This window comes from Rhodoferax sp. GW821-FHT02C08, from assembly GCF_059421805.1.
Window position 1 is genome coordinate 1 of the sequence record NZ_JBWKVR010000010.1, and the last position, 113,883, is coordinate 113,883.

101 protein-coding genes (1 of these 101 only partly in view) are annotated in these 113,883 nt (G+C 62.1%); 44 read left to right on the forward strand and 57 right to left on the reverse strand.

Translation table 11 applies throughout. The annotated features are described in order from the left end of the window. Positions 1 to 205 precede the first annotated feature (205 nt). Positions 206 to 3,154: a bifunctional diguanylate cyclase/phosphodiesterase gene (locus AC07VY_RS13735; RefSeq protein WP_495119487.1), complete on the forward strand. Its 2,949-nt coding sequence runs from the start codon at positions 206 to 208 to the stop codon at positions 3,152 to 3,154. Between the two features lie 41 nt (positions 3,155 to 3,195). On the opposite strand, the gene AC07VY_RS13740 is transcribed toward AC07VY_RS13735, so the two are convergent. Both AC07VY_RS13740 and ettA read right to left on the reverse strand, forming a co-directional pair. Then, on the reverse strand, positions 3,196 to 5,343 hold the full coding sequence (locus tag AC07VY_RS13740; RefSeq protein WP_495098194.1) for a DUF1631 family protein: 2,148 nt from the start codon (positions 5,341 to 5,343) through the stop codon (positions 3,196 to 3,198). A 33-nt stretch (positions 5,344 to 5,376) separates the two neighbouring features. Continuing rightward, positions 5,377 to 7,038 (reverse strand): energy-dependent translational throttle protein EttA, encoded by a 1,662-nt coding sequence (ettA, locus tag AC07VY_RS13745; RefSeq protein ID WP_495074283.1) that lies wholly within the window; start codon positions 7,036 to 7,038, stop codon positions 5,377 to 5,379. Between the two features lie 247 nt (positions 7,039 to 7,285). On the opposite strand from ettA, the gene AC07VY_RS13750 reads away from it, so the two are divergent. The 3 genes from AC07VY_RS13750 (at position 7,286) to AC07VY_RS13760 (ending at position 10,723) form a co-directional block, all read left to right on the forward strand. Next, positions 7,286 to 9,067, forward strand: a complete 1,782-nt coding sequence (locus AC07VY_RS13750) for a DEAD/DEAH box helicase (RefSeq protein ID WP_495074284.1) — start codon at positions 7,286 to 7,288, stop codon at positions 9,065 to 9,067. Between the two features lie 271 nt (positions 9,068 to 9,338). Continuing rightward, positions 9,339 to 9,746 (forward strand): lactoylglutathione lyase, encoded by a 408-nt coding sequence (gene gloA, locus AC07VY_RS13755; protein WP_495074285.1) that lies wholly within the window; start codon positions 9,339 to 9,341, stop codon positions 9,744 to 9,746. An 89-nt stretch (positions 9,747 to 9,835) separates the two neighbouring features. Then, positions 9,836 to 10,723: a caspase family protein gene (locus tag AC07VY_RS13760; RefSeq protein WP_495098193.1), complete on the forward strand. Its 888-nt coding sequence runs from the start codon at positions 9,836 to 9,838 to the stop codon at positions 10,721 to 10,723. A gap of 39 nt (positions 10,724 to 10,762) precedes the next feature. On the opposite strand, the gene eda is transcribed toward AC07VY_RS13760, so the two are convergent. The 3 genes from eda to AC07VY_RS13775 form a co-directional block, all read right to left on the reverse strand. Further along, positions 10,763 to 11,425 carry a bifunctional 4-hydroxy-2-oxoglutarate aldolase/2-dehydro-3-deoxy-phosphogluconate aldolase gene (eda, locus tag AC07VY_RS13765; protein WP_495074287.1) on the reverse strand — a complete coding sequence of 221 codons (663 nt, stop codon included), beginning with the start codon at positions 11,423 to 11,425 and terminating at the stop codon, positions 10,763 to 10,765. Then, positions 11,416 to 13,233: a phosphogluconate dehydratase gene (gene edd, locus AC07VY_RS13770; protein ID WP_495098192.1), complete on the reverse strand. Its 1,818-nt coding sequence runs from the start codon at positions 13,231 to 13,233 to the stop codon at positions 11,416 to 11,418. The genes eda and edd overlap by 10 nt, the downstream gene beginning before the upstream one ends. A gap of 125 nt (positions 13,234 to 13,358) precedes the next feature. Beyond that, entirely contained in the window at positions 13,359 to 15,263 is a 1,905-nt protein-coding gene (locus tag AC07VY_RS13775; RefSeq protein ID WP_495098191.1) for a sigma-54-dependent Fis family transcriptional regulator, read from the reverse strand. 289 nt (positions 15,264 to 15,552) lie between these two features. On the opposite strand from AC07VY_RS13775, the gene exaC reads away from it, so the two are divergent. The 5 genes from exaC to AC07VY_RS13800 all read left to right on the forward strand — a co-directional run bounded on the left by exaC (position 15,553) and on the right by AC07VY_RS13800 (position 20,253). After that, positions 15,553 to 17,073: an acetaldehyde dehydrogenase ExaC gene (gene exaC / locus AC07VY_RS13780; protein ID WP_495098190.1), complete on the forward strand. Its 1,521-nt coding sequence runs from the start codon at positions 15,553 to 15,555 to the stop codon at positions 17,071 to 17,073. A gap of 106 nt (positions 17,074 to 17,179) precedes the next feature. After that, positions 17,180 to 17,830, forward strand: coding sequence for a pyridoxamine 5'-phosphate oxidase (gene pdxH / locus AC07VY_RS13785; RefSeq protein ID WP_495098189.1), 651 nt, complete (start codon positions 17,180 to 17,182; stop codon positions 17,828 to 17,830). A 20-nt stretch (positions 17,831 to 17,850) separates the two neighbouring features. Continuing rightward, the gene (gene aat / locus AC07VY_RS13790; RefSeq protein WP_495098188.1) at positions 17,851 to 18,624 is read left to right on the forward strand and encodes a leucyl/phenylalanyl-tRNA--protein transferase; all 774 of its coding nucleotides are present in this window, start codon (positions 17,851 to 17,853) and stop codon (positions 18,622 to 18,624) included. Then, positions 18,621 to 19,361, forward strand: a complete 741-nt coding sequence (locus AC07VY_RS13795) for an arginyltransferase (RefSeq protein WP_495098187.1) — start codon at positions 18,621 to 18,623, stop codon at positions 19,359 to 19,361. Before aat ends, AC07VY_RS13795 begins: the two co-directional genes overlap by 4 nt. 103 nt (positions 19,362 to 19,464) lie before the next feature. Further along, the gene (locus AC07VY_RS13800) at positions 19,465 to 20,253 is read left to right on the forward strand and encodes an IclR family transcriptional regulator (RefSeq protein ID WP_495098186.1); all 789 of its coding nucleotides are present in this window, start codon (positions 19,465 to 19,467) and stop codon (positions 20,251 to 20,253) included. A 32-nt stretch (positions 20,254 to 20,285) separates the two neighbouring features. Here the strand turns inward: AC07VY_RS13800 and AC07VY_RS13805 are convergent, their stop codons facing one another. After that, complete coding sequence (locus tag AC07VY_RS13805; protein ID WP_495098185.1) at positions 20,286 to 21,341, reverse strand: serine hydrolase; 1,056 nt, start codon at positions 21,339 to 21,341, stop codon at positions 20,286 to 20,288. A gap of 295 nt (positions 21,342 to 21,636) precedes the next feature. On the opposite strand from AC07VY_RS13805, the gene AC07VY_RS13810 reads away from it, so the two are divergent. Next, entirely contained in the window at positions 21,637 to 22,329 is a 693-nt protein-coding gene (locus tag AC07VY_RS13810; RefSeq protein WP_495098184.1) for a nucleotide-binding protein, read from the forward strand. Positions 22,330 to 22,410: 81 nt separating this feature from the next. On the opposite strand, the gene clpA is transcribed toward AC07VY_RS13810, so the two are convergent. From clpA to AC07VY_RS13845, 7 genes are all read right to left on the reverse strand, one after another. After that, positions 22,411 to 24,750, reverse strand: coding sequence for an ATP-dependent Clp protease ATP-binding subunit ClpA (clpA, locus tag AC07VY_RS13815; protein WP_495074297.1), 2,340 nt, complete (start codon positions 24,748 to 24,750; stop codon positions 22,411 to 22,413). A gap of 83 nt (positions 24,751 to 24,833) precedes the next feature. After that, entirely contained in the window at positions 24,834 to 25,193 is a 360-nt protein-coding gene (clpS, locus tag AC07VY_RS13820) for an ATP-dependent Clp protease adapter ClpS (RefSeq protein ID WP_495074298.1), read from the reverse strand. A 54-nt stretch (positions 25,194 to 25,247) separates the two neighbouring features. Continuing rightward, positions 25,248 to 25,754: a DUF3299 domain-containing protein gene (locus tag AC07VY_RS13825; protein WP_495074299.1), complete on the reverse strand. Its 507-nt coding sequence runs from the start codon at positions 25,752 to 25,754 to the stop codon at positions 25,248 to 25,250. A 35-nt stretch (positions 25,755 to 25,789) separates the two neighbouring features. Further along, positions 25,790 to 26,029: a hypothetical protein gene (locus AC07VY_RS13830; protein ID WP_495074300.1), complete on the reverse strand. Its 240-nt coding sequence runs from the start codon at positions 26,027 to 26,029 to the stop codon at positions 25,790 to 25,792. A gap of 22 nt (positions 26,030 to 26,051) precedes the next feature. Further along, the gene (locus AC07VY_RS13835) at positions 26,052 to 27,254 is read right to left on the reverse strand and encodes an FtsX-like permease family protein (protein WP_495098183.1); all 1,203 of its coding nucleotides are present in this window, start codon (positions 27,252 to 27,254) and stop codon (positions 26,052 to 26,054) included. After that, positions 27,251 to 27,931 carry an ATP-binding cassette domain-containing protein gene (locus AC07VY_RS13840; RefSeq protein WP_495098203.1) on the reverse strand — a complete coding sequence of 227 codons (681 nt, stop codon included), beginning with the start codon at positions 27,929 to 27,931 and terminating at the stop codon, positions 27,251 to 27,253. The genes AC07VY_RS13835 and AC07VY_RS13840 overlap by 4 nt, the downstream gene beginning before the upstream one ends. Further along, positions 27,928 to 28,434, reverse strand: coding sequence for a Fur family transcriptional regulator (locus tag AC07VY_RS13845; protein ID WP_495098182.1), 507 nt, complete (start codon positions 28,432 to 28,434; stop codon positions 27,928 to 27,930). Before AC07VY_RS13845 ends, AC07VY_RS13840 begins: the two co-directional genes overlap by 4 nt. A 126-nt stretch (positions 28,435 to 28,560) precedes the next feature. On the opposite strand from AC07VY_RS13845, the gene AC07VY_RS13850 reads away from it, so the two are divergent. The 6 genes from AC07VY_RS13850 to AC07VY_RS13875 all read left to right on the forward strand — a co-directional run bounded on the left by AC07VY_RS13850 (position 28,561) and on the right by AC07VY_RS13875 (position 34,063). Continuing rightward, complete coding sequence (locus AC07VY_RS13850) at positions 28,561 to 28,704, forward strand: hypothetical protein (protein WP_495074303.1); 144 nt, start codon at positions 28,561 to 28,563, stop codon at positions 28,702 to 28,704. Further along, complete coding sequence (locus AC07VY_RS13855) at positions 28,698 to 29,486, forward strand: metal ABC transporter ATP-binding protein (RefSeq protein ID WP_495098181.1); 789 nt, start codon at positions 28,698 to 28,700, stop codon at positions 29,484 to 29,486. Before AC07VY_RS13850 ends, AC07VY_RS13855 begins: the two co-directional genes overlap by 7 nt. Beyond that, the gene (locus AC07VY_RS13860; protein WP_495098180.1) at positions 29,486 to 30,376 is read left to right on the forward strand and encodes a metal ABC transporter permease; all 891 of its coding nucleotides are present in this window, start codon (positions 29,486 to 29,488) and stop codon (positions 30,374 to 30,376) included. The genes AC07VY_RS13855 and AC07VY_RS13860 overlap by 1 nt, the downstream gene beginning before the upstream one ends. A gap of 30 nt (positions 30,377 to 30,406) precedes the next feature. Further along, on the forward strand, positions 30,407 to 31,306 hold the full coding sequence (locus AC07VY_RS13865) for a metal ABC transporter substrate-binding protein (protein WP_495074306.1): 900 nt from the start codon (positions 30,407 to 30,409) through the stop codon (positions 31,304 to 31,306). A 117-nt stretch (positions 31,307 to 31,423) separates the two neighbouring features. Next, entirely contained in the window at positions 31,424 to 33,565 is a 2,142-nt protein-coding gene (locus AC07VY_RS13870) for a TonB-dependent receptor plug domain-containing protein (RefSeq protein ID WP_495098179.1), read from the forward strand. After that, entirely contained in the window at positions 33,566 to 34,063 is a 498-nt protein-coding gene (locus tag AC07VY_RS13875; protein WP_495098178.1) for a TlpA family protein disulfide reductase, read from the forward strand. A gap of 54 nt (positions 34,064 to 34,117) precedes the next feature. On the opposite strand, the gene AC07VY_RS13880 is transcribed toward AC07VY_RS13875, so the two are convergent. The 4 genes from AC07VY_RS13880 to AC07VY_RS13895 form a co-directional block, all read right to left on the reverse strand. Next, positions 34,118 to 35,248 carry a serine hydrolase domain-containing protein gene (locus AC07VY_RS13880; RefSeq protein WP_495098177.1) on the reverse strand — a complete coding sequence of 377 codons (1,131 nt, stop codon included), beginning with the start codon at positions 35,246 to 35,248 and terminating at the stop codon, positions 34,118 to 34,120. Between the two features lie 29 nt (positions 35,249 to 35,277). Continuing rightward, entirely contained in the window at positions 35,278 to 35,883 is a 606-nt protein-coding gene (locus AC07VY_RS13885; RefSeq protein ID WP_495098176.1) for a DUF938 domain-containing protein, read from the reverse strand. A 9-nt stretch (positions 35,884 to 35,892) separates the two neighbouring features. Further along, positions 35,893 to 36,195, reverse strand: coding sequence for a DUF2007 domain-containing protein (locus AC07VY_RS13890; protein ID WP_495074311.1), 303 nt, complete (start codon positions 36,193 to 36,195; stop codon positions 35,893 to 35,895). A 122-nt stretch (positions 36,196 to 36,317) separates the two neighbouring features. Continuing rightward, positions 36,318 to 37,961 carry a 3-(methylthio)propionyl-CoA ligase gene (locus AC07VY_RS13895; protein ID WP_495098175.1) on the reverse strand — a complete coding sequence of 548 codons (1,644 nt, stop codon included), beginning with the start codon at positions 37,959 to 37,961 and terminating at the stop codon, positions 36,318 to 36,320. A 276-nt stretch (positions 37,962 to 38,237) separates the two neighbouring features. Between AC07VY_RS13895 and msrB the strand changes: the two genes are divergently transcribed. The 4 genes from msrB to AC07VY_RS13915 all read left to right on the forward strand — a co-directional run bounded on the left by msrB (position 38,238) and on the right by AC07VY_RS13915 (position 40,372). Beyond that, the gene (gene msrB / locus AC07VY_RS13900; protein ID WP_495074313.1) at positions 38,238 to 38,648 is read left to right on the forward strand and encodes a peptide-methionine (R)-S-oxide reductase MsrB; all 411 of its coding nucleotides are present in this window, start codon (positions 38,238 to 38,240) and stop codon (positions 38,646 to 38,648) included. Positions 38,649 to 38,691: 43 nt separating this feature from the next. Further along, positions 38,692 to 39,255, forward strand: a complete 564-nt coding sequence (locus AC07VY_RS13905; protein ID WP_495074314.1) for a septation protein A — start codon at positions 38,692 to 38,694, stop codon at positions 39,253 to 39,255. Beyond that, positions 39,252 to 39,512, forward strand: coding sequence for a BolA family protein (locus tag AC07VY_RS13910; RefSeq protein WP_495074315.1), 261 nt, complete (start codon positions 39,252 to 39,254; stop codon positions 39,510 to 39,512). The genes AC07VY_RS13905 and AC07VY_RS13910 overlap by 4 nt, the downstream gene beginning before the upstream one ends. 74 nt (positions 39,513 to 39,586) lie before the next feature. Then, positions 39,587 to 40,372 (forward strand): peptidylprolyl isomerase, encoded by a 786-nt coding sequence (locus AC07VY_RS13915; protein ID WP_495074316.1) that lies wholly within the window; start codon positions 39,587 to 39,589, stop codon positions 40,370 to 40,372. Between the two features lie 199 nt (positions 40,373 to 40,571). Here the strand turns inward: AC07VY_RS13915 and AC07VY_RS13920 are convergent, their stop codons facing one another. The 5 genes from AC07VY_RS13920 to AC07VY_RS13940 form a co-directional block, all read right to left on the reverse strand. Beyond that, on the reverse strand, positions 40,572 to 41,294 hold the full coding sequence (locus AC07VY_RS13920) for an acetyltransferase domain-containing protein (protein ID WP_495098174.1): 723 nt from the start codon (positions 41,292 to 41,294) through the stop codon (positions 40,572 to 40,574). A gap of 10 nt (positions 41,295 to 41,304) precedes the next feature. After that, entirely contained in the window at positions 41,305 to 42,843 is a 1,539-nt protein-coding gene (locus AC07VY_RS13925) for a 2-isopropylmalate synthase (RefSeq protein WP_495074318.1), read from the reverse strand. Between the two features lie 25 nt (positions 42,844 to 42,868). Further along, positions 42,869 to 44,488, reverse strand: a complete 1,620-nt coding sequence (locus tag AC07VY_RS13930; RefSeq protein WP_495098173.1) for a 2-isopropylmalate synthase — start codon at positions 44,486 to 44,488, stop codon at positions 42,869 to 42,871. 171 nt (positions 44,489 to 44,659) lie between these two features. Then, complete coding sequence (pssA, locus tag AC07VY_RS13935) at positions 44,660 to 45,475, reverse strand: CDP-diacylglycerol--serine O-phosphatidyltransferase (protein WP_495074320.1); 816 nt, start codon at positions 45,473 to 45,475, stop codon at positions 44,660 to 44,662. Between the two features lie 132 nt (positions 45,476 to 45,607). Then, the gene (locus tag AC07VY_RS13940; RefSeq protein WP_495098172.1) at positions 45,608 to 45,991 is read right to left on the reverse strand and encodes a cupin domain-containing protein; all 384 of its coding nucleotides are present in this window, start codon (positions 45,989 to 45,991) and stop codon (positions 45,608 to 45,610) included. Between the two features lie 103 nt (positions 45,992 to 46,094). Between AC07VY_RS13940 and dapC the strand changes: the two genes are divergently transcribed. The 5 genes from dapC to prmB are packed head-to-tail and all read left to right on the forward strand — an operon-like array spanning position 46,095 to position 51,406. After that, complete coding sequence (gene dapC / locus AC07VY_RS13945; protein WP_495098171.1) at positions 46,095 to 47,309, forward strand: succinyldiaminopimelate transaminase; 1,215 nt, start codon at positions 46,095 to 46,097, stop codon at positions 47,307 to 47,309. Between the two features lie 13 nt (positions 47,310 to 47,322). Then, positions 47,323 to 48,147: a 2,3,4,5-tetrahydropyridine-2,6-dicarboxylate N-succinyltransferase gene (gene dapD / locus AC07VY_RS13950; RefSeq protein ID WP_495098170.1), complete on the forward strand. Its 825-nt coding sequence runs from the start codon at positions 47,323 to 47,325 to the stop codon at positions 48,145 to 48,147. A gap of 54 nt (positions 48,148 to 48,201) precedes the next feature. Further along, positions 48,202 to 49,350 carry a PilT/PilU family type 4a pilus ATPase gene (locus AC07VY_RS13955; protein WP_495074323.1) on the forward strand — a complete coding sequence of 383 codons (1,149 nt, stop codon included), beginning with the start codon at positions 48,202 to 48,204 and terminating at the stop codon, positions 49,348 to 49,350. Continuing rightward, positions 49,350 to 50,543, forward strand: a complete 1,194-nt coding sequence (dapE, locus tag AC07VY_RS13960) for a succinyl-diaminopimelate desuccinylase (protein ID WP_495098169.1) — start codon at positions 49,350 to 49,352, stop codon at positions 50,541 to 50,543. Before AC07VY_RS13955 ends, dapE begins: the two co-directional genes overlap by 1 nt. Continuing rightward, positions 50,540 to 51,406, forward strand: a complete 867-nt coding sequence (gene prmB / locus AC07VY_RS13965; RefSeq protein ID WP_495098168.1) for a 50S ribosomal protein L3 N(5)-glutamine methyltransferase — start codon at positions 50,540 to 50,542, stop codon at positions 51,404 to 51,406. The genes dapE and prmB overlap by 4 nt, the downstream gene beginning before the upstream one ends. A gap of 7 nt (positions 51,407 to 51,413) precedes the next feature. Here prmB and gnd read toward each other — a convergent pair whose 3' ends face one another. Next, positions 51,414 to 52,838, reverse strand: a complete 1,425-nt coding sequence (gene gnd / locus AC07VY_RS13970) for a decarboxylating NADP(+)-dependent phosphogluconate dehydrogenase (RefSeq protein ID WP_495098167.1) — start codon at positions 52,836 to 52,838, stop codon at positions 51,414 to 51,416. Positions 52,839 to 53,157: 319 nt separating this feature from the next. Between gnd and AC07VY_RS13975 the strand changes: the two genes are divergently transcribed. Both AC07VY_RS13975 and AC07VY_RS13980 read left to right on the forward strand, forming a co-directional pair. Beyond that, entirely contained in the window at positions 53,158 to 55,089 is a 1,932-nt protein-coding gene (locus tag AC07VY_RS13975) for an ABC-F family ATP-binding cassette domain-containing protein (protein ID WP_495098166.1), read from the forward strand. 33 nt (positions 55,090 to 55,122) lie between these two features. Beyond that, the gene (locus AC07VY_RS13980) at positions 55,123 to 55,755 is read left to right on the forward strand and encodes a LysE family translocator (protein ID WP_495098165.1); all 633 of its coding nucleotides are present in this window, start codon (positions 55,123 to 55,125) and stop codon (positions 55,753 to 55,755) included. A gap of 61 nt (positions 55,756 to 55,816) precedes the next feature. On the opposite strand, the gene AC07VY_RS13985 is transcribed toward AC07VY_RS13980, so the two are convergent. The 6 genes from AC07VY_RS13985 to AC07VY_RS14010 form a co-directional block, all read right to left on the reverse strand. Beyond that, positions 55,817 to 56,869, reverse strand: a complete 1,053-nt coding sequence (locus AC07VY_RS13985) for a S1C family serine protease (RefSeq protein WP_495098164.1) — start codon at positions 56,867 to 56,869, stop codon at positions 55,817 to 55,819. 101 nt (positions 56,870 to 56,970) lie between these two features. Then, positions 56,971 to 58,233: a hypothetical protein gene (locus tag AC07VY_RS13990; RefSeq protein WP_495098163.1), complete on the reverse strand. Its 1,263-nt coding sequence runs from the start codon at positions 58,231 to 58,233 to the stop codon at positions 56,971 to 56,973. A gap of 12 nt (positions 58,234 to 58,245) precedes the next feature. Continuing rightward, a complete protein-coding gene (locus AC07VY_RS13995; protein ID WP_495098162.1) occupies positions 58,246 to 59,799 on the reverse strand; it encodes an MBOAT family O-acyltransferase in 1,554 nt (517 codons plus the stop codon). Positions 59,800 to 59,918: 119 nt separating this feature from the next. Next, positions 59,919 to 60,791, reverse strand: a complete 873-nt coding sequence (locus tag AC07VY_RS14000; protein WP_495098161.1) for a methylglyoxal synthase — start codon at positions 60,789 to 60,791, stop codon at positions 59,919 to 59,921. Between the two features lie 27 nt (positions 60,792 to 60,818). Continuing rightward, complete coding sequence (gene dinG, locus AC07VY_RS14005; RefSeq protein WP_495098160.1) at positions 60,819 to 62,999, reverse strand: ATP-dependent DNA helicase DinG; 2,181 nt, start codon at positions 62,997 to 62,999, stop codon at positions 60,819 to 60,821. Positions 63,000 to 63,133: 134 nt separating this feature from the next. Next, positions 63,134 to 64,528, reverse strand: a complete 1,395-nt coding sequence (locus AC07VY_RS14010) for an 8-oxoguanine deaminase (protein ID WP_495098159.1) — start codon at positions 64,526 to 64,528, stop codon at positions 63,134 to 63,136. Positions 64,529 to 64,888: 360 nt separating this feature from the next. Here AC07VY_RS14010 and AC07VY_RS14015 point away from each other — a divergent pair, with 360 nt between their 5' ends. Continuing rightward, the gene (locus AC07VY_RS14015) at positions 64,889 to 66,358 is read left to right on the forward strand and encodes a hypothetical protein (protein ID WP_495074335.1); all 1,470 of its coding nucleotides are present in this window, start codon (positions 64,889 to 64,891) and stop codon (positions 66,356 to 66,358) included. A 74-nt stretch (positions 66,359 to 66,432) separates the two neighbouring features. Here AC07VY_RS14015 and AC07VY_RS14020 read toward each other — a convergent pair whose 3' ends face one another. Next, a complete protein-coding gene (locus AC07VY_RS14020; protein WP_495111312.1) occupies positions 66,433 to 68,691 on the reverse strand; it encodes a putative bifunctional diguanylate cyclase/phosphodiesterase in 2,259 nt (752 codons plus the stop codon). A gap of 281 nt (positions 68,692 to 68,972) precedes the next feature. Here AC07VY_RS14020 and AC07VY_RS14025 point away from each other — a divergent pair, with 281 nt between their 5' ends. The 5 genes from AC07VY_RS14025 (at position 68,973) to AC07VY_RS14045 (ending at position 73,752) form a co-directional block, all read left to right on the forward strand. Then, positions 68,973 to 71,045: a PAS domain-containing hybrid sensor histidine kinase/response regulator gene (locus tag AC07VY_RS14025; RefSeq protein WP_495098157.1), complete on the forward strand. Its 2,073-nt coding sequence runs from the start codon at positions 68,973 to 68,975 to the stop codon at positions 71,043 to 71,045. Then, a complete protein-coding gene (locus tag AC07VY_RS14030; RefSeq protein WP_495098156.1) occupies positions 71,042 to 71,305 on the forward strand; it encodes a VF530 family protein in 264 nt (87 codons plus the stop codon). Before AC07VY_RS14025 ends, AC07VY_RS14030 begins: the two co-directional genes overlap by 4 nt. Then, a complete protein-coding gene (locus tag AC07VY_RS14035) occupies positions 71,292 to 71,954 on the forward strand; it encodes an RluA family pseudouridine synthase (protein WP_495074339.1) in 663 nt (220 codons plus the stop codon). The genes AC07VY_RS14030 and AC07VY_RS14035 overlap by 14 nt, the downstream gene beginning before the upstream one ends. Before the next feature lie 257 nt (positions 71,955 to 72,211). After that, positions 72,212 to 72,925, forward strand: coding sequence for a YebC/PmpR family DNA-binding transcriptional regulator (locus AC07VY_RS14040; protein ID WP_495074340.1), 714 nt, complete (start codon positions 72,212 to 72,214; stop codon positions 72,923 to 72,925). 74 nt (positions 72,926 to 72,999) lie between these two features. After that, on the forward strand, positions 73,000 to 73,752 hold the full coding sequence (locus AC07VY_RS14045) for an SDR family NAD(P)-dependent oxidoreductase (RefSeq protein WP_495074341.1): 753 nt from the start codon (positions 73,000 to 73,002) through the stop codon (positions 73,750 to 73,752). Between the two features lie 36 nt (positions 73,753 to 73,788). Here AC07VY_RS14045 and AC07VY_RS14050 read toward each other — a convergent pair whose 3' ends face one another. Next, positions 73,789 to 74,271 (reverse strand): Lrp/AsnC family transcriptional regulator, encoded by a 483-nt coding sequence (locus AC07VY_RS14050; protein WP_495074712.1) that lies wholly within the window; start codon positions 74,269 to 74,271, stop codon positions 73,789 to 73,791. Positions 74,272 to 74,460: 189 nt separating this feature from the next. Here AC07VY_RS14050 and AC07VY_RS14055 point away from each other — a divergent pair, with 189 nt between their 5' ends. Further along, entirely contained in the window at positions 74,461 to 75,501 is a 1,041-nt protein-coding gene (locus AC07VY_RS14055) for a zinc-dependent alcohol dehydrogenase family protein (protein ID WP_495074342.1), read from the forward strand. 80 nt (positions 75,502 to 75,581) lie between these two features. On the opposite strand, the gene ppk2 is transcribed toward AC07VY_RS14055, so the two are convergent. Beyond that, positions 75,582 to 76,511: a polyphosphate kinase 2 gene (gene ppk2 / locus AC07VY_RS14060; RefSeq protein ID WP_495074343.1), complete on the reverse strand. Its 930-nt coding sequence runs from the start codon at positions 76,509 to 76,511 to the stop codon at positions 75,582 to 75,584. Between the two features lie 128 nt (positions 76,512 to 76,639). On the opposite strand from ppk2, the gene bktB reads away from it, so the two are divergent. Further along, on the forward strand, positions 76,640 to 77,824 hold the full coding sequence (gene bktB / locus AC07VY_RS14065) for a beta-ketothiolase BktB (protein ID WP_495098155.1): 1,185 nt from the start codon (positions 76,640 to 76,642) through the stop codon (positions 77,822 to 77,824). Between the two features lie 34 nt (positions 77,825 to 77,858). Here bktB and AC07VY_RS14070 read toward each other — a convergent pair whose 3' ends face one another. The 5 genes from AC07VY_RS14070 to AC07VY_RS14090 all read right to left on the reverse strand — a co-directional run bounded on the left by AC07VY_RS14070 (position 77,859) and on the right by AC07VY_RS14090 (position 83,065). Further along, on the reverse strand, positions 77,859 to 80,747 hold the full coding sequence (locus tag AC07VY_RS14070) for a sensor domain-containing protein (RefSeq protein ID WP_495098154.1): 2,889 nt from the start codon (positions 80,745 to 80,747) through the stop codon (positions 77,859 to 77,861). A gap of 326 nt (positions 80,748 to 81,073) precedes the next feature. Then, positions 81,074 to 81,616, reverse strand: coding sequence for a hypothetical protein (locus AC07VY_RS14075; protein WP_495098153.1), 543 nt, complete (start codon positions 81,614 to 81,616; stop codon positions 81,074 to 81,076). A gap of 126 nt (positions 81,617 to 81,742) precedes the next feature. After that, positions 81,743 to 81,982, reverse strand: coding sequence for an HP1242/YdcH family protein (locus AC07VY_RS14080; protein WP_495074347.1), 240 nt, complete (start codon positions 81,980 to 81,982; stop codon positions 81,743 to 81,745). A gap of 49 nt (positions 81,983 to 82,031) precedes the next feature. Beyond that, complete coding sequence (locus AC07VY_RS14085) at positions 82,032 to 82,787, reverse strand: 2OG-Fe dioxygenase family protein (RefSeq protein ID WP_495098152.1); 756 nt, start codon at positions 82,785 to 82,787, stop codon at positions 82,032 to 82,034. Continuing rightward, positions 82,784 to 83,065, reverse strand: a complete 282-nt coding sequence (locus tag AC07VY_RS14090; RefSeq protein ID WP_490592915.1) for a DUF427 domain-containing protein — start codon at positions 83,063 to 83,065, stop codon at positions 82,784 to 82,786. Before AC07VY_RS14090 ends, AC07VY_RS14085 begins: the two co-directional genes overlap by 4 nt. A 236-nt stretch (positions 83,066 to 83,301) precedes the next feature. Between AC07VY_RS14090 and AC07VY_RS14095 the strand changes: the two genes are divergently transcribed. Next, entirely contained in the window at positions 83,302 to 85,965 is a 2,664-nt protein-coding gene (locus tag AC07VY_RS14095; RefSeq protein WP_495098151.1) for a bifunctional acetate--CoA ligase family protein/GNAT family N-acetyltransferase, read from the forward strand. 4 nt (positions 85,966 to 85,969) lie between these two features. Here AC07VY_RS14095 and AC07VY_RS14100 read toward each other — a convergent pair whose 3' ends face one another. Both AC07VY_RS14100 and dctA read right to left on the reverse strand, forming a co-directional pair. Then, the gene (locus tag AC07VY_RS14100) at positions 85,970 to 87,010 is read right to left on the reverse strand and encodes a porin (RefSeq protein WP_495098150.1); all 1,041 of its coding nucleotides are present in this window, start codon (positions 87,008 to 87,010) and stop codon (positions 85,970 to 85,972) included. 65 nt (positions 87,011 to 87,075) lie between these two features. After that, on the reverse strand, positions 87,076 to 88,371 hold the full coding sequence (gene dctA, locus AC07VY_RS14105) for a C4-dicarboxylate transporter DctA (RefSeq protein ID WP_495098149.1): 1,296 nt from the start codon (positions 88,369 to 88,371) through the stop codon (positions 87,076 to 87,078). A 209-nt stretch (positions 88,372 to 88,580) separates the two neighbouring features. On the opposite strand from dctA, the gene AC07VY_RS14110 reads away from it, so the two are divergent. Further along, positions 88,581 to 89,465: a LysR family transcriptional regulator gene (locus AC07VY_RS14110; protein WP_495074352.1), complete on the forward strand. Its 885-nt coding sequence runs from the start codon at positions 88,581 to 88,583 to the stop codon at positions 89,463 to 89,465. Between the two features lie 59 nt (positions 89,466 to 89,524). On the opposite strand, the gene AC07VY_RS14115 is transcribed toward AC07VY_RS14110, so the two are convergent. The 6 genes from AC07VY_RS14115 to AC07VY_RS14140 form a co-directional block, all read right to left on the reverse strand. After that, entirely contained in the window at positions 89,525 to 90,643 is a 1,119-nt protein-coding gene (locus AC07VY_RS14115; RefSeq protein ID WP_495098148.1) for a 3'-5' exonuclease, read from the reverse strand. Positions 90,644 to 90,714: 71 nt separating this feature from the next. Beyond that, entirely contained in the window at positions 90,715 to 91,374 is a 660-nt protein-coding gene (locus AC07VY_RS14120) for a methyl-accepting chemotaxis protein (protein ID WP_495098147.1), read from the reverse strand. A 79-nt stretch (positions 91,375 to 91,453) separates the two neighbouring features. Beyond that, the gene (locus tag AC07VY_RS14125) at positions 91,454 to 92,440 is read right to left on the reverse strand and encodes an aldo/keto reductase (protein ID WP_495098146.1); all 987 of its coding nucleotides are present in this window, start codon (positions 92,438 to 92,440) and stop codon (positions 91,454 to 91,456) included. A gap of 85 nt (positions 92,441 to 92,525) precedes the next feature. Then, positions 92,526 to 95,621, reverse strand: coding sequence for an efflux RND transporter permease subunit (locus AC07VY_RS14130; RefSeq protein WP_495074356.1), 3,096 nt, complete (start codon positions 95,619 to 95,621; stop codon positions 92,526 to 92,528). After that, a complete protein-coding gene (locus AC07VY_RS14135) occupies positions 95,618 to 96,865 on the reverse strand; it encodes an efflux RND transporter periplasmic adaptor subunit (RefSeq protein ID WP_495098145.1) in 1,248 nt (415 codons plus the stop codon). The genes AC07VY_RS14130 and AC07VY_RS14135 overlap by 4 nt, the downstream gene beginning before the upstream one ends. After that, positions 96,862 to 97,317 carry a MarR family winged helix-turn-helix transcriptional regulator gene (locus AC07VY_RS14140; protein ID WP_495119488.1) on the reverse strand — a complete coding sequence of 152 codons (456 nt, stop codon included), beginning with the start codon at positions 97,315 to 97,317 and terminating at the stop codon, positions 96,862 to 96,864. The genes AC07VY_RS14135 and AC07VY_RS14140 overlap by 4 nt, the downstream gene beginning before the upstream one ends. Before the next feature lie 165 nt (positions 97,318 to 97,482). On the opposite strand from AC07VY_RS14140, the gene AC07VY_RS14145 reads away from it, so the two are divergent. After that, a complete protein-coding gene (locus tag AC07VY_RS14145; protein WP_495074359.1) occupies positions 97,483 to 98,151 on the forward strand; it encodes a glutathione S-transferase in 669 nt (222 codons plus the stop codon). Positions 98,152 to 98,225: 74 nt separating this feature from the next. Here AC07VY_RS14145 and AC07VY_RS14150 read toward each other — a convergent pair whose 3' ends face one another. The 7 genes from AC07VY_RS14150 to AC07VY_RS14180 all read right to left on the reverse strand — a co-directional run bounded on the left by AC07VY_RS14150 (position 98,226) and on the right by AC07VY_RS14180 (position 103,916). Continuing rightward, positions 98,226 to 99,188, reverse strand: coding sequence for a Gfo/Idh/MocA family oxidoreductase (locus AC07VY_RS14150; protein ID WP_495074360.1), 963 nt, complete (start codon positions 99,186 to 99,188; stop codon positions 98,226 to 98,228). Next, positions 99,189 to 100,055: a class III extradiol dioxygenase subunit beta gene (locus AC07VY_RS14155; protein ID WP_495098143.1), complete on the reverse strand. Its 867-nt coding sequence runs from the start codon at positions 100,053 to 100,055 to the stop codon at positions 99,189 to 99,191. Between the two features lies 1 nt (position 100,056). Then, a complete protein-coding gene (gene ligA, locus AC07VY_RS14160; RefSeq protein WP_495098142.1) occupies positions 100,057 to 100,500 on the reverse strand; it encodes a protocatechuate 4,5-dioxygenase subunit alpha in 444 nt (147 codons plus the stop codon). Positions 100,501 to 100,502: 2 nt separating this feature from the next. Next, positions 100,503 to 101,408: an amidohydrolase family protein gene (locus AC07VY_RS14165; protein ID WP_495098141.1), complete on the reverse strand. Its 906-nt coding sequence runs from the start codon at positions 101,406 to 101,408 to the stop codon at positions 100,503 to 100,505. 81 nt (positions 101,409 to 101,489) lie between these two features. After that, on the reverse strand, positions 101,490 to 102,173 hold the full coding sequence (ligK, locus tag AC07VY_RS14170; protein WP_495074713.1) for a 4-carboxy-4-hydroxy-2-oxoadipate aldolase/oxaloacetate decarboxylase: 684 nt from the start codon (positions 102,171 to 102,173) through the stop codon (positions 101,490 to 101,492). Positions 102,174 to 102,191: 18 nt separating this feature from the next. Next, entirely contained in the window at positions 102,192 to 103,220 is a 1,029-nt protein-coding gene (locus AC07VY_RS14175) for an amidohydrolase family protein (RefSeq protein ID WP_495098140.1), read from the reverse strand. Between the two features lie 36 nt (positions 103,221 to 103,256). Continuing rightward, complete coding sequence (locus tag AC07VY_RS14180; RefSeq protein ID WP_495098202.1) at positions 103,257 to 103,916, reverse strand: substrate-binding domain-containing protein; 660 nt, start codon at positions 103,914 to 103,916, stop codon at positions 103,257 to 103,259. Between the two features lie 178 nt (positions 103,917 to 104,094). Here AC07VY_RS14180 and AC07VY_RS14185 point away from each other — a divergent pair, with 178 nt between their 5' ends. The 6 genes from AC07VY_RS14185 to AC07VY_RS14210 all read left to right on the forward strand — a co-directional run bounded on the left by AC07VY_RS14185 (position 104,095) and on the right by AC07VY_RS14210 (position 109,670). Further along, positions 104,095 to 105,006 (forward strand): LysR substrate-binding domain-containing protein, encoded by a 912-nt coding sequence (locus AC07VY_RS14185; protein WP_495098139.1) that lies wholly within the window; start codon positions 104,095 to 104,097, stop codon positions 105,004 to 105,006. Between the two features lie 110 nt (positions 105,007 to 105,116). Continuing rightward, positions 105,117 to 105,941: a basic amino acid ABC transporter substrate-binding protein gene (locus tag AC07VY_RS14190; protein WP_495074365.1), complete on the forward strand. Its 825-nt coding sequence runs from the start codon at positions 105,117 to 105,119 to the stop codon at positions 105,939 to 105,941. Between the two features lie 28 nt (positions 105,942 to 105,969). Beyond that, positions 105,970 to 106,722: an amino acid ABC transporter permease gene (locus AC07VY_RS14195; RefSeq protein ID WP_495074366.1), complete on the forward strand. Its 753-nt coding sequence runs from the start codon at positions 105,970 to 105,972 to the stop codon at positions 106,720 to 106,722. 16 nt (positions 106,723 to 106,738) lie between these two features. Then, positions 106,739 to 107,698 (forward strand): homocysteine S-methyltransferase, encoded by a 960-nt coding sequence (gene mmuM / locus AC07VY_RS14200; protein WP_495098138.1) that lies wholly within the window; start codon positions 106,739 to 106,741, stop codon positions 107,696 to 107,698. Beyond that, positions 107,695 to 108,480 (forward strand): hypothetical protein, encoded by a 786-nt coding sequence (locus AC07VY_RS14205; RefSeq protein ID WP_495098137.1) that lies wholly within the window; start codon positions 107,695 to 107,697, stop codon positions 108,478 to 108,480. The genes mmuM and AC07VY_RS14205 overlap by 4 nt, the downstream gene beginning before the upstream one ends. An 83-nt stretch (positions 108,481 to 108,563) precedes the next feature. Continuing rightward, on the forward strand, positions 108,564 to 109,670 hold the full coding sequence (locus tag AC07VY_RS14210; RefSeq protein ID WP_495098136.1) for a DUF3616 domain-containing protein: 1,107 nt from the start codon (positions 108,564 to 108,566) through the stop codon (positions 109,668 to 109,670). A 7-nt stretch (positions 109,671 to 109,677) separates the two neighbouring features. On the opposite strand, the gene AC07VY_RS14215 is transcribed toward AC07VY_RS14210, so the two are convergent. The 5 genes from AC07VY_RS14215 to nikC form a co-directional block, all read right to left on the reverse strand. After that, positions 109,678 to 110,523, reverse strand: coding sequence for an amidohydrolase family protein (locus tag AC07VY_RS14215; RefSeq protein WP_495098135.1), 846 nt, complete (start codon positions 110,521 to 110,523; stop codon positions 109,678 to 109,680). A gap of 276 nt (positions 110,524 to 110,799) precedes the next feature. After that, entirely contained in the window at positions 110,800 to 111,765 is a 966-nt protein-coding gene (locus AC07VY_RS14220; protein ID WP_495098134.1) for a dipeptidase, read from the reverse strand. Next, a complete protein-coding gene (locus AC07VY_RS14225) occupies positions 111,762 to 112,529 on the reverse strand; it encodes an ABC transporter ATP-binding protein (protein ID WP_495098133.1) in 768 nt (255 codons plus the stop codon). The genes AC07VY_RS14220 and AC07VY_RS14225 overlap by 4 nt, the downstream gene beginning before the upstream one ends. Continuing rightward, complete coding sequence (locus AC07VY_RS14230) at positions 112,526 to 113,365, reverse strand: ABC transporter ATP-binding protein (protein ID WP_495098132.1); 840 nt, start codon at positions 113,363 to 113,365, stop codon at positions 112,526 to 112,528. Before AC07VY_RS14230 ends, AC07VY_RS14225 begins: the two co-directional genes overlap by 4 nt. Continuing rightward, positions 113,362 to 113,883, reverse strand: the 3' portion of a protein-coding gene (gene nikC, locus AC07VY_RS14235; RefSeq protein WP_495074374.1) for a nickel transporter permease. 393 nt of this gene lie beyond the right edge of the window; only the last 522 of its 915 coding nucleotides appear in the window; its start codon lies off the right edge, out of view; its stop codon occupies positions 113,362 to 113,364. Before nikC ends, AC07VY_RS14230 begins: the two co-directional genes overlap by 4 nt.

Here is a 113,883-nt window from a genome sequence, read left to right on the forward strand (position 1 = left end):
ACTGAACGCCCAAGTGGCCGAAATCGGACCCTGGTAGATGCATGGGCCTATTTTGAAGAGGCTTGTTCAGCGTTGCCTTAGAGTACCTGCTCGTCCCTGCAACAGCACTTAGCCAGGCGATATAGTCGGCGCTGCCAGACTCCTATTCACAAGAATTAGAACTATAACTACGCCTTGCGTCATGAAGATTACGTACCCCACACGCTTGCTGCGCACCATACCTATCAGGTTGCTCGGCTTTGCGGTGTTTATGCTGACCGCCGTCGCGGCGGCTCTGCTGATATGGAACTTGGAGCAACGCCGCATTCAAAGCCAGCGCACCCATGTGGACAGTGTTGTAGCGGACCGAACCCATGCAATCCAGGCGACCATAGAACGGGCTTTGTCCAGTGCTTATGCCTTGTCTGCCATGGTGCACCAGGCCGGAGGGGAATTCTCGAACTTTGAGGGTGTGGCTGGCGAAATGCTGCACCTTTACCCCGGTGTCACCATGTTCAGCCTGTCACCCGGAGGCGTTGTCAGCCGCGTGGTGCCTCTGGCAGGAAACGAGGCGGTAATGGGGTTCAATCAACTTGAAGATCCCCTACAAGGCAAGGAAGCAGCGCGTGCGATTGCAGCTCGCGAATTGACATTGGCCGGCCCGCTTAATTTGGTGCAAGGTGGCTTGGGGCTTGTGGGTCGACTACCGGTGTATTTGCCGGCTCCTACGCTAACGACTCCACACAAAGACCATTTTTGGGGATTTATCTCTGTCGTAATTCGTGTCCCCGAAGCCCTGGACAGCAGCGGCATTGCCCAATTGCAGGAGCAAGGTATTGCGTATGAGTTGTGGCGCACCCATCCAGATACCCATCAAAAACAAAGTATCACGGCCGCGGGTAACCAGTTCTTGCATGATCCGGTGGACCGCAACATCCTAGTGCCCAATGGACGGTGGGTACTCAGTGCCACACCAATCAACGGCTGGGGTGATAGTGGGGCTTTGGCGTTTGAAATTGCACTAGGTTTGTTGTTCAGCACCACGCTGGCCTGGGGAGCTCAACTAATGCTTCAACTCAAACGCCAAGAACAAAACTTGGAAGCCCAGGTCGTTGCCCGCACCCAAGAAATTTCAGCTACGCAAACCAAATTGGAAGCGACGCTGGACGCCATTCCCGATCTATTGTTTGAATTAGGCCCAGACGGCACCGTACACGATTGCCGCCTGCCCCGCTCTTTATTGCCCGATATTCCTCTGGAGCAATTTTTAGGTAAAAACGTGATGCAAGCCTTACCTGTCGATGCTGGCAAGGTCATTGCAGCGGGACTGGAAGAAGCCCGGCTATACGGAAACTCGGAAGGCGGCCAGTTCGAGCTCCAGTTGATGCACAACGTTTTGTGGTTTGAAGTTTCGGTTGCACGCAAAGACGTTACCGGCAATGCCGAGCCCCGATTCATTGTCTTGGCTCGCAATATCACGCTACGCATGCAAGCCGAGCTGGATTTGCGTATTGCGGCAACGGCCTTCAACGCCCAGGATGGTATGGCGATTACGGATGCACAGCGCCAGATATTGCGTTGCAACCCTGCATTCACCCAAATTACTGGCTATACCGAGCAAGAGGCTGTAGGTAAAAGCCTGCACATTCTCAATTCAGGCCGACACGACAGGGCCTTTTACCAAAACATGTGGGATACGGTGGAAGCCACCGGAAACTGGCGTGGTGACGTGTGGAACAAACGCAAAAATGGCGATGTTTACCCAGACTCACGGACAGTGACCGCCGTGTACGGCAAAAACGGCAAGATTACCCATTTCGTCAACACCTTCAACGACATTACGCAGCGCAAAGCGGCCGAAGAAGAGATCAACAAGCTGGCCTTCTATGATCCCCTCACCCACCTGCCGAATCGGCGCCTATTGTTGGACAGGTTGCGCCAGGCAATGGGCTTGGGTGTTCGCAATGGCAGATGCGGCGCGCTGCAAGTAATTGACCTGGACAACTTCAAAACCCTCAACGACACATTGGGGCACGATGTGGGCGACCAGCTATTGCAGCAGGTCGCCACCCGATTGACCGAATGCGTGCGCGAAATCGATACGGTTGCACGCCTGGGCGGTGATGAGTTCGTGGTACTACTGACCCAGCTCAGCAGCTACAACGCCGAAGCGGCAGCGCACGCCGAAGCCGTAGGTGAAAAAATTCTGCAATCCATCAGCCAACCCTACCAGCTGGGGTCGCACGAACATCAGATTTTTGCCAGTATGGGTGTGACACTGTACTTTGGCCACCAGGACAGCACGGACGAGCTTCTCAAGCAAGCTGATTTGGCCATGTACCAGGCCAAATCAGCAGGACGCAACACACTCCGTTTTTACGATCCACAAATGCAGGCTGTCGTAAATGCCCGTGTGAGGCTGGAGGCCGACATACGCCGAGGTTTGGCACAGCAACAGTTTGTACTGCATTACCAGGCACAGGTAGATGGGCAAGGGCACGTTGTAGGCGCAGAAGCTTTGTTACGCTGGCCTCACCCGCAAAAAGGCAATATATCCCCGGCTGAATTCATTCCCTTGGTCGAAGATTCCGGACTGATATTACCCCTTGGCCATTGGGTTTTACATACCGCATGTATGCAGCTGCAACGCTGGAGCCAAAACCCACGTACTCAAGCGCTCAGCCTGGCTGTCAACGTTAGCGCTCGGCAGTTTCGGCAAGCCGATTTTGTGGAGTCCGTTCTGCACATATTGCAGACCACCGGTGCGCCAGCTCACATGTTGAAACTAGAGCTGACCGAAAGCCTGTTGGTGGATAACGTAGAAGAAACCACTGACAAAATGCACGCGCTTAAAGTCCATGGCGTGGGGTTTTCGCTGGATGACTTCGGCACCGGCTATTCATCACTGACCTATTTGAAGCGCCTGCCGCTGGACCAGTTGAAAATTGACCAGTCGTTTGTGCAAGACCTGTTGACCAACCCCAAAGACGCCGCCATTGCCCGCACCGTCATTACACTGGGCCATAGTTTGGGTTTGAGTGTGATCGCGGAGGGCGTGGAAACCCGGGAGCAGCAACACTTTCTAGAAGCCGAGTGCTGTGATGCCTACCAGGGCTACTTGTTTGGTCGTCCCGTCTCTATTGCAGATTTTGAAGCCAGCCTAACGGCTTTTTGAAGCCAGCCTAACGGCGGCTTGATAGTCTACGGTTCGGGCTTTCAAATCAAAATATTGTCAATACTGTTGCGCATCGCTAGCTGAACAATGGCATCCATCGCTTCATCAACGACCATCTGCGCCTTCACCACACGCATGCTTCCGTCGTGCATGCGTTTGTCATAGTTGCGCTTGCTCATGGATAGGCAATGGCCCTGGGCATCTGTGAAAAGGAACATGGTTCCATGGGGCGTGGCCCAAGTCAGCTGTGTTCGAATCCACGCGCCCTGCGCCAGTACTTCGACCCAATCACCAATCGCCATGGCCAGAGCTTGCGCAGGTGTCTGAACACTTTCTGTTTCTGTGTTTTCCGGCTGAATCTCCGCCGTCGTAGGCACGGTTGGCAGATCATCCATGAAGCCTGTCGCAACAACCTCAGCGGGAGCGATCCAGGCTGGCGGGGGCGACGGCTCCGCAGAGGTAACTGTCTGCACAGCTTGCGACTTGGTTGGCGGTTTAAAAGCTTGCTGGTGCAGCGCAAACAAGGCATCAAAGAACGCCTCCGTTTGGGCCGATGGATACTGGATCAGTGCCAGACCGTCCCGTAAATTTCGCAACAGCTTAGGTAGCAAACGGGTCAGCTTGCCGATATTCTTGCGCGTCAGGTCAGGCTGTGCACTCCACACTAATGTTTCTATCGACGCATTGACCATGCCAGGATCGCCGGCCCCGCTTCTATCGTGTAGCTGGACATGCGCAGCAACCTGGGCCCATGGACCGCACAGGAAGTCCACCAACACCTTGGGGGCGTTTCGAAGCAAGGGGTTTTGCTCCATGTCTTTTGCCAGCTTCTCGGCCAACAAGTTGCGCTGCTCTGCCTGCTGCAAAGCTTCCATTGCCTCCTGACGCTGGCTGGCCTCCATTGCATTGGCCGGCATCCGAGCCTGGGCCAGCTCTGTTACTGCCTGGTCAAACGGCGCTGCATCCTGCGCGATTTGGACATTTCCGGAGAGCAGAGGCGCTACAGAGGTTTGCAAAGCCTTCCAGAAACTGGGATAGCCCGCAGATTGGATGCTGGGATAGGCCTGGCTTAAACGGGTGATCTCCTCCAGAAGAACCCTGGCCGGGTGCTGCTTGTCATTCAGAAACCGCGGGTCCACCAAAGCCAGCCGCAGTAGCGAAGGTTCCATGCTGCGTATGAGTTGCTGCACGGGTGCCAGCAATCGCGGGTCACCAGCTACGTTGTCGATCAGCAGCCGTACTACTTCCTGGCCAATTTCCGCACCTGGATGTGGGTGTTGTTCGCTGTAGAGTGGTATGCCCCCGCTGGCCGCAAGTGGGTGTGTACTGTCGAAAAACTCCGCCGAATGATCTGGAGTCAGCTGCAATGGGACTGATGCGCCCTGCTCTTCTTCAAAGTCTCCCACCAAGAGCTGATTCAGCTTGTCCAGCGTCAAAACCAGCTGCTTTTGACTGGTTTTCCCCTCGGAATGTTGCCGTCGCGTAGCTGCGCCCCCAAGATGCCCCACTTCCCGATCTTCGTGGGTTGCACGTGCGCTTGTTGCGGTACGTGCAATTGCAAACCCAACAGACCTCACACCTAGTTCTCGCAAGCGCTTCGTTAATGCCACGTACAGCCGAGCCAGTTCTTGGCCCAGCACCTTGCTGAAATGTTCTATCCAATCCAGCTGAACTGCATAAGGCACACCGCAATCCAACATGACAGTTTGTACGGCGCGCACGAATACTTCGGGGCGGAACGGATTGCGTTCTGGGCGCACAGACAATAAGCCTAAAGACGCACACACATACGTATTGAGCTCAACCAAAGACGCATCCACTGCCAACAGAATGGTTTGCTGGATCCGGGCCAACGCAATCCCCTCTTGGACCTGATCCTGTTCCATCAATTCCAACTGGTCGAAACGGATTTTCTGCGGCGGTGCAGCCGCTTTTACGGTGCGACTTGGTTCTACGAGCGTATTTAAAAGTACCGAGGGAAAGCGCTCAATCAGCGTTTCGGCATGCTGGCGCAGCAAGTCTAGTGCAGCATCCACTTGCTCACGCCCTCGCGAACGATGCAGTTGCTGCCGCTCCAGATCTGCCTGGAGCAGACCCAGTAGCCTGGCCAGAATGGGCTTTCCGCTACTTGCCGCCAACGCCAGCGCGTCGCGGTAGGGCTCGGAGTACACCGGCGTGTCTATGGACACGGAAGGCCCATCCTGTGTCATGCTGGGCAGACCTTACTTCAGTGCCTTGTAACGCATACGCTTGGGCTTGGCACCCTCCTCGCCCAGGCGCTTCTTCTTGTCGGCTTCGTACTCTTGGTAGTTGCCGTCGAAGAAGGTCCACTGGCTGTCGCCTTCGGCGGCCAGGATGTGGGTGGCAATACGGTCCAGAAACCAGCGGTCATGGGAGATGACCAGCATGGTGCCGGCGAATTCCAACAGTGCATCTTCCAGCGCGCGCAAGGTTTCCACGTCCAAGTCGTTCGACGGTTCATCCAGCATCAGCACGTTGCCACCGGCAATCAGGGTCTTGGCCAGGTGCAAACGACCACGCTCACCACCGGACAACATACCGACCTTCTTCTGCTGGTCTGCACCGTTAAAGTTGAAGCGGCCGCAGTAGGCGCGGCTGGCCATCTGGAACTTGCCTACGTTCAGGATGTCGAGTCCGCCGGACACGTCTTCCCAGACGGTTTTTTCGTTCGACAAATCATCACGATGCTGGTCGACGAAAGCCATCTTCACGGTGGAGCCGATCACCACTTCACCCGAATCCGGCTTCTCCTTGCCCGCGATCAGTTTGAACAGCGTCGACTTGCCGGCACCGTTGGGACCGATGATGCCGACGATGGCGCCCGCAGGGATGTTGAAGCTCAGGTTGTCGATAAGCACGCGGTCGCCAAAGGACTTGGTGACGTTCTTGAACTCGATCACCTGGCTACCCAGGCGGTCAGCCACGGGGATGAAGATTTCGTTGGTTTCGTTGCGCTTTTGGTATTCGAAGTCGCTCAGTTCTTCGAAGCGGGCCAGGCGGGCCTTGCTCTTGGCTTGGCGGGCTTTGGGGTTCTGGCGCGACCACTCCAATTCCTTCTTCAAGGCTTTGGCGCGGGCTTCTTCGCCCTTCTGTTCGGCTTCCAGGCGTGCGCCCTTCTGCGTCAGCCAGTCGGAGTAATTGCCCTTGTAGGGAATGCCGGAGCCACGGTCCAGTTCCAGAATCCATTCGGCGGCGTTGTCCAGGAAGTAGCGGTCATGGGTAATGGCCACCACGGTGCCGGAATAGCGCTGCAGGAACTGCTCCAGCCAATCCACCGATTCGGCATCCAAGTGATTGGTCGGCTCGTCGAGCAGCAGCATGTCGGGCTTGCTCAGCAAGAGTCGGCACAGCGCTACGCGGCGCTTTTCACCACCGGACAGCACGCCGATATTGGCGTCCCAGGGTGGCAGGCGCAGTGCGTCGGCGGCGATTTCCAGTTGGTGTTCGGAGTCGGTGCCGGCGGTGGCGATGATGGCCTCCAGCTCGGCCTGTTCGGCGGCCAGGGCGTCAAAGTCGGCGTCTTCTTCGCCGTAGGCGGTATAGACCTCTTCCAGACGGGCCTTGGCGGCGAACACCTTGCCCATGCCGGCTTCGACGCTTTCGCGCACGGTCTGGGTCGGGTCCAACTGGGGTTCTTGCGGCAGATAGCCGATGTTCAGGCCGGCCATAGGGATGGCTTCGCCTTCAATTTCCTTGTCCAGGCCAGCCATGATCTTCAGCAAGGTGGACTTGCCGGAGCCGTTGGTACCCAGCACGCCGATCTTGGCGCCGGGAAAGAAACTGAGGGAAATGTCTTTAAGAATGTGGCGCTTGGGCGGCACGATCTTGCCGACGCGGTTCATGGAAAAAACGTATTGAGCCATCTGTTTTGAAGGTCTGGTTAGTGCAAAAAAATCTGCCGAAACTAGTCGGGCGAACCCTGATTATCCCAGCATGCGACAATCTACCTGTTGCGGCATTCCAATTGGCTGCAACGCCAGCACTTCGCTGGGGGCCAAAACGACTTGTTTTGCGTCCATTTTTAAAAAAATGTCTGCCTTTGATTGGTGCCCGTGTTGACTGTACGGGCGATAGGCCAGGCTTCCAAGCGCCCAGGACGGGCGCAACAAAATGAACTTTGAAGAACTGAATCTGGCCCCGGCCATTCTGAAGGCCGTGCAAGAGCAAGGCTATACCGAGCCCACCCCCATTCAAGCGCAGGCCATTCCGGTCGTCTTGGCTGGGCACGATCTGCTGGGCGGCGCGCAAACCGGCACCGGCAAAACCGCAGCGTTCACCCTGCCCCTGCTGCAGCGCCTGACCGAAAGCGCTCCCGCGCAAAACAAATTCGGCGGCAAGGGCATCCGCGCCCTGGTGCTGACCCCCACCCGTGAACTCGCCGCCCAAGTCGAGGAATCGGTGCAAACCTATGGCAAATACCTGGAACTGACTTCCACCGTGGTGTTTGGCGGCGTGGGCATGAACCCGCAAATCACCAAGGTCAAAAAGGGCGTGGACATTCTGGTTGCCACCCCCGGCCGCCTGCTGGACCTGATGCAGCAAGGCATGCTGGACCTGGGCCAGGTGCAGATCCTGGTGCTGGACGAAGCCGACCGTATGCTCGACATGGGCTTCATCCACGACGTGAAGAAGGTGCTGGCCGCCGTGCCCAAGGACAAGCAAAGCCTGCTGTTCTCCGCCACCTTCAGCGATGAAATCCGCGACTTGGCAGCCACCCTGCTGAAGAACCCGCAAAGCGTGCAGGTCACGCCCCGCAACACCACCGTGCAGCGCATCACCCAGGTGATCCACCCGGTCGGTCGCGGCAAGAAAAAGGCCCTGCTGGCCCACATCATCCAGGAACACAAGTGGAGCCAGGTGCTGGTGTTCACCCGCACCAAGTTCGGCGCCAACAATGTGGCCGAATTCCTGGAAAAGAATGGCATCACCGCCATGGCGCTGCATGGTAACAAGAGCCAGTCGGCGCGTACCCAAGCCTTGCAAGGCTTCAAGAGCGGCGATGTACGCGCCCTGGTAGCTACCGATATCGCAGCACGCGGTATCGACATCGATGACCTGCCGCACGTGGTGAACTACGAAATCCCGAACGTCTGCGAAGACTATGTGCATCGCATCGGCCGTACCGGCCGCGCGGGTGCCGAAGGCGCTGCGGTGAATCTGGTGTGCCTGGACGAAGAAGGCTTCATGCAAGACATCGAGCGCTTCACCAAGCAAGAAATTGCGGTGCAAGTCATTGAAGGCTTCATGCCCGAGCCCGGCGAACGTGCCGAACCCATCGCCATGGGCCGCCAGACCATCTGGGGTGGCGCTGGCAAACCACCCAGCCGTGACGTGATGCAAGCCGCAGCCAAGGCTGCACGAACCGAAATGCTGCAACGCGTGCGTGAGAACAAGGCTTCGCAAGGCGACGGTGGCCAGCGCGCTGGCAATGGCGGTGGCCGCAACGGACCGCGCGGTGGCCCACGCAGTGCGCCGCAAGGCGACGGCATGGCGCCTCCCCGTCCACAAGGTGCACGTCCGCCCCAAGGTGGCCGGGGCCCGCGTCCCGGTGGTAGCAACGGCGGCGCACGCTCCGGCGGTTACAGCGGCGGTGGCGGTTATGGCGGTGGCTACGGTGGTGGCGCACAGCCTGACCACACCCGCTCAGCTTCCATGGGCGGCCAAGCGCCTGCGCCCCGCGCAACCCAGGGCGGTCAACCCGACCCCATGCGCACCAGCGTAGACAGCATGTTGGACCGTGGTCGCCGCGGCGGCTTTGGTGGTGGCAACCGTAATGGAGGCGGTGGTGGAGGCTATGGCGGCGGCAACGGCGGTGGTTATGGTGGCGGTCGCGGCAACGGTGGTGGCTCCCGGGGCCCCGGCGGCGGTTCGCGCGGCCCTTTCGGCCGTTAAGCCGGTAATTTCCAAGTAGATTTTGGGCTCTAGCGCAGATTGCACCAGCGGCAAGTGCTATAAAAGATAGAGCAGATGAAATCTGCTCCTAAAGGCGCATGCTCCAGGGCATGCGCCTTTTTTATTTGCTATTATTTTTGCAGCCACTTGCGCAGATGCTACCTGCGCCAGAGCTTGTTTTTTCATAAAAAATCTATACCCCGTATAGCACCATTAAATAACAAGCCGGTAGTATTTGCGCCCTACCCTTTTTCCACCACAAGGCCCCACGATGAGACTCCTCCACACCATGCTGCGCGTTGGCGATTTGCAGCGCTCCATCCAGTTCTATACCCAAGTGTTGGGCATGCAACTGCTGCGTACGTCCGAGAACACCGAATACAAATACTCGCTGGCGTTCGTGGGCTACGGCAGCAACCCCGACCATGCCGAGATCGAGCTAACCTACAACCACGGCGTCAGCAGCTATGAGCCCGGTACAGCGTTCGGCCACATTGCCCTGGGCGTGCCCGATGCCTACGCGGCCTGCGCCAAGATCAAGGCGGCCGGCGGTAATGTGACGCGGGAAGCCGGCCCGGTCAAAGGCGGCAGCACCGTGATTGCCTTTGTGACCGACCCCGATGGCTACAAGATCGAACTGATCCAACGTGCAGAGCACGCCGGCGGTACCGGTCTGTAACAAAGCCACTCCCCCGCCCTGCGTCGCCGCTTGACAGTTGAAGACAAGCGGACGGAATATGCCCCTCCAACTACTACACGGGGGACACCATGGCCAGCCCAAAAACCACCACGCCCGCAGCGGCCAAAGCGCTGTCGCTGCACATCGGTCTGAATGCCGTCAGTGGCGCTGCCTATTCGGGCTGGACCGGACCGCTGGCGGCGTGCGAGTTTGATGCCAACGACATGGCGGCCATCGCCAAGTCCAAAGGCATGAAGTCCACCGTCTTGCTGACCAGGCATGGCACGCGCGCCAAAGCCCTGGCGGCAATTCGCAACGCAGCCAAGAGCCTGCGTGCCGGCGACCTGTTCTTCCTTACCTACTCGGGCCACGGTGGCCAGGTGCCCGACGCCAACGGCGACGAAGCCGACAAACAAGACGAAACCTGGTGCCTGTATGACGGGCAGCTGATCGACGACGAGCTGTATTTCGAGCTCAGCCAGTTCGCTGCGGGCGTGCGCATTTTGGTGCTGTCCGACAGCTGCCACAGCGGCTCCGTCACCCGGGCCATGCCAACCGGACCGCGAGAACGCGCCATGCCCACGGCCGTAGCGATGCGTGTCTACCGCGACCACCAGGCCTTCTATGACAAGTTGCAAACAGAGGTAGCCAAAGCCGCCGGCACGGCAGCAGTTGATCCGGACACCGCGCTGGCCCAGGTCGCGGCCAGCAGCCGCCTGACGGCCATCGTGAAGAAATTCAAGCCCTCGGTGCTATTGATTTCCGGTTGCCAGGACAACCAGACTTCGATGGATGGCGACCACAACGGCGCCTTCACCGAACAGGTATTGAAGGTCTGGAACCACGGTGGTTTCATCGGCAACTACGGCCAGTTCTACGCCCGCGTGAAAGCGAATATGCCCCGCGCACAGTCACCTAACCTGTTCACGCTCGGCATAGCGGGCAGGTTCCTGGCGCAAACGCCGTTTTCAGTCTGAAAAAAAGCGCCTCGGGAGGCGCTTTATTGATTCTCTGGTTTAGGCCACTTTTTTCTTCAAAGCTGCCGTGTCCAGACACAGCTGGGTGATGCGCCCCCAGTCGCCGGCTTTCATGGCATCCGTCGGTACGATCCACGAGCCGCCGACGCACACGACGTTGGGCAGAGCCAGAAAGTCCGGCGCGTTCTGCAAGGTAACGCCACCAGTGGGGCAGAACTTCACGTCAAAAAATGGACCACTCCAGGCCTTCAGCATGGCCGGGCCGCCCGCTTGCATGGCAGGGAAAAACTTCAGCTCGGTAAAGCCGTCTTCCTGCGCCATCATGACCTCGCTACCAGTGGCCACACCAGGCAACAGTGCCAAGCCCAGATCGCGGCAAGCCTGGCCGACCGCGCGGGTGTAGCCCGGGCTGACGCCAAACAAGGCGCCTGCCTTGACCGCTGCTGCCGCATCCGCCGCACTGCGGATGGTGCCCGCACCGATCACTGCTTCAGGGACTTCCTTGGCGATGCGCTCTATGCATTCCAGCGCCTGCGGTGTGCGCAACGTGACTTCCAACATACGGATGCCGCCCGCCACCAGGGCGCGCGCCAGCGGCACGGCATGGGCGACGTCGTTCAGCACGATCACCGGGATCACCGGCGCGTCTTCCATGACCTGGCGCGCCGTCCAGCGGCCGTTTGCGTTCTTGTTTACATCCATGTGAGAGCTCCTTGTTCTGCAGTCAGGGCATTGCGACGCATGCCCGAAAATAATTCACGGCCCATGCCCAAGCCATTGGCCACGCGCAAGGCTTCAGGCATGGTTGCCAATGGCCGCGCAGCCCATTCATCATCAGGCACCAGGGCCTGCAGGGTGCCAGCAATCGCATCCAGGCGCACCACGTCGCCATCCAGCAACTTGGCCAGCGGGCCACCGGCCAGCGCCTCGGGAGAGACGTGGATGGCCGAGGGCACTTTGCCCGATGCACCACTCATGCGGCCATCGGTCACCAGCGCCACCCGGTAGCCTTTACCTTGCAGCACGGCCAGCGGTGGCGTCAGTTTGTGCAACTCTGGCATACCGTTCGCCTTCGGGCCTTGCCAACGCACCACACAAACCACGTCCCGGTTTAGTTCTCCGGCATTGAAGGCCACATGAAGTGCCTCTTGCGAATCAAACAGGCGCACCGGCGCTTCGATGACATAGCGGTCTTCCGGCACGGCGGATGCCTTGATGACGCTGCGCCCCAAGTTGCCCTGCAACAGCTTCAAACCACCTGTTGCACTGAACGGCGCACTGGCTGGACGCACGATGCTTGTGTCCTTGGACGGGCCTGTAGGTTCCCACTGCAGGCTGTCACCGGCTAGTACCGGCACGCCTGTGTATTCACGGATACCACCGGCGCGCACCGTCAACACGTCTTCATGCATGAAACCGGCATCCAGCAGCTCGCGGATGATGAAGCCGGGGCCGCCTGCGGCCTGGAACTGGTTCACGTCGGCACTGCCGTTGGGATACACATGCGAGAGCGTGGGCACCACATCAGACAATGCGCTGAAGTCGTCCCAGTCGATCACAATGCCGGCTGAAGCGGCTACCGCGACCCAGTGAATCAAATGGTTGGTGGATCCGCCGGTGGCCACCAAAGCTACCATGGCATTGACGATGCAGCGCTCGTCCACCACCTTGCCAATGGGGGCGAAGCGTTTGGATTTGACGGCACTCAGCACAGTACGGGTCGATTCGCGGGTCAGTTCATCACGCAGTGCGCCGCCGGGGGCCACAAAAGCCGTGCCGGGTACATGCAGACCCATGGCTTCCAGCAGCATCTGGTTGCTGTTAGCGGTACCGTAGAAAGTGCAGGTGCCGGGCGCATGGTAGGCGGCAGATTCCGCCTCAAGTAGCTCGGCACGGCCAACCAAACCTTGGGCCGCCTGCTCGCGCACCTTGGATTTGGCGCTGTTGGACAGGCCGGATGGCATCGGCCCCGCAGGCACAAAAACCATGGGCAAATGGCCAAACTGAAGCGCGCCAATCAGCAGGCCTGGCACGATCTTGTCGCACACACCCAGCATCAGGGCGGCATCGAACATATCGTGGCTGAGAGCGACCGCAGTAGCCATGGCAATGACATCCCGGCTGAACAGGCTCAACTCCATTCCCGGCGTGCCTTGCGTCACGCCATCGCACATAGCGGGCACGCCGCCAGCGACCTGGGCCGTGGCGCCATGCAGGCGGGCTTCGGCCTTGACCAACTCCGGGTATGTGAGCAGCGGGCTGTGGGCCGACAACATGTCGTTGTAAGCGGTCACGATGCCGATGTTCAGCGCTTTTTCGGCAACCACCTTGAACTTGTCATTGTTCGGCATGCCGGCAAATGCATGGGCCACGTTGGCGCAGCCCATGCGTTCGGCACCGGGCTTGCGCTGTGCAGCGGCCTCAAGGCGTTCCAGATACGCGCTGCGACTAGGCCCGCTGCGTGCGCGAATGCGGTCTGTGACCGCGCTAACGGTGGGGTGGAGTTTCATGTTTTTTGGTAACAAAATTACAACCTCCATGGTACCCCTTAACTGCAATTTTGTACCGCCCCGCAGTTACCAGTGGGTTACGAACGCCCCAGGGCAAACCCTTGGCCGCAACCTCACCACAGGCCTTATTTGGAGCCCAATTTGCGGTACAGCGTATTGCGGCTGACGCCCAGTTGGCGCGCCGCTTGGGACACATTGCCGTCGCATTGCTGCAGCACCCGCTCCATGGTTCGCACCGCCTGCGTATGCAAGCGGCCGTCGTCAATTTCATCTTTTTGCGGCGTGGACACGCGCACATCCTGGACAAAATCGTCAGGCAAATGCTGCCAATCGATCACGCTCTCGCCGCTATCTAGCAGCGCACAGGCGGTGCGCAAAACATTCGCCAGCTGGCGTACATTGCCTGGCCAGGAGAATGCAGCAAAAGCCTGCGCCACTACGGGAGCCAGCTGTACCGCCTGGCCTGGCGCCAGCGACTGCAGCAGCCGCTCGACCAGGGCTGACTGGTCACTGCGTTCGCGCAATGGGGGCAGCAACAACGTCAGGCCGTTGATGCGGTAGTAAAGGTCCTCCCGAAAGCGGCCTGCCTGCATTTCTTCCCGCAGGTTGCGATGCGTGGCGCACACCAGTGCAAAGTCCACGGCGACCGACTTGCCGCCGCCCAAGGCCTGTACCTCGCGCTCTTGCAACACGCGCAATAGCCGAGCCTGGAAAGCCAGCGGCATATCACCCACTTCGTCCAGTAACAGCGTACCGCCCTGCGCCTCACGCAGGCGGCCAGGCGAACCCTCACGACGGGCTCCGGTAAAAGCACCTGGCAGGTAGCCAAACAGCTCGGCCTCGATCAAGGACTCAGGCAAGGCCGCGCAATTGACCGCCACAAAAGGCCCGTCCTTGCGTGGACCGGCCGCATGTACGGCCCGCGCAAACACCTCTTTACCCACCCCAGATTCGCCCTGCAACAGCAAGGGAATCAGCTTGCCGGCCACGCGGCGCGCCTTGTCCAGGGCAGCTCGAAACATGCAGTCACCGGTATCCAGGGCTTGCAATGGGTCGGTGGCAGGAAGGCTCTTCGGGAGCAGATTACCCGTAATGCTGACCGCACGCACACGCCCGCCGTCCACACGCAACCAGAGCGGCCGCCCGTCGGGGCTGCGCAATTGGCGTGCAGTGCCAGCAATAGGCAATATTTCATGCGCCAATGGCCACACCGACTCAAGCGGCACCCGGCCCATATTGTCCCGGGGCAGTCGCAGCCATTGCAGGGCCGCGGTATTGGCGCCCAGAATCCAGCCCTCTTCAGACAAGGCCAATAGGCATTCGGTCACCGTTCCTATGCCTTCCAGCTGGGTATGGAAGCGCAGCCTGATCTGGCCGGCATAACGGGTTTCAAATAGCTTGTGCTCGATCATGCGGGCCGCTGACCGTACCAGGCCCAAGGTGTGCGGGTGGTAGCCACGGTGGTCACCAGAAATATCCAGTACGCCCAGCAAACGTCCAGCGGGGTCGTGTATGGGTGCTGCGGCGCAGGTCAGAAAACCATTGCGCTCAAGATAGTGCTCACTGGCATGGACCACCACCGGAGACTGCTCCGCCATGGCCATACCAATGGCATTGGTACCCCTATATTGTTCGTGCCAGGTTGCCCCCGGGCGTAAGGCCACGCGGCTGGCCCGGTCCAGGAAATCGTCATCGCCCAGGGTGTGCAGCAGCATGCCGCTGCCATCAGCCAACACCACCATGCAGTCGCTGTCACGGGTTTGCTCAAAAACAAACTCCATCACCGGCCGGGCGTGGGCCACCAGCTCACGTTGGTGTTCCAAGGCCCGGGTCAGTTGCGCCGAAGATGCATGGGGCGCCCCCGGTGTACGCCCGCTGGCTTGCAAGCCAAAGGACAGACTGCGCCCCCAGGAGCGCGCCAGCCTGTCGCCCAGCAGCTCCTTGGGGATATCTCCTTGGTTCAATAACTGGCGCCGTGCCTGTCGCAGGGCCAGCGCGGGCGTTCTAACGGTACTGTGTCCGGAATCCATGGTCTGTCTCCTTGCCACGCCCGGTACGTGCCGGGTGCAGTCATGTAGTGCCACTGTAGTGAGCTGGCGCATATGTGCAAGCGGTTTAACACAAGCCTGGTTGTGGCTGCTCCATTTTGGAACACCTGTCCCACAACAAGCTGACAACTGCAGGCCCATTGAGTGCGGCGTACCGCTACTTTCGCGCAGGAAACCGGCTTTCACGGCCCACAAAAGCATGTGGCACACACCCTGCACTACTTGCTGCGCACTAACTTGCAAGTGCTCAATAACCCAAAAGGAGACATCCATGCTTTATCCCCATCCCGGCAGCGACAATGCCCCCGTACAGTTCAAAGCGCGTTATGACAACTACATTGGCGGCAAATGGGTTGCCCCCCTCAAAGGCGAGTACTTTGACGTCATTACGCCTATTTCTGGCAAAGTATTCACCCAAGCCGCCCGGTCGGGTCCAGAAGACATCGAACTGGCCTTGGATGCCGCGCATGCCGCGGCTGATAGCTGGGGCCGCACCTCGGCTGGCGAGCGCTCCAATCTGCTACTGAAGATCGCCGATCGCCTGGAAGCCCACCTGGAAAAGCTGGCCTACGCCGAAACCGTGGACAACGGTAAACCCATCCGCGAAACTCTGAACGCGGATATTCCGCTGACCATCGACCATTTCCGCTACTTTGCTGGCTGCCTGCGGGCCCAGGAAGGCGCTTTGAGCGAGATCGACGAAAACACCATTGCGTACCACTTCCACGAACCCCTGGGCGTGGTGGGCCAGATCATTCCCTGGAACTTCCCTATCCTGATGGCCGCCTGGAAGCTGGCGCCCGCCATAGGGGCCGGCAACTGCGTAGTGCTCAAGCCGGCCGAATCCACACCAGTCAGCATCATGGTGATGCTGGAGCTGATCGCCGATCTGCTGCCAGCGGGTGTGCTGAACGTGGTGAATGGCTTTGGCCGCGAAGCCGGCATGTCGCTGGCCACCAGCAAACGTATTGCCAAGATCGCCTTCACCGGCTCTACCGCCACAGGCCGGGTGATCGCCCAGGCTGCCGCTACCAATTTGATCCCGGCGACGCTGGAGCTGGGTGGCAAGTCGCCCAATATCTTCTTTGCCGACGTGGCTGACGCAGACGATGACTTTTTCGACAAAGCCATCGAAGGCTTGGTGCTGTTCGCCTTCAACCAGGGCGAGGTCTGCACCTGCCCATCGCGTGCCTTGATCCACGAGTCCATCTACGACAAGTTCATGGCCCGCGTGCTGACCCGCGTCAAAGCTATCAAGCAAGGCAGTCCGCTGGACACCGACTGCATGATGGGTGCCCAGGCGTCCCAGGTGCAGATGGACAAAATCATGTCTTACATGGATATCGGCATCAACGAAGGCGCTGAACTGCTGGTGGGCGGTCAACGCGCAACCATGCCAGCCGATCTGGCTGGCGGCTACTATGTTCAGCCAACCCTGTTCAAGGGCCACAACAAGATGCGCATCTTCCAGGAAGAAATTTTTGGCCCGGTGCTGGCCGTGACCACATTCAAGGATGAGGCTGAAGCCTTGGCGCTTGCCAACGACACGCCATACGGCCTGGGAGCCGGCGTTTGGAGCCGTGATGGCGGCGTGGCCTACCGCATGGGCCGTGCCATCAAGGCCGGCCGGGTCTGGACCAACTGCTACCACGCCTACCCTGCCCACGCGACCTTTGGTGGTTACAAGGAGTCAGGCATAGGGCGTGAAACCCACAAGATGATGCTGGACCACTACCAACAGACCAAGAACCTGCTGGTGAGCTATAACCCCAAGAAGCTGGGCTTCTTCTAAGCCCCTACCTGCAGTAGCCCAATCGCCGCTGCAGGGTCTGAAATTAAGCCGCCCATGGATGGCCATGGCGGCTTATCAGGCTTGGTTCGGCGGCACAATCCAAGCCATGAGCCTAACTACTACCCAGCTTGCCGATCTGCGTAAAAGCTACGAGCGCGCAGAACTCAATGAAGAGGCATCTCACGCAGACCCGCTACAGCAATTCGAACAGTGGCTGAACGAGGCTGTAGACGCCCAGGTACCCGAACCCAATGCCATGACCCTGGCTACGGTGGCACACAATTTGCGGCCATCGACCCGTATCGTGCTGATCAAAGGGTTTGATGCCCGTGGCATCGTTTGGTACACCAATTACGAAAGCCGTAAGGGCCAAGAACTGGCGGGCAACCCCTATGCGTCCCTGCAATTCCACTGGGTGGAGCTGGAGCGTGTAGTACGTATAGAAGGTGTGGTGGAAAAGGTCAGCGATGCCGAAAGCGACGCTTATTTCCAAAGCCGCCCGCTGGATTCCCGGTTGGGTGCATGGGCATCCCCCCAATCACAGGTGATTTCCGGCCGCAGTACCCTGGTGGCCAATGCCGCCAAGTACGGCGCGCAGTTTCTTTTGAACCCGCCGCGCCCTCCCCATTGGGGCGGCTACCGCCTGCAGGCCGATCGCTGGGAGTTCTGGCAAGGACGCAAGAGCCGGCTACATGACCGCCTTCGCTATACATTAGATAGCAACACCCGCTGGATTCGCGAGCGCTTGGCGCCTTAAATATTTATAAGTCTGCAGGCATGTCATCCTCGCGCCCGCCTCCGGTCAAACCTATTCCCTGGCTCTTGCCGGGTGAACCCTTTCCACCTGTAACACAGGCCTGGGGTCCAGCCGATCCTGCCCCTGGCCTATTGGCTGCGGGCGGCGCGCTGGATGTAGACAGTCTGCAGCGCGCCTATCGACAAGGTATTTTTCCCTGGTTCAGCACGGGCCAGCCCATCCTGTGGTGGAGTACCGATCCGCGCATGGTCTTGCACACCCAGGAGTTTCGCCTGCACCGTTCGCTGCGCAAGACTCTGGCACGCTTCGTCCGGACGCCGGGCTGCGAGATCCGCATAGACCATGCCTTTGCGGACGTCATCCGGGCCTGCTCAGGCAGCGCACGGCCAGGGCAAACGGGCACCTGGATCGTGGCCGACGTCATGCAGGCATATATAGAGCTGCACCAGGCCGGCTACGCACACAGCATAGAGACCTGGATAGACGGAGAGCTCGCTGGCGGCTTGTATTGCGTGGCTCTGGGCCAGGCTGTCTTTGGCGAATCCATGTTCACCCGCGTGCCCGACGCGTCCAAGATCGCGCTGGCCGTCCTAGTATGCTTTTGCCGTGCCCACGGCATCCCACTGATCGATTGCCAACAGAACACGGGCCACCTGGCGTCTATGGGTGCGCGCGAAATCCCCAGGGCAGACTTTTGTACGCAGATCGTGCGCAACGCAAGCCAAGCTGCACCGCACTGGCAATTCGACCCCGTATACTGGGACGCAATGCTTGCTTCTAAGCCCGGCCCGTGACAAACCTCCATGAATTGCCGCTGCAAACCCTGCAGTTTTATGCGACGGCACCCTATCCCTGCAGCTATCTGTCGGACCGGCAGGCACGGTCTCAGGTGGCAACCCCCAGCCATTTGATCCAAACGGAAACCTATTCGGAGTTGGTACGCATGGGTTTTCGCCGCAGCGGCCTGTTCACCTACCGCCCCTATTGCGATGGTTGCCAGTCTTGCATGCCATTGCGCGTGTTGGCCCATAGTTTTAAACCCGATCGCAGCCAAAAGCGCGCCTTGGCCCAGCACGGCTCGTTGCAATCACGCGTGTTGGAACTTGGCTTTGTACGTGAGCATTACGAGCTGTATCTGCGTTACCAAAATGGCCGCCACGCGGGCGGCGGCATGGACCAGGACAGCATTGACCAGTACACGCAATTTTTACTGCAAAGTCGGGTCAGTTCGCGTTTGGTCGAATTCAGGGAATTGGCTGCAGACGGATCTGCCAGCCGACTCAAGATGGTGTCTATTTTGGATGTGCTGGACGACGGCTTGTCCGCCGTGTACACCTTTTACGAACCTGAGCAGCACACAAGCTACGGCACGTATAACGTTCTATGGCAGATCGAACAAGCGCGGCAGCTGGGTTTGGACTACGTCTACCTGGGCTACTGGATTGCGCAGAGCCCCAAGATGCTCTACAAGTCCCGGTTTGCACCCCATGAAATCCTGAAAGATGGTGTCTGGACCGCTGTGGCAAGCTAGCCCAGCGCATCTTTAGCGGGCTTCATCAACGATGAGTTGATTTCATATTGTGCAACCGTACATTTCATAAGGTAAGATCCAGTATCTCTTAATGGGAACTGCAATGAAGCCATCAGAACCCAGTGCACCCGCCACTCCGACCGTCCAAGTCATCGAGCGCATGTTTGCGCTGATCGATGTTCTGGCATCCCGTGAAGATGCCATGTCGCTCAAGGAAATCAGCGAAAGAACGGGTCTGCACCCCTCCACCACCCACCGTATCCTGAATGATCTGGCGACCGGCCGCTTTGTAGACCGACCAGAGCCTGGCAGTTACCGCCTGGGTATGCGCTTGCTGGAGCTGGGCAACTTGGTCAAAGGTCGTTTGAACGTACGTGACGCCGCCCTGATCCCCATGCGCGAGTTGCACCGACTTACCCAGCAGCCCGTGAACCTGAGCCTGCGCCAAGGTGACGAAATTGTTTACGTCGAACGGGCGTACAGCGAGCGCTCGGGCATGCAGGTTGTGCGCGCCATTGGCGGGCGGGCTCCATTGCATCTCACCTCGGTAGGCAAGCTGTTTCTGGCCATGGACGAACCACAGCGCGTACGCGCTTACGCCATGCGTACGGGCCTCAGCGGTCAGACAAAAAACAGCCTGACCGATATCCACATGCTGGAGCGTGATTTGGCCAAAACCCGGCAGTACGGCATCGCACGCGACAACGAGGAGCTGGAATTGGGGGTGCGCTGTATAGCCGTCGGCATTTACGACGACCAAAGCAAGCTGGTGGCAGGCCTGTCAATCTCTGCTCCAGCGGACCGCCTCGACGAAGGATGGTTGCCAAAATTACAAAATACGGCAAATGAAATATCCGCCGCCTTGGGTTACAAGACGGCGGATCTCAACTAAGCAGCAAAGCAACTGCTGCGGACGAGATGTACTCAGCCCGCAGTCTTGACTACAGGGTTGGATTCCACCCAGTGGCGCACGCGTTCTGCATCGGCAATGCGGCTCAGTTTGCCGGCAGAGTCCAGAAACACCATGATCAGTTTGCGTCCAGCAATCTTGGCTTGCATCACCAGGCACTGACCGGCCTCTGAGATGTAACCAGTCTTTTGCAGGCCAATATCCCAATCCGGGCTTTTCACCAAACGGTTGGTGTTATTGAACTGCAGCGTTCTGCGGCCAATGTCAACTTGATAACCAGGAGAAGTGGAGAGCTCGCGCAGAGTGGGTTCGTTGTAAGCAGCATTCACCAGGGTGGCTAGATCACGGGCGCTGGATTGGTTGTTGCTAGACAACCCCGTAGGTTCAACGTAGCGGGTGTCCTTCATGCCCAGCATCTTAGCTTTGGCATTCATCAGGGAAACAAAGGTAGGCAAGCCACCTGGATAGGTGCGCCCCAACGCATGGGCAGCACGGTTTTCGCTGGACATCAAGGCCAGGTGCAATAATTCGCCTCGGCTCAAAGTGGTACCTACGGTCAGCCTGGAGCGGCTCCATTTTTCGGTGTCCACATCATCTTGGCTTATTGTGATGTCCTCGTCCATCGGCAGATTGGCTTCGTTAATTACCACACCCGTCATCAGCTTGGTCAAGGATGCGATTGGCAAAACCGCCTGGTCATTCTTGCTGAAAAGAACTTCGCGCGTGTCTTGATCAATCACCAGAGCGACACTGGATTTGAGTGCCAAGGCATCTGGGGCACCGTGCAAACCCGCCAATTCACCAAAGGACTGCTTGGCAGGAATGATGGCTGCTACAGGCCGTGCCACCTTCTTGGTAGCGATCAAGGTTTTGGATACACGTGCATTGCGGCTGGTTTTCACCACCACCGCACTGCGCTTGGACTTGGTTGTTACGGCTTGAACCTTTTCAACACTCACTTTTTTACGCTGCGCGGCATGCGCAGGGGCACTTGCCATGAGCGCGGAACAGGTAATAACAGAAACAATATGTAGCAGGCGGTTCAAAACGGGGCTTTCAGGGAGTGGCATGAGTTCATCTCCGGTTCAGAAACGATCCAGAAGGAGTGTATCCAAATCAAAAACTTCACACAAGATCAAAGACTTAGCGAATATATTTAAGGTGATATTTTTGGCCTGAACTTTACACAAGGTCTACCAGGGAAAGACAAACCATAGAGCCCGCAGCACAGTCATATACAGCTGGAAAATGTACGGACTGCAATAGCGTGTAATAACGTTTTGCGCATGGTTCTTGCTGACAAGACAAAGCACAAAAGTTGTAAAACTTGCCTCGTAGAATCAAACAAACAACCCAGGGAAATCAATGAGCTCTATCAATTTTATTGGCGGTGAAAAAGGTGGCGTAGGCAAATCGGTCACCGCGCGTGTGCTCGCACAATATTTCCTGGATGCCGGCCTGGCATTCACGGGGTTTGACACCGACCGTTCGCACAATTCGTTTACCCGCTTTTATCCCGACTTTGCTTCCCCCGTCTTGGTTGACAGCTTTGAAGGACTGGACCGGATCGCCGAGGCTTTTGAGGCCAACCCCCACCAAAACGTCATCGTAGACTTGGCGGCACAGACAGCCGCGCCTCTGGCGCGTTGGATCAAAGACTCAGATTTGTTTGAGGTACTCACTGATCTGAACATAGCCGTCAACTTCTGGCACGTTATCGATGAAGGCAAGGATTCGGTCAGCTTGCTGACGGAACTGATGCAGAACTTTGGCAGCGCACCCACCTACATCATTGTGATGAACCACGGACGGGGCTCGGATTTTTCGCTCATGCGCTCCTCCAGCGCCATGGATGAAGCCCTGAAGCTAGGCGCCCGCGTCATCGAACTGCCCGCACTACAAGACGCTTGCATGCGCAAGATCGACCGCCAGAACGCCAGTTTCTGGAGTGCAGTACACGAGCGCAGCGAAAACGATGGCCTGGGTATTCTGGAACGCCAGCGCGTCAAAACCTGGCTTAAAAAGACTTATACGGCGCTGGAAGGATTGCCGCTGTAAGGCATCAACCAACACGAGCAGCACCAAATAAAAAGGGGCGGTACCCGAGAGTACCGCCCCTTTTTTGTTTTACTGGTCAGCTCAACCCGCTGTTGCCTCTTCCGACTCAGGCTTGGCTCGGCCTTCCTTCTTGGGCAAAGGCTGGATGTCCAGCTCTACTTCACCGGACTCCACGCCTTTTTCGTCCTTGGTGATCTTCATGTCCACCGTAAGGCGGCCGCCATCGATCAAACGGCCAAATAGCAATTCGTCCGCCAAAGCGCGGCGAATCGTATCCTGGATCAGGCGCTGCATCGGACGGGCGCCCATCAACGGGTCGAAGCCCTTCTTGCCCAGATATTTACGCAGAGTGTCGGTAAACGTTACGTCCACCTTCTTCTCGGCCAACTGGGTTTCCAGTTGCAGCAGGAACTTGTCCACCACGCGCAGAATGATGGTTTCATCCAGCGCCTTGAAGCTTACGGTGGCATCCAGACGGTTGCGGAACTCCGGTGTGAACAGGCGCTTGATATCGGCCATTTCGTCACCCGATTCACGCGGGTTGGTGAAGCCAATGGTCGCCTTGTTCATGGTCTCGGCACCCGCATTCGTCGTCATGATGATAATGACATTGCGGAAGTCGGCCTTGCGTCCGTTGTTGTCGGTCAGCGTACCGTGGTCCATGACCTGCAGCAGCACATTGAAAATGTCCGGGTGGGCCTTTTCAATTTCGTCCAGCAGCAGCACGCAGTGCGGCTTCTTGGTAACGGCCTCGGTCAGCAAGCCACCTTGGTCGAAACCGACATAGCCTGGAGGCGCACCAATTAGGCGGCTCACCGCATGGCGCTCCATGTACTCGGACATGTCGAAGCGGATCAGCTCGATGCCCATGATGTAGGCCAGTTGCTTCGCCGCTTCGGTCTTGCCCACGCCCGTGGGTCCGCTGAACAGGAAAGAGCCGATCGGCTTGTCGCCTTTGCCCAGACCCGAACGCGCCATCTTCACAGCGGATGCCAGCACGTCCAGCGCCTTGTCCTGGCCAAACACCACGCTCTTCAAGTCGCGTTCCAGCGTCTTGAGTTTGCCGCGGTCGTCGTTCGAGACATTCGCGGGCGGAATACGGGCAATCTTGGCCACGATCTCTTCCACCTCGGCCTTGGTAATGGTCTTTTTGCGCTTGCTGGTCGGCAGGATGCGTTGGGCGGCGCCGGCTTCGTCGATCACGTCAATTGCCTTGTCGGGCAGATGGCGGTCGTTGATGTACTTGGCGCTCAACTCGGCAGCGGCCTGCAAAGCAGCCAAAGCGTACTTGACGCCATGGTGTTCTTCAAACCGCGACTTCAAGCCCTTGAGAATTTCCACCGTCTCCTGAACAGACGGCTCTACCACGTCCACCTTTTGGAAGCGGCGTGACAGCGCAGCGTCTTTTTCGAAGATGCCACGGTATTCGGTAAAGGTGGTGGCGCCAATGCACTTCAGCTGGCCGCTGGACAACGCCGGCTTCAGCAGATTGGAGGCATCCAGCGTGCCGCCCGAGGCTGCACCGGCGCCGATCAAGGTGTGGATTTCATCAATAAACAGGATCGCGTTGGGCTTGTCCTTCAAGGACTTGAGCACACCTTTCAGGCGCTGCTCGAAGTCACCGCGGTACTTGGTGCCCGCCAACAGGGCGCCCATGTCCAGGGAATAGACCTGCGCCTCGGCCAGGATTTCCGGCACGTCTTTTTGCGTTATGCGCCATGCCAGCCCCTCGGCGATGGCGGTCTTGCCCACGCCGGCTTCACCCACCAGCAGCGGGTTGTTCTTGCGGCGGCGGCACAGGATCTGGATGGTGCGCTCAACCTCGTATTCACGGCCGATTAGCGGGTCGATCTTGCCCTCTTTGGCCATCTGGTTCAGGTTCTGGGTGAACTGCTCCAGTGGGGAGGCTTTTTCATTCTTCTCGCCGCCGCCCTCTTCGCCTTCAGCCTGGCTGTCGGCGGCCTTCAAGGGCTCGGGTGGATCACTCTTCTTGATACCGTGGGCGATGAAGTTCACCACGTCCAGGCGCGTCACGCCTTGCTGGTGCAGGTAGTAGACGGCGTGAGAATCTTTTTCGCCAAAGATGGCGACCAGTACGTTGGCGCCGGTCACTTCCTTCTTGCCGCTGCCGGTGGACTGCACGTGCATGATGGCGCGCTGGATCACACGCTGGAAGCCCAGCGTGGGCTGGGTATCCACATCGTCTGTGCCGGCGACCTGGGGTGTGTTGTCCTTGATGAAGTTGCTCAGCGACTTGCGCAAATCGTCAATATTTGCGGAGCAGGCACGCAGAACTTCGGCCGCGCTGGGGTTGTCCAGCAAAGCCAGCAGCAGGTGCTCAACCGTAATAAATTCGTGGCGTTGCTGGCGCGCTTCCACGAAAGCCATGTGCAAACTGACTTCCAATTCTTGGGCAATCATGTGAATTCCTTTTTTGCCTTGCTGTTACAACACTCTGATGACGCACTCTACTTGGGATGCAATTTGACTTATTCAAGCAGCCGTTATTCCAACGGCTCGCTGACACACTGTAGCGGGTGTCCAGACTGTTTGGCGGCTTCTAGAACCTGGTCTACCTTGGTGGCTGCCACGTCCTTGGAATACACGCCGCACACGGCTTTTCCATCCAGATGGATCTTGAGCATGATCTGGGTGGCGGTTTCGCGGTCTTTGTTGAAAAACTCTTGGATTACCACCACCACGAACTCCATGGGGGTGTAATCATCATTGAGCAGCAGCACCTGGTACATGTGCGGCGGCTTGATCTTTTCGGTGCGACGCTCAAGCACGACCGAATCGCCGTCGTCGGATTTCGACGGCTGGTTCACGGGCGGCGGTGGCTTTTTGGGAATTTTGGTGGCCATGCTGTCATTCTATAGACGCATTCACACCGTTACCGGCAGAGGTGAATTAGGAGGTTACTTCACCGCGTTTGCGTCCACCATACGGTAATACAAACCGTAGGGATCATCGTTCAGAACGGCAAAACGCCCTTCCACAACCACGGGTTCCATGCTGTATTTCACGGGAGTCTTGGTTTTTATTTCGACCATGCTCTCTGGCCCACCTGGCAGGCAGAAGGCGCAGGTCAGAGGCACCGAGGTCAGCAGGAAATGTTTTTGCTTCTCGCCCGGCTCCAACGGCATCATGAAGCCCTGCACGCGCTGCACCTTCTGGTGCAAGGCGAGCTGGGGCAGGCCGAAATTGGGCAGGATGCGGTTTTTCTCGGCCCGGGTCTTCACGGCGGTCAGCACCGACCAGGGCACCACGTCTGCACGCTCCTGCAGCGGTGCAAACGGGCTGTTGGGGCTGTGGTAGCCGGGGCCAGAGCCGGCCGGCAGGTCGATGGAGCCCAGAGGCGGTGTCTGCGCCAGCGCGGAGCCCAGCGTCAAGGCACTCAGCAGGGAGATGGCGGCGAGTTTCATGGCGTGCTCCGGTGGCTTCTCTGTGAATTGCAAGTTTAATGCTCGTGCTTCATGCCGCAGAATTTGCCAATGGCAATGCCCTTGCAGGCAGCTTGCAATTCCTTGAAGCACACGTCTTCGCCCTTGCCAGCTTCGCGGCATTGCGCGGCAGCTTCATGTGCCGCCGCCATGGCGCGGTGGCGGGCAATGTCTTCCTTGGCCTGGCTCATGTCTTCGGCGGCAAAGGCGCTGGCAGTCAGCAGGGACAGCAGCAAGGCGGTGGCGGTTTTGGTCATGGCAAAGCTCCGATTCAAAAATTTAACGGCTATTCAATAAGGTAGTGACATCCAGCCGGTAGGCTTCCAGCGCCGGCAAGGCTGCGGCCAAAGTGGCCACCACGCCACCCAGCAGCGGCACCCACCATTCGGACGGCAGCCAGATCCAGCCGGTCAGCGGCAGCGAGCGTTCGGCCTGCAGCCAGCTGCCCACCAGTTGGGCTAGCAGATGGCCGCCCAGCAAGCCCAGGGCCGTGGCCATGGCGGCCAGCAGCAGCGCCTCGCACAGCACCAGGCCGGCCACCTTGTAGGGCGACGCGCCCAGCATGCGCAGCATGGCCAGGTCGGCGCGGCGCTCGCGCACGGCGTTCCACAGGGCGATGAAAACGCTCAGGCCGGCGGTCAGCAGCAGCACGGCGCCGAAGCCGCGCAGCACGTCGGTACCCACACCCACCATACGCAGCAGGCGGGTGATTTCTACCGCCGGCGCGGCGGCCTGCATTTCGGTGGCAGTGTTGATGTAGCGCGGAAAGGTCACGGCGGCCAGTGGGCTTTTGTAGGTGATCAGCGCCAGCGTGATCTCGCGCTCGGCTTCCATGATCTTCTGGTCTTCGTCGTCCACGGCGGTGGCTTTTTCATGCACCTTCCAGACCGATTCGGTGGCCGTCAGCACCAGCCGGTCCAGCACGCAGCCGCAGGGGGCCAGTACACCGGTCACCAAGTACGGAAAGTCGCCGTGGATATGGCCGCCGCCGCCCAGACCGTGCGAGCCGTAGAACTTATTGCCCATCGCCAAGCCGGTGTTCTGCGCCACCTGGGCGCCCACCACGGCCTGCATGGGCTGGGTCCACATGGTGCCGGTGGCCAGCTTGGCGTCGTAATGCTCGGCGTAGGCAGTGGTGGTGCCGACGATGCGAAAACCGCGGAAGGTGTCGCCCAGGCTGATGGGGATCAGCTTGGCCACCCGCTTGTCTTTTTCCAGCTCTTGCACGGCGGTGAGCGGGATATTGCCCGGTGGCACGTCAATATGGAACACGCCGGCCAGTATCAGCTGCATGGGGCTGCCCTTGGCCCCGACCACCGCGTCGATGCCGGCCAGGTCGCGGTCAAAAGCGCGGTCCATTTGCTCGCTAGTTAGCCATACGAAGGTGATGGACGCCAGGCCCAGCGCCAGCAGCAGCAGATTGAGAGATGCGGCCAGCGGACGCGACCACAGGTATTTGAAGGATATCGCTACTATTTTCATAGCTTCTCGCGCAGCTTATCCGTGCGTTGCAGGCCAATTTTGCATGTAACTGCATGGGGTAAAGCGGCTGCCACCCGCGCGTCGTGCGTGGCGATGACCAAGGTGGCCTGGCAACGGGCGGCACTGCTTTGCAGCAGGGCCAGGGCCGCTTGGGCCGCATCGTCGTCCAGGCTGGCGGTGGGCTCGTCGGCCAGTATCACCTTGGGCTGCAGCAGCACGGCCCGGGCCAGGGCCACACGCTGGGCCTGGCCGCCGGACAGCTGGCTGGGTTTGCGCTGGGCCAGCTCGGCCAGGCCCAGCACGTCCAGCGTGGATTGCACTGCCTGCGGGTCGTCGACCACGCCGGCTGCCCACTGCGCCATGGCCAGGTTGCCGCGCACGGTCAGCGCCTCGCTCAAATGCAAACGCTGGGGCAAAAAACCGATAGCGCCCGCCCGCCATGCGTCGGTAGCTACCTTTTGAATAGCATTCAGGTTCTGCCCGGCAACCTCGATATGGCCGCCGCTGGCGCGCAGCAGGCCGGCCGCCAGTGCCAGCCAGGTGGATTTACCCGCACCGGACGGGCCTTTGAGCAGCAGCGTGCCACCCTGGGGCACATCAATATCGGGAAAAACCAGCTCGGAGCCCAGATCGGATCTTTTGGCGTAGCGGTAGGCCAGACCCGCCGTACGGATCACGCGCTGGCCCCGGCGGCGCAGTCTATGCACACGCCGCGCACGGCGAAATCCATGCTCATGTCCTGGTAGCCCAGCGCCTGCAAGGCGGCGATGGCGGACTGGGCGGCGCGCTCCAGGTCGCTGGCATTGGCTTTCAGGGCGCCGGCCAGCGGGCTGTCGCGGTGGCAGCTTTGGCATTCGAAATGGGGGATGGCGTGCACGCTGGCCGGCATGGCCTGGTAGCGGCGCACGCGGTTGGCGTCGACACGGCAAAGCAGCAGGCCGACCTGGGTCAGTCGGTCGATCAGGCGGTACAGGGTCACACGGTCGAGGCTTACGGGGTCCTGTGCCTCGCTGCTGTCGCTGGCCAGGGCCGCCTGCAGCTGCGCATGGGTGTAGCTGGTGTCCGGGTGGGCCAGCAGCCAGCCCAGCACCAGGCGCGCGGCACTGGTGCGGCGCAGGCCGTGGGCCGACAACAGCGCGTCAATCGGGTCGACAGCAGTGGGGGGCAACGAGGAAGCCATGGCGTGGTGCTTTGTAAATCTTGACGAAAAATTTAATAACGCAACAAAGTTGCATTACATTAACCGCAATCAGGTTGCATTATTACCGCAACCGGGTGGCTTTATGCCATCTCATTATGTAAAGCCATGTTCACCTTATTCCTACAAAAACTCTTCCAGCGCAGTGTGCTGGCCTGGCCCGCCTGGTTGCGGGTACTGACTCTGTTGCCCGTGGTGGCGCTGCTATGGCTGGCCGTGGCCTGGGCCAATATGGATGTGGCGCCATGGTGAATGACCTCACGTTGTACAACCTCACGGTCAGCTACCGCCAACACCCTGCCCTGCACCACATCAGCGGTCAGTTTGCCCCCGGCTCGCTGACAGCCGTGGTGGGACCGAATGGCTCGGGCAAAAGCACGCTGCTAAAAAGCATCATGGGCCTGTTGCCCTTGGGCGGTGGCCGGGTGGACCTGCCTGTGCCGCGCCAGCGTATTGCCTACCTGCCGCAGCTGGCCGAGATAGACCGGGGCTTTCCCATGGACGTGCGCGACTGCGTGCTGCTGGGCTGCTGGCCGCGCCAGGGCGCCTGGGGCGGTGTAGATGCAGCCCAACTGGCCCGCGCCGATACCGCCCTGCAGGCCGTGGGGCTGGACGACTTTGGCCGGCGGTCCATCGGCTCCTTGTCCAGTGGGCAACTACAACGCGTGTTGTTTGCCCGCATGGTGGTGCAAGACGCGGACCTGATCCTGCTGGACGAGCCTTTCAACGCCATGGACAGCAAAACCACTGCCGCCCTACTGGGCCTGATCCGCGAATGGCATAGCCAGCAGCGTACGGTGATTGCCGTGCTGCACGACGACGCGCAGGTGCGCGAGCATTTCCCGCAGACCCTGCTGCTGGCGCGCGAACTGGTGGCCTGGGGGCCAACCGCACAGGTAATGACCGACGGCAATCTGCGCCGCGCGCGCGCCATGGCCGAGGCCTGGGACGAGACCGCCGAAGTCTGCTCCATAGACAACTTGGACCAGGTACAAGCCATGCGCGCACCATCCGCCCAGAAAGTACTCGCGTGATGGATCTGCTGCACAGCCTGTGGGACATTGCTTTGGCCCCGTTCGCCGATTTCGCCTTCATGCGCCGCGCGCTGGTGGCCACGCTGGCCCTGTCGCTCAGCGCAGCGCCGCTGGGCGTGTTTTTAACGCTGCGCCGCATGAGCCTGCTGGGCGATGCGCTCAGCCATGCCATCCTGCCCGGCGTGGCCATCGGCTTCATGCTCTGCGGCCTGTCACTGACGGCCATGGCCCTGGGCGGCGTCGTCGTCGGCATGCTAGTGGCGGCGCTGGCCGGCTGGATCAGCCGCGCCACCGCGCTGAAAGAAGACGCCAGCCTGGCCGCCATCTACCTGGTGTCGCTGGCGCTGGGCGTTACCTTGATATCGCGCCACGGCACGCAGTTGGATCTGCTGCACATCCTATTCGGCAGCGCCCTGGGGGTGGACAGCGCCGGCCTGCAACTGGTGGCGACGGTGGCCAGCGTCAGTGTGCTGGCCCTGGCCGCTGCCTACCGAGGCCTGGTGCTGGAGAGTTTCGACCCGGTATTCCTCAGCGCTGCCGGCAAGCGCAGCTGGGGTACCTGGGTATGGCAGCAGGGCTTTTTGATGCTGGTGGTCATCAACCTGGTGGCTGGCTTCCAGACCCTGGGCACGCTGATGGCCGTCGGCCTGATGATGATCCCAGCCGTGTCGGCCCGGCTCTGGCACGACACCCTGCCCGCCCAGTTGGTCAACGCCAGCCTGCAAGCCATGCTGGCCGGCGTGGCTGGGTTGCTGCTGTCCTACCACTTTGACACGCCCTCCGGCCCAACCATCATCGGGTGCGCCGGGGCTTTGTACGCGGCTTCGCTGCTGCTGTCGCCCGGCGGCTGGCTGCAACGTAACTGGGTACGCACGCATCGCGTGGCCTAACTGCTTTTCCACTCCAACCTGTCTATCTCTATGCACAACATCGTCCGCAAACTGCTCGTCCCCCTGGCCGCCGCCGTGCTCAGCACCACCGGCTATGCCGCCGACAAAATCCCCGTGGTCGCCAGCTTCAGCATCCTGGGCGACCTGGTGCGCGTGGTGGGCGGCGACCGTGTGAACGTCAGCACCCTGGTCGGCCCGAACGAAGACGCTCACGAGTTCGAACCCAAGCCGGCGGACGCGAAAAGCATCGTCCAGTCCAAGCTCTTCGTGGTCAACGGCCTGGGCTTTGAGCACTGGGCGCAGAAGCTGGCCAAGTCGGCCAACTACAAGGGCGTCACCGTGGTCGCATCGACCGGCGTGAAGGCCCGCACCATGGCTTCTGAGGACGGCAAGGGCGTGGAAACCGACCCCCACGCCTGGCAAAACCCTGAAAACGTGGTGCTATATGTGCGCAATATCGCCACCGGCCTGGCCAAGCTCGACCCCGAAGGCGCCGCTAGCTACAAGGCCCATAGCGAAGCCTATGTGAAAGAGCTGCAAACGCTGGACAGCTGGGCCAAAGAGCAGTTCGCCAGCCTGCCCAAAGAGAAGCGCAAGGTGATTACCTCGCACGATGCGTTTGGCTACTTTGCCGCGCACTACGGTATCCGCTTCCTGGCGCCGCAGGGCATCTCCACCGACGCGGAACCCAGTGCCAAGCAAGTCGCCCAGCTGATCAAGCAGATCCAGCGCGAAAAGATCAACGCCGTGTTCCTGGAAAACATGAGCAACCCCAAGCTGCTGGAGCAAATCAGCAAAGACGCCGGCGCCACCGTGGGCGCCAGCCTGTATGCCGACGCCCTGTCCGTCCCCGGCCAGCCCGGCGCAACCTACCTGGAAATGGCCCGCTACAACGTCAGCGCCCTGCTGGCAGGCATGCAGAAGAACTGAACAGCATTGCTATTGATTAGATAGCTACCAGCGCAGGTATTACCTGCGCTAGAACCCTAAAAATCTTGTAGACATCCCCGAGCCCGCCGCCGGGGCTGGACAACCCACGCCCATACCATGCCACAGCAGCAACTCACTTTGACACCCCTGGCGGCCAGCATCCTTGCCCTGGCCGCTCATGGCGCCCACGCCCAGGACGCCGCGCCCAAGTCACTCGCCCCGGTGGTGGTGAACGCCAACCCTACGGTCACCCAGCCCGGCTCGCTGCGCAGCGACATCGTCAAGACCGAAAGCATCAACGCCAAAGAGATCGCCAAGACCGGCGCCACCAACCTCACCGAGTTGATGGCGCACCGCCCCGGCGTGGACGTGCAGGTGGAATGCTCAGTCTGCAATGTGCGCAACATCACGCTAAACAACCTGCCCGGCCGCTACACCACGCTGACGCTGGACGGCGTGCCCATCTTCTCGTCCGTCTCCAATGCCTACGGCCTGGACATGGTGGGCGTGAACGGGCTGGAGCGGGTGGACATCTCGCGCGGCGCGGGCACCAGCCTGGTCGCCCCCGAATCGCTGGCCGGCACGGTCAACCTGGTCACCCGGCGGCCCCACAAAGACGAAGGCGAGCTGGACCTGAGCGCGGGCAGCTACGGCATGCGCCGCGCCACGGCCTATGCCGCCAAAGCCTTTGACGGTGGCGCCATCACCTTCAACGCCACCCAGCAGCAACACGACAGCGTGGACGGCGTAGGCACCGGCGTGTCGCAATACACCGGCTACCACCGCACGCTGGGCGGCCTGGGCCTGTTTCTGGACGATGTGGGCGGCTTCAAGCTGAAGGCGCGCTTCGACTCCATCGAAGAAAAGCGTATGGGCGGCCCGCTGGGCGACGACTATGACGGCGTGCGCGCCGACACATCCGGCAATCCGTTCGATTTCAGCAAGGGGCCACACGCCTCGCCGGTAGCGAACAGCTGGGTCAACCCGTCGGACGGCAGCACTATGCCGGCCTATGACGACGGCCGCTTTGGCCTGGCGCAAATCATCTTCACGCACCGCGACCAGTTCGTCAGTACCGCCGAGCGCGACTTTGGCGACACCAAGCTGCGCTTTGCCTTTGGCTATGCCGAGCACAAACAGGACTCCTGGTACGGCGGCGACGCCGACTACTTCGGCAAGCAAAAGCAGTACTACCTGGAGAGCAGCCTGCAGTCCTGGGTCGGCGCCACGCTGCTGACCGGCGGCATCAACTACCGCTATGAAGACCTGCACAGCCTGTCGGTCAGCGAAGACCCGTCCACCCCCACCTTCGGCATTCCGCGCAGCGATGCGGACACCTACACCTACCGCACGCCGGGCGTATTCCTGCAGGGCTACCGCACCTTTTTTGACGACGACCTGGAAGTGACCGGCAGCCTGCGCTATGACCGCAACAACGTCTACGGCGGCATCACCACCCCGCGCCTGGACATGCTGTGGCACCACACGGACAGCATCTCCAGCCGGCTGGCGCTGGGCCAGGGCTTCCGCCTGCCGACCTCGTTCTTCGAGTTGGAGCATGCCATACTGTCGGCGCCCGCGGTGGACCGCTCGCAGGCCAAGGCCGAGAAGTCGAACAACATCTCCTACGCCTGGAATATCGAGACCGACCGCAACTCCTTCACCGCCTCGGTCAATCACACGCGCATCAACAACCTGGCGCTGTTCGTGGACGATACGGCCAACTCCGGTGCCTTCCTGCTGCAGCCGGCCAAGAGCGGCTACACGGTGAACAACGTGGATGTGGTGGGCACCTGGCAGGCGACGCCGGCCGACAAGCTCAGCGCAGGCTTCGAGCGCTACCAGTACCGTTTCAACACCACAGACTTCCAGGGCAGCCTGTTCGCCCGGCCCGATTACCGCGCCACCTTCGGCCTGGATCACGACGCGGGCGGCTGGAACTTCAATCTGCGCGCCACCTACACCGGCCCACAAGACCTGGCCAAGTTCTACGACTATGCCGACACCCCGCGCTTCAACCTGGACGGCACACCCAAGCCCGACAAAAGCCCCGGCTTCTGGCTGGTGGATGCGCGCACCTCCTACCAGTGGAACAAAAACGTCTCCACCTACCTGGGCATCAACAACGTATTCAACTACCAACAGGCCAAGAAGGACAGCTTTCTGTGGCTGGACCAGAACGGCAATATCGACGTGACCCACATCTGGGGCCCGAACATAGGCCGCAGCATTACGGCGGGCGTGAAGCTCACGTTCTGAATGCAGCCACGCTCCACTTTGTCCAGGCGGCAGTGGCTGGGCCAGGCCGCCTGTGTGCTGGCTAGCCCGGCCCTGGCCGCGCCCGCCACCTGGGACTTCACCCTGCCCACGCTGGAGGGAGACCGCTTTGTGCAGCTATCCCAGCTGCGCGGGCCGGTGCTGGTCAACTTCTGGAGCCGCGACTGCCCGCCCTGCGTGGCCGAACTGCCGCGCCTGCAGACCTTTGCCAAGAACCAAGCCGGCTGGACCCTGCTGCTGGTAGCCACCGATGCGCCGCAACTAGCCCAGCAGTTCCTGCTGCAGCGCGGCATAGTCGGGCTGACCGTGTTGCGCGCCAGTGCCAACCCCGCAGCGCTGATGCGCGGCGCCGGCAACCGCAGCGGCGCCCTGCCCTTTAGCGTGGCACTGCGCGATGGGCGCATCTGCCAGGCGCATACCGGCGAGCTGACCGATGCCGATCTGCAGACGCTGCTTACGGCCTGCGCCGGCCCAACTTAGAAATCCGTGCCTGGCGCAGATATTCAGGCGCTTTTCCGCTATCTTTTCAATAGCTTACAGGCAAATACGCACTGCTTTGCAGACCATGGTCAGCACATCGCCGCCCAGCATGGAGAACTGGAACAGCTTGTGCTCGTCCGGTACGAGCTGGTGCGCAAGGGGCTCGGCCAACTCCAGGCCGTTTTCACTGTTGGTTAGCATGACAAAGCCATCCCCGGTTTGAAGGGACGCCATCACGAAGGCGCGGTAGCCGGTGTTATTGCCCCAGTGCCAGATATAGAGCCCCTGGCCGGTGGTCTCCAGTCCCCAGCCCAATCCCCAAGAGATGCCCAGGCGGGGCTCCACCGGCACGGGAGAAGCCGTCAGCTGCTGGAGCAAGGGCGCATCGTTAAGCACCGTGGCCAGAAACTTGCCATAGTCTTCGGCCGAGGTGTACAGCGAGAAAGCGGCAATCGGTTGCTTCAACTGCAGGGTTGTCCTGGGTGCGCCGTTGGTTTTGGTCCCAGGCACGACCTGGTGTGCAAGCTCGTCTTTCCACACATAGCTGCTGTGCTCCATACCCAAGGGCTGGAATACCTGGGCGGCCATGAAGCGGTCCAGCGGCTCGCCGGTCAGCGCTTCCACCGCCCGCTGCAGCAGCACAAAGCCCTCGCCGGAATAGCCCCAACGGGTACCTGGCGCCGCATCGAAGCCCAGCGGACCGGATGCCCAGTTGGGTAGCCCGGAGGTGTGGGTCAGCACCATGCGTGCCGTCACGGCCTCGATGCGCGGGTCCGCCACCAGGTCGAAAGGCTCAGCCTTCAAAGGCTGGTGCCGGTGCTTATAGCCCTGGGGCAGGTAGTGCATCAAGGGCGTATCCAGTGCCAACCGGCCCTGCTCCACCAACTTCAGCACCGCGTAGGCAAATACCGGCTTGCCCAGGGAGGCCGCCTGGAAAACGCTGTGGGTGTCCAATGCCGCCGCCGGAGTGCAACCGGAGGCTGTTTCGATGGCATCCAACTCGCGGTTCTTGATGACCGCCAAGCCCACGGCGCACACATGGTGTTGTTGCGCCAGTGTTTGCAGAGTGTTGTGCAGGTTGTCAGTGCTGGAATCCACCCGGCCCGGGGACGCACATCCGTACAGAAAAATAGCGGCAGCCGGCGCCAGCGCCCGGCATTTGCGCCAATGACGTGTCCATGGCATCGAACGCCCGAATGGCTTCTGTATCCCCTTCATCGCGTGAACACCAGCAGCAGGTTATTGGCCGGCATCTGCACCCGCTCGCGCAGCTGCAGGCCCGCCAGCTTTGCCTGCTGAGCCACATCGTCCAGCTGGCGCAAGCCCCAGGCGGGGTTGCGCTGGCGCAGGTCGGCATCAAAGGCCAGGTTGCCCGGGGACGTAGTTACACCCGCTTCCAGATACGGACCATAGGTGATAAGCACGCCTTGTGGCGTCAATTGTCTTGCCGCGCCCGCCATCAGCGCCGCACAGCAAGCCCAGGGGGCGATGTGCAGCATGTTGGCGCAGTACACCAGGTCCATGGCTTGTACAGGCCAGTCTGGCGCCAGCACATCCAGCAGCACGGGCGACAAGACATTGGCCGCTCCAGCCTGGGCGCACCAGTAGGCAATCGAGCCGAAGGCGTCCGCCTGGGCGTCGCTGGGCTGCCACTGCCAGCCGGGCAGGCCCCGGGCAAAGCCGGCTACGTGCTGGCCGGTGCCGCTGGCGATTTCCAGCGCATGTCCCTGGGCGGGAAGGATGCGCTGCAACTCGGCCAGGATGGGAGGCAGATTGCGTTCGGCGGCGGGGCTGTGCAGGGGTTCGAAATGCGAGGTCATCTACCGAGCTTAGCGTGGCATCCAGGCACCGCAACTCCAGCATTGTTCAAAGCCGCCCTCCACCAGCTCGCCGCAACAGCACTGCCAACGGCGCTGGGGCACATTCTGCAGGTGGTGCAGCAGCGTGCGGGCCTGGGCCTCCTGGGCCGGGTGCTGAATCCACACCTCGGGCAGACACTGGTCGGGGGGCAGCTCGCCAGCCACACCCACCAGGTACTGGCGCTGCACGCTGGCGGCAATGCCCTCCACCGCCAGGGCGTCGGCCCACAGCGTGGCGATGGCGAGATTGGGGGCCTGGGTCAAGCGCAACATAGCTATAAGCATACGCGCTATGGGGGCGTTTTCGGCAGTGTCTTTGCTGCTTTTTTGATAGCTGCTTGCGCAGGTGAATCCTGCGCTACAGGCCTATTTTTTATAAATCTTTGGCACCCCGCTCAGACGCTGGGCAGCGTGTAGTCCTTGAGCAGCTCGCGCAGCCGCATCTTTTGCATCTTGCCAGTGGCGCCCATGGGGATGGCGTCCACAAACACCACATCGTCCGGGATCTGCCATTTGGCGGTTTTACCCTGGTAGAACTGCAGCAAATCCGCCACGTCCACGACCGCGCCCGGCTTTTTCACGGCCACGATCACCGGCCGCTCGTCCCACTTGGGGTGCTTCACGCCTATGCAGGCCGCCATGGCGATGGCTGGGTGAGCCACGGCGATGTTTTCCAGCTCGATGGAGCTGATCCATTCGCCGCCGGACTTGATCACGTCCTTGCTGCGGTCGGTGATTTGCAAAAAGCCGTCGGGGCAGATGGTGGCCACGTCGCCGGTGGGGAACCAGGCCATGCCATTGGCGTCGCGCACCAGCGGGTCACCGCCATCGCCTTTGAAATACTCCGCCACCACCCAGGGGCCTTTGACCAGCAGGTCGCCCGCCGTGTGGCCGTCATGCGGCAGGGCCTGGCCGTTGGCGTCCACGATTTCCATGTCCACCCCAAACACCGCACGGCCCTGCTTCTGGCGGATCTTCATTTGCGCATCCGGCGGCAGGGCCAGATGCTTTTGCTTGAGCGAACACAGCGTGCCAACCGGAGAAAGCTCGGTCATGCCCCAGGCATGCAGCACCTCCACGCCGTAGTCGTCCTGGAACGAGCGCAGCATGGCTGGCGGGCAGGCCGCGCCGCCAATCACCGTACGTTGCAAGGAAGAAAAGCGCAGGCCGCCGGCCTGCAGATGGCCCAGCAGCATCTGCCACACGGTGGGTACGCCAGCGGCCATGGTGACCTGTTCGGCCTCCATCAGCTCATAGACCGACTTGCCATCCAGCGCCGGCCCGGGAAACACCAGCTTGCAGCCCACCATGGCCGCCGCGTACGGCAGGCCCCAGGCATTGACGTGGAACATGGGCACCACCGGCAGTACGGCGTCGCGCGCGCGCAGGCACATCACGTCGGGCAAGGAGATGGCATAAGCGTGCAGCACGGTGGAGCGGTGGCTGTACAGCGCGGCCTTGGGGTTGCCGGTGGTGCCACTGGTGTAGCAGAGGCTGGAGGCGGTGTTTTCGTTCAGGCCGGGCCAGGTGTACACGTCTGACTGGCCGGCGATCCAGGCCTCATAGCTGCACAGGCCGGGGATGCCGGTGTCGGCCGGCAAGGCATCGGCATCGCACAGCGCCACCCAGTGGCGGACGGTGGGACAACGGCCGCACACCGACCGGACGATGGGCAGAAAACCAAGGTCAAAGCACAGCACCTGGTCTTCGGCATGGTTGACGATCCAGGCCAACTGGTCGATATGCAGGCGCGGATTCACGGTATGCAGCACCCGCCCGGAGCCGCTGACGCCGTAGTACAGCTCCATGTGGCGGTAGCCGTTCCAGGCCAGGGTGGCGACACGCTCGCCGGCGGCCAGGCCCCAGGCGTCCAGCCCGTTGGCTACCCGGCGCGCCCGGGCCGCCACCGTGCGGTAGTCGCTGCGGTGGATGTCGCCCTCGACCCGGCGCGACACGATCTCGGCATCGCCGTGGTGGCGCTCGGCGAATTCGATCAAGTTCGAAATCAGCATCGCCTGGTTTTGCATCAGACCCAGCATTTCTTGTCTCCTTTTGCTATCTCCCCAGTATCGGCGGGGCTTGGCAGACGCGCGTCAGTGTTGTCCCGCAACTTGGGGATGCCTGCAGTTTGCTTCCAAATGGATAGCAGCTGGCGTAGATAGCTCCTGCGCTAAGTACCAATTTGACACATAAAATACCTGGCAAGCAGAACCAAACCGGCCAGCCCGGAGTCCCAGGCTTGTAAGCCGGGGTCTGCGGCCCCACATGGTTTCCACGCCCAGAAGGGCTTTTACCCACGCTGTAAGCTCACCACCATGACACACAAAATTGAAAAGACCGACGCCGAATGGAAGGCCTTGCTGGCCGAAAAAGGCGCGGAACCCGTGGCCTTCCAGGTGACGCGCCACGCCGCCACCGAGCGCCCGCACACCGGCAAGTACGACCAGAACTGGGCCAAAGGTGAATACCGCTGCATCTGCTGCGACGCCAAGCTGTTCGACTCGGCCACCAAATTCGACGCTGGCTGCGGCTGGCCCAGCTTCTCGCAAGAAGCCGAGCCCGGCGCCATCGAAGAAATCACCGACACCAGCCACGGCATGCGCCGGGTGGAAACCGTCTGCTCTCAGTGTGGCGCCCACCTGGGCCATGTCTTTGAAGACGGCCCGGCGCCCACCGGCTTGCGCTATTGCATGAATTCCGCGTCGCTGGACTTCAAGGCCAGTTAAGCTTGAGGGGTGGGCCTTCGGCCTCCCTTCCCATGATGCCACCATGAAACTCCTGCTCGACTTCCTCCCCATCCTGCTGTTCGTCGTCACCTACAAGCTGTCCACCATTTATGTGGCTACGGGTGTGCTGATGGTGGCCACCATCGTCCAGATGGGCATTACCTACGCCATTGAGCGCCAGCTCACCACCATGCACAAAATGACTTTGGGCATGGTGTTGGCCTTTGGCGCCCTGACCCTGGTGCTGCAAAACGAAACCTTCATCAAGTGGAAGCCCACTGTGCTCTACATCGCCATGGCCCTGGCCATGTGCATAGCCATGTGGGTCATGAAGAAGAACTACCTCAAGCTCATGCTGGGCAGCCAGTTGGAGCTGCCCGACGCGGTGTGGATGCGCCTGAACGTGGCCTGGATGCTGTACTGCCTGTTCATGGCCGGCATCAACGGCTATGTAGCGGCCTACTACAGCACCGACGAGTGGATCAACTTCAAGATCTGGGGCTATGTGTTCCCGCTGGCCTTCATGGTCGGCCAGGGCATTTACATCTCGCGCTACCTGGGCCCGGAGCCGGCTGCCGAGGCGGACGCCGCCGACAAGCAAGCATGAGCCCTACCGCCGACCAACTCGCCCAGCGCCTGCGCGGCACTCTGGCCCCCACGCAGCTGGAGGTGCTGGACGAAAGCGCAGCCCATGCCGGGCACAGCGGCTCCAACGGCAGCAACTGGGGTACCCACTTCCGCGTGCGCATTGCTTCACCCTTGTTTACCCAGCAGTCCCGGGTGGCGCGCCATAGGCTTGTGTATGATGCGTTGCAAGAATTTATCGACCAGGGCGTACACGCGATTGCTATTGAAGTGCTGTAAACCGGGTCCGAACCTCTTCTTATCTTGAGCTGTCCATTCCAGGCTGGCTCGCAAACCCCCTTCTAGGAAAACGCATGAAGAAAACACTGTTATCCACCATGGTCGCTGCTGCTTTGCTGGGCAGCCTGGCGCTGTCGGCATCCGCACAAAACGTTGCCATCGTGAATGGCAAGGCTGTTCCGAAGACGCGCGTCGACGCGCTGGCCCAGCAGGTCGCCCAGTCGGGCCGCCCGGTGACGCCGGAAATGGAAGGCCAGATCAAGGAAGAAGTCATCGCCCGCGAAGTCTTCATGCAGGAAGCCCAAAAGCGCGGCCTGGACGCCAGCGACAACTTCAAGAGCCAAATGGAACTGGCCCGCCAGACCCTGCTGATCCGCGAGCTGTTCACCGAATACCAAAAGGCCAACCCCGTCAGCGAAGAAGACATGAAGGCCGAGTACGACAAGTTCGTGGCAGCCAACGGTGGCAAGGAATACAAGGCCAGCCACATCCTGGTGGAAAAAGAATCTGAAGCCAAGGCCATCATTGCCCAGCTGAAAAAAGGTGCCAGCTTTGCCGCCATTGCCAAAAAGTCCAGCACCGACAAGGGTTCTGGCGCCAAGGGCGGCGATCTGGACTGGGCCAACCCCAGCAGCTACGTGAAGGAATTCACCGAAGCGCTGATCCAGCTGAAGAAGGGCCAGACCACCGACACCCCGGTGAAGAGCCAGTTCGGCTACCACATCATCCGCCTGGACGACGAGCGCCAAGCCCAGTTGCCCAAGTTCGAAGAAGTGAAGCCACAAATCGCCCAGCAACTGCAACAGCAAAAGCTGGTGGCGTTCCAGCAAGAACTGCGCGCAGCAGCGAAGGTGGAATAACCCCCAGGCTTGCCCACTTCGTGTGGCCTCCTCCCCCCTTGCAGGGGGCGATACCAGCGGCCTGGCAGAACCAGTTCCGCGGTATCTCTGGAAGGGGTGTTAGTGCGATGGGTTTGAGGGCGTTTAGGCAGCTGGCGCTTATTCCATATGCGCGACCAGCTCCTGAGACCATAGCAAAAAAGCGGCTTCGGCCGCTTTTTTACGTTTTCAGCCAGGCGAAAGCTGTCATAGCACCAATCAGCACCGGCTGGTGCAGCATGTAGTACGGCAGGCTCCAGCGGCCTAGCCAGGCCAGGGGTGCGGGCGCCCTGCCATCTAGCCATAAGGGCCGTTTTTTCAGCAGCCAAAATCCCGCAGCCATGCCCCACCACAACACACCCAGCCAGGGGAACAAGGGCACATAGTCTTCTGTGATGGGCTTTTGCGTGATCCAGCCCAGCCAGTTCACTGATTTTTGGTTGAAAAATTCGGCTGTAGCGCTGATATTGATTGCGTAAGCAGCTATGAATTTAGAAGCAATCGCCAGCGCGCCCATCGGCCACAGCCAGACGCCACAGCCGGCCGTCAACCGCGCCACGATCAGCATCAGCGCGATGCCGTGCAGCACGCCAAAATAAATGAAGCTGTGCGGAAACATAAAGGCCGAACCGGCCGTCACCAGCAGCGCGCAGCCCGCAATCTGCGCCCAGCGCCGCCAGAAGCGCGGCCAGGGAATAGATTGCTGGGCGGCCGCCGCCTGACCCAGCCCCGCGCAAAACAGAAACAGGCTGACGATGGCTGTGCGCTGCCAGGTCCAGAACGGGTCGGCGTAAAAGTTCTGCCGCCAAAAGCCCGCGTGGTCCAAGTCAAAAGAAAAATGGAAGGCCGTCATCCAGACGACGGCCAGCCCACGCAGGGCGTCAATGCGGCTAAAGCGCTGCATCAGCCTGACATCAGCCCTGTGCTGCGACGCGATCTGCCTTGCTTTGCAACTTGTTCAGCGCGCTCAGGTACGCCTTGGCCGACGCGACGATGATGTCTGGGTCGGCACCCACGCCGTTCACCACGCGGCCGCTGTTTTGCAGGCGCACCGTCACTTCGCCCTGGCTTTCGGTGGAGCCGCTGATGGCGTTGACCGAGTACAGCACCATCTCGGCGCCGCTCTGCACGTGGGCTTCGATGGCTTTCAGGGATGCGTCCACCGGGCCGTTGCCATCGGACTCGCTGCTGACTTCCTTGCCGTCCACCGAGAAAACGATCTTGGCACTGGGGCGTTCGCCGGTTTCGCTGTGCTGCGACAAGGAGACAAAGGCATATTGCTCGTTGTCATTGGCCACTGCCTCGTCGCTGACCAGGGCCAGGATGTCTTCGTCGAAGATCTCGCTCTTGCGGTCGGCCAGCTCCTTGAAGCGGGCGAAGGCGGCATTGATGTCGGCCTCGCTCTCCATGGTCACACCCAGATCCTGCAGGCGTTGCTTGAAGGCGTTGCGGCCGCTGAGCTTGCCCAGCACGATCTTGTTGTGGCTCCAGCCCACGTCTTCGGCGCGCATGATTTCGTAAGTGTCACGGGCCTTCAGCACGCCATCCTGGTGGATGCCGGAGGCATGGGCAAAGGCATTCGCGCCAACCACCGCCTTGTTGGGCTGCACCACGAAGCCAGTGGTCTGGCTGACCATACGGCTGGTGGCCAGGATATGCTTGGTGTCCAGGCCGATGTCCAGGCCGAAGTAGTCGCGCCGGGTTTTGACGGCCATGACGATTTCTTCCAGCGAACAGTTGCCAGCACGTTCGCCCAGTCCGTTGATGGTGCACTCCACCTGGCGTGCGCCGCCGATCTTCACTCCAGCCAGGGAGTTGGCCACGGCCATGCCCAGGTCGTTGTGGCAGTGCACGGACCAGATCGCCTTGTCGCTGTTAGGAATACGTTCGCGCAGGGTTTTGATGAAGTTGCCGTACAGCTCGGGGATGGCGTAGCCGACGGTGTCGGGCACGTTGATGGTGGTTGCGCCCTCGTGGATCACCGCCTCCAGCACGCGGCACAGGAAGTCCACATCGCTGCGGTAACCGTCTTCGGGGCTGAATTCCACGTCGGCTACCAGGTTGCGCGCAAAGCGCACCGACTGCTTGGCCTGCTCGAACACCTGATCGGGCGTCATGCGCAGCTTCTTCTCCATGTGCAGCGGCGACGTGGCGATGAAGGTGTGAATACGCGCGTTGGCCGCATCCTTCAGGGCTTCGGCGGCACGCGAAATATCGCGGTCATTGGCGCGCGACAGGCCACAAATGGTGGCGTCCTTGATGGCGCGGGCGATCGCCTGTACGCATTCGAAGTCGCCAGCAGAGCTGGCAGGAAAACCGGCCTCGATCACGTCTACCTTGAGGCGTTCCAGCTGGCGCGCGATACGCAGCTTTTCGTCGCGCGTCATGGACGCGCCCGGAGACTGTTCGCCGTCCCGCAAGGTGGTGTCAAAAATGATGAGTTTGTCGGTCATGGCGGGCTCCTGTGGGTGTCGTTTTTTAAACGGATACGGATTCGGTCAACTGGGTATTTTCGCGCTTTTGGATGCGCTGCAAGCCGCTGGCGATGGCCTTGAGCGAAGCCGACACGATATTCGCGTCCATGCCCACCCCAAACACCGTGTGCTGCTCATTGATGCGCAACTCCAGATACGCCACGGCCTGGGCCTGGGCACCGGAACCCAGCGCATGCTCGTGGTAATCCAAGACCCGCACCTGGGTGGCTGAAGTGGCGTTCCAGTGGGTCACAAATGCATCGATCGGGCCCACGCCCTGCCCGCTGGCGGGCAATGGCGGCGTGATAGTGCTGGCCAGGGCGTATTCACGATCAAACAGATTCCACAGATCTTGCGCCGTGAGCTCCTTGTTCGCTCCGTCCATCACGGCCTGCACGATCTGGCTGAACTCGATCTGCAGCCGGCGTGGCAATTCCAGGCCGTATTCGGTTTCGAGTAAATACGCCATGCCCCCCTTGCCCGACTGGCTGTTGACGCGGATGACCGCCTCGTAGCTGCGGCCCAGGTCTTTCGGGTCGATAGGCAAGTAGGGAATCGCCCAGACCGCATCTTCGGTGTGCAGGGCAAAAGCCTTCTTGATCGCATCCTGGTGGGTGCCGGAAAAGGATGTGTAGACCAGCTCGCCCACGTAGGGGTGGCGCGGGTGCACCGGCAGCTGGTTGCAGTGCTCGACCATGCGGCGGATCTCGTCGATCTGCGAGAAGTCCAACTGGGGCGACACGCCCTGGGTATAGAGGTTCAGCGCGATATTCACGATGTCCACATTGCCGGTGCGCTCGCCATTGCCGAACAAGCAGCCTTCTACCCGCTGGGCGCCGGCCATCATGGCCAATTCGGCTGCTGCCACGCCGGTGCCGCGGTCGTTGTGCGGGTGTACCGACAAGACGATGCTGTCGCGCCGCGCCAGGTTGCGGTCCATCCATTCGATCATGTCGGCGAATACATTGGGCGTGGAATGCTCCACCGTGGTCGGCAGGTTGATGATGCAAGGCTGGGCCGGCGTTGGCTGCCAGACATCGGTGACCGCATCGATGACGCGCTTGGAGAATGCCAGCTCGGTGCCGGAGAAATGCTCGGGCGAGTATTGGAAGGTCCAGGCCGTCGCCGGTTGCTGCCGCGCCAAATCTTGGATCAGGCGGGCGTGGCTGGTGGCCAATTCGACGATCTGGTCTTCGTCCATGCCCAAGACCACGCGGCGCATGAGTGGCGAGGTGGCGTTGTACATATGAACGATGGCACGCTTGGCGCCGACCAGAGCTTCCATCGTGCGGCGGATCAGCGGTTCCTTGGCCGGAGTCATGACCTGGATGGTCACATCGTCGGGCACCATGTTGTCGTCGATCAGGCGGCGCACAAAGTCGAACTCGATCTGCGATGCGGCCGGGAAGCCGACTTCGATTTCCTTGAAGCCGATCTCCAGCAGGTGCGTGTACATGCGCAGCTTGCGTTCCATGTCCATGGGCTCGATCAGCGCCTGGTTGCCGTCGCGCAGGTCGGTGCTGAGCCAGACCGGGGCCTGGGTCAGCTGCACATTGGGCCAACTACGGTCGACCAAACGGATGGGCTGGAACGCTGGATATTTGCTGGCAGGTTGCTTCAACATGGTGTACTTCTCAAGGTTCAAAAAACCAGCAACCCAATGAAAAACGGCCCGTTGCTGGTGCATACGGGCCGTTTTGACTGGAATTGCGCGTGCGCTACCGTCTCCGCCCGGAGGGGATCAGTAGTAGCGCTAGCGAAATTTTGTTCATAGCGTGCGATTCTAGCGGTTTTTTTATTTGTGCAGACCGCGCTCGTCAGGTTCGTCTTTCGAGGTGCTGATCACGCTGGTCTGCACGCCCTTGAAGCGGCGCCAAGCGTACACACCGTAGCCGCTGAAGCCATAGATCACAAACGCACCAAACAACACGATAGGCGGATGAATGGTGATGACGGCAATGCCCAGCGCGATCAGCACGATCACCACAAACGGCACGCTCTTCTTCATCTGTATATCTTTGAAGCTATAGAACGGCGCATTCGTCACCATGCTCAGGCCAGCGTACAGGGCCAGCGCAAACATCACCCACGCAACGTCCGCAGGCGACACATTCAGATCGTTCATCAGCCAGATGAATCCGGCGATCAGCGCAGCCGCGGCAGGCGACGGCAGGCCCTGGAAATAGCGCTTATCGACCACGGTGGTATTCACATTAAAGCGAGCCAGACGCAGCGCGGCGCAAGCGCAATGCACAAACGCCGCAATCCAGCCCCAGCGGCCCAGGCCTTTCAGGGTCCACATATAGGCGATCAGCGCCGGAGCTGCACCAAACGACACCATGTCGGACAGCGAGTCCATCTGCTCACCAAACGCGCTCTGGGTGTTCGTCATGCGGGCCACACGGCCATCCAGGCTGTCCAGTACCATGGCGCAAAACACGCCCACAGCGGCCTGGTCGAAGCGCCCATCTACCGCCATCACGATGGCATAGAAGCCGCCAAACAAGGCAGCCAGCGTGAACAGATTGGGCAGTATGTAGATGCCCTTGCGGCGCTTGCGCACCAGGACGGGCGCGCCCGGAACCCGGTCGGAGTCGTTGCCGTTATGCATGGCGAAAGCCTGATAAATGGATATAAAACAAAAGAAACGCGGCACACGCCAAAGGCGCAAGCGGTATGAAACAGAGGGACCGCAGTGTAAGCCAGCCCTGACCCAAAAACCGCGTCTGAGGTCTGCGCAAATTTAGCCGCGCACAAACATGGTCACCAGTGGCTCGTCGCCCACTTGCTGGCTCCAATGGCCATGGATGGCGGGGTCGAACGTAGCGCCCTCGGGCAGCACATCGGCCGAATAGAAATGCTCCCCCGCCTTGAAGATGCGCGACACGCCGCCTTGCAGCCCAATCTCCATCTGCCCGCCCAGAATCAACACCCATTGCGGGGCGCCCGTGCAGTGGAAGCTGCTGCGAAACCCGACTGGGCTCTGCCGTAGTTGGTAACCACCGCTGGCCATCAGCGGCGACAGCTGCGAGCTGGGCGTACCTTCACCCAGCTCCATCGCCTCGTCGCGAAAACGCGCACGGCCATCGGTGTCGGTGAATAGCACTACTTTGGTAAATACAGTCATGGCAAATTCCTTGGGATTCCTCGGGGATAGGACTGGAATCATAAATTGCGTTTACCTAGGGCCACACGATCTGCGACCTGGGGCTGTTCCATAATCCCACCCCATGAATCCCTTGCTTTCCAAACTCCAGCCCTACCCCTTCGAACGGCTGAAGCAACTTTTTGCCTCTGTCACACCCAACCCCGCTTACCGCGCCATCAGCCTGGGCATTGGCGAGCCCAAGCATGCTACGCCTCACTTCATTGAGGAAGCCTTGGTGTCCGGCCTGCCCGGCTTGGCCGGCTACCCCGCCACCGGCGGTGAACCGCGCCTGCGAGAGGCCTTTTGCGCCTGGGTGCAACGCCGCTACGGCCTGAAGCTGAATCCGGCTACCCAGGTGCTGCCGGTGAATGGTTCGCGTGAAGCGCTGTTCGCCTTTGCGCAGACCGTGATCGACCCGACCCAGCCGCAAGCCACCGTGGTCTGCCCGAACCCGTTCTACCAAATCTACGAAGGCGCGGCACTGCTCGGCGGCGCAACGCCCTATTACGCGCCCAGCGACCCGGCGCGCAACTACGCGGTGGACTGGGACAGCGTGCCGGCCGAGATCTGGGCCCAAACCCAGCTGCTGTTCGTCTGCTCGCCCGGCAACCCCACCGGCGCGGTAATGCCGCTGGACGAGTGGCAAAAGCTGTTCGCCCTGAGCGACCGCTACGGCTTTGTAATCGCCTCTGACGAGTGCTATAGCGAGATCTACTTCCGTGACGAGCCACCGCTGGGCGGCCTGGAAGCAGCCGCCAAGCTGGGCCGTAACGACTTCAAAAACCTGATCGCCTTCACCAGCCTGTCCAAACGCAGCAATGTGCCCGGCCTGCGCAGCGGCTTTGTGATGGGCGACGCCGCCTTGGTCAAACCCTTTCTGCTGTACCGCACCTACCATGGCAGCGCCATGGGACCGGTGGTCCAGGCCGCCAGCGTGGCCGCGTGGAACGACGAGCAGCATGTCGTAGAGAACCGCGCGCTGTACCGCAGCAAGTTCGCCCAGGTCACGCCTATCCTGGCCGAGGTGATGGACGTGGCCCTGCCCGACGCCGGCTTTTACCTCTGGGCCCAGGTGCCCGGCCCGGCCGTAGTCGACGGCCTGGACAGCGACGTGGCCTTCGCCCGCGACCTGCTGGCTGCCTACAATGTGACGGTGCTGCCTGGCAGCTACCTGGCACGCGAAGCCAACGGCCAGAACCCCGGCCGCCAGCGTATCCGCATGGCCCTGGTGGCCGAGACGGCCGAGTGCGCCGAGGCCGCCCAACGCATCCGACAATTCATCCAATCCAAAACCTGAAGCAGAGAACAACATGACACAACAACTCCAAGCCACCATCGACACCGCCTGGGAAGACCGTGCCAACCTGTCGCCCACCGCCGCCTCGGCCGAGGTGCGCGACGCCGTCGCCCACGTCATCAACGAGCTGAACAACGGCCACCTGCGTGTCGCCACCCGCGAAGGCGTGGGCCAATGGACCGTGCACCAGTGGATCAAGAAGGCGGTGCTGCTGTCCTTCCGCCTGAAGGACAACGAAATCATCAAGGCCGGCGACCTGGGCTTCTACGACAAGGTGCCGACCAAGTTCGCCCACCTGAGCGCAGATGAGATGAAGGCCACCGGCGTGCGCGTCGTGCCGCCGGCCGTGGCCCGCCATGGCAGCTACATCGCCAAGGGCGCGGTGTTGATGCCGTCCTACGTGAACATCGGCGCCTACGTGGGCGAGAACACCATGGTCGACACCTGGGCTACCGTGGGCTCCTGCGCGCAGATCGGCAAGAACGTGCATTTGAGCGGCGGCGTCGGCATCGGCGGCGTGCTGGAGCCCCTGCAGGCCGGCCCCACCATCATCGAAGACAACTGCTTCGTCGGCGCCCGCTCCGAAGTGGTTGAAGGCGTGGTGGTCGAAGAAAACTCAGTCATCTCCATGGGCGTGTACATCGGCCAAAGCACGCCGATCTATGACCGCGCGACCGACACCGTGACCTATGGCCGCATACCATCTGGCTCGGTGGTCATCAGCGGCACCCTGCCCAAGGACGGCGGCAAGTACAGCCTGTACGCGGCCATCATCGTCAAGCGCGTAGATGCACAAACCCGCTCCAAAACCAGCCTGAACGACCTGCTGCGCGACTGATAAATAAGGTCCAGCCGGCACGCAACGCCCTTGATGCAATAACCGAGGTAAACCATGAGCAATATGGAGCGCATTCTGCGTTTAATGCAGGAAAAAAATGCCTCGGATGTGTATCTGTCGGCCAATGCGCCGGCCATGATACGTATCAACGGGCAGTGCGTGCCCATCAATGGTCAGGTGCTGCAGTTCGACACGCCGCGCAATCTGCTGGCCGAAGTCACCACTGTGGAGCAGATGCGCGAGCTGTCTGCAACCGGTGAGCTGAATGTGTCGGTCTCCATGGCCAGTGTGGGTCGCTTTCGCGTAAGTGCCATGCGACAGCGCGGCAGCTACTCGGTGGTGGTGCGCTACATCAATATCGAAGTGCCGCAGCTGTCCTCGCTGAATGTGCCCGCTGTGCTGGGCGACCTGGTGATGGAAAAGCGCGGCCTGATCCTGATGGTGGGTTCTACCGGCGCCGGTAAAACCACCACCCAGGCGGCAATGATCGAGCACCGCAACCAGCGGGCCAGCGGCCACATCCTGACCATTGAAGACCCGATCGAATTCCTGTTCAAGAACAACCGCTCGGTGATCAACCAGCGTGAGATCGGTTCCGACACCGCGTCCCTGGCCATTGCCCTGAAGAACGCGCTGCGCCAGGCGCCAGACGTGATCCTGATCGGCGAAATCCGCGACCGCGAAACCATGACCGCTGCGCTGGCCTATGCCCAGACCGGCCACTTGTGCATGGCGACTCTGCACGCCAACAACAGCTACCAAGCATTGAACCGCATATTGAACTTCTACCCCGTGGAAGTGCGCGCCACCATGCAGGCCGATCTGGCTTCGGCGCTGAAAGCCATCGTCTCGCAGCGCCTGCTGCGCACCCCCAAGGGCACGCGCGTGCCAGCGGTGGAAGTCATGCTCAACAGCCTGCTGGTGGCCGACATGATCTCCAAGGGCGACATCGGCGGGGTGAAAGAAGCCATGGAGAAATCCATCGCCGAAGGCTCGCAGACCTTTGAAGCCGATATTGCGCGCCTGATCACCACCGGTTTGATCGATCGCGCCGAGGGCCTAGCCCACGCCGACTCGGCCACCAACCTGATGTGGCGCCTGCAGAACGACTTTACCCGGGGCTCCACCGCACCTGCCGCGGCCCCCGAGGTGCCCGACGACGAACCCTCCTTTACCGAATTCACCCTCGACGTGAAGACCTGATGTCCCACACCCTGTACCTGGCAGAGCAACTGATCGCCCTGCCCTCCATCACACCGCTGGATGCGCAGTGCCAAGAACTGATCTCCCAGCGCCTTGCGCCCCTGGGTTTCACTTTTGAGACCATCATCAGCGGGCCGGACGACTTCCGCGTCACCAACCTGTGGGCGGTTCGCAAAAGTACTTTCAAGGGTTTTGCCCCTGCAACGCAGGCAACATCTGCGTCAGAAGCTCCTAAATTAATAGCATTTGCCGGCCATACCGATGTGGTGCCCACCGGCCCGCTGGCGCAGTGGAGCAGTCCGCCCTTCAGCCCTACGCACCGCGATGGCAAGCTGTTTGGCCGGGGCGCCAGCGATATGAAAACCTCCATCGCCGCCTTCGTGGTCGCGGTGGAAGAATATGTCGCGGCCCAGCCAGATACTCCGCTGTCCATCGCCCTGCTGCTGACCAGCGACGAAGAAGGTCCGTCGGTGGATGGCACGGTAGTGGTTTGCAAGCTGCTGAAAGAACGCGGCGAGACGATCGACTACTGCATCGTCGGCGAACCCACCTCGGTGGAACGCACCGGTGACATGGTGAAGAATGGCCGGCGCGGCACCATGAGCGGCAAGCTGACCATCCGTGGTGTGCAAGGCCATATCGCTTACCCGCAATTGGCCAAGAACCCCATCCACATGGCCATGCCAGCGCTGGCCGAGCTGGTGGCGATGGACTGGGATGCTGGCAACGACTTCTTCCAGCCCACCAGCTGGCAGATGAGCAATATCCACGCAGGCACCGGCGCCAACAACGTCATTCCCGGCACCGTGGTGGTGGACTTCAACTTCCGCTTCTGCACCGAATCCACGCCCGACGGGCTGCAAGCCCGTGTGCACGAGGTGCTGGACCGCCACGGCCTGAGCTACGACATCGCCTGGACCGTCGGTGGCCTGCCCTTCCTGACCACGCCCGGCACCCTGGTGGAGGCACTGCGCAACGCCATCCGCGCAGAGACCGGACTGGAGACCGAACTGTCCACCACCGGCGGCACCAGCGATGCGCGTTTCATCGCCCAGATGTGTGCCCAGGTGGTCGAATGCGGCCCACCCAACGCCACCATCCACAAGATCGACGAGCACATCGTGGTGGCCGACATCGAGCCGCTGAAGAACATCTACCGGCGCACGCTGGAGAACCTGGCCAGCACACCATGACCGTCATAGAACTGATAGAACAATCTGCCGCCCAGCTCAGCGCTGCCGGTGTGTCCTTCGGCCACGGCACGGCCAACGCCTTTGACGAAGCCGCCTGGCTGGTCATGTGGCGCCTGGGCCTGCCACTGGACGATCTGGATTCCGTGGCAGATCAGCCTGTAGCGCAGGACAGACAAGCGCTGGTAGCTACACTTTTGGAAGCACGCATCCAGACCCGCAAGCCCGCCGCCTACCTCACGCAAGAGGCCTGGCTGCAGGGTGTGCCGTTCTATGTGGACGAGCGCGCCATCGTGCCGCGCAGCTTCATTGCCGAACTGCTGATCGACGGCGGTATCGACTACTGGTTGCACGAGCACACCCACATGGTGCTGGACCTGTGCACCGGCAACGGTAGCCTGGCCGTGCTGGCGGCCATGGTCTACCCGGACGTACAGGTCACCGGCGCTGACATCAGCCCCGATGCCCTGGCCGTGGCCCGTATCAATGTGGACAAGCACCAGTTGCAAAGCCGCATCCAGCTGGTCGAGTCCGACGGCCTGGCACAGCTGGCCGGCCCGTTCGACTTGATTCTGTGCAACCCGCCCTACGTCAACAGCCAGAGCATGGCCGCCCTGCCGGCCGAATACCAGGCCGAGCCGGTGCTGGCCCTTGCCGGCGGCACGGATGGCATGGACTTCATCCGCAAGCTGCTGCAAGACGCCGCGGCCAAGATGTCGGCCGACGCCGTGCTGGTGCTGGAGATCGGCAACGAGCGCGAATATTTCGAGGCCGCGTTCCCGGCACTCGAAGTGGTCTGGCTGGAAACCAGCGCGGGCGAAGACCAGGTGCTGCTGGTCACGCGCGAGGCGCTGGACACCCTCTAAGCCGGACTCAACCGATCACTTCCGGCCACTCGGTATGGAAGAACTGGCCTTCGGGCTTGTCGGTGCGCTCGTAGGTATGGGCGCCAAAGAAGTCGCGCTGCGCCTGCAGCAGATTCGCCGACAAACGATGGGAGCGGTAGCTGTCGTAGTAAGACAGTGACGAGCTGAAGGCCGGCACCGGAATCCCATTACCCACCGCCAAGGCCACCACTTCGCGCCAGTTCTGCTGCGCGGTGTTCAGCACGTCCTTGAAGAACGGCGCCAGCATCAGGTTCACCAGCGCCGGGTCGGTGCGGTAAGCGTCGGTGATGTGGTTCAGGAAACGCGCGCGGATGATGCAGCCGCCGCGCCAGATCGACGCGATGCCGCCAAAGTCCAGGCCCCATTGCTTCTTTTCGCCCATGGTCTTGATCAAATCGAAGCCCTGGGTGTAGCTGATCACCTTGGAGGCATACAGCGCATCGTGCACCTTGGCGACCAGGTTCTTCTTGGCGGCGCTCAGGTCGGCCACGGGGCCTTGCAGATGCTCGCTGGCCGCCACGCGCTGCTTCTTCTGCGACGACAGCACCCGGGCTTCCACGGCGGCGTTGATGGTGCCGATGACCACCGCGTTCTCGGCCGCGTTGAGCTGCGTCCACTGGCCCGTGCCTTTCTGGCCGGCCTTGTCCAGGATCAGGTCCACCAGCGGCTGGCCGGTTTCCGGGTCTCTTTGCTCCAGCGCTTTGCCGGTGATCTGGATCAGGTAACTTTGCAGCGCGCCTTCGTTCCACTCGTTGAAGATGGCGGCCATCTCGTCGGTGGTGAAACCGGCCGCCTTGAACAGGCTATAGGCCTCGCAGATCAGCTGCATATCGCCGTATTCGATGCCGTTGTGGATCATCTTCACGTAGTGGCCGGCGCCGCCGGGGCCGATGTGGATCACGCAGGGCTGGCCGTCCACCTTGGCAGATATGCTTTCGAAAATCGGCTTCATCACCTCCCAGGTGGATGCCGGGCCGCCGGGCATGATGGCCGGGCCCTTGCGCGCGCCCTCCTCGCCACCCGACACGCCGGCGCCGATGAAGCGCAGGCCCTTGCCGGCCAGATAGGCGTCACGGCGCTCGGTATCGGTGTACAGGCTGTTGCCGCCGTCGATGATGATGTCGTCCTTGTCCAGCAGGGGAATTAGTTGCTCGATTACCTGGTCCACCGGTGCACCGGCCTTGACCATGATCTGAATCTTGCGCGGCGAAGCCAGGCTTTGCACAAAGGCCTCCAGCGTGTCACAGCCGACCAGTTGTTTCTCGGGGTTGGCGGCAATGAATTCGTTGGTCTTGTCCACGGTGCGGTTGAACACACTGACCTGGAAGCCACGGCTTTCCACGTTCAACACCAGGTTCTGGCCCATCACGGCCAGGCCAATCAATCCGAAATCACTTTTCTTGCTGCTCATAAACACTTTCTTGGGATAGCGCTGTCAACGCCTGGTGCGGAATATCGCCCGGCATTTTTACAGACCTGCGGCCCGGCTGCAGCGCGCTACTGTAAAATTAAGGAAAAAGGCTGGCAGCGCTTATTCCAATTGCGCAAGTGGCTATCATTTAAATAGCAGAGACAAAACCCTCCTCCTCGCATAGCAAAGCGCGGCGGTGGGCTCCCGCAGCAGCCAGGGCCGAGCCGCCTAAAATCCCCGTATGCCGTCGGCCGCAACACCTTGCGGCAGTCCAGGCCACATCTCTTATCCTCCGGCCGCCGACGGCTGCCACATTGTCATGATCACCCTTAAAAATGTAGTTCTGCGCCGCAGCGCCAAAGTTCTGCTCGACAGCGCCAACGTCACCATCAATCCGGGTGAAAAAGTCGGCCTCGTCGGCCGCAACGGCGCAGGCAAATCCACGCTGTTTGCCCTGCTCAACGGCACGCTGCACGAAGATGGCGGCGACTTCAATGTGCCGGCCCAATGGCGCCTGGCCCAGGTGGCCCAGGACATGCCCGAAACCGACCAAAGCGCCACCGACTTCGTGATCGAAGGCGACGTGACCCTGCTGGCCGCCCAGCAGGAAGTCGCGGCTGCAGAAGCGACCGATGACGGCGAACGCATGGCCAATGCCTATATGGCCTTGTACGACGCCGGCTCCGGCGACGCACAGGCCCGTGCCCAGGCGCTGATCCTGGGCCTGGGCTTCAAGACCACCGAACTCGACAACCCGGTGAACAGCTTCTCCGGCGGCTGGCGCATGCGCCTGCAGCTGGCGCGCGCGCTGATGTGTCCGTCCGACCTGATGCTGCTGGACGAGCCCACCAACCACTTGGACTTGGACGCCCTGGTCTGGCTGGAAGCCTGGCTGAAGCGCTACACCGGCACCCTGCTGGTGATCAGCCATGACCGTGAATTCCTGGACGCCATCACCGACGTGACGGTGCACATTGAGACCGCCAAGCTGAACCGCTACGGCGGCAACTACACCAAGTTCGAGGACATGCGTGCCGAGAAGATGGAGCAGCAGCAGGCCTCGTTCAGCAAGCAGCAGGAGAAGATCGCCCACCTGCAGAAATTCATCAGCCGCTTCAAGGCCCAGGCCAGCAAGGCGCGCCAGGCACAAAGCCGGGTCAAGGCCCTGGACCGCATGGAGAAGATCGCGCCGCTGCTGGCCGAGGCCGAATTCACCTTCGAATTCAAGGAACCGGCCAACCTGCCCAATCCGATGCTGTCCATGTCGGACGCCACTTTTGGCTACCCGCCACCTGAAGGCGCACCCGAAGGCACGGGCCCCACGGTCATCGTGCAGAAGGTCAGCAAATCGGTGCTGGCCGGCCAGCGCATCGGCATTCTGGGCGCCAACGGCCAAGGTAAATCGACCCTGGTGAAGACGGTAGCCCGCGCACTCACGCCCATCCACGGCGAGATCATCGAAGGCAAGGGCCTGAACATCGGCTACTTCGCCCAGCAGGAGCTGGACGTGCTGCGCCCGGCCGACACCCCGCTGGAACACATGATCCGCCTGGTGAAGGAAACCACCGCCGCCGGCAAGCTGGCTGGCCAGGGCACGCGCGAGCAGGACCTGCGCAGCTTCCTGGGCACCTTCAATTTCAGCGGCGACATGGTGAAACAGGCCGTGGGCAGCATGAGCGGCGGCGAAAAAGCCCGCCTGGTGCTGTGCATGATCGTCTGGCAGCGCCCGAATCTGCTGCTGCTGGATGAACCGACCAACCATTTGGATTTGGCCACCCGCGAAGCGCTGGCCATGGCGCTGAACGAATTCGAAGGCACGGTGATGCTGGTCAGCCACGACCGTGCCCTGTTGCGCTCGGTCTGCGACGAGTTCTGGATGGTGTCGCGCGGTGGTGTCGAACCGTTTGATGGTGATCTCGACGACTACCAGCGCTACCTGCTGGAAGAGTCCAAGCGCCTGCGCGAAGAAGCCAAGAACGCCAGTGCCGCTCCAGCCCCCGTGGTGGTGGCCGCACCACCGCCAGCACCGGTGGTCAACACCAAGGCACTACAGCGCGAGTTGGAAAAGCTCGATAAAGCCATCGCCGCTCTGCAGACCGAAAAAGATGGCCTGGAACAGCGCCTGATGACCCAGCTGCCGCCCGCCGAAATTGCCCAGGCCAGCAAGCGCCTGAAGCAGGTGGTGGCGGAGCTGGACCCGCTGGAAGAACGCTGGATGAACCTGTCCGAACAGGTCGAAGCCGCCGCTTAAACCACCCATCAACGCGCAAACCTGGGTGCCACCATGACTCTGTCCACCTATCTGCTCTACATTGCCGCCGTGGCGGTACTCGTGCTGTCTCCGGGCCCGACCATGTTGATGTGCATTACCCGTGCGCTGCAGCACGGCTGGGCGCGTGGCGTGGTGTCGGGTGTGGGCAGCATCACGGCGGCGCTGGGCATCATGCTGCTGTCGGCGATTGGCCTGGGTGCGGTGCTGGCAGCGTCTGAAATGGCGTTTACCGTGCTCAAGGTCTGCGGCGCGGCCTATCTGGTCTATTTGGGCATCAAGACTTGGCGCAGCCCAGCGCTGGCATTCACGCCCGAGCGGGCCGGCTCCGTCGCCCTGCCCAGCCTGCGCGCCTGCTACATGCAGGGCCTGATGGTGGGTGCCAGCAACCCCAAGGCGCTGCTGTTCTTTGCCGCCTTCTTCCCGCAATTTCTGGACCCGGCAGCCGCCTGGGGTTCGCAAATGGCCATCCTGGCCAGCACCTTCATGGCCATGGAAATGTCGGTGCTGACCCTGTGCTCCCTGGGCACGGCACGGGTGGCGCCATTTTTGGCATCCAGCAGCCACATCCGCTGGGTCAACCGCGTCTGCGGCGGGCTGTTCGCCACCATGGGTGGCATTTTGCTGACCGTGCGCCGCCACGCCTGACGCTATACATTCGATAGCTATCAGCGCAGGTATTATCTGCGCCAGCAGCCTAAAACGTGCCTTAAATCCCTGCAGGCTTCTGCATGGTGTTCATGCGGTCCACGGCCTTGAGCACAATGGTCTTGATGTCTGCGCCCTGCAACACCGTTAGCTCTATGGAGGCGTCGGGCTCGGCGTGATCCCACAGCTTTTTATAGAACGACTCGAGGGTCGTCACCTTGACGCCGTCCACCGCCAGCACCAGGTCACCGGGCTGCAGGCCGGCCTGCTGGGCCGGACTTTCCTGGTTCACCCTCACGATCTGCACCCGGCCGGCCTGTTCGCTGGAGCTCAGCCCCACCCAGGGGCGGTGGCTTTGCTGGCTGCTGCCGGTCTTTTGCATCTCGCCCAGAATGGGTTTGAGCAAGTCCACCGGTACAAACATATTGCCGGGCACGCCGCGGCTGCTGCCAAACGCATCGCCCACAAACAAGCTGCCTATACCCATCAGCTCACCCTTCTGGTTGAACACGGCCGCGCCCGAGTGGTTACTGATGGGTGGGCTGGTGAAAAGGGCTGCATCAATGTGGTATTCCCAGTAGCCGGAAAATGGCCGCTTACTCACCGCCTGGACCATGGTGATGTCGCCGCCGTCCCCGCTGGGCTGCGGACCAGTCACGGCCATCAGCGGCTCGCCGTTGTGCAATTCACCCAAGCTGCCCAACGGCACGGGCTGCACACCGCGTAAAGGCACCAGCGGCCGTACCAGTCCGAAGCCGGTGGCCAAGTCGTAGGCCACGGCCTGTGCCGGCAGGGTTTTGTTGTCCTGGGTGGTGATTTGGATGGTCTGTGCTTCCAGCATCAGATAGCCGATGGTGAGCACCAGGCCGTCGTCGCCAATCACCACGCCGGAGCCGGCGCGCTGCTGCCCCAGGGTCTGGGCCGAACGCGCGTTCTCTGCCACGCTGACCTGCACACCTACCACAGCCGCATTCGCCTTGGTCAGCGCGGCCACGGCCGTCTGCGTGGTCGGTGGCGGCTGCTCCACCGCCGCCCATACGGGGCTCCATAGCAGCAAAAGAACGCCCAGAGCGCGCCGCGTCCGGGTTAAAAACAAGTGCGTACCGATGGACATGGCGGACTCCTTGTAAACAGCCAACGCCGGCTTACAAAGAATGCGCCTAAATCAATCTGGACACAACGTTAGGGGTATTCACACCCGGCTTGCTTGGTAGCTCAGCGGCTTGGCATGCGCTCCCTGGCCTGGCTGGCCAAAGTCTCCAGGGCCTGCACATCGGCTGCATGGCTGAGCCGGTAATCCCGCTCCTGTGCCTGCAGGGTGGCGATATGCGATTCCAGGTTCGCAGATTGCAATTGCACGCCCCATGCCGGGTCTGGCGCGCCATGCCCCAGCACACGGCCCAATACCAGTCCGCCCAGCGCACTCTTGAAGTGACCGGCCTCCCAGTACCACTGCATGGCGCTATGGCGGTCGCCGCGCGGGGGGACATCTTCGTTCGCATAGCGGTTGAAGCCGCTGAAGTCCCACAGCGGCACAGGCCGACCCGGCACGGAAGCCTGCTCCACCGTACGCACCAACATGCGCTTCCAGTCCTCGAACACCGGCCAATGCCCGCTGAGGCGCATGATCTCCAGCAAGTGGGCGTGGTAGGGGTAGACCACCAGGTGCAGCTCTATGCCGTTCTGCTGGCACAGCTGTATGACGCGGCGCAAGTCCTCCAGCGCGTAGGACGAGCGGCCACCCGCATCCAGAATGCTCTTGGGGCGGCGCAGATAGGCCTGCAGGTTGGCCACGTCCTTCTGCCGAAATACGTTCCAGTAACCCTCGTCCGCCGAGATCTTGACGTAATCCTGCATGGGGTTGAAGCCCAGCGGCGTGAGATCGCTGGCATAAGCGTTGCGCTGGCTGGCCAGGGTCTGCACTGAGTCCAGCAAGGCGCCCATGGTCAGGGTCGATTCCGCATAGTCGCGCAGCTGCTGACGCCAGCGGGTTGGGTTGACAGCGCCGTCATCCTGCGTCAGCCAGCGCCCGCCCGAGCCTACCCCTGCGGGGCTGGACGGCGGCATGCGCGGGTCCACCAAAAAGTCCATGAAATCAACGCCCCAGACCACCACTTTGGGGTGGGCACCGGAGTTGGCCAGCACATGCTGCAAGCTCTGCACGCTGGTGGAGGTGTCTGTACCGGGCAGCGCCAGGTTGAACACCGGTTGTGCGCCCGCAGGCCAGGCCGGATGCTGCGGGTCAAAGCCCACTTCGGCCCGCGAATTGCCCAGTACCAACGCGCCTGGCTGCACCCGCAGCACCTGGTAGGCCTTGGCCATGGCGCCGTGGGCACCAGCCGCAGGTTTGACGCGATTGAACCCGGCACGGTCCACGCCACGGATCAGGCCATATGGGTCCACTACCGCATTGAATACAGCAACCAGCAGTACCAGAACAGCAGTCAAGCCCAGCCAACCCAAAAGATAACGCTTCATGGGTGCCTGGCCTTAAAACTGAAAGTACAAAAACTCGCTGGGCCGGGTCAGCAGCAGCAGGCCGCAGGCCAGCACCACCGCCATCAGCATGCCCCAGCGGCGGTTGGGCGCCCACAGCCAGCGGGCCTGCACAGCGTCGCCGCCCTGGTCCAGCGCGGGCTTGAAGCGGCCCATGATCTGCTGGCTGTTGGGTGCGAAAAACACGATGGGCAGCAAGGCGATCACCCACACAAAAGTCATCACGAAATCACGCCCGCCCCCCGGGGTGAAGGCTACGCCCTGTAGTGCCAGCCAGTTGCCCAGCCCGCCCAGGCGCAGGCCAATCGCGTCCGGCAGGCTGATGCCGTCGCGCCCCAGCATGGCGCCCAGCACGCGCAGCGCGCCATCCAGCGTACTGGCACGGAAGAACACCCAGCCCACCACCACCGCCAGAAAGGTCAGCAGCACGGCCAGCGTATGGCCTAGCACCGTACGGGGCCCGGCGTCCCAGCCGCGCCGGCGGCAGACGGCCTGCCAGCCCTGGTGCAGCACCAGGTACAGGCCATGCAGGCCGCCCCAGATGACAAAGGTCCAGCCCGCGCCGTGCCACAGGCCACCCAGCAGCATGGTGGCCATCAGGTTCAGGTAACGCCAGGACACACCCTTGCGGTTGCCGCCCAGCGGGATGTAGAGGTAGTCGCGCAGAAAGCGCGACAACGTCATGTGCCAGCGCCGCCAGAAATCGGCAATATTGGCGGCCTTGTAGGGCGAATTGAAGTTCAGCGGCAGCCGCACGCCCAGCATGAAAGACAGGCCAATCGCCATGTCGCAGTAGCCCGAAAAGTCGAAATACAGCTGCAGCGTGTACGCTAGCACACCGCCCCAGCTCTGCAGCAGGCCCAGGGCCTCGCCCTGCTCCGCAGCCTTGAACAGCAGGCTGGCGTAAGGTGCCACGCCATCGGCCAGCACCACTTTTTTGAACAGGCCCAGCGCAAACATGGTCAAGCCAGCGGTGAAATTCTCTGAATGGAAACGGTAGGTGCTGGCCCGCGTGAACTGCGGCATCATTTCCTTGTGGTGCAGCACCGGCCCGGCGATCAGGTGCGGGAAATAAGTGACGAACAGGCTGTAATGGATGAAGTTGAACTCCTTGGCCTTGCCCTGCGCCGCATCCACCAGAAACGCGATCTGCGTAAAGGTGAAAAACGAGATGCCCAGAGGCAACACGATGCCTGCCAGTGGGTAAGCCGTGCCCAGGGATGCATTCACGATGCCGATGCTGAAGTCCGCGTACTTGTAGTAGCCCAGCAGCGCCAGGTCCGCCCCCACGCCAAACGCCAGCAGCCACTTGCGGCGCCGCGAACCGATGTCGTCGCCCTGGGCCAGGCGGTAGCCCACGGTGTAGTTGAAAAAAATCGACGCCAGCAGCAGACCCAGATAGGCCGGATTCCACCAGGCGTAGAAAAATAGCGAGCAGGCCGTCAGCCACACCGCACCGGCACGCACGCTGTAGCGGCCGATGCGGAAAAACACCAGCAACAAGACCGGCAGGAACAAAAACAGAAACTCGACCGAATTAAATAGCATGGGGCACCCAAAGCTTCATGGCGGTCACCGAACCACACGGCAGCGGCAACATCATAGCTAGCAATTTAGGAGCTAGCTACGCAGATTGCATCTGCGCGAGCGGCCATTTTTCCTCAAACTCAGACCACGTGGGTCAGCGCCTGTGCCCAGTGCCAGGCCATGGATGGGGAGTTCATGCAGCTGGTGCGCTCGCCGGCGCTACACACGGCGCGCTCCATCAGCTGGATGTCGGCTTCGTGCTGGCGGGCCACGTGCGGATCTTCGAAGAAGATGACCTTCTGGCAGGTGCCGTCCAGCACGCGCTCGGCGATCTGCGCGTCGCCGCCTAGCGGGCCGCTGCGGTAGGGTGTGGCCCAGGCCTTGTCGCGCGGCCAGCCGCGGCTCCAGGCCAGAGCGTTCAGCAGGCCGCCGGTAGTACCGGTGGCCACGCGTTCCTGGTAGCGCGACAGCAGGTCGAAATGCGTGCCGGCAAACTCCACCATCTGGGTCTTCAGCGCATCGTGGGCGATCAGCGCCACCACCTGGGACGGCATGGCGTCCAGCAGGGCCTTGCCGGACGTTTGGGCTGGTGCCAGGCCGGCGTGCAAACCCTCGATCTCCAACCATTCCAGCGCCGCGGCTTCGGTCGCCAGAAAGGGCTTGCCGTGGGTCACGCACTGGCGCTTCAGGGCCAGGGCCTCGGGGTACATCGAGGAAGGGTCTACCGGGTCGATCAGGAAGATCACGCCATCCAGCGCATGCGCGGGGTTCACGCCACCCACGATGTGCGAGACCAGGCGCGTCAGCCCACCTTCAAAACCATTCGGGTAGCGCACCAGGCCGGGGAAGCTGTCCAGCAAGCCGTAGCGTTCCACCGCGTCATAGGTGCCGCCGACAGCGTGCAGGCCCAGGTTGAGTCCGCGTACCGAGGGTTCGGCGGCGCGCAGCCAGCGCAGCAAGCCACTGTCGGAGCCCTGGCGGTGCAGGCGGTGGGCAATGAGTCCGAAACGCATGGTTGTCTCCTCAGGTATTTCTGTAATTTACGCCAACACTTTTCCTTGGGCGTCCAGGCGCTTGCGGGCAAACGGCGGCAGGCCTTGCAGCAAGCGCTGGCCGTACGAGGTGTCGGACAGGCGCCGGTCGTAGCAGTAGACGAAGGACTTGTCCGTCTCGGTGCGGATTGCGCGGCCTGCCCACTGGGCCAACTTGATGGCCGTGGCCGGCACCACCAGCTCAGAAAACGGGTCGCGGCCCACGCCGCGCAGCCATTCGGCCCGGGCTTCGCCCACTGGGTCGTCGGGCGGGGCGAAGGGCAGCTTGGCGATGAACACGGTTTCGCACAGCTGCCCCGGTAAGTCCAGGCCTTCGCCAAAGCTTTGCATGCCAAAGATGATGGACACCAGGCCGGCCTGCACGCGTTCACGGTGCTGCTGCATCAGGCGCATGCGCGGCAGGTCACCCTGCACCAGCACCAGGCTGCGCAGTGCCTCGGGCAAGGCCAGCACGGCCTGGCGCATCTGGTCGCGCGAGGTGAACAGGCACAGCGCGCCATGCTGCACATCGGCCAGGTCGCGCACCAGGGCCAGCACCATCTCGGAGGTGAATGCGCTGGCATTGCGCGGGTCGGCCAGGGTCTGCACGGTGACAAACTGGCCTTGGCTGGCGTAGTCAAAGGGGCTGGCTACCTCCAGCGTGGTGGTGGCGTCGTCTTCTTTCAAACCGGTTTCACGCAGGAAGAAATCAAACTCGCCGCAGCTGGTCAGCGTGGCCGATGTCACCACCGCCGCCCGCACACCGGCCCACAACTGGCCGCGCAGGGCCGAGCCGGGCAAGATGGGGCTGGCATAGGCCTTGATCTGCACCCGGCCGTCGTTGTTCGCCAGGGTGAACCATTTGGCCACCGGGGCGCGAGTCGGGCCCGATGGGTTGGCTGGAACCTCCTGCAACAGCAGCTGTGCCGTGGCGTGCACCGACTCCAGCCGAGGCGACAGCGTGCCCAACTGGGCGTACAGCACCGACAGGCGACGCGCCTCGTTGGGGTTGTCCTTCATCTCGGCGCGCAAGGCCTTGGCGATGGCATTCAGCACGTCCAGAAAGCTCTCGGCCAGCACGCTGACCATGCCCAGCGGCTCAACCAACATCAGCGGCAGCTCGCCCTTGGGTAGGCGCACGCGCGGCGGGCCGTAGGCGCCGGCCGGCTCGTTCAGCACCGGGGCATACAGCTCGGCCACGCTGCGGGCGATCTCCTCCAGCGTCTGCTTGAGCTGGGATGCATAGCGGCCGACCTCGGCCACCTCGGACACGGCCATCAGCGAGCCTATGCGCTTGGAGCGGCTGGCCAGGGTGTCTATCCAGCCCAGCCGGCTCAGGTCCATGGAGCACGAGAATTTGTCCAGCGCCACGGCGGGCAGGTGGTGGCCCTCGTCGAGCACCAGCAGGCAGTTGTCCAGCTCGGGCAAGGTGCGCGTGCCCAGGGTGGACAGCAGCAGGTCGTGGTTGGCCACGATCACCTGGGCGCCGACCAGCTCCTTGCGTTTTTCAAAATACGTGCAGCCGTTGAACACCGGGCAGTGCTTGCCGGTGCAGCTGCTGGCTTCGGCGGCGATGGGTTGCCAGATGTCGGCATCGGGCTGCTGGGCCAGGTTGTCGCGGTCACCATCCCAGGTGGCGCTGGCCAGATCGCGTGCCAGGCCGGCGTACTGCAGCATGCGGGCCTCTTCGTCGTGGCGCACCAGGGGGGCACCGGCGGCGGCCAACTCGTCGGCGAAAAAATCATCTTCGTCCAGCGCACCGCCCTCGCCGGCCAGGCGCGCCAGCTTGAGCTTGCACACATAACGGCCCCGCCCCTTGGCCAGGCCAAAGCGAAAAGGCTCGGGCATCAGGGCCGCCAGTGCAGGCAGATCCTTGCTGACCAACTGCTCCTGCAGGGCCACGGTGGCGGTGGAGATCAGCACCCGGGTCTTGCGGGACAGCGCCAGGGCAATGGCCGGCACGCAGTAAGCCAGGGATTTGCCCACGCCGGTACCGGCCTGTATCACCGCTATGGAGCGCTGGGGTATGGCGTCATCATCCTCCAGCTTGCCCAGCGTAGCCTCGGCAAAGGTCTGGGCCACGCGCTCAGCCATCAGCCGCTGCCCGGGCCGGCTGCGAAAGCCGCCCGCTGCGCCCACCACCTGGTCAAAAGCGTCAAGAGCGGACTGGGCGAGGTTTTCGGGCGACATGGGCAGACAAATGCAGGGCTGTATGGGCTTACAGTTTAACGGAGCAGCTGCATCGGCCCAGGTTTATATGAAAAAATGGCTCTAGCGCAGGATTTACCTACGCTGGCAGCTATCAAAATTGAAGCAATGAAAAATCAGGCCTGGGCCAGCTGCAGGGCCAGGCGGTTGTGCCGCTCCACCAGCGGCCCCAGGTCCACGGTGGTGAGCTGGCCCTGGCGCACCACGACGCGGCCATTAACCACGGTGTAGGCGGCCTGCGGGCTGGCGCACAGCAGCAGGCTGCCCAGCGGGTCGTGCACTGCACCGCCGGCAAAGCCCAGGGTGCGCAGGTCGAACAGGGCCAGGTCGGCGCACATGCCGGGCGCCAGATGGCCGATGTCTTGCCGACCCAGCACCTGGGCGCCGCCCCGCGTGGCCATGGCCAGCGCGTCGCGGGCCGTCATTTCGGCTGGCCCGCTATCACAACCGAAAGCTTCCAGCGACTTGCCCACGCGGGCCAGCAGCAAGGCCTGGCGCGCTTCGGCCACCATGTGGGCGCCGTCGTTGCTGGCGCTGCCATCCACGCCCAGGCCGACGGGCACGCCGGCGTCCAGCATCTTGCGGATGGGCGCAATGCCGCTGGCCAAACGCATATTGCTGCAGGGGCAATGGGCCACGCCGGTGCGGGTGGCGGCGTACAGGCTGATGCCCTCGGCATCGAGCTTCACGCAGTGGGCGTGCCACACGTCGTCGCCCAGCCAGCCCAGCTCTTGCGCGTACTGGGCGGGCGTGCAGTTGAATTTTTCGCGGCTGTAGGCGATGTCGTGGTCGTTCTCGGCCAGGTGGGTGTGCATGCGCACACCCAGGCTGCGCGCGAGACGGGCCGACTCACGCATCAGGTCGCGGCTGACGCTGAACGGCGAACACGGTGCCACCGCCACCTGCAGCATGGAGCCATGGCCGGCGTCATGGTACTGCTGCACCAGACGCTGTGTGTCCTTCAGGATCGCGTCTTCATTCTCGACCACGCTGTCGGGCGGCAGACCGCCCTTGGACGCGCCCACGCTCATGCTGCCCCGGGTGGCAGTGAAGCGCATGCCGATCTCGCGGGCCGCGTGGATGCTGTCGTCCAGGCGCACGCCATTCGGGTAGATGTAGAGGTGGTCGCTGCTGGTGGTGCAGCCGCTGAGCAGCAGCTCGGCCATGGCGATCTGGGTGGACACATGGACCATCTCGGGCGTCAGCCCGGCCCAGAGAGGGTACAGCCCGCGCAGCCAGCCAAACAGCTCGGCGTTCTGCACCTGGGGGATGGCCCGGGTCAGGCTCTGGTACATGTGGTGGTGGGTGTTGACCAGGCCGGGTAGCGCCAGGTGGCCGCTGGCGTCAATCACCTCGTCGGCGCCGTCCGCCAGGCCGGGCGGCATGTCGGCCATGGGCCCTAGCGATTCAATGTGACCGCCGCGGATGAACACATAGGCATTGCGCCATTCCTGGCCCTGGGCGTCCATGGTAGCCAAGCATTCGGCATTGCGTATCAAAAGCGTGGACATAGGCGTGTGCATAGGCCGAAGAGGATAAATGAGCGCGCAGAAAAAAACCCGCCAGAGGCGGGTTTTTTCCAAAGTCTACCCAAGAATTACTTGGCAACCGACTTCTTAGCTGGTTTCTTGCTGTGCTTCTTCTTTGCCATGGTCTTCTTTCGGAGTGAAAAAATAAAAACGTCTGTCATTCAATTCACATTTACCTGCAGACACCTCTAGAACGCAGCGCTGTACGGGCGGTTGACAAGTCTTAGAAAAAAACCTGCGCCTCCCTAACGCCCTCTATTGGGTGCGAATTCTAAGGCTACGGCCCGTGGCTTTTGTGACGAAGCCCGTGTAAATGCCGGCCATGTACCATCGCCCTCCTCTATGCACGCCCTTCTGACGCCCCGATCCGCACTGCCGCCCTACCAAAACCGTGACTTTTTGCGCTTTCTGGTCTGCGCTCCGTTCTTCTGGATGCTGCTGTTCCTGATGGCCGAGGCCGCGCTGGCGGCCAGCACCACCTGGCTAATCATCGAAGCCGGTCGCGACGTGGTGGACAAGGTGTTTCTGGTGTCCGACTTCGTGTGGATCGTAGGCGTGCAATCTGCGTCCTATGTGCTGGGCGCCAGCAGCTGGATTTTTGCCGAGCGCGCCGGCTTTGGCGCCTTTGGCCGCTACATGCTGCGCTTCGCCCGCGACAACCGGGGTCAGGCCAGCCTGCTGGGCGACAAGGACCAGCGTGAAGAGGTGGAGCCGTTTCTAACCAACGAAGCCTTCCACATCTTCTTCGAGCTGGTCTATGAACTGGAAGCCGACCTGAAGCTGCTGTTCGGCCTGCTGTTCAATGCTGCCGTGCTGGGTGTGGCGATAGACGGCGGGCTACCCCTGGTCTACGCGGCGGTGTTTGCCACCTTGCTGCTAATGCAATGGCTGCTGCGCAAACCGGTGGCCGCGGCCTATCTGGCGCACCAGCGCAGCACCAACCGCATGACGGCGCACACCTACAGCGCCTGGGACAACATCTTCAGCGGCAACCGCTACAACTTTCGCCTGTGGCACGCGGGCTTCAAGACCCGGCTGCGCGATGCGCTGGCGGCGCAGATCCGCGCCATCCTGGCGCGCGAAGGTCTGGCCACCATCAACGGCATCGTCTCGCTGGCCGCGCTGTTCGCCTATCTGGCCTGGGTGGCGGGAGACAACGCCGGCAATACCAGCCTACTGGTGGCCCTGGCGGCCACCCTGCCACGGCAGATTGCCCTGTCCAGCGATATGCACGACCTGGCCTCGGGTTGGAACGACTTGGCCGCCGTGTGGACGCGCATAGGCGGCGCCTGCAACGCCATGCGCCCAGCGCCCGACGCGGCCTTCACGCAGCGCATTGCGTATGAAGAGTTGAAACTGCAATGGGCAGCGGGCGGCCCCACCCTGCCCTGTACCGCGCTGGACGGGGTGCTGCAGGCCGTGCATGCCCAACCCGCCGGGCGACTGATGGTGCGCGGCGGCAATGGCTCGGGCAAGTCCACTCTGCTGGCGGCCCTGAAGGTAGCGCTGGGCCAGCAGGCTTTTTACTGGCCTACGCACGACAAGCTGGCATTTGCATTTGCCCAGGGAAATGAAGCAGACGATGCCGAAGAAGATGGCGATGGTGAGGATGCCCCCAGCAACAGCGGCTTTTCATCCGGCGAACGCCAGCTGCGCGCACTCCAGGAGATCACCGACAAGACCAGCAGCCCGGTCTATCTGCTGGACGAGTGGGACGCCAACCTGGATGCCCGCAACCGCGCAGCCGCCGAAAACCTGGTGCAGACCCTGGCCGCGCGCGCCGTGGTGGTAGAGATTTCGCACCGCGCCTGATACGGCTGGCGCTACAGTTTAAATAGCTGCCTGCACAGGAACTACCTGCGCTAGCGGCATATTTCTTATAAACATCAGACTTCTACCGCAACAGGCGCGTAGCCCAGCCACTGGCTGGCTTCGTCCGGCGTCAGCGGCTGGGCGAACAAAAAGCCCTGCAGCTCATGGCAGCCCGCGGCGCGCGCCACCACGGCCTGGGCCTCGGTTTCAATGCCTTCGGCCACCACATTCAAGTCCAGCGCCACGGCCAGTTGGCAAACGGCGCGCACCACGGCCGTGGCATCGGGTGCTGGCAGGGGTTCGATCAGGCCACGGTCTATCTTGACCGACTGCACGGGCAGGCTGCGCAGCATGTTCAGCGACGAGAAGCCGGTGCCGAAGTCATCCAGGCCCACGCCAACACCCAAGGCACGCAAGCGCAAGATCTGCTCGCGCACCTCGGCCTGGTTGGACACCGCTGCACTCTCGGTCAGCTCCAGCAGCAAGGCCTTGGCCGGCAGGTCGTAGCGCTGCAGCAGGCCTTCCACCAGCGCCGGAAAGCCACCACCCAGCATCTGCAGCGGCGAGACATTGATGGCCACCGGCACCACATCGTCAAAACGGGTACGCCAGTCCGCCACCTGTTCGCAGGCCTGCATCAGCAGCAATTGGCCCAGGTCGTCTATCAACCCAGTGCGCTCGGCCACGGCAATGAACTCCATGGGACTGACCCAGCCGCGCATGGGGCTGTCCCAGCGGGCCAGGGCCTCGAAGCTGGTCAGGCTGCCAGTGTGCGCGTCCACCTTGGGTTGGTAGAAGAGCTTGAACTCGCGCCGCTCGATGGCCGTCCGCAAGGCCTGCTCCTGCTCCAGCACGTCGCTGGAGCCCTGCTCGAAGCGCGCCTCCGCCAGCGCCACCGAGGTGCCCGGCGTGCGCTTGGCCACATGCATGGCGGTATTGGCGGCACGCAGCATGGATTCGGCGTCCTGCGCGTGCTCCGGGAAGAGTGCGATGCCCATGGACACGTCGATGAAGAAATCATGCTGCGACAGCAACAACGGGCGCTGCAGCAAAGCCTGCACCTGGCGCGCCAAAGCCTGTGGGCGATCCAGGTCGTCGTCGCAGGACACCACGAAGGCGAACTCGTCTGCACCCAGACGCATCAGGCCGCAGCCTTCGCCCATCTCGTGCAACAGCATGGCCACCAGGGCCTGCAGCACCTCATCACCCACCGTCAGGCCATGGGCCTCGTTGAACAGCTTGAAGCGGTCTATGCCCAGCAGCACCAAGCCGAATGGCCCCCCTTGCGGCTGGTTGCCACAGCGCTCACGCAGCGCCTGCAGCAAGGCGCGCCGGTTCGGCAGGCCGGTCAGGTCGTCATACATGGCTTGCAGCTGCAAGGCCTGCGTGACCTCGCGGCGCCGGGTCTGGTCCGTCACCAGAAACTGGATGGCCTTCACATCGTCCCAGCGCGTGCGCCAGGCCGAAAAGCGCAGCCACACGGCCGAGCCGTCCTGGCGGTACCGCAGGCCTTCCCATTGCACATGGTCGGCACGACCGGAATTCAACTGGCGCAGATGGCCGTGCACCTGTTCCACCTCGTCCGCCGGAATGCCTTGCAGCAGCGATGCGGGGGCCACCTTGGCCAGGTCGGTAAAACCGTAGATGGCCATCAAGGCCGGGTTGGCAAACAGTACATGCGGGCCGGCACACACCATGATGCCCTGGTGCGAACGCTCCACCAGGCGCTGGAAGCGGTTGTGCAGACGGCGCGACTCCAGGATGGAGCGCTCCAGCGCCACATACATCAGCACCAGGCCCAGGGCCAAGCGCAGCACCGAGACCAGATTTGTCTGCAGCACGGCCATGCCGTCCTGCGCCAGCAGCGCCTGGCCCACGCCGAGCACACCCAGCAGCAGCATCAACGGGCCGACGGCTCGTTCGGTGCTGCCACTGCGGTGCAGGCCGCGGCTGACCATCAGGCCGGCCCACACCAGAAATACCGGAACCAGCCACGCCAGGGCTAGCTGCTGCTGGAATCCCAGCACCGCCAGGTCCGCCAATAGAAATAAGGAAAGGAATCTCTGCCACTCACGGCGGCTGAGCTTCCAGTCAACAAAGCGGGTACTGCCGCGCAGCATCAGCAGGATGCTGGCCGTCTGGCTGATGACCACCAGCGCCAGGCCAGCACCGGCCCATGCAGGCTGGGCCCTTTGTCCAAAGATGTAACCCCAGGGCACGAGGAACTGGGCCAGCTGCGCGGCCCCCATGTCACGCGCGAACAGCTGGTTGCGACGGCCCAGCCATACCCATAGCAGAGCCAGGCCCATCGTCAGGTTCACAACTGCATTCACCAGAAGCGAATAAAGAACAACGTCACTGGTGTAGGGCAGCATGAATCGTATACAAAATAACCTTGGAAAATAGATTGCCCGCTATCGTAACCGGATGTGCTCTATAAACCGCATCGATTTGCAATAACCTGAAATAGCGGAATCCGCAAAGCCACTTCAGCTTCTTTGTTACATTTCACGCTGGGAAGTCGTCAAAATGTGGGACAGAAATCCCCTGCAGACCCGCCCGCTACCACCGCCCTGCGCCCACCCCGGCCGGGGTGTACATTGCCCCTAACGCCATGCCGCAAGACCGCTCGCCTGAGGACCACCCACTGCCGCAAGTTGTGCGCGACCTGCGCGCCTACCAGGCAGAACTGGAAAGCCAGAACAAGGTGCTGCGCTTCAGCCAGGCTGCGGCCGAAGCCGCGTCCGAGCGTTTTGAAACCCTTTTCTCCGGCGTGCCCCTGGCCCTGATGGTGGTGGACGACCACGACATGGTGGTGCAAAGCAATGCCATGGCGCAGCGCCTGTTCCAACCCACCGAGCGCGACCGGCCGCTGCACTTTTTGATGCCCTTCGTCAGCCCCGGCTGTACCGAGCAGGTACGCCAGGCCTTCCGCGAAGCGCGGGTGGATGGCCACTGTGAAGCCACCGAGGTGGTGTTCAACATCGGCCCCACGGGCACCATGTCGGGTGACCTGCACATTGCCCGCCTGGAAAGCGCCCAGGAATCCCTGGTGCATTACATCTGCGCGGTGGTGGACCAGGGCCCACTGCTGGCCGAGCGCCGCGCCCTGCAACTTAGCGCCACCGCCCTGCGCCAACGTAACGGACAGTTGCGCATGAGCGAAAGCCGGCTGGAGGCGGTGATCAACTCCGCGCTGGACGCCATCATCTGCATCGACAAAGACCAGCGCATCACCGTCTTCAACCCCACGGCGGCGGCCCTGTTCCAGTGCCCGTCCGAGCAGGCGCTAGGCAGCGCGCTGGCGCGCTTCTTCCCGGACGCCGAGCACGCCCTGGCCCTGAACCAGATCTCCACCCAAGCCTTTCTGGGCGAAATGCAGGCCCTGACGGCCAGCGGCCGCACCCTGTCGGTCGAGGTCAGCGTGTCGTTCGAGCGGCACCCCACCGGCGAAACCACCACCGTCTTCGCCCGCGACCTGACCAGCCGCAAGCGCGCCGAAGCCCAGCGCGGCGTACTCGAAGCCCAGCTGCGCGAATCACAAAAAATGCAGGCCGTGGGCACCATGGCCGGTGGTATTGCGCACGACTTCAACAACATCCTCAGTGCCATCCTCGGCAATGTGGAACTGGCCAAGGAAGACGCCGGCCCGAATTCGCCGGCCCAGGTCAGCCTGCACGAGATCGAAAAAGCCGGCCGCCGCGCGCGTGACCTGGTGCGCCAGATCCTTACCTTCAGCCGCAACGAGGCGCCCCGGCGCAGCCCCGTGTCCCTGGCCGAGGTGGTGGTGGAAACCGAACGCCTGCTGCGCGTGACCCTGCCGCCCGCGGTAGAGCTGCACATGCACATCAACCCCGACACGCCGGTGGTGCTGGCCGACCCGGTGCAGGTGCAGCAAGCCGTGCTGAACCTGTGTACCAATGCCATCCAGGCCTCAGTGGAGCCACGCGGCGTGGTCAGCATCGAGCTGTCCGGCGTGGTACCCGATGCGCGGCTGTGCACCCGCCTCGGCCTGGCGCCCGGCCCCCACGCCATGCTGGCCGTGCTGGACAGCGGCAAAGGCATGGACGACGTGACCTTGCGGCGTATTTTTGAACCTTTCTTCACCACCAAAGAGGTGGGCCAAGGCACGGGCCTGGGCCTGGCCGTGGTGCACGGGGTGATGCGCAGCCATGCGGGCGCTGTCGATGTGCAAAGCGCGCCCGGCCTGGGCAGCCGCTTCACCCTGTACTTCCCGGCCTCGGAAACAGTCTCCGCCCCGCCTCCGGCCGCCCCGGCCACACCCGCCGCGCCCAGCGCCGGCGTGCAGGGCAAGCACGTGATGTATGTGGACGACGACCACGCCCTGGTGTTCCTGGTGGAGCGCCTGCTGCGCCGGCGCGGCCTGCGCGTGAATGGCTTCTCCGACCCCAACAAGGCCGCGGCAGAGCTGCGCGCCAATGCCGCCGAATACGACCTGCTGGTCACCGACTTCAACATGCCCGGCTACTGCGGCGTGGACCTGGTGCGCGAAGCCCAGCGCATACGACCGGACCTGCCGGTGGCGCTGGCATCCGGCTACATCACCGCCGAAATCGAGCAAAGCGCCATCGCCGAGGGCGTAAAGGCACTGATCCACAAGCCGAACGACGTGGAAGAGCTGTGTGCTACCGTGCAGCGCCTGATTCTGGACAACGCCTCTTCATGACTGCCGACTTCACCCCCACCCCGCCCCAAAGCCAGGCCCGCAACCCGCTGCACGGCGTCACGCTGGAATCCATACTCACCCAGCTGGTGGCCGCCTACGGTTGGGACGAGCTGGGCCGGCAGATCAATATCCGCTGCTTCACCAGCGACCCCAGCGTCAACTCCAGCCTGAAGTTCCTGCGCAAGACGCCCTGGGCGCGCGAAAAGGTCGAAAGCCTGTTCCTCTTCATGCAGCGTGAACAACGCCGTGGACGGCTCTAACCTCCCTGGCCCCGGCCTGGACACGGTCTACGCCGACCCGCATCTCCTGGTATTCAACAAACCCAGCGGCCTGCTGTCCGTGCCCGGCCGCGGCGAGGACAAGCAGGACTGCCTGAGCACCCGCGCGCAGCAGCTGTACCCGGATGCGCTCATAGTTCACCGGCTGGACATGTCCACCTCCGGCCTGCTGCTGATGGCGCGCGGGCCGGAGATGCAACGCCTATTGAACGCCGCCTTCGCCGGCCGCAAGGTGGACAAACGCTATACCGCCGTGGTGGCTGGTCAGCTGCCCGCGCCGGCCAATGCCGACGGCTGGGGCCAGATCGACCTGGCTATCCGCGTGGACTGGCCGAACCGGCCGCTGCGCATGATTGACCCCGCAGAAGGCAAACCCAGCTGCACGCGCTGGCAGCCCCTATCCACCACAGAGCACAGCACACGGCTACTGCTGGAGCCCGTCACCGGCCGTTCGCACCAGCTGCGCGTGCACCTGGCGGCCATCGGCCACCCGATACTGGGCGACGCGCTATACGCCCCGCCCGCCGTACAAGCCCAGGCCCCGCGCCTGCTGTTGCATGCCTGCAGGTTGGCGCTGCAGCACCCAGCCACAGGCGAGGCACTGCTATTCGAGAGCACCGCGCCGTTCTAGCGGTCTCGCCCGTCGCAGTCGTACACCTGGCCTGGGCCAAGGCACGATCTACTACACTATTGATAGCTGGCAGCGCAGGTACTAGCTGCGCTGAAGCCGTATTTTTCATGCAAGTGGAGGCAGGCTCCCCTCCGGGAACGGATGGGTGTATAACCAAGCCCCTCCGGTCATGTACCCGGCTTTTGGCGCCGCGCGCATGCCAGCACACACCCGAATCCCCGCGCACAACAGCGCAGCAACAGCAAGGACAAATAAACATGGGCGCACAGTGGAAAGCAAAAGGCAAGGAACTGGCGGCAAATGCCCGCGGCCGCGCCTTCGGAAAACTGTCTAAAGACATCATGGTCGCCGCACGCAGCGGCGCCGACCCGGCAGCCAATGCCCGCCTGCGCCTGCTGGTGGAACAGGCCCGCAAGGTCTCCATGCCCAAGGACACGCTGGACCGCGCGATCAAGAAAGGCGCCGGCCTGACCGGTGAGGCCGTCAACTTCGAACACGTGATCTACGAAGGCTTCGCGCCGCACCGCGTGCCGCTGATGGTTGAATGCCTGACCGACAACGTGAACCGCACCGCGCCCGAAATGCGCGTGCTGTTCCGCAAAGGCCAACTGGGCACCTCCGGCTCCGTCGCCTGGGACTTCGACCACGTGGGCATGATCGAAGCCGAGCCCGCCAATAAGGACGCAGATGCCGAGCTGGCCGCCATCGAAGCCGGAGCGCAAGACTTCGAGCCCGGCGAGGACGAAGGCAACACCCTGTTTCTGACCGACCCGGCGGACCTGGACCTGGTGAGCCGCGCCCTACCCGCCCATGGCTTTACCGTGCTGTCTGCCAAGCTGGGCTACAAGGCCAAGAACCCGATCGACCCGGCCAGCCTGAGCGCAGAGCAGCTGGAAGAAGTCGAAGCCTTCCTGGCCGCCATCGACGCCAACGACGATGTGCAAAACATCTTTGCCGGCCTGGGCGGTTGATCCGATTCACAACAGGTTCACTACAGTATCCATAGCTGCTACCGCAGCAGCCACCTACGCTGGAGCCCTATTTTATGCCTGAGACATCTGCCCAACATCTCACCATACTGACGGGCGCCTCGCGCGGCATGGGCCTGGCCATGGCGCAGCAGCTGGCACAGGCCGGCCACCATCTGGTGTGCATTGCACGCAAGGCCAACCCGGCCCTCGCCTCACATGCCGCGGTGGCGCAGTGGCAGCACGACCTGAGTGACGCCACACCCGTGGCAGCGCGCCTGGGGCAATGGCTGCAGCAGCACGACGGCACGCAGTGGGCATCGGTCACGCTGGTCAACAACGCCGGCACGCTAGCCCAGCTCACACCCCTGCAAGACGCAGAGTCGGCAGACCTGGCGCAAGCACTACGAGTGGGATTGGAAGCTCCGATGCTGCTGACCGCCGCGTTCTTGGGCGCAACGCGCGGCTGGCCAGGCAGGCGCCGGGTGCTGAACATCTCATCCGGACTGGGCCAGCGCGCCATGGCCTCGTCGGCAGCCTACTGCGCGGCCAAGGCCGGGCTGGACCATTTCACGCGCTGCGTGGTGCTGGAAGAGGCCCGCCTGCCGAATGGCGCCAAGCTGTGCTCGCTGGCACCGGGCGTGGTCGACACCGACATGCAGGCACAGTTGCGCGGCGCCGATGCCCGCAGTTTTGCCGACCAGGCGTCTTTTGAACGCCTGTACAGCCAGGGCCAGCTGACCTCGCCGCAGGAGGCGGCTGCCCGCGTGCTGGCTTATCTGGAGCGGCCCGACTTTGGCAGCCAGCCGGTGGCGGATGTGCGGGTGTAATTTGCGGCGCAGAAGCAGCAGGCACGCACAAGGGACTTACCCCGCGCGGGCCACCTCGCCCACCGGCAATAAATTGGACGCCTTCAGCTCCCGCAAAGACAGGTTGGAGCGGATACTGAGTACGCCGGGCAGCTTTCGCAATACCTTGTCGACAAAACGACTGTAGTCATCCAGATCTTTGGCGACCACTTGCAGCAAGAAATCTGCCTCTCCTGTCGTGTTGTGGCAGGCAATGACATTGGGGCAGGCCTGGATCAGGTCTTCAAACGCTGCAGTCACGTCTTCACCATGCTGCGTGCACACCAGCTGCACAAACGCCATCACGCCCAAACCAATTTTGCGCCGGTTCACATTGGCCTGGTAACCGGCGATCACGCCCATTTCCTCCAGGCGCCTGACCCGCCGCCAACACGGCGTCTCGCTCAAAGTGAGCTGCTCGGCAAGCTTTGCATTAGACAACCTGCCGTCCATTTGCAAAAACTCCAAAATTTTGGCATCGACCCTGTCAATTTCGCTCATTCTGAAAAAATCCTCCAGATTCAATAGATCTACAGAAATAGTCTCCTCATTATTTGTTATTTTTGAAATAAAAAAGGCAGGCAATTTCTCGGCCAATCTCTACACTTTGGCAGGCACCGAGCGCGGGGCGAAATGCGCATTACGCTTTTGACCTGCATGGCTATATCCCTCTCGATCCAGGAGCATTCGATGAAAGCAGTCGTTTTTGAAACCTTTTCCGCGCCACCTCTGCTCAAGCGGGTGCCCGATCCAACACCAGAAGACCACGGCGTGGTGGTCAAAGTCATGGCCACGGGGGTTTGCCGGAGCGATTGGCATGGTTGGGTGGGGCATGACACCGACATTGTGCTGCCCCATATCCCGGGGCACGAACTGGCCGGAGTGGTCGAAACAGTCGGTAAAGACGTCACCCGGTGGAAGGCCGGCGACCGCGTCACCGTACCGTTTGTCGGTGGGTGCGGCGCCTGTCCAGAATGCCACTCTGGGAATCACCAGGTGTGCGACAAGCAGTTTCAACCGGGCTTTACCCATTGGGGCTCGTTTGCCGAATACGTGTCCATCCACAAGGCCGACATCAATTTGGTGAAGTTGCCGGAGTCACTTGACTTCGCTACGGCTGCCAGTCTAGGCTGCCGGTTTGCCACCTCGTTTCGGGCCGTGGTTGACCTGGGTAAAGCGTCGGCTGGACAATGGGTTGCCGTCCACGGCTGCGGCGGTGTGGGGTTGTCTGCCATCATGATTGCCCACGCTGTGGGCGCCAACGTGGTCGCCATCGACATATCAGACGAAAAGCTGGCCTTCGCCCGAGCTATGGGGGCAGTCGCCACAGTCAATGCAATAAAAACCACCAATGTGGTGGAAGCCGTCAGGGAGATCACGCATGGTGGTGCCCACGTATCCTTGGACGCGCTTGGACACCCAACGACATGCTTCAACTCGATCAGCAATTTGCGCAAGCGAGGCAAGCACGTACAGGTAGGACTGATGCTGGCGGAAAACAGCACGCCCGCCATTCCCATGGACAAAGTGATTGCACATGAGCTGGAAATCTTGGGCAGCCACGGCATGCAGGCGCACCGCTACGGCGCGATGCTGGAGATGGTTCAGTCTGGAAAACTCGCCCCTGAAAAGCTGGTTGGCAAAAAGATCAGCTTACAACAGTCCATCGACGCACTGATGAACATGGACAAGTTCGAAGGCGTCGGGGTCACCGTGGTGACTGAGTTTTGACCCGTTAACTGATCGCGCCGCAGCAGCCCTTTGCTGCTACACGCGGCAGCCTATGTTCTGCCGGCCAGCCAGGCAAATGATCAATAGATCTCGGGCACCACGATCTCGTTCGGCACGGGTTGGCGGATGTAGTCGTCATGCCGCTCGCGCTCGGGCAACTGGATCGCCGGGTGTGGTACTTCCTGGTAGGGCATTTGCTGCAGCAGGTGGTGGATGCAGTTGAGCCGGGCCTTCTTCTTGTCCACGGCCTGCACCACCCACCAGGGTGCCTCGGGGATATGGGTGCGGTCCAGCATCACTTCCTTGGCCTTGGTGTATTCCTCCCAGCGGCGGCGCGACTCCAAGTCCATGGGGCTGAGCTTCCACTGCTTCAGCGGGTCGTGGATACGGCCCAGGAAACGCAGATGCTGCTCCTGGTCGGAAATCGAGAACCAGTACTTCACCAGTTGGATGCCGCTACGCACCAGCATGCGCTCGAACTCGGGTACGGTGCGGAAGAACTCTTCGTACTGGTCGTCGGTACAAAAGCCCATGACCCGCTCCACCCCCGCGCGGTTGTACCAGCTGCGGTCGAACAGCACGATCTCGCCGGCCGCCGGCAGGTGCGATACATAGCGCTGGAAGTACCACTGCGTGCGTTCGCGATCGTTCGGTGCAGGCAGCGCCGCCACGCGGCAGACGCGCGGGTTCAGGCGCTGGGTGATGCGCTTGATGACACCGCCCTTGCCCGCCGCGTCGCGGCCTTCGAACAGGATCACCACCTTGTGGCCGGTGGCCACCACCCAGTCCTGCAGCTTGACCAGCTCGGCCTGCAGACGGAACAGCTCGCGGAAATACTGGCGGCGCGCTTCCTTCTGGCTGGGGCTGTCCTCTTCGACCGACATGCCGTCCAGACCGACCAGCTGGCGGTCTTCGATCTCCATCTCCAGCTCTTCGTCATAGCTGTCGAGCAGGTCGCGGTGCACGCGTTGCATCATTTCATCGGTATAGGCGTTCAAGGCGTTCTCCATGGATCTAGGCTAGGTATAGCCCAAGACCTTAGCTTTGATCCATGTCAACTATGTGACAAAACCGTGTAAGCCTGGTGCCGGGCAACAGGCACCATACTCCGCTTTCCATTTCCAAAAAGGAGACTCCCATGCCCCGTGAAGTTGTTGTAGTCAGCGGTGTGCGCACCGCCATTGGTACCTTTGGCGGCAGCCTGAAAGACCAGGCGCCCAGCGCCTTGGGCGGCCAGGTGCTGCGTGAAGCGCTGCTGCGCGCCGGCGTGGACGGTGCCGATGTAGGCCACGTGGTGTTCGGCCATGTGGTCAACACCGAGCCCAAGGACATGTATTTGTCGCGCGTGGCGGCCATCCAGGGCGGCTGCAGTCAGGAAACGCCGGCCTTTAACGTGAACCGCCTGTGCGGCTCCGGCCTGCAGGCCATCGTGTCGGCGGCCCAGTCGATTTTACTCGGCGATACCGACATCGCCATCGGCGGCGGTGCCGAGAGCATGAGCCGCGCGCCCTACGCCTCGCTGAACACCCGCTGGGGCGCGCGCATGGGCGACACACAGATGGTGGACATGATGGTCGGTGCGCTGCACGACCCGTTCCAGAACATCCACATGGGCGTGACCGCCGAGAACATCGCCAAGAAATGGGGCATCAGCCGCGAGACGCAGGATGCGCTGGCGGTAGAAAGCCATAACCGCGCCGAACGCGCCACGCAGGCCGGCTACTTCAAAGAGCAGATCCTGCCCATCGTCTTGAAAAGCAAGAAAGGCGATGTGGCATTTGCCGACGATGAACATTTCCGCTCCAACTGCACCCTGGCCGACATGGCCAAGCTCAAGCCGGTCTTCATCAAGGAGAACGGCACCGTCACCGCAGGCAATGCCTCCGGTCTGAACGACGCGGCTGCCGCCGTGCTGCTGATGGAAAAGTCCCAGGCCGAAGCGCGTGGCCTGAAGCCGCTGGCCCGCCTGGTGGCCTATGCGCACGCCGGCGTGGACCCGCAGTACATGGGCATAGGCCCGGTGCCGGCGAGCCAGAAGGCGCTGAAACTGGCCGGGCTGACGGTGCAGGACCTGGACGTGATCGAGGCCAACGAAGCCTTTGCCGCCCAGGCCTGCGCCGTAACCCAGGACCTGGGGCTGGACCCGGCCAAGGTGAACCCCAACGGTTCAGGCATCTCGCTAGGCCACCCGATAGGCGCCACAGGGGCGGTGATCACCGTCAAGGCCTTGTACGAACTGCAACGCATCCAGGGCCGTTATGCACTAGTGACCATGTGCATCGGCGGCGGCCAGGGGATTGCGGCGATTTTCGAGCGCATGTAAACCCGGACGGTATGCAACACCTGAGACCGATCCACTACTTGGAAGTCAACGTGAATGCCATGCCGTCGGGGGCAAGACATACCTCCGACAAAGCCAGGAGCTGCTCGCGAGGCACGGCTTTGCTGAAAAGAAAGCCTTGTACCAGCTGACAGCCCTCTGCTGCCAAAAAGTCGGCCTGCTCCCGCGTTTCCACACCTTCGGCCACCACTTGTTGGTTCAAGGAACGGGCGATGGACAAGATGGCCCGCACCAGTTCGGTTCGAAAATCGGTGGTCACAGAATGGATAAATGAACGGTCGATCTTGAGCGTGTCGATGGGAAAGCGGGCCAGATAGGCCAGGGCCGAATAGCCGGTACCAAAGTCGTCAATGGCTATCGTCACCCCCATGCCGCGCAGCGCCTGCAAGGTACTGAGCACGGGGCCATCTTCGTCGAGCAGCAGGCTTTCCGTGATTTCCAGCTCCAACCACTGGGGCCGGCAACCGGTCTCCAACAGAATGCCCGCCACCTGCTCCACCAGACCCGGTGTCTGGATCTGGCGAGCCGATAGATTGACCGCCACTTTGCGCGGCACGACTGCCTGGGAATTCCACGCAACGGCAGTGCAGCAGGATTCGCGCAACACCCAGGCGCCCAGTTCATTGATCAAACCCGAGTCTTCCGCCACCGGGATGAACAGGCTGGGCGAAACCATGCCCAGGCGAGGATGTGTCCAGCGCAGCAGCGCCTCGCATCCCACGACTGCACACGACTCCAGCAGCACCTTGGGTTGGTAGTGCAACGCCAACTCACCGCGCTCAAACGCGTGGCGCAAATCGGATTCAAGCGTCAGCCGCTCCTGGGCCCGGGTCGTCAAATCCTTGGAGTAGAACCGGAAGCTATTGCGCCCGCTGTGTTTGGCAGAGTACATCGCGGAGTCCGCGTATTTGAGCAGCTCTTGCGCCACCGCACTGTCTGACGGATAGACCGAAATGCCCATGCTGCAGGACACAAATATCTCCCGCCCCTCCAACCAAAAGCTTTGGTTGAAGGCGGCCCGCACCTTGCCCGCCACGCGCGTGAGATCTGGCCCCGCATGCATTTTTGGCAGCAGAATGCCGAACTCATCACCGCCCAGCCTGGCGATAGTGTCATAGCTGCGCACACTGGCACGCAGGCGCATGGCCACCTCTTTGAGCAAGGCGTCTCCCGCGGCATGGCCCATGCTGTCATTGATCTGCTTGAAGCGATCCAGGTCCACCACCATCACCCCGGCCTGGTAGCGGTGGTAGGCTGCATCGTTCAGCATTTGGGCCAGACGGTCGTTGAACAAAACCCGGTTTGGCATGCCCGTCAGCGGGTCGTAAAACGCCATCTGGTGGATCTGGTCCTGGTAGGCTTTGAGCTCGGTAATGTCGCGCCCCACCATCAAGATGCTGGCCACCCGGCCATCGACACCCACCTCGGGCGTCAGGCTCACCAGGCTACAAATGCTACGGCCCTGGGCGTCGGACCAGTGCAGCTCAAACTCAAGCGACTCTTTGCTGTCCACCACGCACACCAGGCGCTGCGTCAAAGGCTGTCCTGCCGATGCGCCCCATAGCGCCGCTGGCGAACACCCCAGCGCACCCGTATTGAGTCGATCCAAAGCCCGGAGCAACACCGGGTTGGCATAACGGCAGCGGCACTGCAGGTCAAAACGGGCAATAACATCTGGCGAATGCTCCACCAGGGTGCGGTATTCGCGCTCACGGTTGGTCAGCTCCTGCTGCAACTCCAGCCGCTGCGTCACATCGCGTGAAACGGTAATGAAGCGTGACCCCGACTCCCCCACACTACGCATGTGTGACACCGACAATTCAAAATAGCGCAACCCCAGCGGAGTCATGACCGGTATGACATGGCCCAAAGAAACGCCAGACTTCTCTGCCTCGATGTAGGCAAGCTCGGCGATGGCAACGCTTTCGGGCGAAAGCACGTCCCCCAATGTTCGCCCCAGCAAGCTCTCCCGGTTTGCCGCCAGGAGCTCGGGGCTGCGCGTCCATACGTTCAGATAACGGCCATTTCGATCTGTTTCAAACAGCAGGTCCGGTATGGCATCAATGACGCCCTGCGTGAAGGCCAGCGCCTTCTGAAGCTCGCTCTCCGTATGCTTGCGATCCGTGATGTCTCTGGAATAGCCAACTGTGCCCACCACCTTGCCATGTTCATGCAACGGTGACTTCCAGACCTCCATCCAGCGCCGTTGGCCATGCTCGTCGACGTAGATCTCCTCCACGTAATGGGCCTGCCCCGACGCCATGACGGCTTTGTCATCGGAAACATAGATCTCCGCCAAGTCCTGGGGAAAGAAATCAAACTCGGTACGACCTTCCAGTTCCGCCGTAGAACCCACGCGCGCCACCCTGGCATACGCGGTGTTGGCTGCCAGCAGACGGCTTTGCGTGTCCTTGAGCCAGACAAAAAATGGAAACTCGTCCAGCAGGGTGCGCCAATACTGCTGGCGTTGCAGCAGAGCCGCTTGCAGCTGCTTGGATTCCGACATGTCATGAACGATGGACACGGCAAACAAGTGCTCGCCCATCCGCAAAGTCACACCATGCACCCGCACCGGAATCAGGTTGCCGCTTTGCGTCCTGTGCACGGATTCAATGACGAAGGCCTGTCCCTGCGGCTTGTGCAGTATTTCCAGGCATTGCTCCCATGAAATATTCGGATCGATGTCTGGCGGCCCCATGGTCAGCAAGGTTTCGCGGCCGTATCCAAGGACCCGTACGGCGGCATCGTTGGCATAAACGAAACGCCTTTCCTCACCCACGATGAACACACCATCCTGGGACAAGGCGAGCCCCTTGCCCAATAGCACCCAGGCCAGACCCGCGTCATCGCTAAGCGTACTCAAGTCGCTTTGTGCCAAAACCACCGAGTCTTCGACTCTTGTCATGTGCCCCTTGCCTGCATACGTCTCCACCAAGGAAATAGGAGTGAAACAAAGCTCTGCCCACGAGGGCCTTTCACCAGCGATGGGCTAGGGCTGCCCCAAATGCATTAGCAAGTATCGCACCGCGCGGCATACGTGTATCAAATTGAAAGCAAGCCGTGTACAGAGAGCTTGCATGGCCTGCACCGCATGGTCGGATTTTGGTAGGGGCTGGCCCAGCAACGCGCTCTCATCACCTTACATGATCCAGTGGGCAAAAATCCAGTCACCAGCCAGGCAAGAAAGGATAAAAAGGGGAGCACCAGGCGTGCCCCCAGCCAGGCGAGGGCTTAATCGTCGAATTTGCGATTGCCGTGGCCATGGCCATGGCCATGGCCATGGCCGTGACCTGGGCCGCGGTCGCCTTGGTCGTTCTGGCGGAAGTCCTGGCGCCGATCGTCACGGCGCTCTTCGTGGCGCTCCGGGCCACGCCCGCCATCGCGGCCACGCTCCCACCATCGGTTGGAATCATTCACCCTGACGAAATACACCGGACGACCGCAGGCGTTGTACTCGGCGCAATGCTTTGCCCAGTGTTTCGAATGCCCCGGCGGAACATACAAATACAAAGGCGGCGGCTGTACCGGCGTACGCTGTATCCAGACCGGCTGGGCATACAGCACCGGTGGTGGTGGCTGGCTACCGAAGCTGATCTGGCCATACACCCCGGGGGCAAAGGCACCGCCCACGGTGGCGTTCAAATACAGCTCCTGCGCCTGTGCCGAACCCGTACCAAGCGCCCCCACAGCCCCCAACAAACCCAGCACCAGACCGGCCTTGCGCAGCTGCTTAGCAGCCAACAACCGGGAAACCATAACAAGCGGATATGCCATAAAAGACTCTCATTCGAAAAAAGGACTAGCGATTAAACGCGACAACACAGCCGCAGGAGGACCGGAGCGACCATCCTCTTGTAACAATAATATTCCATGCTCAAAGGGCCACGCAGGCCCCAGTGCTCAGGGCGCTATCAGCATCTGGTAGATGTCGTCCTTGATCTTCAGCCGCTTTTTCTTCATGTCTTCCATGGCTACATCGGAGATGGCACCGCCGTCCTGCTCCAGCTGGGTCACGGCGTGGTTCACCTCGTCATAGGCTTCAAACAAGTGCTGGAAGCGCACACTGCTGAGCTTCAGGCTGCGGATCTTGCCCACCAGTTGGGGGTATTCATGGGCCAGGTCATGGTTGAGAAGTTGCATTTTGTCTCCTGATTGTTGTGGGAATGCACCTTAGAACGTAAACACGTTCTTAGCTACTCTGGAAGCTGCGGGCCCTGAAGGTCAGGACTAGCGTATCCCGGTAGCCGCCCGGTGCCAGGGGCTGGATGGGGGTGGACTCGTGCACCACGCGCGCATCGTCCAAGAACAACAGGCTCCAGGGTTCGGTCAGCGTGAAGCGCTGGCCGTTCGGGCCGTCGGCCTCAAAGACCCGGGTTTCACCGCCCTTGATGCCCGAGCGGCCCACCAGCAGCACGGCCACAAAGTCCACACCGTCACGGTGCGCGCCTTCGGGGGTGGGCCGGCCTATGCCGTCCGTGGTGTCGATGCGGAACTGGTGGGCTTCCACATACCAGGGCGGTGGGCCGCCGGCCTGAGCCCCGCCACGCAAGGCGGTGCATGCACGGCCCAGGGCCAACAGCAGCTGCGACCACACAGGCTGGGCCACATTGGCGTCCAGCATGGGCGCAAACCAGCGCTCCATGCCGCCGTGCAGAGCGTTGTACTCCACCGGCTGCCAGTGCGCTCGGTGCGGAACCTGCTGCAGCGTATCGGCCTGCAGCACAAAGCAGGAATGGCGCCGGCGGCGGTAGCGGCCGCCGTCCTTCAGGTATTCGTCAGGCGGCAAATCGTTCCAGCTGGGGCACAGCGCCAACAAATCGTCCAGCGTGCAACCCGCCAGCGCAGCCAAGGCCGCCGGGTCCAAGGTGGCATAAGCCTGGCGGTTCACCACATCTACAAACTGCGCCACTGGGGTGAATGGCGCGGATAACAGTGTTGTGCTCATGCTTCTATCTTCACGCCTTTCCAGAAGGCGACGCGGTCCGTGACCTCTTCGGCACCAGACTTGGGGTTGGCGTAGTACCAGGCGGCGTCGGTGTTCATTTCGCCGTTGACCATCAGCGAGTAGTAGCTGGCCTGGCCCTTCCAGGCGCAGGTGGTCTTGTGGTTGCTGAAGCTGACGAACTCGCGGTTCAGCGAACTCAACGGGAAATAGTGGTTGCCTTCAACCACGGCGATGTCGTCGCTTTCGGCGATCACGGCGCCGTTCCAGATGGCTTTCATGGGGATTCCTTGTGGTGGACGGGTCAAGTGGGTCAAACAAGTGAAGCGGCGCACGCCTGGATGGCAGGATAAACCAGTGGTGCCCCCACCTGCAAAGACCGTAAGCCTGAAAATACTATTGAAAATATAGCACTTGACGCAGGCAAAATCTGCGCTGGACGTGTTTTTACTATGAATGCAAGCCAGGTCGTATGATTTCGGTCAAGCGGCGCCGAACTCTGCGCCCAAAGGGCTCCATGGACACGCATTACCTGACATCACTCTTCTCCCCCGACTCGATCGTGGTGTTCGCCAGCCCCGAGTTGCAGGCCCTGCCGAACGCCCTGCGGGCCCAGCGCTTCAGCGGCCGGTTGAACTTTCTGGACATTCATACCACCGGCACGCTGGCCGACCTGGCGCAGACCCGTGCCGACCTGGCCGTCATCGCTCTCCCACCCGAGGACATGGCCGCCGCACTGGAGGTGGCTGGGCGCATCAAATGCCGCTCAGCGGTGGTTGTCTCCAGCGGCGTGCCGGCCAGCCTGGCCGGCGAGCTGCACCGCGTGGCACGCCGCCACGGCATGCATTTGATGGGGCCGAATTGCCTGGGCTTCCAGCGCCCGCAGCTGGGGCTGAACGCCAGCCTAGCGGGTGCACTGGCCGCCCCCGGTCCGCTGGCCCTGGTGTCGCAATCGGGTGCGCTCACGGCCTCGATACTAGACTGGGCGCGGCACAACGCAGTGGGCTTTTCCAGCGTGGTGTCGCTGGGGCCGAATGCGGCGGTGGACATTGCCCAGGTGCTGGACTTTCTGGCCTCCGACCCGCAGACGCACAGCATCGTGGTCTGCATGGAAGGCATTGCCAACGCCCGCAGCTTCATGAGTGCGCTGCGCGCAGCGGCCAACGCCAAGCCGGTAGTGGTACTGAAAGCCGGGCGCAAGTCGGCCGGCAACACGGCGGCGCATACCCATTCGGGCACCATCGTCGGCAGCGACGATGTGTTCGACGCGGCCCTACGCCGCGCGGGCGCGGTGCGCGTGCGCTCGTTCGTGCAGCTGTTTTCTGCGGCCAAATGCCTGGCATCGCGCTACCGGGCCGTGGGCAAACGCCTGGCTATCGTCACCAACGGTGGCGGGCCCGGCGTGCTGGCCGCCGACTGGATCACTGAAATTGAGCTGCAGCTGGGCCTGCTCAGCCCCACCACCCAAGCCGCCCTGGCGCCACTGCTGCCGTCGCAAGCCTCACTGTGCGATCTGGTGGACCTATCGGAAGACGCCCGCCCTGCCCACTACCGTGCGGCGGTAGAAGCAGCCAGCCACGACAGCCAGGTGGACGGCGTGCTGGTTATCCATTCGCCCAAGGCAGGCTGCGACGCTACCGGCGTAGCCCAGGCGCTCGCTGATTTCAAGCCCCACCTATCCAAACCGCTGCTGACCTGCTGGATGGGCGACGCCTCGGTGGGCGAAGCGCGCACCGCACTGAACGCGGCAGCCATCCCCACATTCCGTACGCCGGAGGCGGCGGTGGGTGCGTTTGGCAACATCGCTTCCTTCTACCAAAACCAGCAACTGCTGCAGCAAACACCACCGCCGCTGTCGGCCCTGGCCAAGCCGGATGTAGAAGGTGCGCGCCTGCTGATCGAAGGCGTGCTGGCCGAGCGCCGCAAAGTGCTGACCGAGATGGAGTCCAAGGCCCTGCTGGCGGCCTTCCACATCCCGGTGACGCAGACCGTACTGGCCCGCAGCGCCAATGAGGCGATGATGATCGCCACCCAGCTGGGCTACCCGGTGGCGCTGAAGATCGACTCGCCCGACATCAGCCACAAGTCCGACGTAGACGGCGTGGCACTGAATGTGATGAACGCCGTGGGCGTGCGCGACACCTATAACGACATGGTGCAGCTGGTGGCGCGGCAAATGCCCGATGCGCGCATCCACGGTGTGACGGTGCAGAACATGGCGCGCCACAAGCGTGGCCGCGAGGTCTGCATCGGCCTGGTGACCGACGAACCGTTTGGCCCGGTGATCGCCTTTGGCGCGGGCGGCACCATGATTGAGCTGATCAACGACCGCGCCATGGAGCTGCCGCCACTCAACCAGTTCCTGGCACGCCAACTGATAGACCGTTCCCGCGTGAGTGAGACCCTGGGTGAATGGCGCGGCGCCAGCGCGGTGGACATGGACGCGCTGGAGCGGGTGCTGATGCGCGTCTCTGAAATGGTCTGCGAGCTGCCCCAACTGCGCGAGATGGACATCAACCCCATCATCGTGGACGCCTCCGGCGCCGTGGCGGTGGATGCGCGCATCGTGATCGACAGCGCATCCCCCGCCGGCAGCGGGCGCGGCCCCGAATACCAGCACCTGGCCATACTGCCCTACCCGGCCCGCTACGAACAGGTCTGGCCCCTACGTGGCGGCGGGCAGACCACGCTGCGCCCAATACGCCCTGACGACGGCCAGATGCTGCAGGACATGGTGCGCGGCCTGTCGGCCGAGAGCCGCTACTTCCGCTATGTGTCCATGCTGTCCGAGCTACCGCCCAGCATGCTGTCGCGCTTCGCGCTGATCGACTACGACCGTGAAATGGCCCTGGTGGCCGTGCACAAGCAGCGCAGCCCTGACGCCAACGGCGAGATGCAGGAGACGGAGCGCATCATCGGCGTGTCGCGCTTCATTACCAACCCCGACAACGCCAGTTGCGAATTTGCGCTGGTAGTCGCCGATGACTTCGGTGGCCGTGGCCTGGGCACACGCCTGATGCTGTGCATCATGGACGTGGCGCGCGAAAAAGGCCTGAGTGAAATCCACGGCCTGGTGTTGGCCAACAACCCTGGCATGCTCAAGCTGATGCGCAGCCTGGGTTACACCATCCAGCCCTTTGCCGAGGACCCCGACTTCCGGCTGGTGACGCACACTTTGTGAGGTTCTAAAACCGGTGGCGGATACCCAGCCCCACGCTGTTGCCCACAGCCTGGTTACTCGCCTTGTCGTACAGGTAGGTAGCGTAGACGTCGGTTCGCAAGCTCAGAAAATGGTCATAACCCAGCGCTGCGGTATTGCGGGTGAACGACGCAACCGTCGGATTGTCGGTACTGGTGTGGGCCCACGAAACCTGCACCGCGCCCGCGGCAGTCACGGGAATGGACGTGCCGACCTGGTAGGTGTGCGTCTTGATGTCTGTCACCGCGTTGTCGGTCGTCTGTGCCGACCCGTATAACTTGGCCGGACCGAAGTCATAGCCCAAGCCCGCCTGGTAGGCCCGTTGGCCCGTCGATGGCGCTACCGCTGCAGTACGCACGTTTTGCGCCGACAGCACAGCCACGAATGGCCCATTGGCGTAGTTCAGGCTCAGGCCCGCATTGTTGACAGCCGTATTGGTAGCAACCTCACCCAGGCTATAGATCGCGGTTCCGCTAACCCCGCCTATTTTGGGCGACACGTACTGCACCGCGTTGTCCCAAACCGTGTCGCCAATCAGAGTACCGCCGAACGTAGCCACGTAGGACTGCAGCACCAGCGGTGAAAACACCACTGACGACTGGAACGGATTCACAGCCTGCATCGCCACGTAGTACGGCGAGGTTTGTCGCCCCAGCGTGACAGCGCCAAAGTCACCTTGTAGCCCTACCCAGGCGTTGCGGGAGAACGCTGTGGGGTCCTTGGCCGAACGGCCCGCGCCGCCGGTATCCGACTGAAAAAAGTTCTCCAGCTGGAACACGCTTGCCAGTCCGCCACCCAGATCCTCCTTGCCACGCAAGCCAAAGTAAGAGGTGGTCAACCCGCCAGAACCGACCACGGTGTTGCGCACCGTAGTGTCGCTGCGTTTGATGCTGGCTACATAAGTGCCCACCAGCCCGTAGAGCTGCACGCTGCTCTGGGCAGTAGCCTGTGTGGCAAATGCCAAGGCACTCAGGGTGGCCATGGCGCCGGCGGCCCATTGCATGGATTTTGTGTGAAGTAGGGACATGCGTATTCTCAATAATGTGAAGGTGGGTGTCGTCCAAAAGGGCGACGCAAGCAATCTGCTTTGGGCTATTCCCGGTTCAGTACCCGGTGCATTTGTTCTTGGTCCAGCCCGTTCTCCCATTTGGAGACGGCGATGGTTGCCACGGCATTTCCGATGAGGTTGGTTGGCACCAGGCCTTCTGCGAGCAATCGGTGCACGCCCAGGATCAATGCAACGCTGGTCACGGGAATGCTGCCCACGGTCGACAGCGTCGCCGCCAGCACCACGAACGCAGCCCCAGCGACGCCAGCTGCACCTTTTGACGTCAGCAGCAACACGCCAAGCAGCAGGAGTTGCTGGTAGATGTCCAGCGGCGTATTGGTGGCCTGCGCGAGAAATACCGCTACCGAGGCCAAGTAAAGACAAGTCCCATCCAAGTTGAACGAATAGCCCGTAGGAATCACCAGACCGACGACGCTGGCCTTGCAGCCCAGGTTCTCCATCTTGACCAACATGCGTGGCAGCACGGCTTCGGAGGACGTCGTTGCAAAGCAGATCAACAGTTCCTCGCGCAGATACCGCAGCAGCTTGAAAAGGCTGAAACCCAGCAATTTGCACAACGGTGCCAGGACCAGGAACACAAACACCAGGCAGGTAAAGTAAAAGCAGACCAGCAGATTACCCAGAGATGCGAGCGCGCCCGCACCATAACGACCGACGGTAAAGGCAATGGCGCCAAATGCCCCGATAGGCGCCAGGTACATCACAATGGCGACGGCGCGAAACAGCATCTCCGAGCCAATGTCCAGCAGCTGGACCACCGGCTTGGCGCGCGGCCCGATAGCGACCAGCGTGCTGCCCAGGATCACCGAGATCAACAACACCTGCAGCACGTTACCCTCGGCGAAAGCACCCACCAGGGTCGAAGGAATAATCTCCATCAGGAAGCTCACCGTGCCATGCGACTTGGTCTGGTCGACATACATCTTCACCGACCCAGCATCCAGCGCCGACGTGTTGACGTTCATGCCCACGCCGGGCTGCCACACATTCACGATCACCAGCGCAAGAACCAACGCCACGGTGGTCATCACCTCGAAGTAGATCAGGGCCTTGATGGCGACCTTGCCCACCTTCGACATGTCGCCCATCTTGGCGATACCGAGCACAACGGTGCAGAACACGATGGGCGCGATCAGCATGCGTATGAGTTTGATGAAACCATCACCCAGGGGTTGCATCAGCTTTCCGGCGTCAGGATAGAAATGTCCGAGGACGACGCCCAAGCCCATCGCCACCAGTACCTGAACCCACAACTGTCGGTACCACGCACGCCGCGGCTTCGGCTGCGACGCATCCGCAGCGATGCTTTCTGTATTCATTTTGTCTCCTGGATTGCGCTCGCTATAGCGAGACTCTTATGGGTATCTGCGAAATGGCCCATCGGCACACCGATCAGAAGTGGCTTGGACGGGTTGGCAGCAAGAAATCGACTCCGACGCCGATTCTGGGGGCACGAGACCCTACAAGCAAGTTCTAGCAAACGCTAGCAGCTATGCATCCACAGCATGGCTTATGAGAAGATCCGGACATGAACCTGAATCAACTGGAGACTTTTGTACGCGTTGCCGAACACGGCAGCTTCAGCAAGGCAGCTATGGTGCTCGGTGCTGCGCAGCCGGCCCTGAGCCGGCAGGTGCGTGCGCTGGAGGTTGAAATGCGCGAACCCCTGCTGCTGCGCCACGGCCGGGGCGTGGAGCTCACCGAGGCCGGTCGCCGGTTGCTGGACCATTGCTACAACATCCTCCATCTGGTCGAGCAGGCCAAGGAGAACGCGGTCACGCAGCGCGACGAGCCCACCGGCAGCATCGTGATCGCCATGCCGCCCACGCTGGCGCGCCTGCATACGCTGCCCTTGATCGAGGCCTTCCGCGACGAGCTGCCTAAGGCCCACCTGGCGATCATCGAAGGCTTCTCGACACACATCACCGAATGGCTGGTTTCAGGGCGCTGCGACCTCGGTCTGGTGCACAGCCCGGAGCCCTTGCCCGCGCTCGACATCCAGCCTCTGCGAGAAGAACGGCTGTGCCTGGTGAGTCCAGCAAAGCAGGCGCCCACTGGACCGGTGACCTTGCGAGACCTGTCGAAGTACTCGCTGATCATGCCCGAGCGAGGGCAAACCTATCGCAAGCTGATGGAGTCTGCTGCGGCGATGGCGGGCGTGCCCTTGCATGTCGAGTGGGAGGTTTCCAGCGTGTCGGTGATCCTCGACCTCGTAAGTGCCGGCATAGGGCACGCTACCCTGAGTGAAGACGCCATTCGCGTATTTGCGCATCCCAAACGGCTGGTCGTGTCGCCGTTCGAACGCCCCGAGATCAAGACCACGCTCTGCCTTGTCACGCCTGCGCAGCGACGGGAAACGCCGCTGAGGCGCCGCACGGCTGCGCTGGTTACGCGGCTGATCCGCGGTCGTTGATGCTTTGCTATTGAATTAATAGCTTCTCACGCAGGTAAATTCTGCGCCAGCGGCCTTTTTTACCCCAACTGCTTCCAGCCAATCACACCTGGGCGGCTGGCATAGCGCACCAGGGCGTCCAGCGCCTCCACCTGCACACGGGCGGCGCGACCACGGTAGACCTCGGCGGCCAGCCATTCGCCTTCGGCCTGCAGCGCGGCTTCGTCGGCCAGGCGGGTGTGCCAGACCTTTTGGGTGGCGTCCCAGCGGTAACCGCGCTCTTTCAGCGCGTCCTTGGCGTCGAACGGAGCACCGGTAGCCTGCAGGCGGTAACGCGTGGCTTTGGACGCCTGCAGTAGGCGCGCCAGGCCGCTTTCACCAGAGCTAGGTAAACTGGCCTGCAGCACGGCCAGCAAGGCATGGCAGTCCATCTCGGCACGGTGGGCGTCATAAAACCAGCCCAGCTCCAAGGCCAGGGCAGACAATTTGGCGGATTCACGGCCCTCGGCCTTCCAGTCGATATCGGCAAACGAGCAGGCCCAGGCTTTGGCGGCGAAGGCCGGCAAGCGGGCTTCGACAAAGGGCCGGTCGAAAGCCGCGTTGTGCGCCACCACCAGGTCCACACCATCCAGCAGCTCGGCGACGCGGGCCTCGTCCAAGTACTGGCCCTGCACCATGCTGTCGTCTATGCCGGTCACCTGGCGGGCAATCGCGGGGATGGGCATGCCCGGGTCTTCCAGGCCGTCATATACCTGCACCGTGCCGCAGGGCAAGCCGGTGGCGGTGTCCACGTCCACCCGCAGCAGAGCCAGTTCGATGATCTTGTCGCGGCTGTGTTCCAGGCCGGTGGTTTCGGTGTCCAACACCAGCAGACGCAGCACACCGGATGCGGGTGGCGCGGCAAACTGCAGCTGCGGTACCAGGCGACGCAGCACGCGGTAGTCGGGGTGCTGCTCCAGCTGCGCAGCCATGGCCTCCATGCTGTGCTCGGCAGGCGGCGGTGCGGCAGCGGCTTCGGGTTGCACAACTGCGAGCTTGGGCACCGGGACGGTACGCACGGGGGCAGGTTTTTCGGCTGGCGGCGCGGGGGCTGCAAAGACATCGTCCGCAAAGCCCAGGCTGAGCTGCTGCGAAGCGTCCACCACGGCCTTGCGGGCGCGTGGTGTGCGGGTCAGAGGACCCGAGGAATTGGAGGGCATCGGCAAGAGGAATGACAGAGGGGCGCCGAGTGTACGCTGCCCCCACCCGCCCCCACCGGCGACCCGCTGGCTCAGGTACGGCCAGCCAGCACGATGGCGTCGCGCGACAGGCCGTCGATCTTGCCGGTGATGCCGGTCAGCACGTTCGCCACCACCGCAAACTCGCGGCCAAAATTGCCGGCGCGTGCGGCAATCACCAGCGCGTTGAAGCTAACCACCTTGGCCTCGCGGGCCACGCTCTGGATGTCGCTCACGATGCCGGTCAGCTCACGCTTCATGCTGTCAGACTTGGATTTGCTGATGTCGTCAAACACCGTGGTGGCTTTGTTCAGGGCGTCCAGCACCACATCGGTCTGCTCCACCAACTGGGCCACCGACGCGGCCTGACGGTCGTCGCGCTGGGCTATCTGTGCCAAAGCGGTGCGCACCAAGCTGGTGAATTCCTGGATGGTGGTGGCCACGCCATGGTCACCGTGGTAGACCGCGTCCAACTTGCGGGCATTGGCAACATCCAGCGTCTTGGAAAATTCCAGCAGCTGGGCCTGGCTTTCAGAAAACAGCGCCAGAGTGCGCTCCGCCGCCTGGCGTTTGTCTTTATCCCCCTGTGAAGCCAACACGGTTTGCAGAATCATGCGCTGCGACAGCATACGTTGGCGCGCCGCCAGATTGACGGTGGAAATACCGGCGGGGCTGGCGGCCGGGGCGACCGCGGAGCGGGGGCTTGTATGCATCAGGTCTCCAGAAATCGACTAGGGGAAAGTCCCCGCTGTCAATGCAGCAAACCCTGTGCCACTCCCCTGCCTGGCAGTATCAAAACTCTTCGGTATCCACGTCGGCCTGGTTGGCCGAGCTGTAACGTGCCGCCGTGACGGTGCGCTGGTTGATGAGCGCATCCAAGCGGGCCAGCAGCTCGGGCGACAGGCGCACATCGGCCGCATCCAGGTCTTCGTCCAGGTGGTCCACACGGGTGGTGCCAGGGATGGGGATGATGTGCTCGCCCTGCTGCAGCACCCAGGCCAGGGCCAACTGGGCCTGGGTGCAGCCGGCTTCGCGGGCAATGGCTGCGTAGCCGCTGAGCAGGCGCAGATTGGCGGTGTAGTTCTCGGGCGCAAAGCGGGGCATGCCGCGGCGTATGTCCTTGGCGTCCAGCGTGTTTACGTCTTGCAACGTGCCAGTCAAAAAGCCTCGCGCCACCGGACTGAAAGCCACAAAGGCCGTGCCCAGCTCCTTGCAGGCCTGCAGTACCGCGATCTCGGGGTTGCGCGTCCACAGCGAGTACTCGGTTTGCAGCGCGGTGATGGGGTGCACGGCATGGGCTTTGCGCAGCGTGCTGGCCGATACCTCGGACAGGCCTATGGTCTGGATCTTGCCCTCGCGCACCAGGTCGGCCAGCGCGCCCACACTGTCTTCAATCGGCACGGTTTTGTCCCAGCGGTGCAGGTAATACAGGTCGATGACCTCGGTGCGCAGGCGCTTCAGCGCCTCTTCACAGGTGCGCTTGAGGGTAGCCGGGCGGCCGTCGATCACGCGCTTGCCGTCCACGCCGGTCATGCCGCATTTGCTGGCCAGGGTGAACTTGTTACGGTGCTTCGACAGAGCACGCCCCACCAGCTCTTCATTGCTGCCAAAGCCGTACAGCGCGGCAGTGTCAAACAGGGTCACGCCGCGGTCCAGCGCGTGCAGCAAGACGGATTCGCCCTGCTCTGCCGTGACCGGCGCGCCATAGGCGTGGCTCACGTTCATGCAACCCAGGCCGATGGCGGAAACTTGGAAGGGGCCGAGCGCGCGGTTTTGCATAGCTTTCAACTCTCCATAAAAATGCTGCTAGCGCAGATATTACCTGCGCTAGCAGCTATACATTCAGTAGCAATGTATCAATACGTCAATGTGCCGATCCGGTCAGGATGACCTCAGGCGTGGTCACCGGGCCGGAGCCACTGAAGCGCTCCAGGGCCAGATAGATCACCGGCGTAATGAATAGCGTAATGGCCTGGGAGAACACCAGCCCACCGACCACGGCCAGGCCCAGCGGCTGGCGCAGCTCAGCGCCCGCGCCTATGCCCAGGGCAATCGGCAAGGCGCCCATCAGCGCAGCCAGCGTGGTCATCATGATGGGGCGGAAGCGCAGTATGCAGGCCTCGCGGATCGCCTCGGCAGGCGTCATGCCACGGTGGCGCTGCGCCTCCAGCGCGAAGTCGATCATCATGATGGCGTTCTTCTTCACGATACCGATCAGCAGCACGATACCGATGGTGGCAATCAGCGTCAGGTCCTGGCCGAACAGCATCAGCGTGGCCAGCGCCCCCACGGCGGCAGACGGCAGGCCGGCCAGAATCGTCAATGGGTGGATATAGCTCTCGTACAGTACGCCCAGCAGCACATAGATGACCAGCAAGGCCGCGACCACCAGAATCGCCTGGCTGCCCTGCGAGCTTTGGAACACCGCCGCATCACCGCCATAGCTGGTGATGATGCTGGACGGCATGCCAATGGCCGTGCTGGCCGCGTCGATCTTGGCAGTCGCATCGCCCAGGGCCGCACCGGGCGCCAGGTTGAATGACACAGTTACCGCCTGCAACTGACCCGCATGGTTGATGGCAGTGGGACCTACGGTGCGCTCCACCGTGGTGAAGCTGGACATGGGCACCAAGGTCCCGTTGGACGAGCGGACATAAATACCGTTCAATGCACGTTCATCCAGCTTGGCCTCAGGGGCCACTTCCATGATCACCTGGTAACTGTCGGTGGGCAGGTAGATGGTGGACACCTGGCGCTCGCCGAAGGCACTGAACAAGGCGGTGCGGATGGTGTCAATCGACACGCCCAGGGTGTTCGCGTTGTCGCGGTTGATCTTCAGCTGGGCTTGCAGGCCGCGCAGCTGCGAGTCGCTGGTCACGTCACGGAAGATGGGGTCGGCACGCAGCTGCTCTTGCAGCTTGTTAGCCCAGGTGTTCAATTCATCAGCCTTGATGCTTTGCAGGATGTACTGGTACTGGGCCTTGCTCTGGCGGCCACCCAGCTGCAGGTTCTGCACAGGCCGCATGAAGACGTTGATGCCGGCCACGGCGCGCAGCTTCTTGCGCAGGCCTTCGACCACCTTTTTCATGGGCAGGCGTTCGCCTTGCGCCTTGAGGTTAATGAACATGCGCCCGGAGTTCTGTGCGTTGTTGCCGCCGGTGAAGGAGCTGACCGTGGCCACGTTCTCGTCCGCCCGGAAGATCGCCGCCGCACGCTCCTGCAGCTTGACCATTTCAGGGAAGGACACGTCTTCCGCAGCTTCGGTGGTGACCTGGATCTGGCCTATGTCTTCCTCGGGGAAGAACCCTTTGGGAATGATGTAAGCCAACCAGAACGTGGCGACAAACGTACCCGCCGCCACCAGCAGCACCAACTTGCGGTGGCGCAGAGCCAGGTCCAGCGTCTTGGTATAGCCGGCCAGCACCACGTTGAAGCCAGTCTCAAAGGAATGCACCAGGCGGCCTGGCGGCTTCTTGTGCGACTCGTCACTCAGAAAGCGGCTGGCCAGCATGGGCACCAGAGTCAGCGACACAAAGGCCGACACCACGATGGACAAGCCCACCACCACGGCGAATTCGTGGAACAGCAACCCGATCACGCCGGGCATGAAGAAGATGGGAATGAACACCGCGATCAAGGAGGTGGACATGGAAACGATGGTGAAGCCCACCTCGCGCGCCGCACGCAGCGAGGCCTGGAATGGGTCTTCGCCGTTTTCGACGTGGCGGATGATGTCCTCCAGCACCACGATGGCGTCGTCCACCACCAGGCCCACGGCCAGCGTCAGGCCCAGCAGCGAAATGTTGTCCAGGCTGTAATTCAAGCCCCACAACAAGGCCACGGCCCCCACCAGGGACACGGGCAAGGACAAGGCCGGTATCAAGGTGGCGATGAAGCGCCGCAGGAACAGGAAGATCACCAGCACCACCAGCGCAATCGTGCCCATCAGGGTCAGCGACACATCGTGCAAGGCCTCGCGCACGGACTTGGAGCGGTCGTTCACCGGCGTCATGGAAACCGACTGCGGCATCTGGCTTTGCAGCCTGGGCAGCGCGGCGCGGATGGAGTCCACCACCTTCACCGTGTTGGCGCCCGGCTGGCGCTGGATGGCCAGGGTGATGGAGTTCTCGCCGTCCAGCGTGGCCCAGCTCTTCAGCGTTTCCAGGCTGTCTTCCACGCTGGCCACGTCTTTCAGGCGCACCGGATTACCGCCCCGGGTGCTGACGATCAAGTCTGAGAAGTCGGCCGCGTTGCGCAGTTGCCGATTCGCCTGCAGCACCAGGGTTTGGCGCGGCCCTTCCAGGGTGCCCACCGGCGTGTTCACGTTGGCGGACTTCAGGGCACTGCTCAGCTCGTCCAGGCCAATATTGCGCACCGCCAGGGCTTGCGGATTCACGCGCACACGTACGGCGTAGCGCTTGGCGCCAAAGATATTCACCTGGGCCACGCCGTCGATGGTGGACAGCGTGGGTGAAATCAGATGCTCGGCAAAGTCTTGCAGGTCAGCCGGTGCCAGCGATGGCGAGGTCATGGCCACCAGCAGCACCGGCGCGTCCGCCGGGTTCACCTTGCGGTAGGACGGCGGGTTCGTCATGTCGGTGGGCAAGGAGCGCTGCGCACGCAACAGGGCCGCCTGCACGTCCACCGAGGCGGCGTCGATATTGCGGCCTTCGTCAAACTCCAAAGTCAGCGAGGTGCTGCCCAGAATGCTGGTGGAGCTGATGGTCTTCAGACCGGGCACGGTCTGAAACTGCTTCTCCAGGATCAGCGCCACTGAGCTGGCCATGGTCTCGGGGTTGGCCCCCGGCAAGGTGGCCGACACGTTGATCACCGGCGTGTCGTAACTGGGCAGGGCCGCCACTGGAATCTTCTGGAAACCAATGACGCCGGCCATGACCACCGCCGCATTGAGCAGCACCGTCATCACCGGACGGCGGATAAAGACTTCAGAAAAGCTCATGGTGCGGCAGGCCGAGGTGTGTTGGCGGAATCGGCGCTGGCGCTCTTGGCAACCGAGCTGGCGGCGTCACTTGCAGCGGGGCTGGAGGCCGCGGGTTTGGCGTCATGGGCACGCTCGACCACGCGGGAACCTGGGCGCACGTTCTGCTTGCCGTCCACCACGATGGCGTCACCGGCATTCACGCCCGTGACAGCAGCGTCCGTGCCCTGGGCATATACCAACTGGATGGGTTTGGACACAGCCTTGCCCTCCTCCACCGTGTAGACGATGTTGCCGCGCGCGCTCTGGATGATGGCAGCCTGGGGCACAACCACCGCACCCTTCAGGGTGTTGAAGGTTTGCGATACCTCTACAAAAGCACCGGGCCACAGCTTGCCTTCTTTGTTGGTGAACTCTGCCTTGGCCTTGACCGAGCCCGAGCTGGCATCCACCGCGTTGTCCACAAACTGCAGGCGGCCCGTAAATGAGCCGCCGCCATCGCCCAGGGTTGCAGTCACGGGTGCGCCGCCGCCCTTCAATGCCGCAAGAGCATTGGGAAGATTGCGCTGCGGCAGGCTGAAGCCCACCGAGATCGGGTCCAGCTGGGTAATCGTCACCAGAGTGGTGACATTGGCCTGCACCACGCTGCCGGTAGACACCGGCACCTGGCCTGCACGGCCAGTATTGGGCGCGGCTATGCGGTCAAACGACAGCGCGACCTTGGCCGCGTCTATCGCCGCCTGGTCTGCTGCCACGGTGGCAGCCAGGGCATCGACCTGGGCCTGGGCGGTATCCAGAGCGCCCTGGGAAATAAAGCTCTGGCGGAAAAGCTCCTGGCTGCGTGCGTACTGCCGTTTGGCATCGGCCAGGGAGGCGTTGTCCTTGGCCAATTGGGCGCGGGCCTTGGCCAGGTTGGCCTCGTCGGTACGCGAATCCAGCGTGAACATCAACTCTCCGGCCTTGACGAACTGCCCTTCCTGGATGTGCACCTTGGCCACCACACTGGTGACCTGGGCCTTGACGTCCACACTGGTGATGGGCGTGACCGTACCCGTGGCCTTCAGCACCACCGGGAAGTCCTTGGACTGCGCCTTGACCGTGGTGATGGTGACCGGAGGCGTAGCCGACGAGGCCCCGGCGGAAGGTGCGGCGGCGGCACTGGCGCCACCTGCAGGGGCCGCCACATCGGCCTTACCTGAGCAGCCCGCCAGGACCAGCACCAGCGCGCCGCAAACAGTATTCAAAAGAATGGGAACAGTCTTCATGGGGTTTCTAGGTCGGGTCGAAAAGTGCGCCAAAGAATGGCCAATCCTGCTTGCAGGTCGCGTAGCTCTTTGCCGGTACAAGCCGTCAAAGCACGTTCTAAATCAGCCTGCGCATCCTGCTGGATATGTGCAAGCTGTGCCAGCCCGGCATGGGTGGGCTGTAATTGGGTACGCCGCCGGTCGTCGCTGGCGGTTTGGGGGGAGACCAGGCCGCTCTGCACCAGGCGGTCCGTCATGGCCGAAGCCGTGGGCATAGTGACGCCCAGAAAAGCCGCGACCTCGCCAATCGAACAGTCCGGCTTGCGTGCAATGAAGTTTAGGCAACGAAACTGCGGCACCGACAAATGTGCACCCGCACCTAGCCTCATCGCCTGGCGGATGGAATCCATCACGGCGGGCACAACCTCCAACACCATGGCGGCATGTTTTTGTACGGACGATGAAGCGGGCAAAGCAAATAATTGGTTAGCTAAACTAAGTGAAATCATATGCTGCCCCGTCAGGCCGGATGCCAGTACAAGGCCTGTTGCATATCGTCACAAGGTAAAGAATTGCAAAATTGTTGGCGGATTATCCGAATTCGCTGTGCATTTGCCATGACAACAACCCGGAGTTCTATGCTGACCTTGCACCACCTGAACAACTCCCGTTCGCAGCGCGTGCTGTGGCTACTGGAAGAACTGGGCCTGGACTACCAAATCCAGCGCTACCAACGCGACGCCACAACCATGTTGGCGCCGGCCAGCCTGCGCGCAGTACACCCCCTGGGTAAATCGCCGGTGCTAACCGATGGCGCCACGGTGCTGGCCGAATCGGGCGCGATTGTGGAAACCGTGATCGAACAGCATGGCCAGGGCCGGCTCGCCCCGGCTGTCGGCACGCCGGATCGTCTACGCTACCGCTACTGGCTGCATTACGCCGAAGGTTCGGCCATGCCGCCCCTGCTGCTCAAGCTGATCTTCGACAAGATCGAGAACACCAAGATGCCGTTCTTCGTGAAGCCCATTGCCAAGGCCATCAGCGGGAACGTGAAAAAGAGCTTCATCCTGCCGCAACTCAAAACCCATCTGGACTTCATGGAAGCGGAGCTGGGCAAAAGCCTGTGGTTCGCAGGCGCCGAGTTCAGCGGGGCCGACATCCAGATGAGCTTCCCCATCGAAGCCGCGCAAGCCCGCGGAGGCCTGGACAGCAGCCGCCCGAATCTAATGGCCTACCTGGCCCGCATACACGAACGGCCCGCCTACCAGCGTGCGCTGGAAAAAGGCGGGCCGTTCACACTGGGCTGAATCCAGCGATTTATAAGGAATAAGCCACCAGCGCAGATAAAACCTGCGCAGGCAGCTACTATTTCAATAGCGAATCAAGCGACTGCGTTGAGTTGTTGCTCCAGCTTGTGCAGCACCTGGTAGCACGGCAGCACCTTGGCCACGCTGCTATTAGGTTCGCGGCCTTCGCGGATGGCGGCGAAGAACTCGCGGTCCTGCAGCTCGATACCGTTCATGGACACAGCCACCTGGCTCACGTCGATCTTTTCATCCTTGCCGGTGAACAGGTCGTCGTAGCGGGCGATATAGGTCGCGCTGTCGCCGATGTAGCGGAAGAAAGTACCCAGCGGGCCATCGTTGTTGAAGCTCAGCGACAGCGTGCAGATCGCGCCATTGGCGGCCTTCAGCTGGATGGACATGTCCATCGCAATACCCAGCACCGGGTGGATCGGGCCCTGGATCGCATTGGCCTGCACGATGGGGCTGCCACACTGGTAGGCGAACAGGTCCACTGTGTGGGCCGCGTGGTGCCACAGCAGGTGGTCGGTCCAGCTCCGTGCCTGGCCCAGCGCATTGGTGTTGGTACGGCGGAAGAAATAAGTCTGCACATCCATTTGCTGGATGTTGAACTTGCCGGCCGCAATTTGCTGGTTAACGTACTGGTGGCTGGGGTTGAAGCGGCGGGTGTGGCCCACCATGGCCACCAGGCCGGTCTTCTTTTGCAGAGCCACGACTTCTTCGGCACCCGCCAGGCTGTCGGCCAGAGGGATTTCCACCTGCACATGTTTACCCGCTTGCAGACACTGGATGGTCTGGGCGGCATGCATTTGCGTGGGGGTGCACAGAATAACGGCATCCAGCTCGGGCAAGGCCAGGCTTTCGGCCAGGTCGTCGGTCACGTGGCCAATGCCGTACTTGGTGGCGACTTCGCGGGTTTTGTCCATATCGCGGCCAATAACCGAAATGGCCTCCACGCCGTCGATCAGCTTGATTGCATCCAGATGCTTGGTGCCAAAAGCGCCAGCGCCCGCCAGGGCGACTTTGATTGTCTTAGCCATTTAGTTGTTCTCCATAATTAGATGTCCCACCGCCGTATTCGACGCTGGTACATGAAAGAAGCGGTGCTTCAAGGTAGGCGCTGCACCGCCAGCCACGTCGGCCATGGCGCCGCGGGCAATCAGCCACATCACCAGCTCGATACCTTCCGAGCCAGCTTCGCGCACATAGTCGATGTGCGGCACGCTGGCCAAACCATCGGGGTCGGCGATCAGGCGGTCCAGGAAGGCGTTGTCCCACTCCTTGTTGATCAGGCCGGCGCGCGCACCTTGCAATTGGTGGCTCATGCCGCCCGTGCCCCAGATCTGCACCTTCAACGGTTTGTCGAACGATTCGATCGCCTTGCGAATGGCCTTACCCAACTCGAAGCAGCGGCGGCCCGATGGCACCGGGTACTGCACCACGTTGACAGCGAACGGAATCACCGGGCAAGGCCAGCGGTAATCGGATGCGGGGGGCTGGCCGCACATCAAGCTCAGCGGCACGGTCAAACCGTGGTCCACGTCCATCTTGTTGACGATGGTCAGGTCAAAGTCCTGCTGGATCACTGACTGCGCAATATGAGCGGCCAGCTCGGGGTGGCCGATGACCTTGGGCACGGGGCGCGGACCCCAACCTTCGTCGGCGGGCGTGAACTCTGCCGCAGTGCCGATGGCGAACGTCGGGATCATGTCCAGACTGAAAGCCGTGGCGTGGTCGTTGTAGACCAGAAAGATCACGTCGGGCGTGTTGTCCTTCATCCACTGCTTGGAGTATTCATAGCCCTTGAACAGGGGCTGCCAGTAAGGCTCGGTCGTTTTCCCCAAATCGATGGCCGCGCCGATGGCGGGGACATGCGAGGTGTAAACGCTGGCGGTAATTTTGGCCATATCAGTTGTTTCCTTTTTTGCCCGCAGAACCCTGCGGTTGGCGGTGCGCCTGGGCGTCGCCGTCTTCACCAACCACGCGGTTGCCCTGCACGGAGCGGCCACCGCCGACCATCATGTTGCGGTATTCCTCTTCGGTCATGCCGGTCATGCTGCCCGCCATCTGCTGGAAGCTCTTGCCGTCAGTCGCGCCAATCTTGGCCAGGAAGTAGATGTTGCCGCCCAGGGAGATGCAGCGGTTAAGGTCGCGGGCCAGTACGGCCAGCTTTTGGTCTTCGGTCATGGCCCAGGCGTCCAGATAGGCGCGCTCATCGGCCTTGAACTTTTCGCGGTTCTCTGCCTTCATCAAGGACATGCAGAACTGATTCAGGTGGTAGCCCTTACGGCTTTGCTCGGCATCAAAAATGGTAGTGCCGGGCACGTCCAGATAGGGTTTGTCTAACGACATATTTAGCTCCAATACAGACGGTTGGGGTTGTCCACCAGCAGCTTGCGTTGCAACTCGGCGGTGGGCGCAATCTGTGGGATGTAGTCCACCAGCAGGCCGTCGTCGGGCATGTGGTCCTTCAGGTTCGGGTGTGGCCAATCGGTGCCCCAGAGCACGCGGTCAGGGAAGGTTTCCACCAGATGCTTGGCGAACGGCACAACGTCCTGGTAAGCATGCTGCTCGCCGTTCAGGGCCTTGGGGCCGCTGACGCTCAGGCGTTCGGGGCAGCTGACCTTGCTCCAGATATTGCTGTGCTCGCGCATCATCTTCACGAACAGGGCGAACTCGGGGCCGTCTACCGCCTTGGTAACGTCTGGGCGGCCCATGTGGTCCACCACCACCGTGGTGGGCAAGCTGGTGAAGAAGTCGTAGTACTCGGGCAAATCGACTGCCTCGAAATAGATCACCACGTGCCAGCCCAGGGGCGCAATACGGGCGGCGATTTCGCGCAGCACCTCGCGCGGCGTGGAGTCGGCCAGGCGCTTGACGAAGTTGAAGCGGGTACCGCGTACGCCGGCGGCATGCATCTCTTGCAACTCGGCATCCGTCACCAGCTCGTTAACCGTGGCCACACCCATGGCCTTGCCATTGGACGCCTTGAGCGCATCCACCAGGGCGCGGTTGTCGCTGCCGTGGCAGGTGGCCTGCACGATCACGTTCTTGTCAAAGCCCAGGTGGTCACGCAGGGCAAACAGCTGCTCCTTGGACGCATCGCAGGGCGTGTACTTGCGTTCTGGCGCATAGGGGAACTTGTCACCGGGGCCAAACACGTGGCAGTGCGCGTCTACCGCGCCAGCCGGCAACTGAAAGCGGGGTTTGCTGGGGCCGGTGTACCAGTCCAGCCAGCCGGGGGTTTTGGTGAATTCCATATACGTCCTCTTGTTTTGCTATGCAATCAATAGCTGCTTGTGCAGGTATTACCTGCGCTACAGGTCTATTTGATGCTTGATTTAATCTATGTAGCGCAGGCCGGCTTTTTCCAAGGGCTCACGCATCTTGTACATGTCCAGGCCCAGCACGCCGGCTGCCAGCTTGGCGCGCTTTTCGCCTTCAAAACTCTCGCGCTTCTCGGCGGCGTCGGCCACCTGGGCGGCGATGGCAGCGGGCACCACCACCACGCCGTCCACATCGGCAATCACCACGTCACCGGGGTTGACTATGGCTCCAGCACAAACGATCTGCACGTTCACCGAACCCAGCGTGGCCTTGATCGTGCCCTTGGAGTTGATGGCTTTGCTGAATACCGGGAAGCCCATTTTTTCCAGGTCGGCCACATCGCGCACGCCGCCGTCGATGATCAGGCCCTTGGCGCCACGCGCCTGGAAGCTGGTGGCCAGCAGGTCGCCAAAGAAGCCGTCTTCGTTGTCGGTGGTGCAGGCGGCTACCGCCACGTCACCGGGCTGCAGCTGCTCGGCCGCCACATGCATCATCCAGTTGTCGCCAGGCTGCAGCAGGATGGTGACGGCGGTGCCGCAGATCTTGGCGCCGTTGTAGATGGGGCGCATATAGGGCTTCATCAGGCCGACGCGGCCCATGGCCTCGTGGATGGTGGCCACGCCCAGCTTGGACAGGCGTTCCACGGCGGCCTTGTCCGCGCGCACGATGTTGCGCTTGACGATGCCCAGGTTGTTCATATCGGTCATATTGGCTCCTTATGCGTTTTTAGCTTTGAGGGCGGCATCCAGGCGCGGGAACACGCGGCGCGCATTGCCTTCGTAGATCTGGAAGCGGTCTTCGCTGCTCAGTATCTTGCTGGCTTCGATGTAGCGCTTGGTGTCGTCGTAGTAGTGGCCAGTTTGCGGGTCGATGCCGCGCACTGCGCCAATCATTTCCGAGGCGAACAGCACGTTTTTCACCGGGATCACGGTGTTCAGCAGGTCGATGCCGGGCTGGTGGTAGACACAGGTGTCGAAGAAGATGTTGTTCAGCAAATGCTCTTCCAGCAGCGGCTTCTTCAGCTCTTGCGCCAGGCCACGGAAACGGCCCCAGTGGTAAGGCACGGCGCCGCCGCCATGCGGAATCAGGAAGCGCAGCGTGGGGAAGTCCTTGAACAGATCGCTGGTCAGGCACTGCATGAAGGCCGTGGTATCGGCGTTCAGGTAATGCGCGCCGGTGGTGTGGAAGCAGGCATTGCAGCTGGTGGACACGTGGATCATCGCGGGGATGTCGTACTCCACCATCTTCTCGTAGATGGGGTACCAGTGCTTATCACTCAGCGGGGGCGAATTCCAGTGACCGCCGCTGGGGTCCGGGTTCAGGTTGATGCCGACGTTGCCGTATTCCTTGACGCACTTTTCCAGCTCAGGGATGCAAGTCGCGGGGTCCACGCCCGGGCTTTGCGGCAGCATGGCAGCGGGGATGAAGTTGTCGGGAAACAGCTGGCTCACGCGGTAGCAGAGTTCGTTGCAGATGGCGGCCCAGGTGCTGGACACATTGAAGTCGCCAATATGGTGGGCCATGAAGCTGGCGCGCGGGCTGAAGATGGTCAGGTCGCTGCCGCGCTCGCGCATCAGGCGCAGCTGGTTGGCTTCGATGGTCTCGATCAGTTCGTCGTCGCTGATCTTCAAATCGGACACCTTAGGCATCATGGCCGGGTCTTTGATGCCGGCAATTTGCTGATTACGCCAGTTTTCCAGCGCCTTGGGCGCGGTGGTGTAGTGGCCGTGGCAATCGATGATCATGGGTGTCTCCTGCTTGCTATAAATGAAAAGAAGAAATTAGGCGGGTTCCATGCCTTGGCGGCGCTTGGCTTCCTCGGCCTGGGGCGAACACATGAAGGCCAGCAGATCGCGCACGGCCTGCGCTTGGGACGAGCCGGTGCACACGCCAGCAGAAAACGTGGTGGTGATCTGGATCGCGGGCGGCAGCGGGCCGACCACGGTGATGCCGTCCAGATTGATCAGCTCGCTCAATTGTTGAAAGCCCAGCTCCACCTCGCCACGCGCAACCAGCGCGCCCACAGGTACGCCAGGTGGCGCCTGGACAATGCGGTCGGCAATGGCTGCGGCAATGCCCCAGCGCTCGAATAATTTGACCAGGGCCACACCGCTGGGGCCGGTGGAATAGCTGATGCTGCCCGCCGCCAGCACGGCGCTGCGCACTGCGTCTTCGCTGGAAATATCAGGCAGGGCCGCACCAGCCCGCACGGCTACCGCCACGCCGGAGTGCACCAGATTCACCTTGCTTTGCGCGTCGATGTGGCCGGCGGCAATCAGCTTGTCGATGGCGTCAGACGCCAGAAAAACCGCGTCAAACGCCTCGCCGGCCTGTACCCGCTTGGCGGCGTCCACACCGCCCACGGACTCAATCGCCATGCGTTCATCCGACTGCTGGGCATACAAGGCCAGCAAATCCGCCAGCAACTGGCGGGTGGCCATGGAGGAGATACCACGCAGCGCCGGCGTGGTGGAATCGATGGAGGCGATGGGCTTGATCTGGCTTTGCATGCCGGGCATTCTGTACCCGCACCAGGCCTTTGTTAAGACAGGGCCTCCACTATCAGTTATCGCAAAACAGCATAATAGATGATCAGCTATACACATATATAGCAACACCATGGACTTAAAACAGATCGAATACTTTGTGCGCGTGGCCGAGCTGGGCAGCTTTACCCGTGCCTCGACCGCGCTGAACATTGCCCAGCCAGCACTCAGCCGGCAGATACGCCTGCTGGAGGTGGAGTTGCGCCAAACGCTGCTGGTGCGCAATGGGCGCGGCGCGGCGCCTACCGAGGCCGGCAAACTATTGCTAGAGCATGGGCGCGGCATCCTGCACCAGGTACAGCGGGCCCGCGAAGAGCTGGGCCGGGTGCGGGGCTCGCTGGCCGGGCGCGTGGCCATTGGCCTGCCCAGCAGCCTGGCGCGCATGGTGACCGTACCCCTGACGCGGGCCTTCCGCCAGCAAATGCCGGACGCGGCCCTGTCCATACGAGAAGGCCTGTCGGTCGCCATGCACGAATCATTGCTGGCTGGCCGGCTGGACATTGCCGTGCTGTACAACGCCCAGCCCAGTGCCGAGGTAGATATCAGCCCGCTGATGGAGGAAGAACTGCTGTTGGTGCAGGCCCGCCCGCCCGGCCTGCCGGAAGACCCGCCACCGGCCGCCATCACGCTACGCGAGGTGGCCGCCCTGCCCCTGGTCATTCCCAGCCGGCCGAATGCCATACGCATGCACGTGGAAGCCGAAATGGCGAATATCGACTGCCGCCCGCAGGTGGTGCTGGAGATCGATGGTGTGGCCGCCATCCTGGACCTAGTGGCCGATGGCGTGGGCTGCGCCGTACTGTCGCGCAACGCGGTAGCCAGCTCTATCCGCCCCTCGGCCTTTACCGTGCGCAGCATCCAGCAGCCAGCCCTGCGGACCAAGCTGGCCCTGGCCACCAGCTCGCTGCGTCCATCCACACTGACGCAGCAGGCCGCGCTGGAGCTGCTGCGGCGCACCGTGGAACAGGTCAACACCCAACACTGAGCGTTGCTGGCATATGCATATGCCAGGACAAACGTAACAACCCACGCATAATCCAGCCCTTGTCTAAAACCCAAGTCCACCTTGTGTGCGGCCCTTATTTCCTTTATTCCATGTCCTACAAGCGCCAATTCCTCCAAACCGTCGCCGCCCTGTCCGTGGGCCTGTTCCTCAGCGCTTGCCAAAAATCGGCGCCAGCACCCGAAGCCGCCGCACCTGCCGCGCCCGCTGCCAGCAGCCCGGCACCCGCAGCCCGCGTGCTGACCGTAGGCACGGACCCCACCTATGCACCATTTGAATTCCAGAACGAAAAAGGCGACATCGTCGGCTTCGACATGGACGTGACTACCGCCGCCGCCAAGAAGGCCGGCCTGGAAGTCAAGTTCGTCAGCACGCCCTGGGAAGGCGCGTTCAACGCCCTGGCACAAGGCGATCGCGACGTGCTGGCATCGGCCATCACCATCACCGACGAACGCAAGCAGACCATGGACTTCTCGGAGCCCTACTTCGAAGCCAGCCAGCTGATTGCAGTGAGCGAATCCTCCAAGGTCGCCAAGCTGGACGACCTGAAGAAGAGCAAGATCGGCGTGCAGACCTCTACCACCGGCGAAGAAGTCGTAGTCAAGCTGCTGGGCAAGACCAGCCCCAACATCAAGCGCTTTGAATCCACCCCCCTGGCCCTGGCCGAACTGGCGGCCGGTGGAGTGGATGCTGTGGTAGCAGACAACGGTGTGGTCATCCACTACCTGGCCAACAACCCCAACGCCAAGTTCAAGTCGGTCAGCGACGCCAGCTTCGCGCCCGAGTTCTATGGCCTGGCCTTCAAGAAGGGCAACACCGAACTGGCAAGCCAGTTCAACAAGGGTCTGGCCGACATCAAGGCCGACGGCAGCTACCAGAAGATTTACGAGCAGTACTTCAAGTCTGCCGCCAAGTAAGCGGGCAAAAATAGACAAGGAGGGCGCAGTGCAGTTTCGTTGGGAAATTCTGGCCGGCTACGGCCCCTTGTTCGCAGAAGGCCTGTGGATGACGGTGCAGCTCACCGTGCTGGCCACAGCGGCTGGCATGCTGCTGGGGGCGGCGGTCGGCCTGGTCAACACCAACAGCCTGCTGCCCGCCAGCCCGCCCTGGCCGCTGGCCTGGTGCCTGAAACTGCTGCGCGCGCTGACCACCGCCTACGTCACCTTCTTTCGCGGTACGCCGCTGTTCGTGCAGATTCTGCTGGTGCACTTTGCGCTGATGCCGGTGCTGGTACACCCGGACGGCGGTTGGCTGCTCAGCGGTGACGCGGCACGCGAGTTCCGGCAAAACCACGGCGCCTTTCTGTCTGGCGCGCTGGCGCTGACGCTGAATGCCGGGGCCTATATTTCGGAAATCTTCCGCGCCGGCATCCAGAGCATCCACACCGGCCAGACCGCAGCCGCGCAAAGCCTGGGCATGACGCCCTGGCAGAGCATGCGCTACATCGTCATGCCCCAGGCCTTCCGGCGCATGGTGCCTGCACTGGTGAATGAAAGCGTGGCCTTGATCAAAGACACATCACTGGTGTCCGCCATCGGCCTGCTGGAGCTGGCCATGGCCGCCCGCACCGTGGCCGGCGCCTATTCCCGCTATTGGGAACCTTATCTGGCCATCTCGGCCATGTACCTGGTACTGACCTGGACCCTGTCGAAACTAGCCAAGAAACTTGAAGTGCCCGAGCATGCGCGCGGACGCTGAACATACGCACACCACCATGCAAACTTCTCCCCTTGACGACTTCTTTGCCCGGCGTGCGCTGGTGATACTTGACGGCGCGCTGGCCACCGAGCTGGAGCGCCGCGGCGCCGACCTGAACGACCCGCTGTGGTCAGCCAAGCTGCTGATCGAAAAGCCCGAACTGATACGCCAGGTGCACCTGGACTACTTTGTGTCCGGCGCCGACGTGGCCACCACCTCCAGCTACCAGGCAACCTTTGAAGCCTTTGCCAAGCGCGGCTTCGACACGGCGGCCTCGGCCCAGCTGATGCGCGACTCGGTGCGCCTGGCCGTGGAAGCACGCGACGCGTTCTGGGCCGAGCCCGCCCACCGCGTGGGCCGCATCAAGCCGCTGATCGCTGCCTCGGTCGGCCCCTATGGCGCCATGCTGGCCGATGGCTCGGAATACCGCGGCCACTACGGCCTGAGCGAAGAGCAGCTGATGGATTTCCACCGCCCGCGCCTGCAGGTGCTGGTGAACTCGGGCGCTGACCTGCTGGCCTGCGAAACCATTCCCTGCCTGGCCGAAGCCCGCGCCATTGCCCGCCTGCTGCCGGAATTCCCGGGCGCGGCAGCCTGGATCAGCTTCTCTTGCCGCGACGGCCTGCACACCAGCGAAGGCGAGCTGCTGGGCGAATGCGTAGCTGCGCTGGAAGGCTTTGACCAGGTGGTTGCCGTAGGTGTGAACTGCACCGCCCCCGAGCACATTGCCTCGCTGGTGGACCAGATGCATGCGCGCACCCGAAAGCCCATCCTGGTGTACCCCAACTCAGGCGAGCACTACGACGCGGCCCACAAGCAGTGGCACGGTAACCCCAGCGCCTCGCACTTTGCCGAGCAGGCACGCGGCTGGCATGCGCGAGGCGCCCGCCTGATCGGCGGCTGCTGCCGCACCACGCCAGACGATATTGCCGCGGTACAACACTGGGCCCACACGGCCCTTCCCGCAGCCACGTGAACCCACTCGCGGCGCTCTTGCTGGCCGCAGCGATGGGCTGCGCGGCCACAAGCGCGCCCGCCGCGGACTTCGAGCAAATCCAGCGCATCAAGACAGAAGACGCCATACCCCGCTGGCGCGAAGCTGCCGCCCAGGCCAAGGCCCAGCACGATACAAGCTCCGACACCGCCGTCCTGGCCATCTGGCAAGCGCTGGACCAGCAAACCGACACCGCCACCGGCAAAGCCCCTTTGCAGGAGATCGTCGGCGCACTCGACACCGGCAATGCCAGCCAGTTGCTCGCCCATACCAGTTGGCTGCGCTGGCGCATCCTGTCGCAGAACGCAGACGCCCGCTACTCCTTTGCCTACGCCTACGAACTCAGCCATATGCGCGACCAGGACGGCGACTTCGGCCAGGAAGCTGTCATCTTCTTCCTGCACGCCAAGCTAGCGCTGACGCTGGACGGCAACCGTTGCACCGACCGCAGCAAGGCCGAGCATTTGATGGACTGGTACCCTGCGCAGGCCTATCTGCAGCCGCTGCTGGCCAAGATCGACCGCATGAACGCGCAAGACAAATCCATCGCCATGATGGAAGCCATCTCGCTGGAGGAAATGCGTGGCGAACGCCCGCCCATGCGCTGGCTTTGCCCCAGCGCCGACCCATCGGCAACACCGGCCGCCGATGCCGACGTGGACTTGCTGGGCACCCAGCCGCGCTTTGTACGCGATGCGCGTTGGCGCAAATACCGCAGCGATCTGCTGGAACAGCTGACCCGCGTTGCCGCTCGCGACCTCTGAATATTCATAAGATTTATGGCTACAGCGCAGATAAAACCTGCGCAAACAGCTCTTAATTCAATAGCAAACCAGGAGCCCGAACCATGCGCACCTACCCTCTCTTGCTGGCCTGCACGGCCATGGCCGTAGCGCTGTCCAGCGCTATGGGCCAGACCACGCCCCACATTGCACCCCGTATCGCCCCTAGCAGCGCTCTCTGGAGCAGCGACCCGGTTTTTGCGTTTGACCTGCCCAAAAAGAAGGCTGTCAAAACCCGCCAGTCCCTCAGCGGTATCGCTTGCAGCTTGAATGCCGCACAGGAACGCGTATGCCTGATGGCGTTTGACGAAGGCGAGCAGGCGCGCTTTGCCAAACTTGGCAACAACAAGCTGCAGCCGCTGCCCGAGCCCATCGTGCTGCGCAGCGGCGATGGCGAGCTGGACGCCGAGGGCGCCGCCGCCGATGGCCAGTACTTCTACGTTACCGGCTCGCACTCGGCCAAGCGCTCCAGCTGCAAAAGCAACCCCGACAGCCGGCACGTGCTGCGCTTCCAACGCGACCCCGCCACCGGCCTGGCCCTGCGCACCGCCGATGGCAGCCTGGCCGGCTATGCCGACAGCGGCCACCTGTGGGACATCCTGCAGGCCCAGCCAGCCCTGGCAGCCCATGTGGGCGAACGCAAATGCCTGGGAGCCGAGCCACCGCCCGATGCACCCGAGCTGCAGGGCCAGCGCGGCATCAACATCGAAGGCCTGGCAGTACATGCTGGGCGCCTGTATTTCGGCTTCCGAGGGCCGGCCCAGGACGGCCAGGCCGGCGTGTTGGCAGTCGATGCGCAGACGCTGTTCCAGGGTGGCGATAGCCACCCCGCGCTCACACAGTTGGTGCTCGGCAGTGGCCGGGGCGTACGCGATATGCTGGCCGTCAGTGACGGATTTCTGGTCTTGGCCGGCCCGGACGACGACCCCAGCCACCAAAACAGCGTGGACTGGACCGTATCCTGGTGGGATGGCCAGCCCAACAGAAGCCCAGTGGCGCCCCGCGTGCTGGCCACACTGGACCTGCGCGCCGTCAAGCTGCGCAGTTGCGACAAGGAACTCAAGCCCGAAGCCATCACCCTGCTGGCCGAGACTCCACAGGCCTACCAACTGCTGGTGCTATCCGACGGCATGTGCGATGGCGGGCCGCTGACGTTCGACGTGCCGCGCTAGCTTGTGTTTAGGCCGGACTGAGCCGGTAGAAGCGCTCCGCCGTGCCCGCCCACACGGCCTGCGCTGAGGCCGGGTCCAGACGCTGCAAAAGCTGCTCGCTGCAGGCCACCCAGGCCGGGTAGTCTGCGGCCAGGTTCAGCACCGGCCAGTCGCTGCCCCACATCAGGCGCTGCGGGCCGAACAGCTCCAGCACCGTATCGACATAGGGGCTGAGCATGTCGGGCTGCCAGCCTGTACCCACCTCGGTCACCAGGCCGGACAGCTTGCAGCAGACCTGGGGCAATTGCGCCAGCGCCGCCATACCGTCGCGCCATTGTGCAAACTCCATATGGCCCGGCCCGCGTGCCACCACCGGCTTGGCGCAGTGGTCTATCACGATGGGCAGCGCTGGGTGGCGCTGGGCAAAGCGCAGCAAATGCGGCAAATGCGCGGTCATCACCAGAGCATCCAGCGACAGGCCCAGGCGCAACAGGGCCTGCACCGCCGCGTCAATGGGCGCGCTGGCGATCCAGCTGGCATCCGGCAGGTCCTGCAGCATGGGCCGCACGCCTTTGAATACGGGGTTGGCGGCCAGGCGCTCCAGCTCGGCCGGGGCACTGGCGGCTTGCATATCCACCCAGCCCACCACGCCCTGCACAAAACTGTGCTGCGCGGCCAGGGCCAACATGTAGTCGGTCTCAGCCACCGTGGGCGCTGCCTGGACCAGCACGGTGCGCGACACCTGCTGCTGGGCCAGCAATGGCTGCAAATCGGCCGGCTGGAAGTCGCGGTAGATGGGGCCCAGTGCCGGGGTCAGCCAGCCGTAGTCGGGCCGCGCCAAGGTCCAGAAATGCTGGTGTGCATCAACCCTCATGCTGCAGCTCCAAACAAAGGCTTGGTGCCTGTATAAGGTGTGAGCGTGGCGGTGAATGCAGTCGTCATAGCAATGTCTTGGGCGGGGTTATTGGTCTAGTGGTAAGACCAATTTAAACGAATGACCGTATTGTTGATTTGGGGACTAGACCTGCCAACCGGGTATTCCCCAGGGACTTCATGGCCGGGCCGCGCAGCAGCTACACAACTTAGGGAAACAGGGCTCCAGCGCAGGTAATACCTGCGCCAGCAGCTACCATTTACATAGCAAGTCCAGTTAGTGCCAGACCTGCTGCGCCACCCGCAGCATATTGCCGCCTAGGACCAGCACGGTCTCGGCCGGCGTCATGCCCTGGTCTTGCAGCGCCTGGTCCAGCTGCTGCCAGGCGGACACCGGCACATAGCTGGCTCGGGTAATGGCACGGTCATAGCCTATGGACGCCGGCCACCAGTAGCTGGGGTCGTAGTCGCCAGGCGGGTCGTCGTTCAGCTCAGGCTGGCGAAAGCTGATGTCCAGCCCAATGCCAGCATGCCGCACACCCACCACATTCGCCACATAAGCGGCATGCCGCGCCACGTCTTGCACCGATGGCGTCTGCGTACCCAGGAAGAAGGACACGCCGGACACGCACACCACACCGCCGGTGGCTGCGCAGGCACGTATCTGTTCGTCGGTGATATTGCGGCCATGCTCCACCAGGGCCAAGGGGTTGGCATGGCTGAAGATCACCGGCTGGCTGCTGGCCGCCATGATGTCCAGGCTGCAGCGCCGCCCGGTGTGCGAGCAGTCCATCAGCATGCCGGCCGCGTTCACCGCCTGCACCATGCGCAGGCCCAGCGGCGTCAGCCCGCGCTCCACATCGTGGCAGCCATCGGCCACGCTGTTGTTGCGGTTGTAGGCAAAGTGGATTTGGCGCACACCCAGGGATGCGTACAAAGCCACCATCTCCGGTTGCTCCAGCAGCGGCATGGCACCTTCCAGGTCGAAGCCTATGGCGATCTGGCCGCCGGCCTGGGCACGCTGGATGTCGGCCACGCTGGCGGCTAGCCGGTAACGACCCGGCTGCGCGGCGATGCTGGCACGGAAACCGGCCAGCACGGACATCACCTGGCTGAGCGGGTTCATGTCCATGCCGACGTTGATCGACACGTAGTGCACGCCGGCGGCGCGCAACTGCTCAATCGGTTCAAAACTGGCCTGCGGGTGCAAGGGCAAACAGGCGTGGGATTCCCAATGGATCATGCGGCAACTCCGGTTCGGCGAAAGCCGCTGGAGGCTTCCATCAGTTGGCGTGTATAAGGTTGGGTCACGCGGCTGGCCGCCAGGTCGGCGGCGGACAGCATCTCCACCGTCTGGCCGCGCTGCATCACCATCAGCCGCTGGCACAGGTGGGTGACGACCGCCAGGTCGTGGCTGACCATGATGAACGTCAAACCCCGGCGTGCGCGCAGGGCCTCCAGCAGGTTCAACACCTCGGCCTGCACGGACGCATCTAGCGCCGAGGTAGGTTCATCCAGCAGCAAAATCTGCGGCTCCAGTATCAGCGCCCGGGCAATGGCGATACGCTGGCGCTGCCCGCCCGACAACTGGTGCGGGAAGCGGAAGCGAAAGCCCTGCCCCAGGCCCACATCGTCCAGCGCCTGCGCGATACGCGCTTCGGCGTTGTCGATGCCGTGGATGGCCAGCGGTTCGGCCAGCAACCGGTCTACCGTGTGGCGCGGGTGCAGCGAGCCGTAGGGGTCCTGGAACACCATCTGCACGCTGCGCCGGAATGCCTTGCTGCCCGGTTGCGGCAAGGTATCGGCCCCCAGCAGCTGCACTGTGCCTGCGGCGCGCGGCGTCAGGCCACAGATGGCGCGCAGCACCGTGGACTTGCCCGAACCGGACTCGCCCACGATGCCAAAGCTCTCGCCCGGCTGCACGGCAAAGCTGGTGTCCGCCACGGCCACAAAGCCATCAAAGACCACGCGCAGCTTATCGACTTGCAGACCTATGGACGGGTTCATAGCGCCCACTCCGGCTGCCGGTCCAGCGTAGGCAATGGGTGGCGCTGGGCGCCCAGTTGCGGCAGGCAGTTCAGCAGGCCTTGTGTGTACGGGTGCGTGGCCTGCGCCAGGCCACCAGCGCTCAGTTCTTCCACCACGCGCCCCGCGTACATCACCAGAATGCGGTCGCAAAAGGTGGAGACCAGGCGCAGGTCGTGCGATATGAACACCAGGCCCATGCCGCGCTGGCGCACCAGGCCCTCCAGAATAGACAGCACCTGCAGCTGCACCGTTACATCCAGCGCCGAGGTGGGTTCGTCGGCAATCAGCAACTCGGGTTCGGCAATCAGCATCATGGCGATCATGGCGCGCTGGCCCATACCGCCCGACACCTCGTGCGGGTACAGGCGGTAGACCCGCTCGGGCTCGTCGATCTGCACCGCCTCCAGTGCGGCCAACGCCTTGTTACGTGCCTCGCCCCGGCTAACAGGGCTGTGGGCACGCAGAGTCTCCACAATCTGGTCCCCAATGCGCATCACCGGGTTAAGTGAAAACTTCGGGTCTTGCAGAACCATGGCAATGCGCCCGCCGCGCAACGCGCGCCGCTCTTTGGGTGAACATGCCAGCAAGTCTGTGCCATGGAAGGCCAGACGCTGAGCGGTCACACGGCCCTCCGGTGCAGTCAAGCCCAGGATCGCCCTGCCCGTCTGCGATTTGCCCGAGCCCGATTCGCCCACAATGCCCAGGCGCTCGCGCCCCAGCGTGAAGGACACGCCCCGCACCACCTCGGCCCAGCCGCCGTCGCGGTTGGGGAAGGACACGCGCAGATCGTCCACCACCAAGACGGGATCACTCATTTGTTGCCCTTTGGATCCAATGCGTCGCGCAAGCCATCACCCACCAAGTTGAAAGCCAGGCTGACCAGAAAGATAGCCGCCCCAGGTGCCGCCGCTACCCACCATTGGTCCAGCACATACTGGCGGCCATTGGCGATCATCGCCCCCCACTCGGGTGTGGGCGGCTGGGCGCCCAGGCCCAGAAAGCCCAGGCCGGCAGCGGTGAGGATGATGCCAGCCATGTCCAGCGTGACGCGCACGATCACCGACGACATGCACAGCGGCATGATGTGGTGCAGCACGATGCGCCAGGGCGAGGCGCCTATCAAGCGCACGGCGGCGATGTAATCGGCCTGGCGGATGGTCAGGGTTTCGGCGCGGGCCATGCGCGCATACGGCGGCCATGCCGTGATGGCAATGGCGATGATGGCATTCTCAATACCCGGGCCCAGCGCCGCGACAAAAGCCAGGGCCAATATCAGCCGGGGAAAGGCCAAGAAGATATCGGTGATGCGCATCAGCACCGCATCCACCATGCC

Excerpts from the sequence above, each read along its gene's own strand:
- ettA (WP_495074283.1), bottom strand. The coding sequence starts at position 7,038 with ATGGCTCAATACGTTTTTTCCATGAACCGCGTCGGCAAGATCGTGCCG.
- AC07VY_RS13750 (WP_495074284.1), top strand. The coding sequence starts at position 7,286 with ATGAACTTTGAAGAACTGAATCTGGCCCCGGCCATTCTGAAGGCCGTG.
- gloA (WP_495074285.1), top strand. The coding sequence starts at position 9,339 with ATGAGACTCCTCCACACCATGCTGCGCGTTGGCGATTTGCAGCGCTCC.
- AC07VY_RS13760 (WP_495098193.1), top strand. The coding sequence starts at position 9,836 with ATGGCCAGCCCAAAAACCACCACGCCCGCAGCGGCCAAAGCGCTGTCG.
- eda (WP_495074287.1), bottom strand. The coding sequence starts at position 11,425 with ATGGATGTAAACAAGAACGCAAACGGCCGCTGGACGGCGCGCCAGGTC.
- edd (WP_495098192.1), bottom strand. The coding sequence starts at position 13,233 with ATGAAACTCCACCCCACCGTTAGCGCGGTCACAGACCGCATTCGCGCA.
- AC07VY_RS13775 (WP_495098191.1), bottom strand. The coding sequence starts at position 15,263 with ATGGATTCCGGACACAGTACCGTTAGAACGCCCGCGCTGGCCCTGCGA.
- exaC (WP_495098190.1), top strand. The coding sequence starts at position 15,553 with ATGCTTTATCCCCATCCCGGCAGCGACAATGCCCCCGTACAGTTCAAA.
- pdxH (WP_495098189.1), top strand. The coding sequence starts at position 17,180 with ATGAGCCTAACTACTACCCAGCTTGCCGATCTGCGTAAAAGCTACGAG.
- aat (WP_495098188.1), top strand. The coding sequence starts at position 17,851 with ATGTCATCCTCGCGCCCGCCTCCGGTCAAACCTATTCCCTGGCTCTTG.
- AC07VY_RS13800 (WP_495098186.1), top strand. The coding sequence starts at position 19,465 with ATGAAGCCATCAGAACCCAGTGCACCCGCCACTCCGACCGTCCAAGTC.
- AC07VY_RS13805 (WP_495098185.1), bottom strand. The coding sequence starts at position 21,341 with ATGCCACTCCCTGAAAGCCCCGTTTTGAACCGCCTGCTACATATTGTT.
- AC07VY_RS13810 (WP_495098184.1), top strand. The coding sequence starts at position 21,637 with ATGAGCTCTATCAATTTTATTGGCGGTGAAAAAGGTGGCGTAGGCAAA.
- clpA (WP_495074297.1), bottom strand. The coding sequence starts at position 24,750 with ATGATTGCCCAAGAATTGGAAGTCAGTTTGCACATGGCTTTCGTGGAA.
- clpS (WP_495074298.1), bottom strand. The coding sequence starts at position 25,193 with ATGGCCACCAAAATTCCCAAAAAGCCACCGCCGCCCGTGAACCAGCCG.
- AC07VY_RS13825 (WP_495074299.1), bottom strand. The coding sequence starts at position 25,754 with ATGAAACTCGCCGCCATCTCCCTGCTGAGTGCCTTGACGCTGGGCTCC.
- AC07VY_RS13830 (WP_495074300.1), bottom strand. The coding sequence starts at position 26,029 with ATGACCAAAACCGCCACCGCCTTGCTGCTGTCCCTGCTGACTGCCAGC.
- AC07VY_RS13835 (WP_495098183.1), bottom strand. The coding sequence starts at position 27,254 with ATGAAAATAGTAGCGATATCCTTCAAATACCTGTGGTCGCGTCCGCTG.
- AC07VY_RS13845 (WP_495098182.1), bottom strand. The coding sequence starts at position 28,434 with ATGGCTTCCTCGTTGCCCCCCACTGCTGTCGACCCGATTGACGCGCTG.
- AC07VY_RS13850 (WP_495074303.1), top strand. The coding sequence starts at position 28,561 with ATGTTCACCTTATTCCTACAAAAACTCTTCCAGCGCAGTGTGCTGGCC.
- AC07VY_RS13855 (WP_495098181.1), top strand. The coding sequence starts at position 28,698 with ATGGTGAATGACCTCACGTTGTACAACCTCACGGTCAGCTACCGCCAA.
- AC07VY_RS13860 (WP_495098180.1), top strand. The coding sequence starts at position 29,486 with ATGGATCTGCTGCACAGCCTGTGGGACATTGCTTTGGCCCCGTTCGCC.
- AC07VY_RS13865 (WP_495074306.1), top strand. The coding sequence starts at position 30,407 with ATGCACAACATCGTCCGCAAACTGCTCGTCCCCCTGGCCGCCGCCGTG.
- AC07VY_RS13870 (WP_495098179.1), top strand. The coding sequence starts at position 31,424 with ATGCCACAGCAGCAACTCACTTTGACACCCCTGGCGGCCAGCATCCTT.
- AC07VY_RS13875 (WP_495098178.1), top strand. The coding sequence starts at position 33,566 with ATGCAGCCACGCTCCACTTTGTCCAGGCGGCAGTGGCTGGGCCAGGCC.
- AC07VY_RS13880 (WP_495098177.1), bottom strand. The coding sequence starts at position 35,248 with ATGCCATGGACACGTCATTGGCGCAAATGCCGGGCGCTGGCGCCGGCT.
- AC07VY_RS13885 (WP_495098176.1), bottom strand. The coding sequence starts at position 35,883 with ATGACCTCGCATTTCGAACCCCTGCACAGCCCCGCCGCCGAACGCAAT.
- AC07VY_RS13890 (WP_495074311.1), bottom strand. The coding sequence starts at position 36,195 with ATGTTGCGCTTGACCCAGGCCCCCAATCTCGCCATCGCCACGCTGTGG.
- AC07VY_RS13895 (WP_495098175.1), bottom strand. The coding sequence starts at position 37,961 with ATGCTGGGTCTGATGCAAAACCAGGCGATGCTGATTTCGAACTTGATC.
- msrB (WP_495074313.1), top strand. The coding sequence starts at position 38,238 with ATGACACACAAAATTGAAAAGACCGACGCCGAATGGAAGGCCTTGCTG.
- AC07VY_RS13905 (WP_495074314.1), top strand. The coding sequence starts at position 38,692 with ATGAAACTCCTGCTCGACTTCCTCCCCATCCTGCTGTTCGTCGTCACC.
- AC07VY_RS13910 (WP_495074315.1), top strand. The coding sequence starts at position 39,252 with ATGAGCCCTACCGCCGACCAACTCGCCCAGCGCCTGCGCGGCACTCTG.
- AC07VY_RS13915 (WP_495074316.1), top strand. The coding sequence starts at position 39,587 with ATGAAGAAAACACTGTTATCCACCATGGTCGCTGCTGCTTTGCTGGGC.
- AC07VY_RS13920 (WP_495098174.1), bottom strand. The coding sequence starts at position 41,294 with ATGCAGCGCTTTAGCCGCATTGACGCCCTGCGTGGGCTGGCCGTCGTC.
- AC07VY_RS13925 (WP_495074318.1), bottom strand. The coding sequence starts at position 42,843 with ATGACCGACAAACTCATCATTTTTGACACCACCTTGCGGGACGGCGAA.
- AC07VY_RS13930 (WP_495098173.1), bottom strand. The coding sequence starts at position 44,488 with ATGTTGAAGCAACCTGCCAGCAAATATCCAGCGTTCCAGCCCATCCGT.
- pssA (WP_495074320.1), bottom strand. The coding sequence starts at position 45,475 with ATGCATAACGGCAACGACTCCGACCGGGTTCCGGGCGCGCCCGTCCTG.
- AC07VY_RS13940 (WP_495098172.1), bottom strand. The coding sequence starts at position 45,991 with ATGACTGTATTTACCAAAGTAGTGCTATTCACCGACACCGATGGCCGT.
- dapC (WP_495098171.1), top strand. The coding sequence starts at position 46,095 with ATGAATCCCTTGCTTTCCAAACTCCAGCCCTACCCCTTCGAACGGCTG.
- dapD (WP_495098170.1), top strand. The coding sequence starts at position 47,323 with ATGACACAACAACTCCAAGCCACCATCGACACCGCCTGGGAAGACCGT.
- AC07VY_RS13955 (WP_495074323.1), top strand. The coding sequence starts at position 48,202 with ATGAGCAATATGGAGCGCATTCTGCGTTTAATGCAGGAAAAAAATGCC.
- dapE (WP_495098169.1), top strand. The coding sequence starts at position 49,350 with ATGTCCCACACCCTGTACCTGGCAGAGCAACTGATCGCCCTGCCCTCC.
- prmB (WP_495098168.1), top strand. The coding sequence starts at position 50,540 with ATGACCGTCATAGAACTGATAGAACAATCTGCCGCCCAGCTCAGCGCT.
- gnd (WP_495098167.1), bottom strand. The coding sequence starts at position 52,838 with ATGAGCAGCAAGAAAAGTGATTTCGGATTGATTGGCCTGGCCGTGATG.
- AC07VY_RS13975 (WP_495098166.1), top strand. The coding sequence starts at position 53,158 with ATGATCACCCTTAAAAATGTAGTTCTGCGCCGCAGCGCCAAAGTTCTG.
- AC07VY_RS13980 (WP_495098165.1), top strand. The coding sequence starts at position 55,123 with ATGACTCTGTCCACCTATCTGCTCTACATTGCCGCCGTGGCGGTACTC.
- AC07VY_RS13985 (WP_495098164.1), bottom strand. The coding sequence starts at position 56,869 with ATGTCCATCGGTACGCACTTGTTTTTAACCCGGACGCGGCGCGCTCTG.
- AC07VY_RS13990 (WP_495098163.1), bottom strand. The coding sequence starts at position 58,233 with ATGAAGCGTTATCTTTTGGGTTGGCTGGGCTTGACTGCTGTTCTGGTA.
- AC07VY_RS13995 (WP_495098162.1), bottom strand. The coding sequence starts at position 59,799 with ATGCTATTTAATTCGGTCGAGTTTCTGTTTTTGTTCCTGCCGGTCTTG.
- AC07VY_RS14000 (WP_495098161.1), bottom strand. The coding sequence starts at position 60,791 with ATGCGTTTCGGACTCATTGCCCACCGCCTGCACCGCCAGGGCTCCGAC.
- dinG (WP_495098160.1), bottom strand. The coding sequence starts at position 62,999 with ATGTCGCCCGAAAACCTCGCCCAGTCCGCTCTTGACGCTTTTGACCAG.
- AC07VY_RS14010 (WP_495098159.1), bottom strand. The coding sequence starts at position 64,528 with ATGTCCACGCTTTTGATACGCAATGCCGAATGCTTGGCTACCATGGAC.
- AC07VY_RS14015 (WP_495074335.1), top strand. The coding sequence starts at position 64,889 with ATGCACGCCCTTCTGACGCCCCGATCCGCACTGCCGCCCTACCAAAAC.
- AC07VY_RS14025 (WP_495098157.1), top strand. The coding sequence starts at position 68,973 with ATGCCGCAAGACCGCTCGCCTGAGGACCACCCACTGCCGCAAGTTGTG.
- AC07VY_RS14030 (WP_495098156.1), top strand. The coding sequence starts at position 71,042 with ATGACTGCCGACTTCACCCCCACCCCGCCCCAAAGCCAGGCCCGCAAC.
- AC07VY_RS14040 (WP_495074340.1), top strand. The coding sequence starts at position 72,212 with ATGGGCGCACAGTGGAAAGCAAAAGGCAAGGAACTGGCGGCAAATGCC.
- AC07VY_RS14045 (WP_495074341.1), top strand. The coding sequence starts at position 73,000 with ATGCCTGAGACATCTGCCCAACATCTCACCATACTGACGGGCGCCTCG.
- AC07VY_RS14050 (WP_495074712.1), bottom strand. The coding sequence starts at position 74,271 with ATGAGCGAAATTGACAGGGTCGATGCCAAAATTTTGGAGTTTTTGCAA.
- AC07VY_RS14055 (WP_495074342.1), top strand. The coding sequence starts at position 74,461 with ATGAAAGCAGTCGTTTTTGAAACCTTTTCCGCGCCACCTCTGCTCAAG.
- ppk2 (WP_495074343.1), bottom strand. The coding sequence starts at position 76,511 with ATGGAGAACGCCTTGAACGCCTATACCGATGAAATGATGCAACGCGTG.
- bktB (WP_495098155.1), top strand. The coding sequence starts at position 76,640 with ATGCCCCGTGAAGTTGTTGTAGTCAGCGGTGTGCGCACCGCCATTGGT.
- AC07VY_RS14070 (WP_495098154.1), bottom strand. The coding sequence starts at position 80,747 with ATGACAAGAGTCGAAGACTCGGTGGTTTTGGCACAAAGCGACTTGAGT.
- AC07VY_RS14075 (WP_495098153.1), bottom strand. The coding sequence starts at position 81,616 with ATGGCATATCCGCTTGTTATGGTTTCCCGGTTGTTGGCTGCTAAGCAG.
- AC07VY_RS14080 (WP_495074347.1), bottom strand. The coding sequence starts at position 81,982 with ATGCAACTTCTCAACCATGACCTGGCCCATGAATACCCCCAACTGGTG.
- AC07VY_RS14085 (WP_495098152.1), bottom strand. The coding sequence starts at position 82,787 with ATGAGCACAACACTGTTATCCGCGCCATTCACCCCAGTGGCGCAGTTT.
- AC07VY_RS14090 (WP_490592915.1), bottom strand. The coding sequence starts at position 83,065 with ATGAAAGCCATCTGGAACGGCGCCGTGATCGCCGAAAGCGACGACATC.
- AC07VY_RS14095 (WP_495098151.1), top strand. The coding sequence starts at position 83,302 with ATGGACACGCATTACCTGACATCACTCTTCTCCCCCGACTCGATCGTG.
- AC07VY_RS14100 (WP_495098150.1), bottom strand. The coding sequence starts at position 87,010 with ATGTCCCTACTTCACACAAAATCCATGCAATGGGCCGCCGGCGCCATG.
- dctA (WP_495098149.1), bottom strand. The coding sequence starts at position 88,371 with ATGAATACAGAAAGCATCGCTGCGGATGCGTCGCAGCCGAAGCCGCGG.
- AC07VY_RS14110 (WP_495074352.1), top strand. The coding sequence starts at position 88,581 with ATGAACCTGAATCAACTGGAGACTTTTGTACGCGTTGCCGAACACGGC.
- AC07VY_RS14115 (WP_495098148.1), bottom strand. The coding sequence starts at position 90,643 with ATGCCCTCCAATTCCTCGGGTCCTCTGACCCGCACACCACGCGCCCGC.
- AC07VY_RS14120 (WP_495098147.1), bottom strand. The coding sequence starts at position 91,374 with ATGCATACAAGCCCCCGCTCCGCGGTCGCCCCGGCCGCCAGCCCCGCC.
- AC07VY_RS14125 (WP_495098146.1), bottom strand. The coding sequence starts at position 92,440 with ATGCAAAACCGCGCGCTCGGCCCCTTCCAAGTTTCCGCCATCGGCCTG.
- AC07VY_RS14130 (WP_495074356.1), bottom strand. The coding sequence starts at position 95,621 with ATGAGCTTTTCTGAAGTCTTTATCCGCCGTCCGGTGATGACGGTGCTG.
- AC07VY_RS14135 (WP_495098145.1), bottom strand. The coding sequence starts at position 96,865 with ATGAAGACTGTTCCCATTCTTTTGAATACTGTTTGCGGCGCGCTGGTG.
- AC07VY_RS14145 (WP_495074359.1), top strand. The coding sequence starts at position 97,483 with ATGCTGACCTTGCACCACCTGAACAACTCCCGTTCGCAGCGCGTGCTG.
- AC07VY_RS14150 (WP_495074360.1), bottom strand. The coding sequence starts at position 99,188 with ATGGCTAAGACAATCAAAGTCGCCCTGGCGGGCGCTGGCGCTTTTGGC.
- AC07VY_RS14155 (WP_495098143.1), bottom strand. The coding sequence starts at position 100,055 with ATGGCCAAAATTACCGCCAGCGTTTACACCTCGCATGTCCCCGCCATC.
- ligA (WP_495098142.1), bottom strand. The coding sequence starts at position 100,500 with ATGTCGTTAGACAAACCCTATCTGGACGTGCCCGGCACTACCATTTTT.
- AC07VY_RS14165 (WP_495098141.1), bottom strand. The coding sequence starts at position 101,408 with ATGGAATTCACCAAAACCCCCGGCTGGCTGGACTGGTACACCGGCCCC.
- ligK (WP_495074713.1), bottom strand. The coding sequence starts at position 102,173 with ATGAACAACCTGGGCATCGTCAAGCGCAACATCGTGCGCGCGGACAAG.
- AC07VY_RS14175 (WP_495098140.1), bottom strand. The coding sequence starts at position 103,220 with ATGATCATCGATTGCCACGGCCACTACACCACCGCGCCCAAGGCGCTG.
- AC07VY_RS14180 (WP_495098202.1), bottom strand. The coding sequence starts at position 103,916 with ATGGCCACCCGCCAGTTGCTGGCGGATTTGCTGGCCTTGTATGCCCAG.
- AC07VY_RS14185 (WP_495098139.1), top strand. The coding sequence starts at position 104,095 with ATGGACTTAAAACAGATCGAATACTTTGTGCGCGTGGCCGAGCTGGGC.
- AC07VY_RS14190 (WP_495074365.1), top strand. The coding sequence starts at position 105,117 with ATGTCCTACAAGCGCCAATTCCTCCAAACCGTCGCCGCCCTGTCCGTG.
- mmuM (WP_495098138.1), top strand. The coding sequence starts at position 106,739 with ATGCAAACTTCTCCCCTTGACGACTTCTTTGCCCGGCGTGCGCTGGTG.
- AC07VY_RS14210 (WP_495098136.1), top strand. The coding sequence starts at position 108,564 with ATGCGCACCTACCCTCTCTTGCTGGCCTGCACGGCCATGGCCGTAGCG.
- AC07VY_RS14215 (WP_495098135.1), bottom strand. The coding sequence starts at position 110,523 with ATGAGGGTTGATGCACACCAGCATTTCTGGACCTTGGCGCGGCCCGAC.
- AC07VY_RS14220 (WP_495098134.1), bottom strand. The coding sequence starts at position 111,765 with ATGATCCATTGGGAATCCCACGCCTGTTTGCCCTTGCACCCGCAGGCC.
- AC07VY_RS14225 (WP_495098133.1), bottom strand. The coding sequence starts at position 112,529 with ATGAACCCGTCCATAGGTCTGCAAGTCGATAAGCTGCGCGTGGTCTTT.
- AC07VY_RS14230 (WP_495098132.1), bottom strand. The coding sequence starts at position 113,365 with ATGAGTGATCCCGTCTTGGTGGTGGACGATCTGCGCGTGTCCTTCCCC.